Origin of the sequence: Streptomyces omiyaensis, assembly GCF_014650895.1 — a bacterium.
Lineage (GTDB): Bacteria > Actinomycetota > Actinomycetes > Streptomycetales > Streptomycetaceae > Streptomyces > Streptomyces omiyaensis.
Genome location: NZ_BMVV01000012.1, coordinates 1 through 115,343 on the forward strand (window position 1 = coordinate 1; position 115,343 = coordinate 115,343).

Annotated in this window: 99 protein-coding genes, 1 tRNA gene and 1 pseudogene (1 of these 101 running past the window's edge); 61 read left to right on the forward strand and 40 right to left on the reverse strand. The window is 73.4% G+C overall.

The features are described from left to right. Positions 1-13: 13 nt before the first annotated feature. Genes IE287_RS20580 through IE287_RS20590 form a run of 3 tightly spaced genes read right to left on the reverse strand, consistent with a single transcriptional unit; the run spans position 14 to position 3,243 of the window. Positions 14-1,483, reverse strand: coding sequence for an ankyrin repeat domain-containing protein (locus IE287_RS20580; protein ID WP_189850590.1), 1,470 nt, complete (start codon positions 1,481-1,483; stop codon positions 14-16). A gap of 53 nt (positions 1,484-1,536) precedes the next feature. After that, complete coding sequence (locus IE287_RS20585; RefSeq protein ID WP_189850591.1) at positions 1,537-2,295, reverse strand: methyltransferase domain-containing protein; 759 nt, start codon at positions 2,293-2,295, stop codon at positions 1,537-1,539. Between the two features lie 42 nt (positions 2,296-2,337). Beyond that, positions 2,338-3,243: a hypothetical protein gene (locus tag IE287_RS20590; RefSeq protein WP_189850592.1), complete on the reverse strand. Its 906-nt coding sequence runs from the start codon at positions 3,241-3,243 to the stop codon at positions 2,338-2,340. Positions 3,244-3,452: 209 nt separating this feature from the next. Here IE287_RS20590 and IE287_RS20595 point away from each other — a divergent pair, with 209 nt between their 5' ends. Further along, positions 3,453-4,235: a S1 family peptidase gene (locus tag IE287_RS20595; protein ID WP_189850593.1), complete on the forward strand. Its 783-nt coding sequence runs from the start codon at positions 3,453-3,455 to the stop codon at positions 4,233-4,235. 66 nt (positions 4,236-4,301) lie between these two features. Here IE287_RS20595 and IE287_RS20600 read toward each other — a convergent pair whose 3' ends face one another. Continuing rightward, positions 4,302-6,059, reverse strand: coding sequence for a glycoside hydrolase family 35 protein (locus IE287_RS20600; RefSeq protein ID WP_189850594.1), 1,758 nt, complete (start codon positions 6,057-6,059; stop codon positions 4,302-4,304). Positions 6,060-6,155: 96 nt separating this feature from the next. On the opposite strand from IE287_RS20600, the gene IE287_RS20605 reads away from it, so the two are divergent. The 6 genes from IE287_RS20605 to IE287_RS20630 all read left to right on the forward strand — a co-directional run bounded on the left by IE287_RS20605 (position 6,156) and on the right by IE287_RS20630 (position 13,855). Then, entirely contained in the window at positions 6,156-7,043 is an 888-nt protein-coding gene (locus IE287_RS20605; RefSeq protein WP_189850595.1) for a helix-turn-helix transcriptional regulator, read from the forward strand. An 11-nt stretch (positions 7,044-7,054) separates the two neighbouring features. Next, positions 7,055-7,381 carry a chorismate mutase gene (locus IE287_RS20610; protein ID WP_189850596.1) on the forward strand — a complete coding sequence of 109 codons (327 nt, stop codon included), beginning with the start codon at positions 7,055-7,057 and terminating at the stop codon, positions 7,379-7,381. Continuing rightward, on the forward strand, positions 7,381-8,370 hold the full coding sequence (locus tag IE287_RS20615; protein ID WP_189850597.1) for an asparaginase: 990 nt from the start codon (positions 7,381-7,383) through the stop codon (positions 8,368-8,370). The genes IE287_RS20610 and IE287_RS20615 overlap by 1 nt, the downstream gene beginning before the upstream one ends. A gap of 76 nt (positions 8,371-8,446) precedes the next feature. Next, positions 8,447-10,933 carry an aminopeptidase N gene (pepN, locus tag IE287_RS20620; protein ID WP_189850598.1) on the forward strand — a complete coding sequence of 829 codons (2,487 nt, stop codon included), beginning with the start codon at positions 8,447-8,449 and terminating at the stop codon, positions 10,931-10,933. A 136-nt stretch (positions 10,934-11,069) separates the two neighbouring features. Further along, on the forward strand, positions 11,070-12,446 hold the full coding sequence (locus IE287_RS20625) for a pyridoxal phosphate-dependent decarboxylase family protein (protein WP_189850599.1): 1,377 nt from the start codon (positions 11,070-11,072) through the stop codon (positions 12,444-12,446). After that, positions 12,443-13,855 (forward strand): lysine N(6)-hydroxylase/L-ornithine N(5)-oxygenase family protein, encoded by a 1,413-nt coding sequence (locus IE287_RS20630; protein WP_189850600.1) that lies wholly within the window; start codon positions 12,443-12,445, stop codon positions 13,853-13,855. Before IE287_RS20625 ends, IE287_RS20630 begins: the two co-directional genes overlap by 4 nt. Before the next feature lie 4 nt (positions 13,856-13,859). Here the strand turns inward: IE287_RS20630 and IE287_RS20635 are convergent, their stop codons facing one another. After that, positions 13,860-15,656, reverse strand: coding sequence for a bifunctional metallophosphatase/5'-nucleotidase (locus tag IE287_RS20635; protein ID WP_189850601.1), 1,797 nt, complete (start codon positions 15,654-15,656; stop codon positions 13,860-13,862). A gap of 182 nt (positions 15,657-15,838) precedes the next feature. Between IE287_RS20635 and IE287_RS20640 the strand changes: the two genes are divergently transcribed. Further along, a complete protein-coding gene (locus IE287_RS20640) occupies positions 15,839-16,486 on the forward strand; it encodes an SIMPL domain-containing protein (RefSeq protein WP_189850602.1) in 648 nt (215 codons plus the stop codon). A gap of 147 nt (positions 16,487-16,633) precedes the next feature. Then, a complete protein-coding gene (gene pyk / locus IE287_RS20645; protein ID WP_189850603.1) occupies positions 16,634-18,061 on the forward strand; it encodes a pyruvate kinase in 1,428 nt (475 codons plus the stop codon). A gap of 243 nt (positions 18,062-18,304) precedes the next feature. On the opposite strand, the gene IE287_RS20650 is transcribed toward pyk, so the two are convergent. Next, positions 18,305-18,377: transfer RNA gene (locus tag IE287_RS20650), tRNA-Leu, on the reverse strand. Positions 18,378-18,492: 115 nt separating this feature from the next. Here IE287_RS20650 and IE287_RS20655 point away from each other — a divergent pair. After that, positions 18,493-19,146: an ANTAR domain-containing response regulator gene (locus tag IE287_RS20655; RefSeq protein ID WP_189850604.1), complete on the forward strand. Its 654-nt coding sequence runs from the start codon at positions 18,493-18,495 to the stop codon at positions 19,144-19,146. A gap of 72 nt (positions 19,147-19,218) precedes the next feature. Here IE287_RS20655 and IE287_RS20660 read toward each other — a convergent pair whose 3' ends face one another. From IE287_RS20660 to IE287_RS20690, 7 genes are all read right to left on the reverse strand, one after another. Beyond that, entirely contained in the window at positions 19,219-19,935 is a 717-nt protein-coding gene (locus IE287_RS20660) for an ABC transporter ATP-binding protein (RefSeq protein WP_189850605.1), read from the reverse strand. Next, entirely contained in the window at positions 19,932-20,999 is a 1,068-nt protein-coding gene (locus IE287_RS20665; protein WP_189850606.1) for an ABC transporter ATP-binding protein, read from the reverse strand. The genes IE287_RS20660 and IE287_RS20665 overlap by 4 nt, the downstream gene beginning before the upstream one ends. Before the next feature lie 3 nt (positions 21,000-21,002). Beyond that, the gene (locus IE287_RS20670; RefSeq protein ID WP_373307870.1) at positions 21,003-22,859 is read right to left on the reverse strand and encodes a branched-chain amino acid ABC transporter permease; all 1,857 of its coding nucleotides are present in this window, start codon (positions 22,857-22,859) and stop codon (positions 21,003-21,005) included. Continuing rightward, entirely contained in the window at positions 22,856-23,785 is a 930-nt protein-coding gene (locus tag IE287_RS20675; protein ID WP_189850607.1) for a branched-chain amino acid ABC transporter permease, read from the reverse strand. The genes IE287_RS20670 and IE287_RS20675 overlap by 4 nt, the downstream gene beginning before the upstream one ends. A 128-nt stretch (positions 23,786-23,913) precedes the next feature. Next, a complete protein-coding gene (locus tag IE287_RS20680; RefSeq protein ID WP_189850608.1) occupies positions 23,914-25,152 on the reverse strand; it encodes a branched-chain amino acid ABC transporter substrate-binding protein in 1,239 nt (412 codons plus the stop codon). Between the two features lie 721 nt (positions 25,153-25,873). Next, complete coding sequence (locus IE287_RS20685) at positions 25,874-26,377, reverse strand: PaaI family thioesterase (protein WP_189850609.1); 504 nt, start codon at positions 26,375-26,377, stop codon at positions 25,874-25,876. A gap of 63 nt (positions 26,378-26,440) precedes the next feature. Then, entirely contained in the window at positions 26,441-28,729 is a 2,289-nt protein-coding gene (locus IE287_RS20690; RefSeq protein WP_189850610.1) for an FdhF/YdeP family oxidoreductase, read from the reverse strand. 122 nt (positions 28,730-28,851) lie between these two features. On the opposite strand from IE287_RS20690, the gene polA reads away from it, so the two are divergent. After that, positions 28,852-31,563, forward strand: coding sequence for a DNA polymerase I (polA, locus tag IE287_RS20695; protein ID WP_189850611.1), 2,712 nt, complete (start codon positions 28,852-28,854; stop codon positions 31,561-31,563). 176 nt (positions 31,564-31,739) lie between these two features. Here the strand turns inward: polA and IE287_RS20700 are convergent, their stop codons facing one another. Continuing rightward, positions 31,740-32,669 (reverse strand): DUF4184 family protein, encoded by a 930-nt coding sequence (locus IE287_RS20700; RefSeq protein WP_189850612.1) that lies wholly within the window; start codon positions 32,667-32,669, stop codon positions 31,740-31,742. Between the two features lie 248 nt (positions 32,670-32,917). On the opposite strand from IE287_RS20700, the gene IE287_RS20705 reads away from it, so the two are divergent. The 3 genes from IE287_RS20705 to pgfA all read left to right on the forward strand — a co-directional run bounded on the left by IE287_RS20705 (position 32,918) and on the right by pgfA (position 36,092). Continuing rightward, a complete protein-coding gene (locus IE287_RS20705) occupies positions 32,918-34,771 on the forward strand; it encodes a lytic transglycosylase domain-containing protein (protein ID WP_189850613.1) in 1,854 nt (617 codons plus the stop codon). 175 nt (positions 34,772-34,946) lie between these two features. Beyond that, complete coding sequence (locus IE287_RS20710) at positions 34,947-35,087, forward strand: SPW_0924 family protein (protein ID WP_189850614.1); 141 nt, start codon at positions 34,947-34,949, stop codon at positions 35,085-35,087. Positions 35,088-35,096: 9 nt separating this feature from the next. Next, the gene (gene pgfA / locus IE287_RS20715; protein ID WP_189850615.1) at positions 35,097-36,092 is read left to right on the forward strand and encodes a cell envelope lipid trafficking protein PgfA; all 996 of its coding nucleotides are present in this window, start codon (positions 35,097-35,099) and stop codon (positions 36,090-36,092) included. On the opposite strand, the gene IE287_RS20720 is transcribed toward pgfA, so the two are convergent. Continuing rightward, positions 36,076-38,802: an ATP-dependent RNA helicase gene (locus IE287_RS20720; protein WP_189850616.1), complete on the reverse strand. Its 2,727-nt coding sequence runs from the start codon at positions 38,800-38,802 to the stop codon at positions 36,076-36,078. The genes pgfA and IE287_RS20720 overlap by 17 nt on opposite strands. Before the next feature lie 228 nt (positions 38,803-39,030). Continuing rightward, entirely contained in the window at positions 39,031-39,870 is an 840-nt protein-coding gene (locus tag IE287_RS20725) for a class I SAM-dependent methyltransferase (RefSeq protein WP_189850617.1), read from the reverse strand. Positions 39,871-40,224: 354 nt separating this feature from the next. Between IE287_RS20725 and rpsA the strand changes: the two genes are divergently transcribed. The 4 genes from rpsA to IE287_RS20745 all read left to right on the forward strand — a co-directional run bounded on the left by rpsA (position 40,225) and on the right by IE287_RS20745 (position 43,900). Further along, positions 40,225-41,736: a 30S ribosomal protein S1 gene (rpsA, locus tag IE287_RS20730; protein ID WP_030745969.1), complete on the forward strand. Its 1,512-nt coding sequence runs from the start codon at positions 40,225-40,227 to the stop codon at positions 41,734-41,736. 163 nt (positions 41,737-41,899) lie between these two features. Beyond that, positions 41,900-42,838 (forward strand): PAC2 family protein, encoded by a 939-nt coding sequence (locus IE287_RS20735; protein ID WP_189850618.1) that lies wholly within the window; start codon positions 41,900-41,902, stop codon positions 42,836-42,838. 31 nt (positions 42,839-42,869) lie between these two features. After that, the gene (coaE, locus tag IE287_RS20740) at positions 42,870-43,475 is read left to right on the forward strand and encodes a dephospho-CoA kinase (protein ID WP_189850619.1); all 606 of its coding nucleotides are present in this window, start codon (positions 42,870-42,872) and stop codon (positions 43,473-43,475) included. A gap of 56 nt (positions 43,476-43,531) precedes the next feature. Next, positions 43,532-43,900, forward strand: a complete 369-nt coding sequence (locus IE287_RS20745) for a tetratricopeptide repeat protein (RefSeq protein ID WP_189850620.1) — start codon at positions 43,532-43,534, stop codon at positions 43,898-43,900. Positions 43,901-43,910: 10 nt separating this feature from the next. Here IE287_RS20745 and IE287_RS20750 read toward each other — a convergent pair whose 3' ends face one another. Together IE287_RS20750 and IE287_RS20755 are read right to left on the reverse strand one after the other, a co-directional pair. Then, entirely contained in the window at positions 43,911-44,276 is a 366-nt protein-coding gene (locus IE287_RS20750; RefSeq protein ID WP_229883620.1) for a DUF6343 family protein, read from the reverse strand. Between the two features lie 99 nt (positions 44,277-44,375). Then, on the reverse strand, positions 44,376-44,708 hold the full coding sequence (locus IE287_RS20755; RefSeq protein ID WP_189850621.1) for a hypothetical protein: 333 nt from the start codon (positions 44,706-44,708) through the stop codon (positions 44,376-44,378). 230 nt (positions 44,709-44,938) lie between these two features. Here IE287_RS20755 and IE287_RS20760 point away from each other — a divergent pair, with 230 nt between their 5' ends. The 3 genes from IE287_RS20760 (at position 44,939) to IE287_RS39295 (ending at position 50,064) form a co-directional block, all read left to right on the forward strand. Next, on the forward strand, positions 44,939-47,779 hold the full coding sequence (locus IE287_RS20760) for an SCO1167/SCO6262 family helicase (protein WP_229883621.1): 2,841 nt from the start codon (positions 44,939-44,941) through the stop codon (positions 47,777-47,779). After that, positions 47,776-49,056: an SWIM zinc finger family protein gene (locus IE287_RS20765; protein ID WP_189850623.1), complete on the forward strand. Its 1,281-nt coding sequence runs from the start codon at positions 47,776-47,778 to the stop codon at positions 49,054-49,056. The genes IE287_RS20760 and IE287_RS20765 overlap by 4 nt, the downstream gene beginning before the upstream one ends. Positions 49,057-49,257: 201 nt before the next feature. Further along, positions 49,258-50,064, forward strand: a complete 807-nt coding sequence (locus IE287_RS39295; RefSeq protein WP_189850624.1) for a chaplin family protein — start codon at positions 49,258-49,260, stop codon at positions 50,062-50,064. Between the two features lie 90 nt (positions 50,065-50,154). Here the strand turns inward: IE287_RS39295 and IE287_RS20775 are convergent, their stop codons facing one another. The 4 genes from IE287_RS20775 to IE287_RS20790 form a co-directional block, all read right to left on the reverse strand. Continuing rightward, positions 50,155-50,832: a DUF2293 domain-containing protein gene (locus tag IE287_RS20775; protein ID WP_189850625.1), complete on the reverse strand. Its 678-nt coding sequence runs from the start codon at positions 50,830-50,832 to the stop codon at positions 50,155-50,157. A gap of 11 nt (positions 50,833-50,843) precedes the next feature. Continuing rightward, positions 50,844-51,056 (reverse strand): hypothetical protein, encoded by a 213-nt coding sequence (locus IE287_RS20780; RefSeq protein WP_189850626.1) that lies wholly within the window; start codon positions 51,054-51,056, stop codon positions 50,844-50,846. A gap of 69 nt (positions 51,057-51,125) precedes the next feature. Then, positions 51,126-51,503, reverse strand: coding sequence for a MerR family transcriptional regulator (locus IE287_RS20785; RefSeq protein ID WP_189850627.1), 378 nt, complete (start codon positions 51,501-51,503; stop codon positions 51,126-51,128). A gap of 13 nt (positions 51,504-51,516) precedes the next feature. Further along, positions 51,517-52,257 (reverse strand): SDR family NAD(P)-dependent oxidoreductase, encoded by a 741-nt coding sequence (locus IE287_RS20790; protein ID WP_189850628.1) that lies wholly within the window; start codon positions 52,255-52,257, stop codon positions 51,517-51,519. Positions 52,258-52,301: 44 nt separating this feature from the next. Between IE287_RS20790 and IE287_RS20795 the strand changes: the two genes are divergently transcribed. Beyond that, positions 52,302-52,781 carry a hypothetical protein gene (locus IE287_RS20795; RefSeq protein WP_189850783.1) on the forward strand — a complete coding sequence of 160 codons (480 nt, stop codon included), beginning with the start codon at positions 52,302-52,304 and terminating at the stop codon, positions 52,779-52,781. Positions 52,782-52,809: 28 nt separating this feature from the next. Then, positions 52,810-53,457: a nucleoside/nucleotide kinase family protein gene (locus IE287_RS20800; RefSeq protein ID WP_189850629.1), complete on the forward strand. Its 648-nt coding sequence runs from the start codon at positions 52,810-52,812 to the stop codon at positions 53,455-53,457. On the opposite strand, the gene IE287_RS20805 is transcribed toward IE287_RS20800, so the two are convergent. Continuing rightward, complete coding sequence (locus IE287_RS20805) at positions 53,449-54,357, reverse strand: carbohydrate kinase family protein (protein ID WP_189850630.1); 909 nt, start codon at positions 54,355-54,357, stop codon at positions 53,449-53,451. The genes IE287_RS20800 and IE287_RS20805 overlap by 9 nt on opposite strands. A gap of 34 nt (positions 54,358-54,391) precedes the next feature. After that, the gene (locus IE287_RS20810) at positions 54,392-55,312 is read right to left on the reverse strand and encodes a pseudouridine-5'-phosphate glycosidase (RefSeq protein WP_189850631.1); all 921 of its coding nucleotides are present in this window, start codon (positions 55,310-55,312) and stop codon (positions 54,392-54,394) included. Positions 55,313-55,599: 287 nt separating this feature from the next. Here IE287_RS20810 and IE287_RS20815 point away from each other — a divergent pair, with 287 nt between their 5' ends. Further along, positions 55,600-55,959 (forward strand): cupin domain-containing protein, encoded by a 360-nt coding sequence (locus IE287_RS20815; protein WP_189850632.1) that lies wholly within the window; start codon positions 55,600-55,602, stop codon positions 55,957-55,959. A 16-nt stretch (positions 55,960-55,975) separates the two neighbouring features. Here IE287_RS20815 and IE287_RS20820 read toward each other — a convergent pair whose 3' ends face one another. After that, on the reverse strand, positions 55,976-57,280 hold the full coding sequence (locus IE287_RS20820; protein ID WP_189850633.1) for an MFS transporter: 1,305 nt from the start codon (positions 57,278-57,280) through the stop codon (positions 55,976-55,978). 200 nt (positions 57,281-57,480) lie between these two features. Then, entirely contained in the window at positions 57,481-58,035 is a 555-nt protein-coding gene (locus IE287_RS20825) for a methylated-DNA--[protein]-cysteine S-methyltransferase (RefSeq protein WP_189850634.1), read from the reverse strand. 280 nt (positions 58,036-58,315) lie between these two features. On the opposite strand from IE287_RS20825, the gene IE287_RS20830 reads away from it, so the two are divergent. The 5 genes from IE287_RS20830 to IE287_RS20850 all read left to right on the forward strand — a co-directional run bounded on the left by IE287_RS20830 (position 58,316) and on the right by IE287_RS20850 (position 65,343). Continuing rightward, positions 58,316-59,212, forward strand: a complete 897-nt coding sequence (locus IE287_RS20830; protein WP_189850635.1) for an MHYT domain-containing protein — start codon at positions 58,316-58,318, stop codon at positions 59,210-59,212. A gap of 71 nt (positions 59,213-59,283) precedes the next feature. Then, positions 59,284-61,419: an excinuclease ABC subunit UvrB gene (uvrB, locus tag IE287_RS20835; RefSeq protein WP_189850636.1), complete on the forward strand. Its 2,136-nt coding sequence runs from the start codon at positions 59,284-59,286 to the stop codon at positions 61,417-61,419. A gap of 108 nt (positions 61,420-61,527) precedes the next feature. Further along, positions 61,528-62,106 carry a TerD family protein gene (locus IE287_RS20840; RefSeq protein ID WP_189850637.1) on the forward strand — a complete coding sequence of 193 codons (579 nt, stop codon included), beginning with the start codon at positions 61,528-61,530 and terminating at the stop codon, positions 62,104-62,106. Between the two features lie 120 nt (positions 62,107-62,226). Beyond that, entirely contained in the window at positions 62,227-64,104 is a 1,878-nt protein-coding gene (locus IE287_RS20845; protein WP_189850638.1) for a TerD family protein, read from the forward strand. A 231-nt stretch (positions 64,105-64,335) separates the two neighbouring features. Next, positions 64,336-65,343: a TerC family protein gene (locus tag IE287_RS20850; protein ID WP_189850639.1), complete on the forward strand. Its 1,008-nt coding sequence runs from the start codon at positions 64,336-64,338 to the stop codon at positions 65,341-65,343. A gap of 70 nt (positions 65,344-65,413) precedes the next feature. On the opposite strand, the gene IE287_RS20855 is transcribed toward IE287_RS20850, so the two are convergent. The 3 genes from IE287_RS20855 to IE287_RS20865 all read right to left on the reverse strand — a co-directional run bounded on the left by IE287_RS20855 (position 65,414) and on the right by IE287_RS20865 (position 68,252). After that, positions 65,414-66,715, reverse strand: coding sequence for an MFS transporter (locus IE287_RS20855; protein ID WP_189850640.1), 1,302 nt, complete (start codon positions 66,713-66,715; stop codon positions 65,414-65,416). 143 nt (positions 66,716-66,858) lie between these two features. Then, positions 66,859-67,515: an MBL fold metallo-hydrolase gene (locus IE287_RS20860; RefSeq protein WP_189850641.1), complete on the reverse strand. Its 657-nt coding sequence runs from the start codon at positions 67,513-67,515 to the stop codon at positions 66,859-66,861. 47 nt (positions 67,516-67,562) lie between these two features. Then, complete coding sequence (locus IE287_RS20865; protein ID WP_189850642.1) at positions 67,563-68,252, reverse strand: maleylpyruvate isomerase family mycothiol-dependent enzyme; 690 nt, start codon at positions 68,250-68,252, stop codon at positions 67,563-67,565. Between the two features lie 198 nt (positions 68,253-68,450). Between IE287_RS20865 and uvrA the strand changes: the two genes are divergently transcribed. Continuing rightward, on the forward strand, positions 68,451-71,486 hold the full coding sequence (gene uvrA, locus IE287_RS20870) for an excinuclease ABC subunit UvrA (RefSeq protein WP_189850643.1): 3,036 nt from the start codon (positions 68,451-68,453) through the stop codon (positions 71,484-71,486). A 201-nt stretch (positions 71,487-71,687) separates the two neighbouring features. Further along, positions 71,688-72,125: a Rieske (2Fe-2S) protein gene (locus IE287_RS20875; RefSeq protein WP_189850644.1), complete on the forward strand. Its 438-nt coding sequence runs from the start codon at positions 71,688-71,690 to the stop codon at positions 72,123-72,125. Between the two features lie 16 nt (positions 72,126-72,141). Here the strand turns inward: IE287_RS20875 and IE287_RS20880 are convergent, their stop codons facing one another. Next, a complete protein-coding gene (locus IE287_RS20880) occupies positions 72,142-73,071 on the reverse strand; it encodes a hypothetical protein (protein ID WP_189850645.1) in 930 nt (309 codons plus the stop codon). Between the two features lie 247 nt (positions 73,072-73,318). Between IE287_RS20880 and IE287_RS20885 the strand changes: the two genes are divergently transcribed. The 15 genes from IE287_RS20885 to IE287_RS20955 all read left to right on the forward strand — a co-directional run bounded on the left by IE287_RS20885 (position 73,319) and on the right by IE287_RS20955 (position 91,256). Continuing rightward, on the forward strand, positions 73,319-73,945 hold the full coding sequence (locus tag IE287_RS20885; RefSeq protein ID WP_189850646.1) for a papain-like cysteine protease family protein: 627 nt from the start codon (positions 73,319-73,321) through the stop codon (positions 73,943-73,945). Between the two features lie 2 nt (positions 73,946-73,947). Next, on the forward strand, positions 73,948-74,850 hold the full coding sequence (locus IE287_RS20890; RefSeq protein WP_189850647.1) for a hypothetical protein: 903 nt from the start codon (positions 73,948-73,950) through the stop codon (positions 74,848-74,850). 306 nt (positions 74,851-75,156) lie between these two features. Further along, entirely contained in the window at positions 75,157-77,139 is a 1,983-nt protein-coding gene (gene uvrC, locus IE287_RS20895) for an excinuclease ABC subunit UvrC (protein WP_189850648.1), read from the forward strand. Then, positions 77,136-78,116 carry an RNase adapter RapZ gene (rapZ, locus tag IE287_RS20900; protein WP_189850649.1) on the forward strand — a complete coding sequence of 327 codons (981 nt, stop codon included), beginning with the start codon at positions 77,136-77,138 and terminating at the stop codon, positions 78,114-78,116. Before uvrC ends, rapZ begins: the two co-directional genes overlap by 4 nt. Beyond that, on the forward strand, positions 78,113-79,153 hold the full coding sequence (locus IE287_RS20905) for a gluconeogenesis factor YvcK family protein (protein ID WP_189850650.1): 1,041 nt from the start codon (positions 78,113-78,115) through the stop codon (positions 79,151-79,153). The genes rapZ and IE287_RS20905 overlap by 4 nt, the downstream gene beginning before the upstream one ends. Beyond that, entirely contained in the window at positions 79,144-80,133 is a 990-nt protein-coding gene (gene whiA, locus IE287_RS20910) for a DNA-binding protein WhiA (protein ID WP_030746080.1), read from the forward strand. Before IE287_RS20905 ends, whiA begins: the two co-directional genes overlap by 10 nt. A 219-nt stretch (positions 80,134-80,352) precedes the next feature. Next, positions 80,353-83,307 carry a M14 family metallopeptidase gene (locus IE287_RS20915; protein WP_189850651.1) on the forward strand — a complete coding sequence of 985 codons (2,955 nt, stop codon included), beginning with the start codon at positions 80,353-80,355 and terminating at the stop codon, positions 83,305-83,307. A 223-nt stretch (positions 83,308-83,530) separates the two neighbouring features. Continuing rightward, the gene (gap, locus tag IE287_RS20920) at positions 83,531-84,541 is read left to right on the forward strand and encodes a type I glyceraldehyde-3-phosphate dehydrogenase (protein ID WP_189850652.1); all 1,011 of its coding nucleotides are present in this window, start codon (positions 83,531-83,533) and stop codon (positions 84,539-84,541) included. A gap of 117 nt (positions 84,542-84,658) precedes the next feature. Continuing rightward, a complete protein-coding gene (locus IE287_RS20925; protein WP_189850653.1) occupies positions 84,659-85,870 on the forward strand; it encodes a phosphoglycerate kinase in 1,212 nt (403 codons plus the stop codon). Between the two features lie 7 nt (positions 85,871-85,877). Then, positions 85,878-86,654 (forward strand): triose-phosphate isomerase, encoded by a 777-nt coding sequence (gene tpiA, locus IE287_RS20930; protein ID WP_189850654.1) that lies wholly within the window; start codon positions 85,878-85,880, stop codon positions 86,652-86,654. A 105-nt stretch (positions 86,655-86,759) separates the two neighbouring features. Continuing rightward, positions 86,760-86,990: a preprotein translocase subunit SecG gene (gene secG, locus IE287_RS20935; protein ID WP_017238647.1), complete on the forward strand. Its 231-nt coding sequence runs from the start codon at positions 86,760-86,762 to the stop codon at positions 86,988-86,990. A 77-nt stretch (positions 86,991-87,067) separates the two neighbouring features. Further along, positions 87,068-87,403: an RNA polymerase-binding protein RbpA gene (locus IE287_RS20940; RefSeq protein ID WP_003957010.1), complete on the forward strand. Its 336-nt coding sequence runs from the start codon at positions 87,068-87,070 to the stop codon at positions 87,401-87,403. Between the two features lie 155 nt (positions 87,404-87,558). After that, positions 87,559-89,223, forward strand: coding sequence for a glucose-6-phosphate isomerase (gene pgi / locus IE287_RS20945; protein ID WP_373307871.1), 1,665 nt, complete (start codon positions 87,559-87,561; stop codon positions 89,221-89,223). A 3-nt stretch (positions 89,224-89,226) separates the two neighbouring features. Then, positions 89,227-89,727, forward strand: coding sequence for a PH domain-containing protein (locus IE287_RS20950; protein WP_189850655.1), 501 nt, complete (start codon positions 89,227-89,229; stop codon positions 89,725-89,727). Further along, a complete protein-coding gene (locus IE287_RS20955) occupies positions 89,727-91,256 on the forward strand; it encodes a PH domain-containing protein (protein WP_189850656.1) in 1,530 nt (509 codons plus the stop codon). The genes IE287_RS20950 and IE287_RS20955 overlap by 1 nt, the downstream gene beginning before the upstream one ends. 20 nt (positions 91,257-91,276) lie before the next feature. Here IE287_RS20955 and pgl read toward each other — a convergent pair whose 3' ends face one another. The 5 genes from pgl to tkt are packed head-to-tail and all read right to left on the reverse strand — an operon-like array spanning position 91,277 to position 97,912. Then, a complete protein-coding gene (gene pgl / locus IE287_RS20960; protein WP_189850657.1) occupies positions 91,277-92,053 on the reverse strand; it encodes a 6-phosphogluconolactonase in 777 nt (258 codons plus the stop codon). Beyond that, a complete protein-coding gene (gene opcA / locus IE287_RS20965; protein ID WP_189850658.1) occupies positions 92,050-93,114 on the reverse strand; it encodes a glucose-6-phosphate dehydrogenase assembly protein OpcA in 1,065 nt (354 codons plus the stop codon). Before opcA ends, pgl begins: the two co-directional genes overlap by 4 nt. Beyond that, positions 93,111-94,643 (reverse strand): glucose-6-phosphate dehydrogenase, encoded by a 1,533-nt coding sequence (gene zwf, locus IE287_RS20970; protein WP_189850659.1) that lies wholly within the window; start codon positions 94,641-94,643, stop codon positions 93,111-93,113. Before zwf ends, opcA begins: the two co-directional genes overlap by 4 nt. 5 nt (positions 94,644-94,648) lie before the next feature. Beyond that, the gene (gene tal, locus IE287_RS20975; RefSeq protein WP_189850660.1) at positions 94,649-95,773 is read right to left on the reverse strand and encodes a transaldolase; all 1,125 of its coding nucleotides are present in this window, start codon (positions 95,771-95,773) and stop codon (positions 94,649-94,651) included. A 36-nt stretch (positions 95,774-95,809) separates the two neighbouring features. Beyond that, complete coding sequence (tkt, locus tag IE287_RS20980) at positions 95,810-97,912, reverse strand: transketolase (RefSeq protein ID WP_189850661.1); 2,103 nt, start codon at positions 97,910-97,912, stop codon at positions 95,810-95,812. A 343-nt stretch (positions 97,913-98,255) separates the two neighbouring features. On the opposite strand from tkt, the gene IE287_RS20985 reads away from it, so the two are divergent. From IE287_RS20985 to IE287_RS20995, 3 genes are all read left to right on the forward strand, one after another. Further along, positions 98,256-99,209, forward strand: coding sequence for a heme o synthase (locus IE287_RS20985; RefSeq protein ID WP_189850662.1), 954 nt, complete (start codon positions 98,256-98,258; stop codon positions 99,207-99,209). A gap of 95 nt (positions 99,210-99,304) precedes the next feature. Then, entirely contained in the window at positions 99,305-99,649 is a 345-nt protein-coding gene (locus IE287_RS20990; RefSeq protein WP_189850663.1) for a hypothetical protein, read from the forward strand. A 114-nt stretch (positions 99,650-99,763) separates the two neighbouring features. Continuing rightward, positions 99,764-100,843, forward strand: coding sequence for an amidohydrolase family protein (locus IE287_RS20995; protein WP_189850664.1), 1,080 nt, complete (start codon positions 99,764-99,766; stop codon positions 100,841-100,843). Positions 100,844-100,879: 36 nt separating this feature from the next. On the opposite strand, the gene IE287_RS21000 is transcribed toward IE287_RS20995, so the two are convergent. The 3 genes from IE287_RS21000 to IE287_RS21010 all read right to left on the reverse strand — a co-directional run bounded on the left by IE287_RS21000 (position 100,880) and on the right by IE287_RS21010 (position 103,644). Then, entirely contained in the window at positions 100,880-101,869 is a 990-nt protein-coding gene (locus IE287_RS21000) for a COX15/CtaA family protein (protein WP_189850665.1), read from the reverse strand. 78 nt (positions 101,870-101,947) lie between these two features. Beyond that, on the reverse strand, positions 101,948-102,712 hold the full coding sequence (locus IE287_RS21005) for an ABC transporter permease (protein ID WP_189850666.1): 765 nt from the start codon (positions 102,710-102,712) through the stop codon (positions 101,948-101,950). Then, positions 102,709-103,644, reverse strand: a complete 936-nt coding sequence (locus IE287_RS21010) for an ABC transporter ATP-binding protein (RefSeq protein WP_189850667.1) — start codon at positions 103,642-103,644, stop codon at positions 102,709-102,711. The genes IE287_RS21005 and IE287_RS21010 overlap by 4 nt, the downstream gene beginning before the upstream one ends. Before the next feature lie 104 nt (positions 103,645-103,748). On the opposite strand from IE287_RS21010, the pseudogene IE287_RS21015 reads away from it, so the two are divergent. The 9 genes and pseudogenes from IE287_RS21015 to IE287_RS21055 form a co-directional block, all read left to right on the forward strand. Then, positions 103,749-104,507: pseudogene (locus IE287_RS21015) on the forward strand (DUF72 domain-containing protein); the annotation flags it as partial. A 153-nt stretch (positions 104,508-104,660) separates the two neighbouring features. Beyond that, positions 104,661-105,386: a helix-turn-helix transcriptional regulator gene (locus IE287_RS21020; protein WP_189850669.1), complete on the forward strand. Its 726-nt coding sequence runs from the start codon at positions 104,661-104,663 to the stop codon at positions 105,384-105,386. Next, positions 105,383-106,798, forward strand: coding sequence for a Fe-S cluster assembly protein SufB (gene sufB / locus IE287_RS21025; protein WP_189850670.1), 1,416 nt, complete (start codon positions 105,383-105,385; stop codon positions 106,796-106,798). Before IE287_RS21020 ends, sufB begins: the two co-directional genes overlap by 4 nt. A 66-nt stretch (positions 106,799-106,864) precedes the next feature. Continuing rightward, complete coding sequence (gene sufD, locus IE287_RS21030) at positions 106,865-108,046, forward strand: Fe-S cluster assembly protein SufD (RefSeq protein WP_189850671.1); 1,182 nt, start codon at positions 106,865-106,867, stop codon at positions 108,044-108,046. Next, on the forward strand, positions 108,046-108,363 hold the full coding sequence (locus IE287_RS21035; RefSeq protein ID WP_189850672.1) for a bifunctional 3-phenylpropionate/cinnamic acid dioxygenase ferredoxin subunit: 318 nt from the start codon (positions 108,046-108,048) through the stop codon (positions 108,361-108,363). Before sufD ends, IE287_RS21035 begins: the two co-directional genes overlap by 1 nt. A gap of 7 nt (positions 108,364-108,370) precedes the next feature. Continuing rightward, positions 108,371-109,135: a Fe-S cluster assembly ATPase SufC gene (sufC, locus tag IE287_RS21040; RefSeq protein ID WP_189850673.1), complete on the forward strand. Its 765-nt coding sequence runs from the start codon at positions 108,371-108,373 to the stop codon at positions 109,133-109,135. Continuing rightward, complete coding sequence (locus IE287_RS21045; protein ID WP_189850674.1) at positions 109,132-110,400, forward strand: cysteine desulfurase; 1,269 nt, start codon at positions 109,132-109,134, stop codon at positions 110,398-110,400. The genes sufC and IE287_RS21045 overlap by 4 nt, the downstream gene beginning before the upstream one ends. 12 nt (positions 110,401-110,412) lie before the next feature. Then, positions 110,413-110,886, forward strand: a complete 474-nt coding sequence (gene sufU, locus IE287_RS21050) for a Fe-S cluster assembly sulfur transfer protein SufU (RefSeq protein WP_189850675.1) — start codon at positions 110,413-110,415, stop codon at positions 110,884-110,886. Continuing rightward, complete coding sequence (locus tag IE287_RS21055) at positions 110,883-111,221, forward strand: metal-sulfur cluster assembly factor (RefSeq protein WP_189850676.1); 339 nt, start codon at positions 110,883-110,885, stop codon at positions 111,219-111,221. Before sufU ends, IE287_RS21055 begins: the two co-directional genes overlap by 4 nt. Before the next feature lie 66 nt (positions 111,222-111,287). Here the strand turns inward: IE287_RS21055 and IE287_RS21060 are convergent, their stop codons facing one another. Then, entirely contained in the window at positions 111,288-112,346 is a 1,059-nt protein-coding gene (locus IE287_RS21060) for a DUF7847 domain-containing protein (RefSeq protein ID WP_189850677.1), read from the reverse strand. 62 nt (positions 112,347-112,408) lie between these two features. Between IE287_RS21060 and IE287_RS21065 the strand changes: the two genes are divergently transcribed. The 3 genes from IE287_RS21065 to dapD are packed head-to-tail and all read left to right on the forward strand — an operon-like array spanning position 112,409 to position 114,344. Continuing rightward, positions 112,409-112,729, forward strand: coding sequence for a DMT family transporter (locus tag IE287_RS21065; protein ID WP_189850678.1), 321 nt, complete (start codon positions 112,409-112,411; stop codon positions 112,727-112,729). Further along, the gene (locus IE287_RS21070; protein ID WP_189850679.1) at positions 112,729-113,313 is read left to right on the forward strand and encodes a TetR/AcrR family transcriptional regulator; all 585 of its coding nucleotides are present in this window, start codon (positions 112,729-112,731) and stop codon (positions 113,311-113,313) included. Before IE287_RS21065 ends, IE287_RS21070 begins: the two co-directional genes overlap by 1 nt. Positions 113,314-113,357: 44 nt before the next feature. Beyond that, on the forward strand, positions 113,358-114,344 hold the full coding sequence (gene dapD, locus IE287_RS21075) for a 2,3,4,5-tetrahydropyridine-2,6-dicarboxylate N-succinyltransferase (protein ID WP_189850680.1): 987 nt from the start codon (positions 113,358-113,360) through the stop codon (positions 114,342-114,344). 27 nt (positions 114,345-114,371) lie between these two features. On the opposite strand, the gene IE287_RS21080 is transcribed toward dapD, so the two are convergent. After that, positions 114,372-115,343, reverse strand: partial view of an outer membrane protein assembly factor BamB family protein gene (locus IE287_RS21080; RefSeq protein ID WP_189850681.1) — the 3' portion only. Its footprint extends 267 nt past the window's final position; 972 of the gene's 1,239 nt are visible here — the last part of the coding sequence; its start codon lies beyond the right edge, outside the window — the gene reads right to left on this strand; the stop codon is at positions 114,372-114,374.

Here is a 115,343-nt window from a genome sequence, read left to right on the forward strand (position 1 = left end):
CCCCCCCCCCGCGTCAGCGGCGGCGGGGCGGGATCCACTCCAGGCGGGTCCTGACGCGGGTGTCCGTCACGAACTCCAGGGCGGCCAGGGCCGTCTCGCGGGGGGCGCCGTCCGGGTCGCCGTCCGCGAGGACCGCCGCCAGCGCGTCCACCGCGCGGGGGTCCCGGCGGATCGCGAGCCCCCGAGCCGCCTCCGCCGCCGTCTCCGGGTCGGGGTCGGCGAGCCGCTCCGCCAGCGCCTCCCGCACCAGCGGCGTGTCGTCCGGCAGTTCGGCGAGGGCCAGCACCGCCCAGTCCCGCACCCGCGGGTCCCCGTCCCGGCTCAGCCCGAGCAGCACCCCCAGGGCGTCCACGTCCCCGGCCGGCACCAGTCCGGCCAGCGCGCCCGCAGCCGCCCGCCGCACCTCCGGGTCCGGGTGGGCCGCGGCGTCCAGCAGCTCCGGCACCGCCGAGGGGTCCGCGCACGCCCCGAGCGCCGTCACGACGGAGAGGACCGGTTCGCGCGCCGGCCCCGTCACCTCGGCCGCCAGCCGCCGCAGCACCGGCACGGCGCTCTCCGCGAACCCCGGCAGGGCGCCCAGGACCCGCGCGCCGAGCGCCCGCCGCAGCGGGTCGCGGTAGGCGCACCAGGCCGCCGCCGCCGCGAAGGTCTCCTCGTCGGCCCGCCCGGCGAGTTCGGCCACCGCCGTCGTCCAGTCGTCGAGCTCCGGGTCGCCCCGGCGCAGCGCCCGCGCGGCCAGCTCCTCGTGCGGGGTGCGCCGGCCGAGCGCCGCCTCCAGCAGGGTCGCGACGGCCGCGTGCCCGGTCTGGCGCTCGTCGCCGCGTCCGGGCCGGCCGTCCTCCCGCAGCAGCTCGACGACGACGGTCACCCCGCCGTCCTCCCGGACCCGACGGACCGCCGCCTCGTACGTCTCCCCGCTGTCGTTCCCCGCGACCAGGCCGCGCCGCAGCTCGGCCGCCATGTCCACGCCGATCCACCGCCGGGCCTCCCGCAGCGCCGGCACCGCGCCCCCCGCGCCGTGGTCGAGCAGCGCCCGCACGCAGGCGGTGGAGCCGCGCCGGGCGGCCGCGGTGAGCGGGGGGAGCGCGTCGGGCCCGGGGCGGTCGGGGTCGGCGCCGTGGTCGAGCAGGACCCGGACGGTCTCCGCGTGGCCGAGCCGGACCGCCCAGGCGAGCGCGGTGAAGCCGAACTCCTCCTCCTGGTCGGGCGGCGCGCCCGCGGCGAGCAGGGCCCGCACGGTCCCGGCGTGTCCGCCGCAGGCCGCCCCGCACAGCGGGAGGTCGCCGCCGTCCGGGCCGCTCGGCCGGGCGGGGTCGGCCCCGGCGGCGAGCAGCAGCCGCACGATCCCCGGCTCGTCGGCGACCGCCGCCCGGTAGAGGGCGGTCTCCCCGTCGGCGGCGGCCTCGGGATCGGCTCCCGCCCGCAGCGCGCGGACGACCGCGTCCTCGTCCCCGTCCCCGATGGCCTCGAACAGCGTGCTCATGCACCGACCCTGACCCGCCGCCGGGTCCTCGCGCAAATCGTCCCTCGCCGGGCTCAGGGCTTGCGCGCCTCGATGAGGAAGCGGGTGGTCGTCGCGGTGAACGGGCCTTCACGCCCGATCCGTTCGTGCAGCTCCCGCAGCCGGTCCCGGTACGCCTCCACCGTGAAGCCCGGCACCATCCAGATCACCTTCCGCAGGAACCAGACGACCGCGCCCACGTCCCGGAACTCGGTCCGCAGGGACTCCGCCCGCAGGTCCACCACCTCCAGGCCGGCCGCCTCGGCGTCCCGCCGCGCGTCCTCGGGGTGGCGGGCGCGGCGGACCTCCTCCGGCAGCGGTCCGAGGAAGTACTCGACCAGCTCGAAGACGCTGGCCGGGCCGACCTGCTGGGAGAGGTAGGTGCCGCCGGGGCGCAGCACCCGGGCGACCTCGGCCCACCACACGGTCACCGGATGGCGGCTGACCACCAGGTCGAAGGCGGCGTCGCCGAAGGGCAGCGGCGGCTCGTCCTCGTCGTGGACGACGACCGCGCCGAGCGGGTGCAGCAGCCGGGCGGCCTTCGCCACGTTCGGCGGCCAGGACTCGGTGGCCGCGGTCAGCGGCGGCAGCTTCCCGGCGCCGGCCAGCACCTCGCCGCCGCCGGTCTGGACGTCCAGTGCGGCCGCGGCCCGGCCCAGCCGCTCGCCCAGCAGGCGCTGATAGCCCCAGGAGGGGCGCTCCTCGGTGGCCCGTCCGTCGAGCCAGGAGAAGTCCCAGCCCTCCATCGGCGCGGCCTCGGCCTCCGCCACCAGTTCCTCGAAACTCCGTGTCATGTCCGTATTGTCCCGGCCGGGGGCGGGGGAGGCACGGGATTTTCACCCGGCGCAGTCGAGGACCGTCCCGCACAGCCGGCAGCGGGCCCGCAGGGTCCGCCCGGCCGGGACGCGCAGCCGCTGGCGGCAGACGGGGCAGGGGAAGGCGACCCCGGCCGCCGGGGCGCCGCCGTCGAAGGCGTACGGGGCGCCGGGCGCGGCCCGGCCCAGGCGCCGCTCGTGAGCGTAGCGGCGCCGGTGCGTCCAGCCCGCCCCGGCGAGCGGGGGGAGCCGCCGCTCCCGCTCGGCCTCGGCCCGGCCGCGCCGCCACGCCTCGTACGCGACGGCGCTGGTGAACCACGGCGAGGGGTCCTCGCCGAAGAGTTCGGCGCGCTGGGCGAGGACCCAGCCGAACTCCTCCGGCGTCAGGTAGCCGAGCTTCTGGCTCTCGGCGCCGTCCTGCCGGAAGGCGTCGAGAAGCAGCCAGCCCGCGCCGAGGTACGAGGTCACGACGTCGGTGAGGATCTCGTTGCGCGCGGTGCCGGGGAAGCCGAGGCCGAGCCGGTGCAGCAGGACGTGGGTGAGCTCGTGGGCGAGGGCCGCGCCGATGTCCCTCGGGCGGGCCCGGAAGCGCTCGTTGAGCTCGACGGCGTACTCGGGTCCGGCACCGGGCTCGACGGTCGCGGCGTGCTCCATCGTCCGGAAGGTCACCACCGCCGGGGCCTCCGGCAGGCGCAGGTGGCGCACCAGGACACCGGCGACCCGGGTGGCGCCGAGCAGGGGGTCCTCGCCGGCGCCGAGGGCCACGTCGGAGGCGGCGACGCTGACCGGGTAGCGGGCGACGCCGGCGGGGCCGACGCGCCGGTAGAGCGCGGTGAGCGAGGCCCGTACGTCCTCGCGGTGGGGGAAGCCGTGCTCCACCCCGTGGGCGTCCCGGCCGACCCGGTCGGCCGCGCGGCGGTCCGTCATGCGCGCTCCCCTCCCGGTCTACTGTACGACCGGTACGCGATGTCTGGCCGAAAAGGCTTCCTTGTGGCGGCAGTTGGGAGCTGTCCATAATCCGGACATGCCTTGACGGGCGCATGTCATGCCTGACTCCGGTCCGGCACCGCCTGCGCGACCCGCCGTCGGGGCCGCACCCCCCATGCGCCAACCCCCCACACGAGAGAAGGCAGACCGTGCAGAACCGACTCGTCCGCACCCTGCAGAAACTCGCCGCCGCCGGTGCCGTCGCCCTGGCCGCCCTCAGCCTCCAGCCCGTCTCCTCCGCGACCGCGGCCCCCAACCCCGTCGTCGGCGGCACCCGCGCCGCGCAGGGCGAGTTCCCCTGGATGGTCCGGCTCTCCATGGGCTGCGGCGGCTCCCTGATCAGCCCGCAGGTCGTCCTCACCGCCGCCCACTGCGTGAGCGGCTCCGGCAACAACACCTCCATCACCGCCACCGCCGGCGTCGTCGACCTCCAGTCCTCCAGCGCCATCAAGGTCCGCTCCACCAAGGTCCTCCAGGCCCCCGGCTACAACGGCAAGGGCAAGGACTGGGCGCTCATCAAGCTCGCCAGCCCCATCACCTCGCTGCCCAACCTGAAGATCGCCGAGACCACCGCCTACAACAGCGGCACCTTCACCGTGGCCGGCTGGGGCGCGGCCCGCGAGGGCGGCTCCCAGCAGCGCTACCTCCTCAAGGCCAACGTCCCCTTCGTCTCGGACGCCTCCTGCCAGGCCTCCTACGGCAGCGACCTCGTCCCGTCCGAGGAGATCTGCGCCGGCTACAGCCAGGGCGGGGTCGACACCTGCCAGGGCGACTCCGGCGGCCCCATGTTCCGCAAGGACAACGCCGGCGCCTGGATCCAGGTCGGCATCGTGAGCTGGGGCGAGGGCTGCGCGCGGGCCGGCTACCCCGGCGTCTACACGGAGGTCTCGACCTTCGCCGCCGCGATCAAGTCGGCCGCGGCCACGCTGTAACCCTCTCCCGGACCGGGCCCCGGGGCGGCACAGCGCCCCGGGGCCCCTCCGCGTGCGGCCGGTCCCTCAGCCCAGCTCCACCGCCCCGGGGCCGTCGCCCGCCGGCTCCAGCTCCAGCACCCACACCTCGTTCGCGCCCTCGCGCAGGACCGGTCCCGGTACGAACAGCCCCTCCTGAGGCCCCGCCGCCGGCCAGTACCGGCCCAGGCAGAAACCGTTCACCCAGACGAAGCCCCGGCCCGCGCCCGGCAGCCGCAGCTCCGCGTCCCCGGCGCCCGCGACCTCCACCGAGGCCCGGTACAGGCCCCGCCCGCCGGACCTCTCCGCCGCCTCCCGCAGCGGCACCCGCCCCACCGCCTCCGGCGTGAAGGCGTCCAGGCGCAGCCCCCGGGCCCGCACCCCGTGCACGTACTGCCGCTCGTGCAGCAGCCCGCCGGTGATCCCCTTCGGCTCGGCCAGCCGCGGCCCGTAGTTCACCCGCCCCAGCGACTCCACCCACAGCTCCACCACGGCCGGACCCGCCACCGGTTCCGGCAGCACCGCCCCCTCCTCCGCGAGCACCCCGGCGAAGACGCCGTCCACCCACACCTGCGCCCGGTCCCGCAGCCCCCGCACCGCCAGCGGATACGGCTGCCGCGGCCCCGGCACCAGGAACCGGTAGCGCACCAGCCCCCGGTCCACGCCCAGCTCCTCGAAGGACGGCGGCGCCCCCGCCTCGACCTCGGCCCCGCCCAGTTCCTCCAGCACCGCGCCGAGCGGCGCCCACCCCGCGAAGCCCGCCCGCACCGGCGCCGCGAGCCGGGCCGGCGGCTCCGGCACCCCGGGCAGCGGTCCCGCCGCGTACGGCGCCAGCACCTCCCGGAAGCGGTGGAACTTCTCCGTCGGCCGGCCCCACTCGTCCACCGGTGCGTCGTAGTCGTACGAGGTCACCGTCGGCAGCAGCCGCCCGTCGTGCAGGTCCCCGGAGCGGTTCGCGCCCGCCCAGCCGCCGAAGTTCGAGCCCCCGTGCGCCATGTAGACGTTCACCGAGGCCCCGCACTCCAGGACCTCCCGCAGCGCGTCCGCCGCGTCCGCCGCCTCCCGCACCGCGTGCTCCGTGCCCCAGTGGTCGAACCAGCCGCACCAGAACTCCATGCACATCAGCGGCCCCGACGGGCGGTGCCGGCGCAGCGTCGCGAAGCCCTCCCGCGCACCCGAGCCGAAGTTCGCCGTCGCCAGCACCCCCGGCACCGAGCCGCCCGTCAGCATGTGGTCCTCGGGCCCGTCCGAGGTGAAGAGGGGCACCGTCACCCCGCACTCCCGCAACAGCCCCGCCAGCCACTCCAGATAGCGGGCGTCACTCCCGTAACTCCCGTACTCGTTCTCCACCTGGACCATCACCACCGGGCCGCCCCGGTGCACCTGCCGCGCCACCACCTGCGGCAGCAGCCGGCGGAACCACGCCTCCACCCGCTCCAGGAACTCCGGGTCCCGGGTCCGCACCCGCCGGCCCAGCGGCCCGGTCAGCCAGTGCGGCAGCCCGCCGTTCTCCCACTCGGCGCAGATGTACGGCCCCGGGCGCACCAGCGCCCGCATCCCGGCCGCCGCCACCGCGTCCAGGAAGCGGCCCAGCGCCTCCGGATCCGCGTACCGGCCCGGCTCCGGCTCGTGCAGGTTCCACGGCACGTACGTCTCGACGCAGTCCAGGCCCATCGCCCGCAGCATCCCGAGCCGGTGCCCCCAGTGCCCCTCGTGGACCCGGAAGTAGTGCAGCGCCCCGGACAGCAGCCGCACCGGCCGTCCGTCGAGCAGAAAGTCCTCGTCACCCACAGCGAACGTGCTCATGGCCCCACCCTCGCCCCCTGGCGGCGGGCCGGTCCATGGACAAAGATCGTCGCAGTTTGGACGTTAGAAGAAGGCGCGAAGAGGCGGGGCTCGCGGATGTACCACACCTGGATGCGCTACTTCACGCCCGGACCGGTCCACCACCGCCTCGGCCTCGTCTGCCTCGGCGTCGGACTCCAGCACGGCCGCCTCCCCGTCGTCGGCCCCCGCACCCTCGACCACCACGTCGCCGTCGTCGTCTCCGCCGGCGGCGGCTGGTACCGCTCCGCCGACGGCCGCCGCACCCCCGTCACCGCCCCCGCCCTCCTCTGGCTCACCCCCGGCGTCCCGCACCACTACGGCGCCGACCCCGCCACCGGCTGGGACGAGTCCTTCGTCGACTTCACCGGCCCCGCCGCCGCCACCTACACCGAGCTCGGCTACATCGAACCCGACCGGCCCGTCGTCCCCCTCTCCGACGCCGCCCCCGCCCGCGCCGCCGTCGCCCGCATCGCCCGCGCCGCCCGCCCCGGCAACCCCCTCCTGGAGGTCGAGACCGCCGCCGCCGTCCACGAACTCCTCGTCGCCCTGCGCCGCGCCCGCGCCGACACCGACGCCGAGGGCGACCCCGTCCTCACCGGCCTCGCCCGCGACGCCTTCCGGCCGCTCTCCGTCGCCGAGCACGCCGCCCGGCACGGCATGACCGCCGCCGAGCTGCGCACGGCCGTCCGCCGCGCCGCCGGGTGCAGCCCCAAGGACTACCTGCTCACCGTCCGCCTCGGCCGCGCCAAGGAACTCCTCGCCGCCACCGAGCTGCCGGTCGCCGCCGTCGCCCGCCGCGTCGGCTACGACGACCCCGCCTACTTCTCCCGGCTCTTCACCCGAAGGGTCGGACTCGCCCCCGTCCGCTTCCGCGAGCAGCAGGGCCGCGCCGTCCACGGCGGCTGGAGCGACCGCGTTCCGGATCCCGAACACCCGCCGACCCTCACCGGGGACTCCGGATAGGCTCGCTGACCATGAGCGACACCAGGAACGACTCCAGCGACATCGATCCCGCCGTCCGCGCCGAGCTCACCCGGCTGCGCGAGTCGATCGACAACATCGACGCCGCTGTCGTCCACATGCTCGCCGAACGCTTCAAGTGCACCCAGCAGGTCGGCGTCCTCAAGGCCGAGCACCAGCTGCCGCCCGCCGACCCGGCCCGCGAGTCCCGCCAGATCGCCCGGCTGCGCGAACTCGCCGAGAGCGCCAAACTGGACCCGGCCTTCGCGGAGAAGCTCCTCAACTTCATCATCGCCGAGGTCATCCGCCACCACGAGACGATCGCGGACGGAGCACGCTGATGGCCCGCGTCACGGTCTTCACCCTCGGAGGGACCATCTCCGCGCGAGGCGGTGACGCGGCCCGCATGACCGGCCCCGAGGTCCTCGCCTCCCTCGGCGCCCCCGAGGACGTCGAACTCCGCGACTTCCGCCGGCTCCCCTCCTCCTCCCTCGCCCCCGAGGACCTCGCCGCCCTCGCCCGGGAGGTGAACGCGGCCGTCGACGCCGGCTCCGGCGCCGTCGTCGTCCAGGGCACCGACACCCTGGAGGAGACCGCCTTCCTCCTCGACCTGCTCTGCCCCACCGAGCGCGCCCCGATCGCCGTCACCGGCGCCATGCGCCGCGCCGACCTGCCCGGCGCCGACGGCCCCGCCAACCTCGCCGCCGCGCTCGCCGTCGCCGCCGACCCCGCCTGCCGCGGCCTCGGCGTCCTCGTCGTCCTCGCCGACGAGATCCACGCCGCCCGGCACGCCCGCAAGACCCACACCACCTCGGTCGCCACCTTCGCCTCGCCCGGCGCCGGCCCCCTCGGCACCGTCGTCGAGGGCACCCCGCGGATCCTCCTCCGCCCCGCCGTGCCCAGCGCCCCCTGCCGGCTCTCCTACGACCCCGGGGTCCGGATCGCCCTGCTCACCCTGAGCCTCGGCGACCGCGGCGAACTCCTCTCCGCCGTCGACGACCGCTTCCAGGGCCTCGTCGTCGCCGCCTTCGGCGCCGGCCACGCCCCCTCCTGGCTCGTCGGCCCCCTCGCCGAGACCGCCCGCCGCATCCCGGTCGTCCTCGCCTCCCGCACCGGAGCGGGCACCGGCCTCAGCGACACCTACCGCGGCCCCGGCTCCGAGCACGACCTCCTCCACCACGGCCTGATCCCGGCCGGCCCGCTCGACCCCGCCAAGGCCCGGCTGCTGCTCGCCGCCCTCGTCTCCAGCGGCGCCGCCGGACCCGCGGGCTACGACCGGCCCCGGATCACCGCCGCCTTCGCCCACCTCGACGGCACCGGCCTCGCCTGACCCCCCGGGGCTCCCCGGACGGCCCGCGGGGCACCACCCCTGCCCGCCGACCGGACGATCGGGCAGCATAGGGCCCATGTCCGTATTGACGCGCGACGAAGCGCAGACCCGTGCCCAGCTGCTCGACGTCCACCGGTACACGGTGGACCTCGACCTCACCGACGGCGACGAGACCTTCGGGTCCACCAGCCGCGTCCGCTTCACCGCCCGCGCCGCCGGGGACACCTTCGTCGAAGTCAAGCCGGACACCCTGCACTCCGTCACCCTCGACGGCGAGTCCCTCGACCCCGCCGCCCTCGCCGAGAACCGGTTCCCGCTCACCCTCACCGAGGGCGAGCACGAGCTGACCCTCACCGCCACCATGCGCTACTCGCGCACCGGCGAGGGCATGCACCGCTTCCTCGACCCCACCGACGGCGAGTCCTACACCTACACCCAGCTCTTCATGGAGGACGTCCAGCGCGTCTTCGCCGCCTTCGACCAGCCCGACCTCAAGGCCGTCTTCGAGGTCTCCGTCACCGCCCCCGAGGGCTGGACCGTCCTCTCCAACGGCATCACCGAGCGCCGGGAGGACGGCCGCTGGACCGCCGCCGCCACCCCGCCGATCTCCACCTACCTCGTCTGCGTCGCGGCCGGCCCCTGGCACTCGGTCCGCACCGAGCACGCCGGACTGCCCTTCGGCATCCACTGCCGCCGCTCCCTCGCGCCCCACCTCGACGCCGACGCCGACGAGATCATCGCCGTCACCAAGGCCTGCTACGACCGCTACCACGAGAAGTTCGACGAGCCCTACCCCTTCGACTCCTACGACCAGGCGTTCGTCCCCGAGTTCAACGCCGGCGCCATGGAGAACCCCGGCCTCGTCACCTTCCGCGACGAGTTCGTCTACCGCTCCGCCGTCACCGCCACCGAGCGGATGACCCGCGCCATGGTCATCGCCCACGAGATGGCCCACATGTGGTTCGGCGACCTCGTCACCCTCCGCTGGTGGGACGACATCTGGCTGAACGAGTCCTTCGCCGAGTACATGGGCTACCAGACCGTCGCCGAGGCCTGCTCCGACCTCTTCGCCGACCCCTGGACCGACTTCGCCGTCGCCCGCAAGTCCTGGGGGTACGACGCCGACCAGCGCCCCTCCACCCATCCCGTCGCCCCGGACCCGGAGGCCGTCCCCGACACCGCCTCCGCCCTCCTCAACTTCGACGGCATCTCCTACGCCAAGGGCGCCTCCGCCCTGCGCCAGCTCGTCGCCTGGCTCGGCGAGCAGGACTTCCTCGCCGGCATCAACATCCACTTCAAGCGCCACCGCTTCGGCAACGCCACCCTCGCCGACTTCATCGACAACCTCGCCGCCGCCACCGACCGCGACGTCCACGCCTGGGCCGAGCAGTGGCTCCGCACCACCGGCGTCGACACCCTCACCCCCCGCCTCACCGGCGAGGGCAACCGCTGGGACCTCGCCGTCGACCGCGAGGGCAGCCGTCCCCACCGCATCCGGGCCGGCCTCTACGACCGCCGCCCCGACGGCGAACTCGTCCTGCGCGAGCGCGTCCTCCTCGACGTGCCGCAGCAGGAGCCCGCCCGCCTCACCGGCCCCCGCCCCGCCCTCGTCGTCCTCAACGACGGCGACCTCACCTACGCCAAGCTCCGCTTCGACGAGGTCTCCGAGGAGGCCGCCCTCCGCGGCCTCTCCCGCATCCCCGACCCGCTCACCCGCGCCGTCGTCTGGAACAGCCTGCGGGACATGGTCCGCGACGGCGCGCTGGAGCCCGCCGCCTACCTGGAGACCGCCCGCGCCCACCTCCCCGAGGAGACCGAACTCGGCATCGTCCAGGGCGTCCTGGCCTTCGCCCGCACCCAGCTCGCCGACCGGTACGTCCCCGCCGAGCACCGCCCCGCCGCCCTCGCCACCCTCCGCGAGATCGCCCGCGCCCTGCTCCGCCGCACCGAGGACGGCGAGGAGCCCGGCCTGCGCCTCACCGCCGTCCGCACCCTCGTCGACAGCGCCACCACCCCCGACCAGATCGCCACCTGGCTCGACGAGGGCACCGTCCACGGCGGCCCCGAGCTCGACCCGGAGCTCCGCTGGCGGATCCTCGCCCGGCTCTCCGTCCTCGGCGCCGTCGGCGAGGCCGACCTCGCCGCCGAACTGGAGCGCGACCCCAGCGCCACCGGCCAGGAGGGCGCGGCCCGCTGCCGGGCCTCGCTCCCGGACCCGGAGGCCAAGGCGGCCGCCTGGGCCGCGATGTTCGACTCCGACGACCTGTCGAACTACCTGTTCACCGCCACCGCCCTCGGCTTCTGGCAGCCCGAGCAGGCCGAGCTGGTCCAGGAGTACGTGGAGCGCTTCTACGACGCGGCCGTCGCCCTCGGCGACCGCCGCGGCCCGGCGATGGCCGGGGCCGCCGGCCGGGACGCCTTCCCCCGCGACGCGGTCGACGCCGCCTCCCTCGCCCTCGGCGAGCGCCGGATCGCCGACGGCACCATGATCCCGGCCCTCCGCCGCAAGCTCGTCGACCAGCTCGACGACCTCGCCCGGGCCCTGCGCGTCCGCGAGGCCTGATCCCGTCCGAGGGGCCCGGCGCGCCAGGTCGCGCCGGGCCCCTCGGCGCGCCCCTCCGCAAGCCGGCGTCCCTCGTTCGGGTCATGTCACCGCGGTCGCCGGACAGGGCGCACCCGCTCGCGGCACGCTGTCGTCCATGCGTGCCGCACCCCCGCCACCCCTCGCCGCCCGGCCCACTCCGCTCAGCCGCCTCCTCGGGATCGCCCTGGACGCCCTGCGCACCGGCGCGGAGGAGCGCGGCGGCCCGCTGCCGGCCGGGGGCCCCGAGGCGGTCACGGCCCGGGTCCGCTCCGTCCTCGGAGCCGTCCTCCCCGAGACCGGCACCGGACAGGACGAGGCCCTGCGCACCCTGGTGCACCTCGTCGCCGCCGGCGCCGCCGACCCCGCCCACCCCCTCTGCGCCGCCCACCTGCACACCCCACCGCTGGCCGTCGCCGCCGCCGCCGACCTGGCCGCCGCCGCGCTCAACCCGTCGATGGACTCCTGGGACCAGGCCCCGGCCGCCTCCGCCCTGGAGGCCGAGGTCACCGCCGCCCTCGCCGGCGAGGTCTTCCCGGCGGCCGGCCGGCCCGACGCCCTCGTCACCACCGGCGGCACCGAGTCCAACCAGCTCGCCCTGCTCCTCGCCCGGGAGCGGCACGGCCCCGGCCTCACCGTCGTCACCGGCGCCAACGCCCACCACTCGCTGCGCCGCGCCGCCTGGCTCCTCGGCCTCCCCGAGCCGGTCGCCGTCCCCACCCCGAGCGGCGTCCTCGATCCGGAGGCCGCGGCCCGGACCCTCGCCGGCACGGACGGGCCCGTCCTCCTCTCCGCCACCGCCGGCACCACCGACGAGGGCCTGATCGACCCGCTGCCGCAGCTCGCCGACGCCTGCGCCGCGCACGGCGCCGACCTCCACGTCGACGCGGCCTACGGCGGCCCGCTCCTCCTCGGCAGCGCCCACCGCCACCTCCTCGCGGGCCTGGACCGGGCCCGCACGGTCACCCTCGACCTGCACAAGCTCGGCTGGCAGCCGGTCGCCGCCGGACTCCTCGCCGTCCGCGAGGCGGGCGACCTCGCCGCCCTCGCCCACACCGCCGACTACCTCAACGCCGGCGACGACACCGAGGCAGGCCTCCCCGACCTCCTCGGCCGCTCCCCGCGCACCACCCGCCGCCCCGACGTCCTCAAGGCCGCCGTCACCCTGCGCGCCCTCGGCCGCACCGGGCTCGGCGCCCTGGTGGACCTCTGTCTGGAGCGCGCCCAGGACCTGGCCGACCTGGTGGAGAAGGCCCCCGGCCTGGAGCTGAGGGCCCGGCCCGTCCTCACCACCGTCCTCTTCCGCCCCGCCGGCGCCGAGGACGCCCGGGTGGCCGGGATCCGGCGCGCGCTCCTCGCCGACGGGCGGGCCGTCCTCGGCCGCGCCGAGGCGGACGGCCGGCTCTGGCTCAAGGCCACCCTGCTCAACCCGCACACCACCCCCGACGACCTGGCCCAGCTCATCACCCTCGTGGAAGGCAGCAGCGACCGATGACCGGCAGCACCCCTCAGCAGGACCTCGACCGCCCGCACGATCTGGTGGGCGTCGGCATCGGCCCGTTCAACCTCTCGCTCGCCGCCCTCGCCGACGGCGTCCCCGGCGGGCTCGCCGCCACCTTCTTCGAGCAGCGCCCCGCCTTCCACTGGCACCCGGGCCTCCTCATCGAGGGCGCCACCCTCCAGGTCCCCTTCCTCGCCGACCTGGTGACCCTCGCCGATCCGGCCAGCCCCTGGTCCTTCCTCGGCTACCTGAAGTCCCGCGAGCGGCTCTTCCCCTTCTACTTCGCCGAGAAGTTCCACATCCAGCGCGCCGAGTACGACGCCTACTGCCGCTGGGTCAGCGAGCGCCTCCCCGGCCTGCACTTCGGCCACCAGGTCGACTCGGTCCGCTGGAACCCCGAACGGCGCCTCTTCGAGGTCGACTTCACCCAGCTCGACCAGGACGGCGAGGCCGCCGCCCTCGGCCGCGCCTACACCCGGAACGTGGTCCTGGGCGTCGGGACCGAACCGTACGTCCCCGAGCCGCTGCGCCCGCTCGCCGACGCCCCCGGCGTGCCGGTGGTCCACTCCGCCGACTACCTCGCCCACCGGGAGTCGCTGCTCGCCGCCGGGCACGTCACCGTCATCGGCTCCGGCCAGTCCGGAGCCGAGGTCTTCCTCGACCTGCTCCGGGGCCGCCCGGCCGGCGCCGAGCGGATCAGCTGGCTCTCCCGCACCGAGGCCTTCGCGCCCATGGAGTACTCGAAGCTCGGCCTGGAGCAGTTCACCCCCGACTACACCCGCTACTTCCACGCCCTGCCCGAGCAGGTCCGGGGCGAACTGCTGCCCCGCCAGTGGCAGTTGCACAAGGGCATCGACGTGGACACCCTCGCCGCCATCCACGACGAGCTCTACCGCCGCAGCCTGCACGGCGGCTGGCCCGACGCCGTCCTCACCCCCGGCGTCCGGGTCCGCACGGCGGGCCGGGTCGCCACCACCCAGGTCGAGCTGCACCTGGAGCACGTCCAGCAGGCCACCCGCTCCCGGCTCACCACCGACGCGGTCGTCCTCGCCACCGGCTACCGGGAGCGCCCGGTCGACCGGATGCTGGCCGGTCTGGACCCGTACCTGCGGCACGACGCGGCGGGCCGGGCGCGGATCGACGAGCGGTACCGGCTGGTCCTCGACCCGTCGGTCACCGGCGCGGTCTACGTGCAGAACGCCGAGCGGCACACCCACGGCGTGGGCGCCCCCGACCTGGGGCTCGCCGCCTGGCGCAGCGCGGTCATCCTCAACGCGGTGACGGGGAAGGAGCCGTACCCGCTGCCGCGCCGGACCGCCTTCACCCGCTTCGGCCTGGACGCGCGAGAGGCGCCGGGCATCCCGTCCCAGGGACGGAAGCTGACGCCCCTCGTGGAGCACTGAGCGACTAGAAGACCGGGGTGCCGTCCCGGGTCAGCTTCCAGTCCACGGACGCGAACAGCCCCGGGTCGACCGTCCCCTTGGCCTGCACCCACTGGATGATCGTGTTGCGGATCTCGTCCGAGTTCGCCCACAGCTGCTCGGCCCCGGCGACGTGCGGGAAGGCGCCGCCGCCGCTGGCGCGGTAGTTGTTGACGGCGAGGACGAACTTCGCGGCCGGGTCGAGGGGCCTGCCCTCGAAGGACAGGCCGGTGATCCGCTGTCCGGCCGGCTTCGCGATGTCGATCTCGTAGGTGAGCCCGGAGACGGCGTCGTAGTTGTAGTCCGGGGTGTTGTCCGCGTTGGTGAGCCTCGCGGTGTCGACGGGGGCGCCCGCCGGGGTCAGGACGTAGTACTTCGCCGAGTACTCCAGGTACTCCTTCAGCTGGGCGCCCGTCATCAGGCGGGCCTCCAGGGTGTTCTCGAAGGGGTAGAGCCCGGCGGCGTCCTTGATGGTGATCTCGCCGGCCGGGATGCGGGCGGTCCGGGAGAAGCAGGACGCCTGCGAGAGCACGGGCAGGGCGGCGTGCGCGCCGCCGGCCAGCGCGGCCTTCACGGTCTCGGTCTGGACGACGTTGATCAGGTCGATGATCGGCTCGTCCTTCCACGGCGCGTCGGCCGTGGTCATGGCGGCGGTGGAGGTGCCGATGACCGTGTTGACGTACGCGACGACCTTCCTGTGCTCGTCGGCGAGGAGCCCGGTGATCTTCGGGTCCTCCTCGACGGTGTTGGAGTTGAGGACCTGGGCGGCGACCTTCTCCACCGTCCAGCGGCCCTTCTCCCACACGAGGTCGAAGTCGAAGAGGGTGAGGCGCTGGCCCCACTTCAGCGGCTCGGAGAGGACGACCTCCTTGCCGGTCTCCTTGTGGGCGATCCGGTACTCGGGGATCTCGGTGTGGGCGTGCCCGACGAGGATCGCGTCGATGCCGGGGACCTGCTCGGCGACGAGTCCGGCCGCGTTCTCGACGTGCGGGAGCTGGTCGCCGTACGAGGAGGTGCCGCTGGAGCCGGAGTGGGCGGAGACGATCACCACGTCGGCACCCATGGAGCGCAGCTTCGGCACCCACTTCGCGGCCTGCTCCTCCAGGCCGGGGAAGACCATCTTCCCGCTGACGTTGGCCTTGTCCCAGATGGCGATGCCGGGGTTGGTCAGACCGAGGACCGCGACCCTGACGTCCTTGCCGTGCGGGGTGCGCAGCCGGTGGAGGCTGTACGGCGGGAAGGCCGGGCGCAGGGTCTTCGCGTCGAGCGCGTTGGCGCCGAGCAGCGGGAAGTCGCACTGCTCCTCGAACTTCCGCAGCACCGGGATGCCGTAGTTGAACTCGTGGTTGCCGAGCGCGGCGGCGTCGTAGCCGATGGCGTTCATGGCCTGGGCCATCGGGTGGACCGGGCCGCCCTTGCGGGTGATGGGGTCGACCTTGGCGTAGTAGTACGAGAGCTGGGTGCCCTGGATGGTGTCGCCGGCGTCGATGAGGAGGGTGTTGCGGCGGCCCTTCGCCGCGCGGACCTGGTTCACCAGGGTGGAGATCTTGGCGAGGCCGACGTCGTTGTGGGCCTTGTCGTCGAACTCCTTGTCCGTGAAGTAGTCCCAGTTGAGGACGTTGCCGTGCAGGTCGGTGGTGCCCATGACGGTGAAGGAGTACCGCTTGGCCGGCCTGGGGCCGCGCCCGTGGGCCGCGGCGGGGGAGGCGGCCCCGGCGGCGAGGGCGGCTCCGGCTCCGATGACGGCGGAGCTCTCCAGGAAGGTCCGGCGGTTCAGCGGCATGTGTCTCTCCTTGTTCCGTGGCGCTGCTTCGGGTGCACAACGCGCGTAGATTCTGGCTCAGACGCCACTGCCGCAACAGCCCTTTCGGGTTACGGAGTGGGAAAGTGTTCGTATGCCACCGATCCCCGGTCCGGAGGAGCCCGCCGTGACGCACGCCCACCCCACCCCCCCAGGCGCCGCAGGTGACGGTCCGTGGAGAGGGCCGCCTGGAGGTCGACCCGGAGCTGGCCCGGATCCGGCTCACCGTCTCCGCCCGGGGCGCCGACCGGGCCGCCGTGCTCGCGGAGCTGACCCGTCGCAACGCCGAGGTGCTGGAGCTGCTCAGGGCGCGCGGACCGGCGGTGGGCAGGGTGGAGACGGGCAGCTTCTCGATCGCCCCGGAGCAGCCGCGCCGGGGGAGGGGCGAGCAGGTGCGGGCCTACCGGGGGCGGGTGGGGATCGACGCGGAGCTGACCGACTTCACGGTCCTCGGCGAGCTGGTGCCGGAGCTCGCGGACCGGGACCGGACGGAGGTGGACGGGCCGTGGTGGGAGCTGCGCCCGGACTCCGAGGCGTACGCGCAGGCGCGCCGGCTCGCGGTGGCGGAGGCCGTGCGGCGGGCCCGGGCCTACGCGGAGGCGCTGGGCACCTCGCTGGGCTCACTCCTCGAACTGTCGGACGCGGGGCTGCCGGAGCCGGGCATGCCGAGGGGCGGCGGCTTCGCGCCGGTGATGGCCGGCTACGCGTCGGAGGAGGGGGGTGCGGCGCTCTCGCTCGACCTCGAACCGCAGCGGCGGACGGTCACCGCCGAGGTCGTGGCGCGGTTCACGATGCTGCCGCCCGCACTCTGAGACGAAGGGTCCGGGGGCGCGAAACATGCTCATCGGAGCACTCCGGCGCACAGATTCAAGTCTTGTCAACAACGTTTCACGGAAAGGTTGTTGAGTGGTCATGCCGTACCCACCGGCTACTGATGGGTAAGGCCCTAGGCTCGCCTCATGCGCCGAGCGAAAATCGTTTGTACCCTTGGGCCCGCCACCGAAACATACGACCAGATCAAGGCGTTGATCGAGGCCGGGATGGACGTGGCCCGCTTCAACCTCAGTCACGGCACCTACGCCGAGCACGAGGAGCGTTACCGGCGGGTCCGGAAGGCGGCCGACGAGACCGGCCGCAGCGTCGGCGTCCTCGCCGACCTTCAAGGCCCGAAGATCCGGCTCGGCCGCTTCCGCGAGGGTCCGGTACTCCTTGAACGCGGCGACGCCTTCGCCATCTCCGTCGAGCAGACGGAGGGCGACCGCCACTGCTGCGGCACCACCTACTCCGGCCTCGCCGCGGACGTCACCGCAGGTGAGCGGATTCTCGTCGACGACGGCCGGGTCACCCTGGAGGTCACCTCCGTCGAGGGCCCCCGGGTCAACACCCGGGTGGTCGAGGGCGGCATGGTCTCCGACCACAAGGGGCTCAACCTGCCGGGCGTCGCCGTCTCGGTCCCCGCGCTCTCCGAGAAGGACGTCGAGGACCTCCGCTGGGCGCTGCGGATCGGCGCCGACGTCATCGCCCTCTCCTTCGTCCGCTCCGCCCGGGACATCGAGGACGTCCACCGGATCATGGACGAGGAGGGCCGCCGGCTCCCGGTCATCGCCAAGATCGAGAAGCCGCAGGCGGTCGAGAACATCGAGGAGATCGTCGCCGCCTTCGACGGCATCATGGTCGCCCGCGGCGACCTCGGCGTCGAGATGCCGCTGGAGCAGGTGCCGATCGTCCAGAAGCGCGCGGTCAAGCTGGCGAAGCGGAACGCCAAGCCGGTGATCGTCGCCACCCAGATGCTCGACTCGATGATCGAGAACTCCCGGCCCACCCGCGCCGAGGCCTCCGACGTGGCCAACGCGGTCATCGACGGCACCGACGCGGTGATGCTCTCCGGCGAGACCAGCGTCGGCCGCCACCCGATCGAGACGGTGCGCACCATGAGCCGGATCGTCGAGGCCGCCGAGGAGGACGTCCTCGCCAAGGGCCTGCCGCCGCTGACCGAGCGGAACAAGCCGCGCACCCAGGGCGGTGCGGTGGCCCGCGCCGCCGCCGAGATGGGCGACTTCCTCGGTGCGAAGTTCCTGGTCGCCTTCACCCAGTCCGGCGACACCGTGCGGCGGCTCTCCCGCTACCGCTCGCCGATCCCGCTGCTGGCCTTCACCCCGGACCCGGCGACCCGCTCGCAGCTCAATCTGACCTGGGGCGTCGAGACCTTCCTCGGTCCGCACGTGGACTCCACGGACGCGATGGTCGCCCAGGTCGACGAGGAGCTGCTGCGGATCGGGCGCTGCGCGAAGGGGGACGTCGTGGTGATCACGGCAGGCTCTCCGCCCGGCGTCTCGGGCTCGACCAACCTGGTCCGGGTCCACCACATCGGAGACCCGCTCTCCTAGCCCCGGGCGCCTCGCGCACGCGGGGGGCGCGCCGGGAGGAACCCTGCCATCAGGCCTTCGGTGGCGGGGTTCTCGCGTTCCCGTCCGGCCGGCCGCGGCTTCCGCCCGGCACCCGCCGCGGGGAGCGGGATCGTGGGGGCTCCCGGGAGCTCCTCGCCGCCCCGTCGCGGACGGTGTCGCGGCCCCGGGCGATTCCCGACCGGAACGCCCGAGGAGTCTCATTCCTAGGAATCAAAGGTAATGTGCCCCGGGTGGGATTCGAACCCACGCTGGATGGTGTTTGAGACCACTGCCTCTACCGCTGGGCTACCGGGGCTTCCTTTGAAACAAAGGCCGATGATCACCCGCCGTGCCCCTACCTTACAGGAGGTGGGTAGGCTCTTGGGGAGCTGTATCCGCCTCGGAACGAGGCCATCGAACGAGGAGCCCGCGTGACTGCCCCCGAGTCGCCCCAGCCCGCCGACGACGCCGCCGCGTCCCACGTCCCGCCGCTGACCACCCGCGTCGTCATCGCCGAGGACGAGGCCCTCATCCGCCTCGATCTCAAGGAGATGCTGGAGGAGGAGGGCTACACGGTCGTCGGAGAGGCGGGCGACGGTGCCACCGCCGTCGAGCTGGCCCGTGAGCACCGCCCCGACCTGGTCATCCTGGACGTCAAGATGCCCGTCCTCGACGGCATCTCCGCCGCCGAGAAGATCGCCGGAGAGTCCATCGCCCCGGTCCTCATGCTCACCGCCTTCTCCCAGCGCGACCTCGTCGAGCGCGCCCGTGACGCCGGTGCCATGGCCTACCTGGTCAAGCCCTTCAGCAAGAGCGACGTCGTGCCGGCCATCGAGATGGCCGTCTCCCGCTTCGCCGAGCTGCGCGCCCTGGAGCAGGAGGTCGCCGACCTCACCCAGCGCCTGGAGACCCGCAAGCTGGTCGACCGCGCCAAGTCGGTCCTCCAGACCCAGTACGGCCTCTCCGAGCCGGCCGCCTTCCGCTGGATCCAGAAGACCTCCATGGACCGTCGCATGTCCATGCAGCAGGTCGCCGAGGCCGTCATCGAGGACGCCGAGGAGAAGAAGGCCGCGAAGGGGCAGTGACACCGGCCCCCGGACGACGAGGAGGCCCGCCCCGCGCGATGCGGGGCGGGCCTCTTCGTGCGCGCGGGGGTGTCAGTCCTCGCCGAGGTACGCCTTGCGGACGGACTCGTCGTGCAGGAGGTCGCCGCCCGTGCCCGAGAGCACGATCTTGCCGATCTCCATTACGTGACCGTGGTCCGCGAGCGCCAGCGCGGCCTGGGCGTTCTGCTCGACGAGCAGGATCGTGGTGCCCTGGGCCTTCAGCTCGGAGATGGTCGCCATGATCTTCTGCATCATGATCGGCGACAGACCCATGGAGGGCTCGTCGAGCATGAGCAGCTTGGGCTGGGACATGAGCGCCCGGCCCATGGCGAGCATCTGCTGCTCACCGCCGGAGAGCGTGCCGGCCGCCTGCTTGCGACGCTCGCCCAGGATCGGGAAGAGGTCGTAGGCGCGCTGCACGTCCTTGGCGATCCCGGCGCTGTCCTTCCGGAGGAAGGCGCCGAGGAGCAGGTTCTCCTCGATGGTCATGCGCGGGAAGATGTGCCGGCCCTCGGGGGAGTGCGCCAGGCCCAGCGAGACGATCTTGTGCGCGGGGATCTTGCGGAGGGACTTGCCCTCGAACTTGATCTGCCCGCCGACCGGCTTGAGGAGCCCGGAGAGGGTCCGCAGGGTGGTGGTCTTCCCGGCGCCGTTGGTGCCGATGAGGGTGACGACCTCGCCCGCCTCCACGGAGAAGGAGATGCCCTTGACGGCCTCGATCTTTCCGTAGGCGACGCGCAGGTCCTCGACTTCGAGCAGTGCGGTCATGCGTCGTTCTCCTTGCCCGGAGCGGCGTCCTTCGCGGCGTCCGCCGCGTCCGCCGGGGTGTCGTCGTCCGCGTCGGAGGCGTCCTCGGCCGGAGCGTCGTCCGCCGGGGTCCCCTCCTCCGCCGGAGCGTCGTCCGCCGGGGCCTCGTCCTCCGCCGGAGCGTCGGCGTCGGCCTCGGTCTCGGCCGCGTCCTCCGTCGTGTCCCCGGCCGCCGGAGCGGCGTCCTCGGCGGGCGCCGCGGCCTTCGGGGTCTCGTCGATCGGCTCGCCGAGGTACGCGGCGATGACCCGCTCGTCGCTCTGGACGGTCTGGCTGTCGCCCTCGATCAGCTTCTGGCCCTGCACGAGCACGGCCACCCGGTCGCACAGGTTGAAGATGAAGCGCATGTCGTGCTCGATGACGAGCACGGCGATGCCCATGTCCCGGATGGCGAAGATGAGTTCCTCGGCCGCCCGGGTCTCCTGCGGGTTCATGCCCGCCGTCGGCTCGTCGAGCAGGATCAGGCCGGGGTCGCTCGCCAGCGCACGGGCGATCTCCAGCTTGCGCTGCTCGCCGTACGGCAGGTTCTTGGCGAGGTGCTGTGCCTTGTCCGCCAGGCCGATGAACTCCAGGAGCTCCATCGCGCGCTTCTCGGAGGCCGCCTCGGCCCGCTTGAAGCCCGGACCGCGCAGCAGGGCGGACCAGAGGCCCTCCTTGGTGCGGGTGTGCCGGCCGACGAGCACGTTCTCCAGGACCGTCATGTTGTTGAAGAGACGGATGTTCTGGAAGGTACGGGCGATGCCGGCCGCGGTGACCTTGAAGGACTTCGGCGGCAGGACCTGGCCCTTGTAGCGGACCTCGCCCTCGGTGGGCACGTACAGACCCGTCAGGCAGTTGAAGAAGGTGGTCTTGCCGGCGCCGTTGGGGCCGATCAGACCGACGATCTCGCCGCTGTTGACGGTGAGGTTCACATCGCGGACGGCCGTCAGACCGCCGAAGCGCATGGTGACCCCGCGCGCGTCGAGCACGGTCTCGCGGGCGGCCGGCTCCGCGGTGGCGTCGGCCTTGGTGGTGGTCGTCGTCATGGTTCAGGCACCTGCCTTGGCGGGCGTAGCGGCCGGCTCGTGCGTGTCGTCGTTCTCGTGGAACTCCAGCTGACGCCGCTTGTCCGCGATGATGCCCTCCGGGCGGAAGCGCATGATCAGCACGAGCGCGACGCCGAACGCGAAGAGCTGGTACTCGCCCATGAACTGGAGCTTGTTCGGGATGAGGAACAGCAGGGCCGCGCCGACCAGCGGACCGCTCATCGTGCCCATGCCGCCGAGGACGACGGCCGCGAGCAGGAAGGCGGAGTTGGGCGGGATCGGACCGGCGAAGAGGTACTGCTCCGGGGTCACCGTGTAGGTGACGTGGGCCTGCACCGTACCGGCCAGACCGGCCAGACCGGCGCCGAGCGCGAAGGCGATCAGCTTCACGCGGAAGCCGTTGATGCCCATCGCGAGCGCGGCGGTCTCGTCCTCGCGGATCGCGACCCAGGCACGGCCGATGCGGGAGTCGCCGGAGCGCCGGAAGACCAGCACGACGACCGCCGTGATCAGCAGCATCAGGAAGAAGTAGTTCGCGAAGCGGCCGATGGTGAAGCCGGCGATGGTGTGCGGCTGCCCGAAGTCGAAGCCGAAGAGGTTCAGGTTCGGGATGGACGCGATGCCGTTGGAGCCGTTGGTGATGTCCGGGCCCGAGGTGCCGTCGGTGTTCATCACCGTGATGCGGAAGATCTCACCGAAGCCGAGCGTCACGATGGCGAGGTAGTCGCCGCGCAGCCGCAGGGTCGGGGCACCGATCAGGACGCCGAAGACCACCGAGGCCGCGGCGCCGACCAGGATCGCCGCCCAGAAGGGGAAGTGCACGCCGAACGGCGAGGTCGGGGCGCCCGAGACGAGGGCCGCCGCGTAGGCGCCGACGCCGAGGAAGGCGACGTAACCGAGGTCGAGCAGACCGGCGAGGCCGACGACGATGTTCAGGCCCAGGGCGACCGTGGCGAAGATCAGGATGTAGACGCCGAGCGTCGCGTACTGGTCGTCGGTCTGGGTGAAGGGGAACAGCGCCGCGGCGATGAACGCGCCCGCGATCGACAGGTTCTGGTGCTTCGAGGTGAGCTGCGTGGCCTGCTTGAGGAGACCGGAGGCGCCGATCGCGGCGAAGCCGAGGCCGGCCGTGATCAGGAAGCCGAGGAACAGCTCGTCGTACTCGGTGCCGATGCCGTAGGTGAAGACGCTGAGCGCCAGGCCGAGGACGACCGCGATGATCAGGATCTCGACGGCGGACGGCAGCGGCGGGAGCTTCTTCACCGCGTGGGGGGCGGCGAAGGCGGCCTTGACCGCGGTCCAGCGGTTGCGCCGGCTCTGCTTGTGCTGGTCCCAGCGGGTGTCCTCCGGGTCGACCGGCAGCACGGCCGGGCGCTTGAAGGGCAGGTCCAGGGCGGCGAGCAGGGTGACCAGGGTGGCCACCGCGAGCACCACGCCGCCGGGCTCCAGGTTGACCGGGCCGCCGAGCTGGACGCTGATCGCGGCGACGGTGAACCAGGCGGTGCCGAAGGTGGCCAGCGCGCCGAACTTGATCGCGCCGTCGGCACCGGCCGGCGTCAGCCAGCCGAGGCCCTTGACGCCGTACGAGGAGAGTGCGAAGAGGACGGTCAGCACACCGGTCACCAGGACCTGGAGCTGGAGTCCGGCCGGGTAGCCGTAGACGGTCAGGTCGCCCGGGAAGCGGGGGGTCCACGTCCAGGAGAGGAAGCAGCTCGCGACCGTCAGGGCGGCGCCGGCGAGGACGACGGCGCGGGCGGTCCGCTCGGGCAGGAGGCCGATCAGACCGCGGTCGGCGGTCTTCGCCGGCGCCGCCGCGGCGGGTGCCTGGGGGTTCTCGGAGATGGTGGTCATGGTGCTCACGCCCTGTCCGCGACGCGCTCGCCGAGCAGACCCTGGGGCCTGGCGAGGAGGACGACGATGAGGAGTACGAAGGCCCAGACGTTGGCCCAGGACTGGCCGCCGAGCTGCTCCATACCGGGGATCTGGTCGACGTAGGCGGTCGCCATGGTCTCGGCGACACCGAGGACGAGGCCGCCGATCATGGCGCCGTAGATGTTGCCGATGCCACCGAGGACGGCGGCGGTGAACGCCTTCAGTCCGAGGAGGAAGCCCATCTTGTAGTCGACGACGCCGTACTTGAGGCCGTACGCGACGGCACCGACGGCGGCGAAGATGGCGCCGAGGGCGAACGCGATCACGATGATGCGGTCGGTGTTGACGCCCATGAGCTTCGCGGTGTCCGGGTCCTGCGCCGTGGCCTGCATGCCGCGCCCGGTCCGGGTGCGCATGACGAAGAAGGCGAGGAAGGCCATGCAGATCGGGGCCGCGATGACGAGGAAGACGTCACCGGTCTGGATGGTGACCGGGCCCAGCTCGATGGGGCCGCCGGGGATCTGCGGGAAGGTCCGGGCGGACTTGGCCTCCGGGTACCAGACCCAGACGGCGTACTGCAGGGCGAGCGAGAGGCCGATGGCCGTGATGAGCGGCGCGAGCCTGGGTCCGCCACGCAGCGGACGATAGGCGAAACGTTCCGCTCCGACGGCTATGGTCGTCGCGACGATCACGGCACCGATGATCATGAGGGGCAGGGCGACCCACATGCTGGTGCCGCCGGGCAGGATGAGCCAGACCGTGAGGGCCCCGAAGCCGCCGGTCATGAAGATCTCGCCGTGGGCGAAGTTGATGAGCTGGACGATGCCGTAGACCATCGTGTAGCCGACGGCGACCAGCCCGTACATGGATCCCAGTAGCAGGCCGTTGACCAGCTGCTGCGGCAGTTCGTTCACCGCATTGTCCTCCGAGACTTTCGACGGATATGACACCGCGCGGGGTGCCGGTTGTGTGCGGCCCCCCGCGCGGTGAAAGGTGGTGCTGAGTGGGGTGGAGCTGAGGGTTCAGCTGCCGGAGTGCTCGGTCACTCGCCGAAGGTGTCGGACTTGACCGGGGCGAAGGCGCCGCCCTTGACCTGGTAGGCGGTCAGCTGCTTGTTGGTGGTGTCACCGAACTCGTCGAAGGCGACCTTGCCGGTCACACCCTCGAAGGAGACGCCCTGCAGGGCCTCGACGACCTTGGCGCGGGCGTCGTCGGGGAGCTTGCCGCCGTTGCCGTCGACGACCTTCTTGACGGCCTCGATGATCGACCAGGTCGAGTCGTAGGAGTAGCCGCCGTAGGCCTCGAAGGCCTCCTTGTAGTTCGCGGCCTTGTAGTTGGCCAGGAACTCCTTGGCGGAGGCGAGGGTCTCGATCGGGGCGCCGACGGAGGTGGCGATGTCGCCCTCGGCCGCGGCGGCACCCGCCAGCTTGACGTACTCGGGGGAGAAGAGCGCGTCACCGCCGACGACGGTGACCTTGGCGCCGGCCTCCTTGATCTGCTTGGCCAGCGGGCCGGCGGCCGGGTACTCGCCACCGTAGTAGACGACGTCGGCGCCGGAGCTCTTGACCTGGGTGGCGACCGCGGAGAAGTCCTTGGTGTCGGGGTCGATGTGCTGGGTGCCGACGACCTTGCCGCCGAGCTTCTCCCACTCGCCCTTGAAGGTGCCCGCGAGGCCGGCGCCGTAGGTCTTCTTGTCGTCGATGATGAACGCCTTGGTCTTCTTGGCGTCGTTGAAGACGTACTGCGCCGCGAAGGGGCCCTGGATGGCGTCGGTGGTGGCCGTGCGGAAGTACGACTTGTAGCCGCGCTTCTTGTCGCCGGAGGCCCAGTTCGGGCCCTGGGACAGCGACGGGTTGGTGTTGGCCGGGGAGACCTGCGCCAGCTTGGCGTCGTCGAAGACCTTCTGCATCGACTCGGCGACGCCGGAGTTCAGCGGGCCGACCACGCCGAGGACGGTCTTGTCGGCGACCAGCTTGGTGGCGTTCTGCTGGCCGGCGGACGGCTGGGCCTGGTCGTCGAGGGAGACCAGCTTGAAGGTCACGCCCTTGACGTGCTGCTTCTTGTTGGCCGTGTTGACGGCGAGGTCGGCCGAGTTCTTGATGCCGAGGCCGAGCGCGGAGAGCTCACCGGTGAGCGGGGCGTCCAGACCGATGGTGACGGTCACGCCACCGCCGTCGCCGGAGCCGCCGTCGCCCTTGTCGTCGCGCGAACCGCAGGCGGTGAGGGTGAGTGCTCCCGCGGTGACCGCGGTGGTGAGTATGAGCAACGAACGGTTTCGCACGAAGGGTCCTTTCCCTGGCGCGGCCCCCTCTGCCGAGGCGGTGCCGTGGAGCTGCGGAGCAAGAGGTGCCGTTGGTGAGTGCCGGGTCGTACTGAAGTGTTGGTACGAGGCCGTGCAGTAGGTCGCACCCAGTGGCGCGGTGACTGGCGGTGACTCTAAGCGCAGGTGGGGAGGGTCGGGGAGCGGCGAGGGAAGGATGTGACTGTCTTGTTATGCCGACGGGTCGAGCGGGGCTGAGAGGTCCGGGCAAAACGGGGCGTAGCGGTCTGTAACATGGTGTTCACATGCTGAGAACGCCCAGTTCCGCTAAGGGGCTTGAGGGAATCTTGGTACTGACGGGGAACTTCGCCGCCTCTCCGGATATCGGACAGGGCGCCCGAACTGAGCGGACGGATGTCAAGCCTCGGACCCCCGCCCCCGCCTCCCCGGCGCCCTCACGGAGCGTGACGAAAACGTGGCCGCCCGACCGGACGGTCGGACGCCCCGACCCGGCCGGAATCCATCGCTCTCGAACGTACCTCCGAGGCAGGGGAGTTGGGAGGGTCTGGCGTGAAAACGACGGAAGGCGAAGGGAGTTGGGGCGCGCACGGTGACCGGGGGTGGATCCGCCGCGGGCCCCCGCCCGTCCGCCACCCCGGGCGTCCGGTCCCGGACGCGCCGAAGGGGGCGGTGCGCCCCCGCGCACCGCCCCCTTCGCGGACCCCGGCCATCCGGCCCCGGCTCAGGCGCCGTTGGGCCCGCCCTCCTGCGGCAGGGCGCCGGCGTCCTTCGGTCCGATCTCCCGCAGCATGCAGGTCAGGCGGGCCGAGCAGACCCGGCGGCCCTCCTCGTCGCTGATGACGATCTCGTACGTCGCCGTCGACCGCCCGCGGTGCACCGGGGTCGCCACGCCGGTCACCAGACCGCTGCGCGCCCCCCGGTGGTGGGTGCAGTTCAGGTCCACGCCGACCGCGATCTTGGTCGTGCCGCCGTGCAGCATCGAGCCCACCGAGCCGAGGGTCTCCGCGAGCACCGCCGAGGCGCCGCCGTGCAGCAGACCGTACGGCTGGGTGTTGCCCTCGACCGGCATGGTGCCGACGACCCGGTCCGCCGACGCCTCCAGGATCTGCACGCCCATCCGGTTCCCCAGGTGGCCCGCGGAGAAGAGGGCCGGCAGATCCACGCCGAGCGCGGCGTACTCGTCGATGACCTCCTGCGGGAACTTCACGTGCTGCTGCTCACCCATGACCCGGCTCCGTTCGTCGTCGTGCGGCTGATCCTTCCGTCGCCCGGCTGACTGAGCAAGCGCTTAGGCGGACGGCTGCGGCGATTCTTCCAGACGCACGACGACCGACTTGCTCGCGGGGGTGTTGCTGATGTCGGCCGTCGACTCCAGCGGGACCAGCACGTTCGTCTCCGGGTAGTACGCCGCCGCGCAGCCCCGGGCCGTCGGGTAGTGCACCACCCGGAAACCGGGCGCCCGCCGCTCGCTGCCGTCCGTCCACTCGCTCACCAGGTCGGCGTAGGCCCCGTCCGCGAAGCCCAGCGCCGCCGCGTCCGCCGGGTGCACCAGCACCACCCGGCGGCCGCCCCGGATCCCCCGGTAGCGGTCGTCCAGGCCGTAGATCGTGGTGTTGTACTGGTCGTGCGAGCGGAGCGTCTGGAGCAGCAGCCGGCCCTCCGGCACCCGCGGGTACTCCACCGGCGCCGCCGTGAAATTGGCCTTCCCCGTCCTCGTCGGGAAGCGGCGCTCGTCCCGGGGCGCGTGCGGCAGCGCGAAACCGCCCGGGTCCGCCGCCAGGCGCGCGTTGAAGCCCTCGAAGCCGGGCACCACGCGCGCGATCCGGTCCCGCACCGCCGCGTAGTCCGCCTCGAAGTCCTCCCACGGCGTCCTCGACGCCCCGCCCAGCACCGCCCGCGCCATCCGGGCCACGATCGCCGGCTCGGAGAGCAGGTGCGGACTGGCCGGCGGCAGGTTGCCGCGCGAGGCGTGCACCTGGCCCATCGAGTCCTCGACCGTCACGAACTGCCGCCCGCTCCTCTGCACGTCCTTGTCGGTGCGGCCCAGCGTCGGCAGGATCAGCGCGCGCGTGCCCGTCACCGCGTGCGAGCGGTTCAGCTTCGTCGACACGTGCACGGTCAGCCGGGCCCTGCGCATCGCCGCCTCGGTGACCTCGGTGTCCGGGGTCGCGCCGACGAAGTTCCCGCCCATCGCGAAGAAGACCTTCGCCTCGCCGTCCCGCAGCGCCTGGATGGAGCGCACCACGTCGAAGCCGTGGTGGCGGGGCGAGACGATCCCGAACTCCTCGTCCAGCGCGTCCAGGAAGGCCGGAGCCGGGCGCTCGAAGATGCCCATCGTCCGGTCGCCCTGCACGTTCGAATGCCCGCGGACCGGGCAGACGCCCGCGCCGGGCCGCCCGATGTTCCCCCGGAGCAGCAGCAGGTTGACCACCTCGCGGATGGTCGGCACGGAGTGCTTGTGCTGGGTCAGCCCCATCGCCCAGCAGACGATCGTCCGCTCGGAGGCCAGCACCATCTCCAGGGCCCGCTCGATCTCCCCGCGCGACAGACCGGTCGCCGCCAGGGTCTCCTCCCAGGAGGCCTCCCCGGCCGCCGCGGCGAACTCCCCGAAGCCGTGGGTGTGCTCCCGCACGAACTCCTCGTCGACCGCCCCGGGGGTGTCGAGGACCAGCTTGTTCAGCAGCCGGAAGAGGGCCTGGTCGCCGCCGATCCGGATCTGGAGGAAGAGGTCGGTGAGCACGGCGCCCCGCAGCGCGCCCCGCGGGGTCTGCGGGTTCTTGAAGCGCTCCAGGCCGGCCTCCGGCAGCGGGTTCACCGAGATGATCCGCGCTCCGGCCGCCTTCGCCTTCTCCAGCGCCGACAGCATCCGGGGGTGGTTGGTGCCCGGGTTCTGCCCCGCCACGATGATCAGGTCCGCCCGGTGCAGGTCCTCCAGGGAGACGCTGCCCTTGCCGATGCCGATCGTCTCGGTCAGCGCCGAGCCGGAGGACTCGTGGCACATGTTCGAGCAGTCCGGCAGGTTGTTGGTGCCGAACTCGCGCGCGAAGAGCTGGAGCAGGAACGCGGCCTCGTTGCTCGTCCGGCCCGAGGTGTAGAAGAGCGCCTCGTCGGGGGAGGAGAGCGCGGTCAGCTCCTCCGCGAGGATCGCGAAGGCCCGCTCCCAGCTCACCGGCTCGTACCGGTCCCCGCCCTCCGGCAGGTAGACGGGCTCGGTGATCCGGCCCTGCTGCCCCAGCCAGTAGCCCGACCGCTCCGCCAGCTCCGCCACCGGGTGCGCGGCGAAGAACTCCGGCGTCACCCGGCGCAGCGTCGCCTCCTCGGCGACCGCCTTCGCGCCGTTCTCGCAGAACTCCGCCAGGTGCCGCTTGTCGCCCTCCGGCCAGGCGCAGCCGGGACAGTCGAAGCCGTCCTTCTGGTTGACCCGGAGCAGCGTCCGCGCGGTGCGCACCGCGCCCATCTGCTCCTGGGCGATCCGCAGGGTGTGCCCGATCGCGGGCAGTCCGGCGGCGGCGTGCTGCGGCGGCGTGACCTGCGGCGCGTCCTGGACCGGGTCGCCTGCCGGCGGCTTGCTGACCATCGCGCTCTCCCTTGAGCGATCGACCTGTGGGGTACGTCTCCGATCCTGTCACGGGGCACCGGCGGACCGGCACCCCGACCGGTGTGGACGGGATTGTCGGCGGTCCGTGGCAGGATCGTCCCGTGGCCGAGACAGCATCGAAGAACCCCGCAGACAACCGCCCCCGCCTGCTCCTCATGGACGGGCACTCGCTCGCGTACCGGGCGTTCTTCGCGCTGCCCGTGGAGAACTTCACCACCGCGACCGGACAGCCGACCAACGCGATCTACGGCTTCGCGTCGATGCTGGCGAACACCCTGCGCGACGAGGCGCCCACGCACTTCGCCGTCGCCTTCGACGTGTCCCGCAGGACCTGGCGCTCGGAGGAGTTCCCCGAGTACAAGGCGAACCGCTCCAAGACCCCCGACGAGTTCAAGGGCCAGGTCGAGCTGATCGGCGAGCTCCTCGACGCGATGCACGCGCCGCGCTTCGCGGTCGACGGCTTCGAGGCCGACGACATCATCGCCACCCTCGCCACCCAGGCCGAGGCCGCCGGCTTCGAGGTCCTCATCGTCACCGGCGACCGGGACTCCTTCCAGCTGGTCACCGAGCACACCACCGTGCTCTACCCCACCAAGGGCGTCTCCGAGCTGACCCGCTTCACCCCGGAGAAGGTCCAGGAGAAGTACGGGCTCAGCCCCTCCCAGTACCCGGACTTCGCCGCCCTGCGCGGCGACCCGTCCGACAACCTCCCGGGCATCCCCGGCGTCGGCGAGAAGACCGCCGCCAAGTGGATCAACCAGTTCGGCTCCTTCGCCGAGCTGGTCGAGCGCGCCGACGAGGTCAAGGGCAAGGCCGGGCAGAACTTCCGGGACCACCTGGAGTCCGTCAAGCTCAACCGCGTCCTCACCGAGATGGTCAGGGACGTCGAGCTGCCCAGGACCGTCGCCGAGCTCGCCCGCGAGCCGTACGACCGCACGGCCGTCGCCCTCGTCCTCGACACCCTGGAGATCCGCAACCCCTCGCTGCGCGAGCGGCTCCTCGCCGTCGACCCCGGCTCCGCCGAGGAGGCCGCGCCCGCCCCCGCCCCCGGCGTCGAGCTCGACTTCACCGTCCTCGGCTCCGGCGAGCTCGCCGGCTGGCTGGCCGCCCACGGCGAGCAGCCCCTCGGCGTCGCCACCGTCGACAGCTGGGCGCTCGGCACCGGCAGCGTCTCCGAGATCGCCCTGGCCGGCGCCGGCGGCGAGGCCGCCTGGTTCGACCCCCGCGAGCTGGACGAGGCCGACGAGCGGGCCTGGGCCGCCTGGATCGCCGACCCGGCCCGCCCCAAGGTCCTGCACAACGCCAAGGGCGCGATGCGGGTCTTCCCCGAGCACGGCTGGAGCGTCGCCGGCGTCACCATGGACACCGCGCTCGCCGCGTACCTGGTCAAGCCCGGCCGCCGCTCCTTCGCCCTCGACGCCCTCTCCCTGGAGTACCTCGGCCGCGAGCTCGCCCCCGCCGCCGCCTCCGAGGGCCAGCTCGCCTTCGGCGCCGAGGACCACGCCGAGGCCGAGGCCCTGATGACCCAGGCCCGCGCCGTCCTCGATCTGGGCGCCGCCTTCGGGACCAGGCTCGACGAGGTCAACGCCCGCGGCCTGCTGTACGACATGGAGCTCCCCACCTCCGTCCTCCTCGCCCGGCTGGAGCGGCACGGCATCGCCGCCGACCGCGACCACCTGGAGGCCATGGAGCAGCAGTTCGCCGGAGCCGTCCAGCAGGCGGTCAAGGAGGCCCACGCCTCCGTCGGGCACGAGTTCAACCTCGGCTCGCCCAAGCAGCTCCAGGAGGTCTTCTTCGGCGAGCTCAACCTCCCGAAGACCAAGAAGACCAAGACCGGCTACACCACCGACGCCGACGCGCTCGCCTGGCTGGCCGGCCAGACCGAGCACGAGCTGCCGGTGATCATGCTCCGTCACCGCGAGCAGGCCCGGCTCCGCTCCACCGTCGAGGGCCTGATCAAGACCGTCGCCGCCGACGGGCGCATCCACACCACCTTCAGCCAGACCGTCGCCGCCACCGGCCGCCTCTCCTCCACCGACCCCAACCTGCAGAACGTGCCGGTGCGGACGGACGAGGGCCGCGCCATCCGGCACGGCTTCGTCGTCGGCGAGGGCTTCGAGTCCCTCATGACCGCCGACTACAGCCAGATCGAGCTGCGCGTCATGGCCCACCTCTCCGAGGACGAGGGCCTGATCGAGGCGTTCACCTCCGGCGAGGACCTGCACACCACCGTCGCCTCCCAGGTCTTCGGCGTCGAGCGGTCCGCCGTCGACGCCGAGATGCGCCGCAAGATCAAGGCCATGTCGTACGGCCTCGCCTACGGCCTCTCCGCCTTCGGCCTCTCCCAGCAGCTGAACATCGACCCGGGCGAGGCCCGCGGCCTGATGGACACCTACTTCGAGCGCTTCGGCGGGGTGCGGGACTACCTGCGCCGGGTGGTCGACGAGGCCCGCGCCACCGGCTACACCGAGACTATGTTCGGCCGCCGCCGCTACCTCCCGGACCTCAACAGCGACAACCGCCAGCGCCGCGAGGCCGCCGAGCGGATGGCGCTCAACGCCCCGATCCAGGGCACCGCCGCCGACATCGTCAAGGTCGCCATGCTCAAGGTCGACGCGGCCCTCACCGAGGCGGGCCTCGCCTCCCGGATGCTCCTCCAGGTCCACGACGAAATCGTCCTGGAGATCGCCCCCGGCGAGCGCGAGCGGGTCGAGGTCCTGGTCCGCGAGCAGATGGCGGCCGCCGTCGAGCTCCGTGCCCCGCTCGACGTCTCCGTCGGCGTCGGACCGGACTGGGACTCCGCCGCGCACTGAGCCCGCGCCCGTATCCGCATGCGCATCCACACGCCGGTGGCCGCACCCCTTCGAGGGGTGCGGCCACCGGCGTCCTCCGCCACCACGGGTCCGGGGCGGGCGGCCCGGTTCCTTCCGCGCCCGGCGCCCGGTCGGCGCACGCCCGGTCAGCGCACGCCCGGTCGGCGCACGCCCGGTCAGCGCACGCCCGGTCGGCGCACGGCCGGACGGGACCGCTCCGTCGGACCGCCCGGGACCCCGGTCCCGGCCGGGTCCCCGGACTCGCCCGCCGCCGGGGCGGGCGCGGGCAGCGGGGCGGCTCTCCGCGCCCACAGCCGGACCGCCGTGCCGTGGAGCACCAGCCCCGCGAAGAGCCCCGCGCCCGCCCCGAAACAGGCGGTCGGGACGATGTCCAGCGGGTTCTCGATCCGGTCCCAGCCCCAGTACGCCGCCCAGCGCAGCACCCGGTGCGCGACCCCGGCCACCACGCACCCCCCGATCAGCAGCAGCCCCGCCCGCCGGCCCCGCCGGCCCGGCGCCGGCACCGTCGCGGGCGGTTCCGTCCCCGCGGGCACCGCGCCGAGCGCCCGGACCGCGAACCAGCCGAGCAGCGCCAGCGCCAGCGCCGAACCGCCGTACTGCGCGTACTGGTAGACCGGGAAGCCCGCCACCACCTCCGCCAGGAACGGGAGCGTCCGCGTCCCCCACCGGTCGAGGTGGGTGAAGGCGTCCCAGGCGACGTGCGTGGTCGCGCCGAGCACCGCCGACACGGCGAACCAGAGGGCGAGTCCGGCCGGCCGCCGCTCCCGCCACGGCCGGCCGCGCACCACCGCGTACACCCGGCCGCGCCACCGCTCCGGCAACAGCCCCACCAGCGGCTCGCGGACCGTCAGCCAGAGCCCCACCAGGACGGCGGCGACGAGCACGTCGACGGTGACGAGTCCGACGGGGGAGTGGGTCACGTCCCCGAACTCCATCGCCCCGGGCACCGCCGTCGCCGCGAAGTAGGTGAGGTCCGGGGCGAAGCTCCCGGCGACCATGGCGGAGGCGACGAGCGGACCGCGCGCCGTCCCGTCCCTCCGCAGCGCGGGCAGCACGGCGGCGGCGTGACTGAGGGTGAAGGGCACCGAAGGAACCTCCCGGTCGTACGGATGATCGGCCCGTAGGCAAGAGGCGCCGCGCCCCCGGGGCGGTTCCCCGTAGGGCCCCCGCGTCCGGAGCGCGGACCTCCGTGTCCGGCCGACGGGAGGCCAAGGGGTGACGAAAGCGTGAAACCCGGTCAGCCCGTGGTGTCCCGTGATACGGACATCGCATAGGGTCGCCTGAGGTCACGCGCGGGGAGCGTGCGGCCGCAGCCGATTGGGGAGGGACCGGTATGGCAGCGCAATTCGGCCGCCGACTGCGCAGGGGCGCCACGAGCGGAGCGATCGTGGCGGCCGCGGTCGCGGCGCTCGCGGCCTCGCAGGGGCCGGGGGCGATACCGCCGCCGACCGACAACCTCAGCGGTGACAGCGCCATCGGCGCCGGTGACGCGACGGAGCCCGCCGGGGGGATCGGCGACGGCTCGGCCACCGGCGACTCGCCCTATTACACCGACCTGCCGCCGCTGAACACGCCGAACCGCCCCGGCGCGCTGCCCACCGCACCCCAGGTGCCGATCGTCACCGGCCCCGCCGAGGCCGGCATACCCGCGACCGTCCTCGCCGCCTACCGGCGCGCCGAGGCCTCGGTACGCGCCTCCGACCCCTCCTGCAACCTGCCGTGGCAACTCCTCGCCGGCATCGGCAAGGTCGAGTCCGGCCAGGCCCGCGGCGGCCGCGTCGACGGCAACGGCACCACCCTCTCCCCGATCCTCGGCCCGGTCCTCAACGGCGTCGGCTTCGCCAACATCTCGGACACGGACGACGGCGCCTTCGACGGCGACGCCACCCACGACCGCGCCGTCGGCCCCATGCAGTTCATCCCGTCCACCTGGGCCACCTGGGGCCAGGACGCCAACGGCGACGGGAAGAAGGACCCCAACAACATCTACGACGCCGCCCAGGCCGCGGGCATGTACCTGTGCGCGGGCGGACGGAACCTCGCCATCAAGGCCGACCTCGACCGGGCGATCCTCAGCTACAACCGCTCCACCGAGTACCTCACCACCGTCCTCTCGTGGTTCGAGTACTACGGGCGCGGCACCCACACCGTCCCCGACGGCACGGGCCTCCTCCCGGTCGACCGCAGCGACCGCCCCGCCCCCGGCAGGCCGCTGCGCCCGACGGAGCCGGGCTCCCCCTCGCCGACCCCGGCGCCGGAGCGCCCGTCGCCGCGGCCCACGCCGTCCCCGACCGTGCCGTCGAAGCCGGCCGAGCCGACGAAGCCGCCGGTCACGGAGCCGTCCCGGCCGCCCGTCGCCAAGCCCGTCGAGGTCCCGCCGACCCTCCGGGTGTCGCGCCTCAAGGCCGGCACGGCGGTGCTGACCACGGTCACCGAGAGCACCTTCGCCGAAGCCGCGACCGTCACCGCCGTGGACGCCTCGGGCCGTCCGGTCGCCGGGGTCAGCGTCCGCTTCGAGCTGCCCGCCACCACCGACGCCCGCTTCCCCGCCGGCGCCACGACGGTCACCGTCACCACGGGCGCCGACGGCGTCGCCGAGGCCCCCGCCCTGCGCGCCGGCGAGAAGGCCGAGCCCTTCACCGTCCGCGCCACCGTCCCCGGCCGCTCCCTGCCGGCCGCCGAGCTGAAGGCGACCGTCGAGGTCCGCAAGGCCGGCGCCCTCGCCCGCGTCGGCGACGCCGACCTGACCGCCGCGCCCGGCGCCGGCTACGCCGACGTCACGGTCGAGGCGCGCCTCGACGGCGCGCTCGCCGCGGGTGTGACCGTCACCGCGGTGGTCACCGACGCCGAGGACTCCGCGGAGCAGAGTGCCGACGGCCCGTCCTTCGGCAAGGACGCCGCGGGCAACCCGATCCGCACCAAGGTCCTGAAGACCGACGACAGGGGCCGGGTGTCGATCAAGGACCTGGTGGCGGGCGAGAAGGCGGGCTCCTACGTCCTGCTGCTCACCGCGCCCGGCGGCGGCACCGCGAAGCTGACCCTCACGGTCTCGGCCCCGGCCACCACGCCGCCCGCGAGCCCGGACCCGACCGGGAGCCCGGACCCGGCACCGACGGCCGACCCGTCGCCGACCGCGTCCGGTTCCGCCTCGGCCTCGCCCACCGCGAGCCCGTCGCCCTCCGCCTGACCGGGTCCGTCCCCGCTCCCCCGTTCCACCGCGCCGCCCCCGCCGCGTCCCTCCCGGGACGCCGGGGGCGGCGCGCGTTTCGGTCCGCCCACCGCGAGCTGTTCTCATCTCGCGGTCGCGTTGCTACGGTGCCCCCGTCCTGACGACCCATCAGATCACGCGCCGGGAGGCCGACATGCGCGCACTCGTCGCCGCCGCCATCGGACTCGTACCCGTCCTGCTCTTCGTCCTGCTCCTCTCCCTGGTCGACCTGCCGCCCGACGGTCCCACCTCGCCCAGGCCCCTGCTCACCGCCGACCCCGGCCCGAAGAAGTAGGGAGCCCCCGTGCGCCGCCGAGCCAGCCTCGTCCTCCTCTCCCTCGCGGTCTTCCTCGCCGCCATGGCCCCCACCCTGCGCTGGTACGCCTTCCCTCGGCTGGCCAAGATCCCGCCGAACCAGTACCAGGAGGTGGTCCTGGAGGCCCGCCCCGCGACCCTCCTCGACTACGGCACCCTCAAGGCCCGCGAGGTCGAGAAGATCACGATCATCCAGACCCTCAAGGGCAACGTGGAGGAGTCGAAGCGGATCGAGCGCGACACCGACCGCGACGTGGTCGTCTGGGACACCCTGTCCTACGTCACGGGACCCGACGGCAGGATGGTGTCCAAGATCCCCGAGCGGTACGTCTTCGACGCCCACAGCCAGGACCCCGTGAACGTGCCCGGGGAGATGGTCGACGGCGACCCGGTCGAGCGCGAGGGCATCGAGTACAAGTGGCCCTTCCTCACCGAGAAGCGCGACTACCTCTACTTCGACGCCCAGACCCGCACCTCGGCCCCCATCCACTACGTGGGGACCCGCACCTTCCGCGGCCTGGAGGTCTACTACTACGAGCAGACCGTCCCCTGGACCGAGGTGCCCATGCCCAAGACCATGCCGGTCGAGGGCATCACCCCCGAGGTCATCGCCGGGATGGGCCTCTCCCGCTGGTACACCACCAAGCGCATGTTCTGGGTCGAACCCGTCACCGGAGCCCCCGTCAACGGCGAGGAGATCCACAAGGAGGAGCTCCGCGGCGCCAAGGCCCTGACCGGCACCGACACCGTCACCGTCTTCGACGGCCACGTGAAGATGCGCGAGGACTACATCGCCGACACCGTCGAGCTGGTCTCCGCCAACCGCACCACCGTCCTCCTCCTCGTCTCCCGCCTCCCGTGGACCTTCGCCCTCCTCGCGCCGGCACTGCTCGCCCTCGCCCTCTGGCTGGAGGCCCGCTCCCGCCGTCCCGCCCCCGCGGCGGCGCCCGGGAAGGCCCCCGAGGCCGTCACCCCTCCCGTCTGAGCCGCGCGCTCGTGTGCCGGGTCGGCTCCGCCGAGGAGGGGTCCTCCGGCCACGGATGCTTCGGGTACCGGCCCCGCAGCTCCGCCCGCACCGCCCGGTAGCCGTCCCGCCAGAACGAGGCCAGGTCGGCGGTGACGGCCGCCGGCCGCCCGGCGGGGGACAGCAGGTGCACCAGTACCGGCACCCCCGCCACCCGGGGCGTCTCGGCCAGCCCGAACAGCTCCTGGAGCTTCACCGCCAGCACCGGCCGCCCCTCCCCGTACGCCACCCGGATCCGCGACCCGCTCGGCACCGCGATCCGCTCCGGTGCCAGCTCGTCGAGCCGTCCCGCCTCGCCCGACGCCCACGGCAGCAGCCGCCGCAGCGCCTCGCCGGCGTCGATCCGCCCCAGGTCCGCCCGCCGCGACGCCCGCGACAGCTCCGGCTCCAGCCACTCGTCGGCCCGCTCCACCAGCGCCTCCTCCGACACGTCCGGCCACGCCCCTCCGACCGCCCCGCGCAGGAACGCCAGCCGCTCGCGCAGTTCCACCGCCTCCCGCCCCCAGCGCAGCAGCCCCGTCCCCTCCCGCCGCAGGCCGTCGAGGAGCGCCTCCCGCACCAGAGCGGGACCGGCCGCGGCCCCCAGCGGCCGGACGGTCAGCTCCACCGCCCCCAGGCGCTCCACGGAGCGCGCGACCACGTCGCCGTCCTCCCAGCGCACCTCCTCGTCCACGCGCAGCAGATGCCCCGCCGCCCGCCGGGCCACGGCCTCGTCCACCACCGCCGCCAGCCGTACCCGCGCCGTCGCGTCCCGGGCCGTCCGGTCCGCCACCGCCACCGCCAGCCACGGCGCCGACCGAAGCCCCGACCCCTCGGAGAGCCGGGCCCCGCTCCCCGACGCCATCAGATGCCCGCCCCGCTCCCGGGCCCGGGCCACCCGCTCCGGGAACGCCAAGGCCGTCACCACCCCCGCCACCACGTCCTCCCCTTCCCCGCCGGAGGCCCCGCCCGCTGCCCTGCCCGACGCCCCCTGCCGGGCCCCGTCAGGCCTTCCGCCCCGGCCCCCTCCCGGAGCCCCACCGAGAGCCCCGCCCGTGGCCCCGCCGGGCGCCCCGTCCGACGTCCCGTCCCGAGCGGCCCCCTCCCAAGCTCCGCCCTCCGCCCCGCCGGCCTCCGCCCCGCCGGCCTCCGTCCCGGCGCCCGCCGAGGCGGCCGCGCGCTCCAGCCGGCGCACCTCCGCGCGCCAGCGCGCCCCGTAGCCGTCCCCGCCCCGGCGGGCCTCGCGCCAGGCGGCGGCCAGGTCGTCGCCGTAGCTCCGGGGCGGCTCCTCGCTCAGCAGGGCCACGACCTCGGCGGCCCGCCGCACGCCCACCTCGGCCGCCCCGTCGAGGAGCGCCCGTCCGAGCCGCGGATGCAGACCGAGCCGGGCCATCCGCACGCCCCGCCCGGTCGCCCTGCCGGCCTCGTCCACCGCCCCGACCGCGGCCAGCACCGAACGCGCCGCGGCCAGCGCCCCGGCCGGCGGCGGGTCGAGCAGCGCCAGCCCCTCCGCCGTCGGGTCGCCCCAGCAGGCGGTCCTCAACGCGAAGTCGGCCAGGTCCGCGATCCGGATCTCCGGCGCCGGGAAGCGCGCCCGGCCGCTCTCCTCCGCCTCCGCCCAGCACCGGTACACGGTCCCCGACGCCTCGCGCCCCGAGCGCCCCGCCCGCTGCGTCGCCGCCGCGGCCGACACCGGAACCGTCGCCAGCGAGCCGAGCCCGCGGGCGTGGTCCATGCGCGGCTCCCGGGCCAGCCCCGCGTCCACCACGATCCGCACCCCGGGCACGGTGAGGCTCGACTCCGCCACCGACGTCGACAGCACCACCCGCCGGCGCCCCCCGGGCCCCGCGCCCCGCAGCACCGCGTCCTGCACCGCCGCCGGGGCCCGCCCGTGCAGCTGGAGCACCTCCGCGTCCACTCCGTCCAGCAGCCCGGCGGTCCGCGCGATCTCCCCGGTGCCGGGCAGGAAGCAGAGGACGTCGCCCCCGTGCCGGGCCAGCGCCTCCCGGACCGTCGCCGCCACGTGCCGCAGCAGGGCCGGGTCCACCCAGGTGCCGTGCGCGGGCCTGATCCCGGCGGGCGGCGGCGCGTGGACCACCGCGAACCCGTGCCCCTCGCCCTCGCTGCGCACCACCGGCGCCGGCCCGCCGCCCTCCTGGGAGGTCAGCAGCCGCGCCCACGCCTGCGCGTCGCTGGTCGCCGAGGCCGCGACGAGCCCCAGCTCCGGCCGGAGCGCGGCCCGCACGTCCACGAGGAACGCGAGCGCCGTGTCGGCGTCCAGATGCCGCTCGTGGCATTCGTCGAGCAGCACCGCGTCCACCCCCGCCAGCTCCGGGTCCCGCTGGAGCCGCTGGAGGAGGACGCCCGTCGTCACCACCTCGACCCGGGTGCCAGGGCCGGCCCGCCGCTCCCCGCGCACGGAGTAGCCGACCGCGCCGCCGACCTCCTGCCCCAGCAGCCACGCCATCCGCCCGGCCGCGGCCCGCACCGCCATCCGGCGCGGCTCGGCCACCAGCACCCGCCGCTCCGGCCCGTCCCCGACCAGCCCCGCGAGGGCCAGCGGCACCAGTGTCGTCTTGCCGGTGCCGGGGGGCGCGTGCAGCACCGCCGTGCCGCCCCCGGCGAGTGCGGCCAGCAGCTCGGGAACGGCGTGGCGGACGGGAAGCAGATCGAGTACGTCGTGTCGGATCACGCACTCAGTCTCGTACGCGCAAGGAAAAGGGCGGGCCCGGTTGTCCACAGGCCCGCCCATAAGTACGACTATCCGCGTCCGGCTGGCGCGGCTGATGCGACCGCCCGGCGTCCGACCGCCGCGCCCCCCGGCGCCCGGCCGCCGCGACCGCCGGGGACCCGGCCGCCGCGACCGCCGGGGACCCGGCCGCCGCGACCGCCCGGTGTCCGGCGGCTCGTCCGGATCCGGTCAGTCCTCGCGCTCGCAGACGAAGATCGCCGTGCCCGGGATCAGGTTCCCCCGCAGCGGCGACCAGCCGCCCCACTCCTGGCCGTTCCACGCCGGCCACTCGGGCTCGACGAGGTCCACCAGCCGGAATCCGCCGGCCACCACGTCCCGCACCCGGTCCCCGAGCGTCCGGTGGTGCTCCACGTACACCGCCCGCCCCGCCTCGTCCTGCTCGACGTAGGGCGTCCGGTCGAAGTAGGAGGCCGCGACCGACAGGCCCTCCGGCCCCGGCTCGTCGGGGAACGCCCAGCGGATGGGGTGCGTCACCGAGAAGACCCACCGCCCGCCCGGCCGCAGCACCCGGCGCACCTCGCGGAAGACCCGCACCGGATCGGCCACGAACGGCACCGCCCCGTACGCCGAGCAGGCCAGGTCGAAGGCGCCGTCGCGGAACGGCAGGGCCCCCGCGTCCGCCTCCACCAGCGGCACCTCCCCGCCGATCCGCAGCGCGTGCTGGAGCTGCCGGTGCGAGAGGTCGAGTGCCACCGGGCGGGCCCCCCGGGCCGCCAGCCACCGCGAGCACTGCGCCGCGCCCGCGCCGATCTCCAGGACGTCGAGCCCCTTCAGTTCCTCGGCCGGCCCGAGCAGGCCGGCCTCGGCCTCGTCCAGGCCCTCCGGACCCCACACGAAGCGGTCGTCCCCGAGGAAGGAGCCGTGCTCGCTCTGGTACTCGTCGGCGTTCCGGTCCCACCAGCTCCGGCTCGCCCGGCTGCTCTCCGCGTCCCCCGCGTCACGGCGGGTCGCCTCCGCCTCCTCCTCGTCCGAGGAGAGGGGATCTTCCTGTTCGTACTCTTGGTTCATCTCGCCCGCCGATGTAGTTTGCGCTCAGTGCCGCCTGCCGGCGGACCCCGCCGATGAGGCGCGGGAGGACGCGAACGGACACGAGTTGTGCCGGGTTTGCGTGGTTCTATCCCGGGTGGGCGCTTCGCGCATTGACCCTGTCCGGCCGCCCCCGTATGCTAAAGGTTGCGCTGCGGGCCTGCGCGCCTCAGACGGAGCAGGCCGCGCTCGCACCTGTTGCGGTCCCCTCGGTTTGCGAGGCGCCTCCGTTCTCCGGAAGGCGCTTCATCGGCTGTCTGGCTTCTTCAGTGCGATACGGGCTCTCGGCGTAGCAGTACCTACGACTTTCTGTCCGTAACCGGAGCCCTTTCCCACATGACGAGCAGCACCGAGACCACCGCCACCAGCACCACCCCGCAGGTTGCGGTCAACGACATCGGTAACGAGGAAGCCTTCCTCGCCGCGATCGACGAGACGATCAAGTACTTCAACGACGGCGACATCGTCGACGGCGTCATCGTGAAGGTCGACCGGGACGAGGTCCTGCTCGACATCGGTTACAAGACCGAAGGTGTCATCCCGAGCCGCGAGCTCTCGATCAAGCACGACGTCGACCCCAACGAGGTCGTCAAGGTCGGCGACGAGATCGAGGCCCTGGTTCTCCAGAAGGAGGACAAGGAAGGCCGCCTGATCCTCTCGAAGAAGCGCGCCCAGTACGAGCGCGCCTGGGGCACCATCGAGAAGATCAAGGAAGAGGACGGCATCGTCACCGGTACCGTCATCGAGGTCGTCAAGGGTGGTCTCATCCTCGACATCGGCCTCCGCGGCTTCCTCCCGGCCTCCCTGGTCGAGATGCGTCGCGTCCGCGACCTCCAGCCCTACGTGGGCAAGGAGCTCGAGGCGAAGATCATCGAGCTGGACAAGAACCGCAACAACGTGGTCCTGTCCCGCCGCGCCTGGCTCGAGCAGACCCAGTCCGAGGTCCGCCAGACCTTCCTCACGACCCTCCAGAAGGGTCAGGTCCGCTCCGGCGTCGTCTCCTCGATCGTCAACTTCGGTGCCTTCGTGGACCTGGGTGGCGTCGACGGTCTCGTCCACGTCTCCGAGCTGTCCTGGAAGCACATCGACCACCCCTCCGAGGTCGTCGAGGTCGGCCAGGAGGTCACCGTCGAGGTTCTCGACGTGGACATGGACCGCGAGCGTGTCTCCCTGTCGCTGAAGGCGACGCAGGAGGACCCGTGGCAGCAGTTCGCCCGCACGCACCAGATCGGCCAGGTCGTCCCCGGCAAGGTCACCAAGCTGGTTCCGTTCGGCGCGTTCGTCCGCGTGGACGAGGGCATCGAGGGCCTGGTCCACATCTCCGAGCTGGCCGAGCGCCACGTGGAGATCCCGGAGCAGGTCGTCCAGGTCAACGACGAGATCTTCGTCAAGGTCATCGACATCGACCTCGAGCGTCGCCGGATCTCGCTGTCCCTGAAGCAGGCCAACGAGTCCTTCGGTGCCGACCCGGCGTCGGTCGAGTTCGACCCGACCCTGTACGGCATGGCCGCGTCCTACGACGACCAGGGCAACTACATCTACCCCGAGGGCTTCGACCCCGAGACCAACGACTGGCTCGAGGGCTACGAGACCCAGCGCGAGGCGTGGGAGGCCCAGTACGCCGAGGCGCAGGCTCGCTTCGAGCAGCACCAGGCGCAGGTCATCAAGTCCCGCGAGGCCGACGAGGCCGCCGCTGCCGAGGGCGCTGCCGCCCCGGCCGCCGGCAACGCCGGTGCGGGCATCTCCGGTGGCTCCTACTCCTCGGAGTCGGACGACACCGCCGGCGCCCTGGCGTCGGACGAGGCCCTCGCCGCCCTGCGCGAGAAGCTGGCCGGCGGCCAGAGCTGAACAGGCTCACCGCTGAACGGCGTTAGCCGCTAGCAGCACACCGGGGCCCGCTCCCTCCCGGGGGAGCGGGCCCCGGTCGCGTTCCCGGCACCAAGGGCTCCCGGGGGGAATGACCCCGCGCCCCCGCGCGTTCTTCCTGGAGACGCGAGGAGGAGCGGTAGACGTGCTTGATCCCCAGGATTTGTACGAGTGGGACGCCAAGGGCCTGGCCGTGGTCGATCTTGCCCTGGCGCAGGAGTCGGCCGGACTGGTCATGCTGTACCACTTCGACGGCTACATCGACGCCGGAGAGGCCGGCGACCAGATCGTCGAGCGGGTCCTCGACACCCTGCCGAACCAGGTGGTCGCCCGCTTCGACCACGACCGGCTGGTGGACTACCGTGCCCGCCGTCCCCTGCTGACCTTCCGGCGCGACCGCTGGACCGCGTACGAGACCCCGACCATCGAGGTCCGCCTCGTCCAGGACGCCACCGGCGCCCCCTTCCTCGTCCTCTCCGGCCCCGAGCCGGACGTCGAGTGGGAGCGGTTCGCCGCCGCCGTCGCCCAGATCGTCGAACGGCTCGGCGTACGGCTCGCCGTCAACTTCCACGGCATCCCCATGGGCGTCCCGCACACCCGGCCCGTCGGTCTCACCCCGCACGGCAACCGCACCGACCTCATGCCCGGCCACCGCAGCCCCTTCGACGAGGCGCAGGTGCCCGGCAGCGCCGAGTCCCTCATCGAGTTCCGGCTCACCGAGGCCGGCTTCGACACCCTCGGCGTCGCCGCCCACGTGCCGCACTACGTGGCCCGCTCCCCCTACCCGGACGCGGCGCTCACCGCCCTGGAGGCCGTCACCGCCGCCACCGGCCTCGTCCTCCCCGGCGTCGCCCACTCCCTGCGCACCGAGGCCCGCCGCACCCAGACCGAGATCGACCGCCAGGTCGGCGCCGGAGACGAGGAACTGGTCGCCCTGGTCCAGGGACTGGAGCACCAGTACGACGCCATGGCCGGTGTGGAGACCCGCGGCAGCCTCGTGGCCGAGCCGGTCGACCTCCCCTCGGCCGACGAACTGGGCCGCGAGTTCGAGCGCTTCCTCGCCGAACGGGAGGGCGACGCCTAGCCCCTCCGGGCCAGGCCCTAAGCTGCCGCCCATGCTGAAGGTGGGCCTGACCGGCGGAATCGGCGCCGGCAAGAGTGAGGTGTCGCGGCTGCTCGTCTCGTACGGGGCCGTGCTGATCGACGCGGACCGGATCGCGCGCGAGGTCGTCGAGCCCGACACGCCGGGGCTCGCGGCCGTCGTGGCCGCCTTCGGGGAGGACGTCCTCACCGCCGGGGGCACCCTGGACCGGCCGAAGCTCGGCTCCGTCGTCTTCGCCGACCCCGAGCGGCTGGCCGTGCTCAACGCGATCGTGCACCCGCTCGTCGGGGCCCGTTCGGCCGAGCTGGAGAGCGCGGCGGGCCCCGGCGACGTCGTCGTCCACGACGTGCCCCTCCTCACCGAGAACGGCCTGGCGCCCCTCTACGACCTCGTCGTCGTCGTGGACGCCGCCCCCGAGACCCAGCTCGACCGCCTGGTACGGCTCCGGGGCATGGCCGAGCAGGAGGCCGCGGCCCGCATGGCCGCCCAGGCCACGCGCGCGGCCCGGCTGGAGATCGCGGACCTCGTGATCGACAACGACGGCCCCCTGGACGCCCTGGAACCACAGGTGCGCACGGTGTGGGAGGAGCTGGCGCGCCGGGCGGCGGAGACCGCCTAGACCCGGGGACACCCCGTCCGGTGTTCCCGGCCCGGATCGTGGGAAGGATGCATTGCATGGCCGAGAGAAATCCGGAGACGCACGTCATCGACTTCCGTGCCGCCGAGCAGCTGCTGGCCGCGCGGGACCCCCGTGGTGCCGTGAAACTGCTCGACTCGGTGATCGCCGAGCATCCGGAGAACACCGCGGCCAGGCTCCTGCGGGCCCGCGCGTTCTTCGCCGCCGCCCAGCTGCGTCCCGCGCAGCTGGAGTTCGAGCTGGTGCTGGAGCGGGAGCCCGACAACGCCTTCGCCCACTTCGCCCTCGCCCGCACCCTCCAGCGCTCCGGCCAGGAGGCGCGCGCCACCCGGCACTTCCGGCTGGCCGCCGCCCTCGACCCGCGCCCCGAGTACGTCCGGGCGGCCGGCTTCGACGCCGAGGCCTGACCGCCCCGCCTCAGCCGTCCCGACCGCCCTCGCCGGGCCCCCCGGCCCCTCCGGGGTCGTCGTCCGGCTTCCGGGGCCATCCGCCGCGATCTGCCTCGAACGGGCGCCGGGGCCGCCCGTCCCCGTGGTCCGGCTCGTACGGGGGCACGTCCCGGCCCGGCTGCCAGTGCGGGCCCTGACGCAGACGGCGCACCACCAGGGCCATGTCGACCACGACCACCAGGAGCAGCAGCCCGCAGGCCGCCGCCCAGCCGGGTCGGCCCACCAGGGTGAAGACCACCGTGCCGAAGACCGCCCACACCATTCCCCAGGCACTCAGCCAGAACCGCAGCCGCAGCGCGCTGCGCGCGGTGGCCGGCTCGCTCCCGGTACGCATGACGGCGCCCTCTTCCGTCGGATCCCTGCGAGCACTTCCAGCATCTACCCGGCCGGGGGCGAAAGGAACGGACGACGGACGGAAACCGGCGGCGCCGGCTCAGTGCACGAGGGAGTAGCTGCGCCAGGGCAGGGTGTTCGGCGCGATCTGGTCGGTGCTGTTCGTGGGCAGGTAGATCGTGTCCTCGCCCCGGCAGTGCGGGGTCCGGTAGAGGATCAGGTCGATCAGGGTGCCGTTCTCCACCCGGGTCGCACCCAGGGGGAGCCGGTGGCAGCCCTTCACCGGCGGGCTCATCACCCGCACCACCTTCTCCCCGCGGGTCTCGTACGTGACGGGACCGACGGCGGTGCGGCCGAGGCCCGAGCAGCCCGCGACCGTGAGCGTGAGCAGCACGGCCCCGGTGGCGGTCGTGAGACGCCGGCGAACGGACATGGCGGGATCCCCTTCGGTCGGGCGAACGAGGCGGTCGGCGGCAGCCCCGGGGGCTGAAAGCCCTGGTCGACGCCACCCTCCCGCCCCCGGAGGGCGTTGTCATCCGCTGTTGGGCCGGTCGGGGGACCGGGGCCCGCGCCCGTTGTCGGTCCCCGCCCGTAAGGTCGGGGACACCGACGCGGACGCTCCGCGCCGGCCCGGTGGACCCCGGGGGAAAGGAGGGCGGCACCGTGACGGAGCGCTGGACGGCCCGTGCCGCCGTCTTCCTGCCGGCCGCGCTGCCCCGGGACGGCCGGATCGCCCTCTGGTCGCCCGACGGAGCGGCCCTGCCCGCGCCCGACGGCCTCGCCGGGGCGGAGCCCGCCCGGATCACCGTCGCCCGCCGGCACGGCGCCGGTGCCCGCGGCCGGGAGGTCCCCGCGGTCACCCTGCCGGTGGCGACCGCCCTGCCCCTGCTCGTCGCCGCCCGGCACAGTCCCGCCGCCCATCCCGCCACCGCCTGCTGGGGCGCGGCCGCCCTGCACGCCCTGCACCTCGTCGCCCGCGGCCGGCTGCTGCCCGGCCTCACCGCGGACGACCTGGACGCCTGGCGGGCCGGTCCGCTCGACGCCGAGGACATCGCCCACCTGCGGGCCGTCGCCGCCGCGATGCCGTACGAGGCGCACGCGGTGCCCGTCGCCGGGTCCGGCCCGCTCGGGCTGCCCGACCCGGAGGCACTGGTGCGGGCCTTCCTGGACGCGGTCGCCGACACCCTGCCCCGTACCCCCGCCGCCGTCCACGCGGTCGGGGCGCCGTTCGCCGCCGCCGGGGCGCAGCACCTCCCCGGGGCCCGGGCCTGGGCCGCCGAGGCCGCCGCCGGGATGGACGCCGGAGTGCGGATCTCGCTCCGCCTGGACCTCTCCGCCGCCGAGCTCTTCGACGCGCGCGACGAGGCCGAGGGCGGCCCCGGACGGCAGGCGGCGGCCGCGATCCTCCAGGTGCACAGCCTCGCCGACCCGACCCTCGTCATCGACGGCGCCGCCCTGTGGGCGGGGGAGGGCGAGCACTTCGGCCCCCGCGCCCGCATCGACGCCCTCCTCGCGCTGCGCCGGGCAGCCCGGATCTGGCCCCCGCTCGGCCGGCTCCTGGAGCGGGACGCGCCCGACGTCCTGGCCGTCGCCGAGGCCGAGCTGTACGAGCTGCTCGGCCCCGCCTCGGCCCGGCTCGCCGACGCCGGGGTGGCCCTGCACTGGCCGCGCGACCTGGCCCGCTCGCTCAGCGCCTCCGCCGTCGTCCGCCCCGCCCGCTCCGCACCCGGCTCCGCCACCGACGGCACCAGCTTCTTCGACTCCACCGAACTGCTCCGCTTCGACTGGCAGCTCGCCCTCGACGGCGATCCGCTCACCCAGGGCGAGATGGACGTCCTCGCCGAGGCCCACCGGCCCGTCGTCCGGCTCCGCGACCGCTGGGTCGTCGTCGACCCCGACCTCGTCCGCAAGGCCCGCAAGCGCGAGCTGGGCCTGCTCGAACCGGTCGACGCCCTCGCCGCCGCCCTCACCGGCAGCGCCGAGGTCGACGGCGAGACCGTCCCCGCGGTGCCCGTCGGCGCCCTCGCGGTGCTGCGCGACCGGCTGCTCGCCGGCCCCGAGGCGGCCGTCCCGCCGCCCGGACTCACCGCCACCCTGCGGGACTACCAGCTCCGCGGACTCGCCTGGCTCGACCTGATGACCTCGCTCGGCCTCGGCGGCTGCCTCGCCGACGACATGGGCCTCGGGAAGACCGTCACCGTCCTCGCCCTCCACCTGCGCCGGGCCCGCCGCGAACCCACCCTCGTCGTCTGCCCCGCCTCCCTCCTCGGCAACTGGCAGCGGGAGGCGGCGAAGTTCGCCCCCGACGTGCCGGTGCGCCGCTTCCACGGCACCGCGCGCGAGCTCGGCGACCTCGACGGCGGGATCGTCCTCACCACCTACGGCACCCTGCGCACCCGCGCCGCCCGGCTCGCCGAGCAGCCCTGGGGGATGGTCGTCGCCGACGAGGCGCAGCACGTGAAGAACCCCTTCTCCGCGACGGCCAAGGCGCTCCGCACCCTCCCCGCGCCCGCCCGGGTCGCCCTCACCGGAACCCCCGTGGAGAACAACCTCTCCGAGCTGTGGGCGATCCTCGACTGGACCACGCCCGGACTCCTCGGCCCGCTCAAGGCCTTCCGCTCCCGGCACGCCCGCGCCGCCGAGAACCACGAGGAGCTGGAGAACGAGGAGGCGGTGGAGCGGCTCGCCCGGCTCGTCCGCCCCTTCCTGCTGCGCCGCCGCAAGTCCGACCCGGGGATCGTGCCCGAGCTGCCGCCCAAGACCGAGTCCGACCACCCGGTCCCGCTCACCCGCGAACAGGCCTCGCTGTACGAGGCGGTGGTCCGCGAGACCCTCGGCCTGATCGAGGCCGCCGAGGGGATGGCCCGCCGCGGCCTCGTGATGAAGCTGCTGACCTCGCTCAAGCAGATCTGCAACCACCCCGCCCAGTACCTCAAGGAGGACGCGCCGCGCGGCGGCACCACCCGCCTCGCCGGCCGCTCGGGCAAGCTCGCCCTCCTCGACGAACTGCTCGACACCATCCTCGCCGAGGACGGCTCCGTCCTCGTCTTCACCCAGTACGTGACGATGGCGCGGCTCCTCGCCGACCACCTCGCCGCGCGCGGGATCCGCAGCCAACTCCTGCACGGGGGGACGCCCGTGGCCGAGCGGGAACGGATGGTCGACCGCTTCCAGGCCGGCGAGGTGCCCGTCTTCCTGCTCTCCCTCAAGGCAGCCGGCACCGGCCTCAACCTCACCCGGGCCGGCCACGTGGTGCACTACGACCGCTGGTGGAACCCGGCGGTCGAGGACCAGGCCACCGACCGCGCCTACCGGATCGGCCAGACCCAGCCCGTCCAGGTCCACCGGCTCGTCACCGAGGGCACCGTCGAGGACCGCATCGCCGAACTGCTCCGCGCCAAGAAGGCCCTGGCCGACGCGGTCCTGGGCTCCGGCGAGGCCGCCTTCACCGAACTCACCGACCGAGAGCTGGCCGACCTGGTCTCCCTGAGGAGGTCCGCGTGAACCGACCCGGAGCCCGGGCCGCCCGCCCCGCGCGCGGCGCCGGCCCCCGCCACGACGACCGCCGCCGCACCTTCCCGGCCGTCCCGCCCCGCGCCGCCTCCGACGGGCGCTTCGCCGCCACGTGGTGGGGGAACGCCTGGGTGGCCGCGCTGGAGCACACCGCGCTCGACCAGGCCCGCCTCGGCCGCGGCCGGGCCTACGCGGAGCGCGGCCACGTCGACGCGATCACCGTCACCCCCGGCAGGGTCGTCGCCTACGTGCACGGCAGCCGGATCCGTCCGTACCGCACCGAGATCCGGATGCGGACCCTCGGCGACGACGGATGGGAGCTCTTCCTCGGCCGGGCGGCCGCCCGCCCCGCGCACATGGCCGCCCTCCTCGACAAGGAGGTCCCGCACGCCCTGGAGGCCGTGGAGGGGCTGCTGCCCGCCCCCGGCGACCTGCTGCCCGACTGCTCCTGCCCCGACGACGGCTTCCCCTGCAAGCACGCCGCCGCCCTCTGCTACCAGGCCGCCCGCCTCCTCGACGAGGACCCCTTCGTCCTCTTCCTGATGCGCGGCCGCGGCGAGGGGGAGCTCCTCGCCGAGCTCTCCCGGCGCAACGCGGCCCGGTCCGCCGCCGAGTCCGGCCCCACCGGGCCCGTCCTCCCCGCCGTGCCCGCCCGGCAGGTCCTCTCCGCCACCGGGCCTGGCCTGCCGCTGCCCCCGCCGCTGCCGCTGCCGGACCGCCCCGGGCGCCCCGCCGTCTTCCCGCCGGACACGCACGCCCCCGACCCCCTCGCCCTCGACCTCCTGGCGGGCGAGGCCGCCGCCCGCGCCCACGCCTTCCTGGCGACCGGGCACGACCCGGTCGCCGCCCTCACGCCCTGGCAGGACGCGGTCCGGCTCGCCGCCGCCCACCCCGGCTCCGGGCTCACCGCCTCGACCCGGGCGCTCTACCGGGACCTGGCCGGCGCGCTCGACCGGACCCCCACCGACCTCGCCCGCGCCGTCGCCGCCTGGCGCCAGGGCGGCGCGGAGGGGCTCGCGGTCCTGGAGGAGCCGTGGGACCCGCCCGCGGGCCCGTTCGACCGGGCGAGACCCACCCTGCTCGCCGCCGGCTTCCCTGCCTTCCGCCCCTGGCGCAACCGGCTCTCCGCCCCCTCGCTCCAACTCCGGCTCGGCCGGGACGGCCTGTGGTACCCGTACGAATCGGACCGCGACCGCGAGGACTGGTGGCCGCGCGGCACCCCGGACGCCGACCCGGTAGGAGCCCTCGCCGAACTCCTGGGCCGCTAGGCCGTCCCTTCCGGATCCTGCCGGATCCGCGCCGCCCGGCACGATCCGGAAGAGACGGCTTGGGCGGTGCCGGAGGCGACCACTCGAACGGCGCCTCCCTCGAAGGAGTGAAACCCGCCGGGGGCCGGATCCGGCAATCGCGTTCGCCGCGTTTATTCCGGTACGGGCACTTGCCCGTGCAACTCCGGAAGGCAGGAAGCCATGAGGCAGATGCGCCGAAGTGGTCTGGCCACACTGTTGGTCACGGGTGGTGCGCTCGCGCTGTCGGCGGGTGCCGCCCACGCGGACTCGGGTGCCGAGGGCGCGGCGGTCGGCTCCCCGGGAGTCGGCTCCGGCAACACGATCCAGCTGCCGGTCCACGTACCGGTCAACCTCTGCGGCAACACGGTCAACGTGGTCGGGCTGCTCAACCCGGCCATGGGCAACAGGTGTGCCAACATCTCCGCCCCGGCCGGGGAGTCCCGGGACGGCGGTCCCGGCCGCACCCACAAGGACGAGGCCGTGACCCCGCGCGGCGGCGAGCAGACCGACACCCGCGGCGGTCACGCCGGCGGCGAGACCGGCGGCAGCGCGGCCAACGGCGGTGGCGCCACCGCCGAGAGCCACGCCGAGGGATCCCCGGGCGTGCTGTCCGGCAACGGCCTCCAGCTCCCGATCGACCTGCCGGTCAACGTCGTCGGCAACTCGGTCAACGTCGTGGGCGTCGGCAACCCGGCCGTCGGCAACACCGGGGTCAACGCCCCGAGCACCCCCGAGGAGCCGCAGGTCGAGATCCCGACCCCGCGCCCGCAGACCCCCGTGCGCAACGTGCCTCCGAAGCCGGTCGCGGAGCAGGAGAAGCCGGCGGTCCCCGCCCCTGCCCCCGCGCCGCAGGGCGAGACCAGCACCGTGGCGCTCGCCGCCACCGGCAGCGAGAGCATGGGCTACGCCGCCGCGGGCAGCGCCGCGCTCCTCCTCGGCGGCGCGCTGATGTACCGTCGCGCCCGCCGCGCGGCCGACCAGGTCTGACCCCGGACCCGCCGCGCCGGGAGCGGGCCCGCTGACGCCCGAGCCGTCAGCGGTCCGCCCGGCGGAGCCCTTCCGCGCCCGTCGTGTCCCTCACGCCGGGCGCGTCCGCGTGTCCGCGCGCCAGGTCCGCAGGACCGTGTCGATGGCGGGACCGACCCGGGTGCGGGCCTGGTGGCGGGGGACACCGCTCATCAGCAGGCTGTCGTACGGCGTGTCCACGTGACGTACCGAGGCGCGGACCGCGGCCGTCACGGCGCCCCGGTCCAGGGCGCGTCCGGCGGCGGTCCTGCCGACCCGGCCGCTGCCCTTCGCCGAGGCGTGCGCGGCGATCTCGGCCGCCCGCTCCGGCGGCATCGCGGGGAAGAGCAGCAGGATCTCCGCCCGCAGGGCCTCCGTGATCCCGGCGTCCCGCACCGCGCGCCGCTCCGCGTCCCGGGCCCGCCGCCGGGCCCGGGCCTCCGCGTCGGCGAGGCAGGCCTCCTCGGCCCGCGCGAGGGCGGCCTCCTCGACGAGCAGCCCCTGCCGCTCGTACCGGGTGCGGCGCCGGTTGTGGCGGACGACCACCGCCCACAGGGCGCTCCGCTCCCGGGCGCGCCGGGTGAGCGCGGTGTCGCCCCGGCGCAGGAAGACCAGGTGACCGAGGTCGGCGCAGTCCAGGCAGACCGGCCGGCCGTACTCCACGATCATGCGTTCCAGAGGGCCCCGCCGGCACTCCGAGCAGCGGCGGCGGCGCAGCGGCTCGACGACGACGGGGGCGACGAGGTCCACGGCCGCCGTCCTCAGCGCAGTCCGGGCGCGGCGGCGGCGAGGAGCCGGGGGAGGGCCTCCTCGGCCTGCTCGGAGCGGTGGGCGCGGTCCTCGGCGCCGACCGCCGCGTGCCGGCGGTGGGCCTCCACGGAGACCGCCGTGCGCAGGGGCGTCCGTCCCCGGAACCCGTGGGGGGCGATCACGCCGAGGAGCGTGTCCGCCACCGCTGTCAGCGCCGCGTCCATGACCGGTCGCCCCTCCCGTACCGCCGTCCCCGAAGCTCCGAAGGTCCGAAGGTCCTTCGTGCCGTCAGATCATGACATTCCGGGGGCGGTTGCGTCACCGGCCCGCAGGGCGGCGAGCGCCGAGGGCAGGCGGTCCCGGGCCGCCGTCTGGGCCGCGATCCGCGCGTCGAGCACCGCGAGCCGCTCGCGGGCGATCTCCAGGCCGCGGGGGGACGGCCGCACCGACGGGAGGTCCCCGTCGAGGCAGGAGCGGAAGGCCGCCACGTCGTCGAGGGTGAGCCCGGCGTCGAGGAGGTGGCGGATGTTCGCGACGCGGACGACCGCGCCCTCCCCGTACACCCGGTAGCCGTTGGCCGCCCGGTCCGAGGCGGTGAGCCCCGCCTGCTCGTAGTGGCGCAGGGACCGCGCCGACGCGCCCGTCCTGCGGGCCAGTTCACCGATGCGCACCCGCCCAGTCGCATCACGCGACCAGCGCGCCCCCGTCGACCGGGAGCACGGTCCCGGTGAGGAAGGCGGCCTCGGGCGCGGCGAGCGCGGCGACCGCCCAGGCGACCTCCTCGGCCCGGCCGATCCGGCCGAGCGGGGTGTGCGCCGCCTGCCAGGCCCGTATCTCCCGTCGCTGTTCCGGCGTCAGGCCCATGTGGTCGGCGATCGGCGTCTCGATCGCGCCGGGGGCGACCGCCACCACCCGGATCCCGGCGGGCGCGAGTTCGACCGCCCAGCAGCGGGTCAGGGTCTCCAGGGCGCTCTTGGTCGCCGGGTAGACCGAACTGCTCGGCCAGCCCCGCTGCCCGATCGCCGTCGTCACGTTCACGACCACGCTCCGGGAGGTGCGGAGCGCGGGGACGGCGGCCTGGGCGAGGAGCACGGGCGCGATCAGGTTCGTCTCCAGGAGGGGTGCGATCCGGGCCCGGTCGAGGGTGCCGAGGGGGCCGCCGCCGGCGAGCACGGCCCCGACGAGCTCCTCGGGCACGCCCTCGGCGGTGATGTCGGCCGGGTGGGGGTGGATCGCGACGGGGTCCTCGGCGGCGGTCTCCCGCAGGGGATCGGACCGGCGGCCGACGGCGACCACGGTCGCGCCCTGCCGGGCGAAGGCCCGCGCGGTGGCCCGGCCGATGCCGGTGCCCGCCCCGGTGACGAGGACGACCCGGGGGGAGGCGGTGGTGTCGGAAACAGTGACTGCGGTGGCTGTGCTGCTCATGAATCCGATGGTGGAACCGTGACGCCAGTGGCAAGGTCAAGCCCATGACCCACGACGGCCGTTCCCTCCCGCCCCCCGAGCTGTGGGCCGCCCTGCCGTGGACGGTACGGGAGCGGGTCGACGCCCATGTCGTGCGGCGGGCCCGCCTCCTGGCGGTCCGGGAGGTGCTGGAGGCCGGGCTGTGTCCGCGCCCCGGGCTGTACGCGTGCCTCGACCTCGTCCACGTACGGGGGGAGATCCTGGCCGACCGGCTCGTGCCGCCGCCGCTCCGGGATGCGGAGACGCTCACCGCGCATGCGGAGGGGCTGGGATGGCCGGTCCTCGCCCTGGAGCTGGAGTGGGACGAGGACAGCTGGGGCCGGATCCTGGTCCTGGACGCCCTGGGCGGGGCGGGGGAGCGGGCGGCGCTCGCCCAGTGGCAGGAAGTGGCGTGGGAGGAGCCGCTCGCGGTCGCGGCGGCCGTCGCCGGGCGCCTCGGGGCGGAGCTGCGCGGGCCTGAGGAGGACGGCCCGGCCCGGCCGTGAGCGGCCGGCGCAGGGCAGAATGGGCGGGATGCGATACGAGGCGATCACCTGGGGCCGGATGGCCGGACGGCTGGCGAAGCACGTGGACGGGCTCGTGCCCGGCGACGGCGGCGACCGGCTGAGGATCGTCCTCGACGGCGCCCCGGCCGCCCGGGCCGAGGAGCTGGCCGAGCTGCTCGCGGAGCAGCTCCGGGACCGCGGTCGCCCCGTGCGGGTCGTCGACACCGGCGGCTTCCTGCGGCCCGCGTCGCTGCGGTACGAGCACGGCAGGCGGGACCCCGACTCCTACTACGACGGCTGGACCGACACCGGCGCCCTGTGGCGGGAGGTGTTCACCCCGCTGGAGCCCGGGGGCGACGGGCGGATCCTGCCCGACCTGTGGGACCCGGTGAAGGACCGCGCGACCCGCACCCCCTATGTGACGCTGCCGCCCGGCGGCGTGCTGGTGGTGCACGGGCCGTTCCTCCTCGGGCACTGGTTCCCCTTCGACCTGACCGTCCATCTGCGGCTCTCGCCGGCCGCCCTCGCCCGGCGCGCCGAGGAGAGCTGGACCCTGCCCGCCTTCGCCCGGTACGAGACGGAGACCGACCCGGCCGGGACCGCCGACGTCGTCGTCCGGGCCGACGATCCGCGGCATCCGGCCTGGACCGGGCTCGGGGGGCTCGGCTCAGACTGACGGCGGCCGGCCGCCCACCCGCGTCACCGCCTCGGCGCCCGCCGCGCACCCCGCTCCGGCCGCCCGCGCCGGGTCCGCGCCGGCGAGCCGCGCGGCGAGGAAGGCGCCGGTGAAGGCGTCGCCCGCGCCCGTCGAGTCCACCCGCAGCTCCGGTGCCACGGGAGGGGCCGGCACCCGCGCGGTGACCGCCCCGGCCTCGGCCACCAGGGCGCCGGCCGCGCCCAGCGTCACCACCACCAGCGGCACCCGCCGGCTCAGTTCCCCGGCCGCCGTCTCCGCGTCCGGCGCGCCGGTGAGCAGCCGGGCCTCGTCCGCGTTGGGCAGCAGCAGGGACACGCCCGCCACGGCGCGGAGGAACCGCTCCGGTCCCAGCCGGGCCAGGAAGCCCGCCGAGGCCGGGTCGACGCTCACCGGGACCCCGGCGGCCCGGGCGTCCCGCAGGGCGAGGAGCGCCGCCGCCCGGCTCGACGGGGCGAAGAACAGATAGCCGGAGAGATGGAGCGCCGCCACACCGTCCAGCAGTCCGGCCGACCAGTCGGCGGGGCACAGGCGCAGCACGGCGCCGCCGTCGGTCAGGAAGGTGCGCTCCGCCGCCGCGTCCACCAGGGCTATCACGGTGCCCGTCGGGGCGTCGGGGTCGGTCACGAGCAGGGGGCGGACGCCCGCGGCCGTCAGGGCCCGCTCGTGCCAGCCGGCCGACTCGGCGCCCACCCGGCCGAGCATCCGCACGTCCCCGTGGCCCGAACGGGCCGCCCAGCAGGCCGCGTTGGCCCCCGCGCCGCCGGGCAGGGTGCGGATCGCGGCCGCCGTGTCCGTCGCCGGCGCGAGCGGGGCGCGGTGGCGGGCCACCACGTCCGTGACGACGTCCCCGACGACCAGCAGCGCTCCGGTCCGGCTCATCCGCCCGGCTCCCCGTCCCCCCGCCCCGGCCGGGTCACCGCGCGCCCTCGGCGTACGCCCCCGCGATCCGCGCCGCGAGCCGGACGTTGCCCCGCACCGCCGCCAGGTTGGCCTCCAGGGAGGCGCCGTCCGTGTGCGTGGTCAGGTACTCCAGGAGGAAGGGCGTCACCGCCTGTCCGGTGATCCCCTTCTCCCCGAGCTCGGCGAGGCCGCGTGCCAGCACCCGGTCGTGCAGCGCCGGGTCCAGCTGCTCCGCCTCCGGCACCGGATGGGCCACGACCAGGGCCGACCAGGGGCGCCCGAGGGCCTCCCGGGCCCGTATGACCGCGGCGACCTCGGCCGGGCTGTGGAGCGTCCAGTCGACGGGCTCCCCGGAGGAGGAGAGGTAGAAGCCGGGGAAGGTCGCCGTGCCGTACCCGGCGACCGTCACGCCCAGGGTCTCCAGGCGCTGGAGCGTCGCCGGGACGTCGAGGATGGACTTCACGCCCGAGCAGACCACGGTGACGCCGACATCGGCGAGCAGCCGCAGGTCGGCGGACTCGTCCTGGGTCTCGCGCCATTCGCGGTGGACCCCGCCGAGGCCTCCGGTGGCGAAGACCCGGATGCCCGCCGCGTCGGCGAGCCGTGCCGTCGCCGAGACCGTGGTCGCCCCGGTGGCGCCGGTGGCGAGCGCCGGGGCCAGGTCCCGGTGGCCGAGCTTGCGCACCGACGGGTCCTCGGCGATCCGGGTCAGGCCCGCCGGGTCGAGGCCGATCCGGGCGACCCCGTCGACGACGGCGATCGTGGCGGGTACGGCGCCGAGGGAGCGGACCGACTCCTCCAGCTCCACGGCCACGGCCAGATTCCGCGGGCGCGGCAGGCCGTGCGCGATGATCGTCGATTCGAGGGCGACGACGGGCCGGCCCTCGCGGAGCGCCTGCCGTACCTCTTCGGACACCAGTGTGGTCGTGGTCATGGTCCATTTCTGGCGCGACCACCCACCCCGCAAACACCCCTGGCGATCCCCCGCCACCCCCCTTTCGCACGGGGGTGCGAGTGGGGTACGGATTCGGTTTCCGGTCGTCCGGCGGCGGGGGCCGCTCCGCGCCCGACCCCGCCGCAGCGGCGGGCAAGGGGCCGCTGCGGAATCCGTCGTCCTCGACGGGGAGGGCAACGTGCCTGGTCAGGGCGGTGAACGGAGGGATTCGTTCCGTCGGTCCCGACGTCACCCGCCGCTCCAGGACCCGGCTACAGTCACCGGCCATGACGACTCACGACCTCCCCTCCTTCGCCGTCCACATCCCCGACGCGGAGCTCGAAGCCGACCCGCTCGACCCCGGTCAGATCGTGTCCGGCACCCCCGAGGTGTCCGGCAAGGTGCTGTGGGAGTCCGCCGACGGGAAGCAGCTGCGCGGCATCTGGCAGATCACCCCCGGCGTCGTGACCGACACCGAGGCCAACGAGCTCTTCGTCGTCGTCAGCGGCCGGGCCACCGTCGCCGTCGAGGGCGGCGCCACGCTGGAGATCGGGCCCGGCGACGCCTGCGTGCTGCGCGAGGGCGACCGGACCACCTGGACCGTCCACGAGACCCTGCGCAAGGCGTACCACATCACCCTGCCCTGACCCCCGGGCCGGCGGCTCAGGCCCTGCGGAGCACGCCCCGCAGGGCCAGGGCGGCCATCGGCAGCAGCAGGCAGGCGGCGACCGCGTTGAGCGCCCCGTACCCCGCCTGGGAGACGATCACTCCGGCCAGCAGACCTCCGATGCCCGCCGCCGCGTTCATCACCGTGTCCGACAGGCCCTGGACGGCGGCGCGCGCCGCCTGCGGCACCGAGTCCGTCAGCAGCGCCGAGCCCGAGACCAGACCGGCCGACCAGCCCAGTCCCAGGACGAACAGCCCGGCCGTGACCCGGGCGTGGCTCGCCCCCGCGGTCCCCGCGAGCAGCGCCGCGATGCCCAGCAGCGCGACCGCGAGGCCGATCACCGCGAGCCGGCCGAGCCGGTCCGCGAGCCAGCCCATCACGGGCGAGAAGGCGTACATGCCCGCGATGTGCACGCTGATCACGAGCCCGATCAGCTCGATGCCCGCTCCGTGGTGGGTGAGCGCCACCGGCGTCATCGACATGATCGACACCATCACGGCGTGCGAGGCGGCCACCGTGACCAGGGCGATCCGTGCCTGCGGCGACTCCCGGACCGCCCGCAGCCCGGCCCGCAGCGACCGGTTCTCCGGCCGGTCCGCCGCCCCGTCCCCCTCCTCCGCGGCGGCCAGCGCCCGCGCCGTCAGCAGCGGATCGGGCCGCAGCAGCAGGGCCACCACCAGCGCCGAGACGACGAACACCCCCGCGGCCCACAGGAACGGGCCCGCCGCCACGGGTATCCCGAGGCCGGAGACGCTCCGTCCGGCCGGCGCCGCGATGTTCGGGCCGAGGACCGCGCCGATCGTGGTCGCCCACACGACCGTCGAGATGGCCCGCGCCCGCCGGTCCGGCCGCGCCAGGTCGGCCGCGGCGAACCGGGCCGCGAGATTGGCCGAGGAGCCCGCCCCGAAGCCCACCAGTCCCACCAGCAGCACCGGGAAACTGCCCAGGACCGCGCCGAGCACCGCGACCCCCGCCCCGAGCGCCCCCAGCAGATAGGCGAGCACCAGACCGGCCCGCCGGCCGCGCCGTGCCATCAGCGCCGCCAGCGGCATCGCGAGCAGCGCGGGTCCGGCGACCGTCGCCGTCGAGGCGAGCCCGGCCAGCGCGTCCGTACCGCTCACCTCGGTGGCCAGGACGGCGGCGAGCGCGACTCCGATGGCGATGCCGAGACCGCCGAGGATCTGGGTGGTGACGAGCACGGCCTGGACCCGCCGGCGCAGCTGCGGCAGGGCGGCCGGGACGACCGTGGCGGTCGTCCTTCCGGACAGGGCGGTGTCAGGGGCGTCGGGCGTTTCGGTCACTACCGGAGTGTGTCAGCACACCCGTCCGATGGGAACGCCCGGGGAGGCCGTCCGCCCCGGCCCCCGAGGCCGGCCGGCAGTACCTGCACCTGCTTCACCGGCCCCACGCGCCTCGGAAGCCGCCCGGCCCCGGCCTCGTCCGCCCGGCCCCACGCGTCCGCCCGGCCCCGCCCTCGCCCGCCCGGCCCCGCCCTCGTCCGTCAGAACAGCGGTTCCGGCAGGACCCCCTCCAGCGCCAGCAGCCGCCGCTTCGTCTCCAGGCCCCCGCCGAAGCCCCCCAGGCCGCCGTCGCTCTCCACCACGCGGTGGCACGGCACCACCACCGGCAGCGGATTGGCACCCATCGCCGCGCCCACCGCCTGCGCCGCCCCCGGCTGCCCGACCCGCCGCGCCAGCTCGCCGTACCCCACCACCGTCCCGTACGGGACGCCGGTGGCCAGCTCGCGCAGCACCTGACGGTTGAAGCCGGTCGTCAGCGACCAGTCCAGCGGCAGGTCGAAGGCGTGGAGCGCGCCCGCGAAGTACCGCTCCAGCTGCCGCAGCGGCTCGGCGAGCAGCCCCGTGGAGCGCCCGACGGCCTCGGCGCCCAGCTGCCCGGCGAGCCGCTCGGGCATCCGCTCCGCGCGCCCCGCGCCCGCGTGGAACTCGACCCGCACCAGCCCGCGCCCGGTGGCCGCCAGGAAGAGCGGGCCGATGCCGCTCGCCACGACCGCCCATTCGACGGTCACGCCCCGGGGCCCGTCCTCGATGTCCATGCCCTCACCGTACGACCCGGCGCCGACACCCCGGACCGGCGCGGAACCGCCGACCCGCCGCACCGGCGTCCTCCGGCCAGAACGGCCGTTCGGCGGCGATCCGGCGGCGCGACGCCCCCCGGAGATCACGGACCGGTCTCGCTCCGGTCTCGCGACCGGAAAATCCCCGGTCAGGTGCCCGCGGGGCCCGCCACGGGCCATAATCTCGCCCCGGTAGTACTACCCAGCGGTACCGACTGTTTTCGGACGTGATGCGCCAGGGGTGGGAGGGCACACGCTCATGCAGGGCACGGTCGACGGATTCAGCTACGGGCTCGTCACGCCTGTGGCGGCCTTTCTCATGGCCTGCCTCGGCGGTGCCCTGGGACTGAGATGCACGACCCGCTCGCTGCGCCACCGGGACTCCTTCAAGGCGGGCTGGCTCGCGCTCGGCTCCACCTCCATAGGCACCGGCATCTGGACCATGCACTTCATCGCCATGATGGGCTTCTCGGTCCAGCAGGCGCCGATCGATTACGACCGGCCGATCACCTTCGCCAGCCTGGCCGTCGCCGTCGTCATGGTGGGCATCGGCATCTTCATCGTCGGCTACCGCGGAGCGACCGCGCTGACCCTGGTCACCGGCGGCACCATCACCGGCCTCGGCGTCGCCACCATGCACTACCTCGGCATGGCCGGGATGCGGCTGCCGGGCCGGATCGAGTACGACACCCTCACCGTCGCCCTCTCCGTGGTCATCGCCGTCGTCGCCGCCACGACCGCCCTCTGGGCGGCGGTCTCCGTCCACGGCTTCCTCGCCAGCCTGGGCGCCAGCCTCGTCATGGGCGTCGCCGTCAGCGGCATGCACTACACCGCCATGGCGGCCGTCAGCGTCCACCTGCACGCCACCCCGGCCGCCGGCACCGCGGCCTCCGCCGGCTCGCTGCTGCTGCCCATGCTGATCGGCCCCGCCGTCTTCCTCATCCTGGCCGCCGTCGTCGTCATGTTCGACCCGCTGCTCGTCATGGGCGACCCCGACTGGCAGCGGACCCCGGCCCGCTCCCCGTACCGTCCCGGCGTCCCCGCCCCCCGGCACGTGCCCAGCTACGGCGAGCCCGCGAACTGGACCGCCCGCCCGGCCGGACGCGGTTTCCGCCGCTCCGCCCCGCGCGGCGGGCACCGCTCGCAGGACTGGTGACACCGGCCGCCGCGCCCCGGCCGCGCGGCGATCGCCCCCCGACTGTCGGTGGCGGGTCGTACGGTGGTGGCATGCGGCCCGTTTCCAAGATCGAACGTTCGGTGGCGCCCTTCGAGGTCGTCTCCCCCTTCCAGCCGAGCGGCGACCAGCCGGCGGCCATCGCCGAGCTCGACCGGCGCATCCGCGCCGGGGAGAAGGACGTCGTCCTGCTCGGCGCCACCGGCACCGGCAAGTCGGCCACCACGGCCTGGATGATCGAGAAGCTCCAGCGCCCCACCCTGGTGATGGCGCCGAACAAGACCCTGGCCGCCCAGCTGGCGAACGAGTTCCGCGAGCTCCTGCCGAACAACGCCGTCGAGTACTTCGTCTCGTACTACGACTACTACCAGCCCGAGGCGTACGTCCCGCAGTCGGACACCTACATCGAGAAGGACTCCTCGATCAACGAGGAGGTCGAGCGGCTGCGCCACTCCGCGACCAACTCGCTGCTCACCCGCCGGGACGTGGTCGTGGTCGCCTCCGTCTCCTGCATCTACGGCCTCGGCACCCCGCAGGAGTACGTGGACCGCATGGTCCCGCTCAAGGTCGGCGACGAGATCGACCGCGACCAGCTGCTCCGCCGCTTCGTCGACATCCAGTACACGCGCAACGACCTCGCGTTCACCCGCGGCACCTTCCGGGTCCGCGGCGACACCATCGAGATCTTCCCCGTGTACGAGGAGCTCGCCGTCCGCATCGAGATGTTCGGCGACGAGATCGAGGCGCTCTCCACCCTGCACCCGCTGACCGGCGAGATCATCAGCGAAGACCAGCAGCTGTACGTCTTCCCCGCCAGCCACTACGTCGCCGGCCCCGAGCGCATGGAGCGGGCGGTCAACGACATCGAGCGCGAGCTCGACGGGCGGCTCAAGGAGCTGGAGAAGCAGGGCCGGATGCTGGAGGCCCAGCGGCTCCGCATGCGCACCACCTACGACATCGAGATGATGCGCCAGATCGGCTCCTGCTCCGGCATCGAGAACTACTCGATGCACTTCGACGGACGCGAGCCCGGCTCCCCGCCCAACACCCTCCTCGACTACTTCCCCGAGGACTTCCTCCTCGTCATCGACGAGTCGCACGTCACCGTGCCCCAGATCGGCGCCATGTACGAGGGCGACGCCTCCCGCAAGCGGACCCTGGTCGACCACGGCTTCCGGCTCCCCTCCGCCCTCGACAACCGCCCGCTGAAGTGGGAGGAGTTCCAGAAGCGGATCGGCCAGACCGTCTACCTCTCCGCCACCCCGGGCACCTACGAGCTGTCCCGCTCGGACGGCTTCGTCGAGCAGATCATCCGCCCCACCGGCCTCGTCGACCCCGAGGTCGTCGTCAAGCCCACCGAGGGCCAGATCGACGACCTGGTCCACGAGATCCGGGTGCGCACCGAGCGGGACGAGCGGGTCCTCGTCACCACCCTCACCAAGAAGATGGCCGAGGACCTCACCGACTACTTCCTGGAGCTCGGCATCCAGGTCCGCTACCTCCACAGCGACGTCGACACCCTGCGCCGCATCGAGCTGCTGCGCGAGCTGCGCTCCGGCGAGTACGACGTCCTCGTGGGCATCAACCTCCTCCGCGAGGGACTCGACCTCCCCGAGGTCTCGCTCGTCGCCATCCTCGACGCCGACAAGCAGGGCTTCCTGCGCTCCGGGACCTCCCTCATCCAGACGATCGGCCGCGCCGCGCGGAACGTGTCGGGCCAGGTCCACATGTACGCCGACACCGTCACCCCCGCCATGGCGCAGGCGATCGACGAGACCAACCGGCGCCGCGAGAAGCAGGTCGCCTACAACAAGGAGCACGGGATCGACCCCCAGCCGCTCCGCAAGAAGATCAACGACATCGTCGCCACCATCGCGCGCGAGGAGGTCGACACCGAGCAGCTGCTGGGCACCGGTTACCGGCAGGGCAAGGACGGCAAGGGCGCCAAGTCCCCGGTGCCCTCGCTCGCCGCGCACGCCCCGAAGGCGGGCAAGGGCGCCAAGGGCGGCTCGACGCTGGAGCTGGGCGACCGGCCCGCCACCGAACTGGCCGCGGTCATCGAGGAGATGACGGAGCGCATGCGCGCCGCCGCCGCCGAGCTGCAGTTCGAGGTGGCCGCCCGGCTCCGCGACGAGGTCTCCGAGCTGAAGAAGGAACTGCGCCAGATGAAGGAGGCGGGACTGGCGTGACCCGTGGCGGCCCGGTGTGTTGCAAGACCGACACAAAACCGGGCCGCACGCGGCACGTTGTCAGTGGCCCTGCGTAGGGTGCTGCCACAACGACGAGAGGGGCAGCGCGTGACGGTCAACATGACCAAGGGGCAGGCCATCAGCCTGGAGAAGCAGGGTGGCGGCAGCCTGACCCAGGTGCGGATGGGACTCGGCTGGCAGGCCGCGCCGCGCCGGGGGCTCTTCGGCTCGCGCACCCGCGAGATCGACCTGGACGCCTCCGCGGTGCTGTTCGCCGAGAAGCAGCCGGTGGACGTGGTCTTCTTCCGTCACCTGGTCAGCGACGACGGCTCCGTCCGCCACACCGGGGACAACCTGGTGGGCGGCGTGGGCCAGGGCGGCGACGACGAGGCCATCCTCGTCGACCTCCAGCGGGTGCCCGTCCACATCGACCAGATCGTCTTCACGGTGAACTCCTTCACCGGCCAGACCTTCCAGGAGGTGCAGAACGCCTTCTGCCGGCTCGTCGACGAGACGAACGGCCAGGAGCTCGCGCGCTACACCCTCGACGGCGGCGGCCAGTACACCGCGCAGATCATGGCGAAGGTCCACCGGGCCGGCTCCGGCTGGCAGATGACCGCCCTGGGCAGCGCGGCCAACGGCCGCACCTTCCAGGACCTGATGCCGGCGATCCTGCCGCACCTGTAGGCGGCCCCGCGGGGCCGCCTCCACGGCCCCGCCGCCGAACCACAGCTCCCGACGGGCACGGGCCCGCCGGGAGCTGTCCCGCATGACCGACTTGAAGCGCCGAGGGGAAACAGAGTCCAGATGACGGCCGAGCTGGTCCGGGGGCAGAACCACCCCCTGCCCGACACCCGACTCGAACTCCGGGTGTCCGCCGGACACCCCGTCGTCGCCGGGGCCACCCTCGCCGACGAGCGGGGCCACGTCCCGGGCGCCGAGTGGATCGTCCACCCCGGCGCCCCCGTGCGGCCGGGCGTCGAGGTGCCCGGGCAGGCCGCGGCCGAGCACCGCATCGCCGTGGACCTCGCGGCGCTCCCGGAGACCGTGCACCGGCTCTCCCTCCTCCTCGCCCTGCCGCCGGGCGCCACGGGCCCCGCCCGCTTCGGCACCGCGGCCGCCCCCTTCGTCTCCGTCGCCGACCCGGCGGGCGCCGCCGTCGCCACGTACACCATCACCGGCCTCGACCGGGAGTCCGCCGTCGTGGCCCTGGAGCTCTACCGCCGCCAGGGAGCCTGGAAGGTCCGCGCCGTCGGCCAGGGGTACGAGGGCGGGCTCGCCGACCTCCTCGCCGACCAGGGCGCCCCGGCCGCCGCCGACCTCGCCGCCACCGTCCTGGGCGCGGTCGTGCCGCCCGCGGACCTCCCGGCGCCGTCGCCGCTGGTCCCCGAGACGAGCCCGGCCGACTCCGCCACCACCACCATCAGCTACACCCACCCGAGCCGCCGCGAGACCCCCAGGGCCGCCGCCCCCGGGCCCGCCCCGGTCGCCGCCCCCGGAGCCGTACCGCCCCCGTCGCCCGGGCCGCCGGCCGAGGGCGCCGAGTCGCGGCCGGCCCCCGTCGCCGGGGACGCCGGCGGCTGGACCATGGACGAGCGGCTCTACAACCAGGTGTGGGGCATGTTCGAGGACCTGGCCCGGAGCGTCGCCGCCTACCGCAGCGCCCGGGACTTCGCCGACCACCGCCTCGACCGCGCCATCGACCAGGTGCTCGCCGATCCGGGCGCCCGCGTCGGGGGCGCGGGCGACGCCGCCAGGGCCGCCGCCCGGGCCACCCACGAGGAGCTCATGGGGCGGGCCCAGGAGGTCCTCGACCGGGACCTCGCGCAGCTCGCCGCCGAGTCCGAGGTCGTCGAACCGGCCCTGCCCGTCGCCTACGCCCGCTGGGACAACCCGGTCTGGCACGCCTACCGGATCCCGGAGGAGCCCCCGATGGCGGTGCGCCTCGGCGACCTCCACCTCCCCGAGCGGAGCGGCCTGAGGATCCCCTTCCTCGTCCGCCTGCCGCTGGAGCGCGGGCTCTGGATCGACTCCGGGCCCGGCCGCACCTCGGCCGCCGGCCTGCTCGACGGGGCCGAGCTGCGCCGGCTCGCCCTGGACAGCGCCGTCGCGCACACCGCCCGGCTGCTCGCCGCCCACCCGGCCGGCGCCCTCACCGTCCACGTGATCGACCCGGCCGGCGGCGGTGCCGCCGCCTTCGCGCCGCTCGTCGAGACGGGCGTCCTCGCCGCCCCGCCGGCCCGCGGCGCGGCCGGGGTCACCGACGTCCTCGCCCAGCTCACCGAGCGGGTGGACCTGCTCCAGATGGCGGTGCGCGGCGACGCCGCGGAGGACCTGCCGCCCGGCTTCGACACCTCCCGCCGGCTGCTCGTCGTCCACGACTTCCCGCACGGCTTCGACGACCGGGCCGTCACCCGGCTGCGCTACCTGGCCGACGAGGGCCCCTCGGTCGGCGTCCACCTGCTGATGGTCGCGGACCGGGCGGACGCCGCCGCGTACGGACCGGTGCTCGACCCGCTGTGGCGCTCGCTGCTGCGGCTCACGCCGGTGCCCGACGACCACCTCGCCGATCCCTGGGTCGGCCACGCCTGGACGTACGAGCCGCCGACGGTCCCGCCGGGCAGCGCGGTGCTCTGGCAGGTCCTCGGGCAGGTCGCGGAGGCTCGACGCCGAGACCTGTCCTGACCTGCTCTTTTGAGCGCTCTTTACCCTTTCCTTTACCTTCTCTTGGTTCTTCGGGTAGTCTCTGGCGAGCGGAGGGGAGTACTCCCCATGCGCGGCGTACCCGTCAATACGGACGGATCAAGGACATCCGGTCCCGGGGCGTCGGCCCGGCGGTCGCGCGAGCGGCCCCGGGTGGAAGAGACCTCCGGCAGCGACGACGCTGATCAGTAGCCGTACGAAGCCGGAGGCGCAGTGGACGTTTCGATGACCATGTGGGTGCTGACCATTCTCGGTCTGTGTGCCCTGATCGCGGTCGACTTCTTCATCGGGCGCAAGCCCCATGACGTGTCGATCAAGGAAGCCGGAATCTGGACGATCGTCTGGATCGTCCTCGCCGTGCTGTTCGGGCTGGGCCTGCTCGTCTGGGGCGACAGCCAGGCGTCCGGGGAGTTCTTCGCCGGTTACATCACGGAGAAGTCCCTCAGCGTCGACAACCTCTTCGTCTTCGTCCTGATCATGGCGAAGTTCGCGGTCCCCTCCCACCTCCAGCAGCGCGTGCTGATGGTGGGCGTGCTCATCGCCCTGGTGCTGCGCGCGATCTTCATCGCCGCGGGCGCCGCGATCATCGCGAACTTCTCCTGGGTCTTCTACATCTTCGGCGCGTTCCTGATCTACACCGCCTGGAAGCTCATCCAGGAGGCGCGCGCCGGTGACGAGGAGGACGACTACGAGGAGAACCGCCTCCTCAAGTCGATCGAGAAGCGCTTCGGCGTCGCCGACCGCTACCACGGCACCAAGCTCTTCGTCCGGGTCAACGGCAAGCGGGTGATGACCCCGCTGATGGTCGTGATGCTCGCCATCGGCACCACCGACATCCTCTTCGCCCTCGACTCGATCCCGGCGATCTTCGGCCTGACCCAGGACCCGTACATCGTCTTCACCGCCAACGCCTTCGCCCTCATGGGTCTGCGCCAGCTGTACTTCCTGATCGGCGGCCTGCTCAAGAAGCTGGTCCACCTCAGCTACGGCCTGTCGGTGATCCTCGGCTTCATCGGCGTCAAGCTGGTGCTGCACGCCCTGCACGAGTCCGGGCTCCACGTCCCCGAGATCTCCATCCCCTTCTCGCTCGCCTTCATCTGCGCGGTACTGGTCATCACCACGATCACCAGCCTGATCGCCTCGAAGAAGCAGTCCGAGAAGGAGGCCGCAGCGGCCGCGGAGGCCGCGGAGCAGAGCGGCAAGGACAGCATCGGGGCCTGACCCCCCACGCACGACGGCGACGGCCGGCCCGGGCATCCCGCCCGGGCCGGCCGTCGCCGTCCGTGTGCTCCTAGGCGGCCGCCCCGGTCGCCTCCCGCGGCTTCCCCGTCTCCTCGGCGAGGCGTCCCGGCAGCGTCTCCGGCAGCAGCGCGAAGCAGACGAGGCTCACCAGCGCCACTCCCGTCAGATAGGCCGCCACGCCCCACGGCGGACCCGAACGGCCCTCGGACAGCGTGGTGGCCACGATCGGCGTCAGCGCCCCGCCGAGCACCCCCGCCAGGTTGTAGCCCACCGCCGCGCCCGTGCAGCGCACCCGGGGCTCGTACAGCTCCGGCAGGTACGCGGCGACCACCGCGAACATGGTGATGAAGGCCAGCAGCGCCCCCAGGAAGCCCAGGAACATCAGCAGCGGCCGCCCCGTGTGCAGCAGCGCCACCATCGGGAACATCCACACCGCGGCCGCCCCGCACCCCGCCAGGCAGAGCGGCCTGCGCCCCCAGCGGTCGCCGAGCAGGGCCACGAAGGGCGTCAGGGCGCCCTTCACCGCCACCGCAGCCATCACGCAGACCAGCATCACCGTGCTGCTCACCCCGAGCCGCTCGGTGCCGTAGGCCAGCGCCCAGGTGGAGACCGTGTAGAAGATCGCGTACCCCACGGCGAGGGCGCCGGCGGTCAGCAGGACGAGCCGCCAGTGGCCACGCGCCACCTCGGCGAGCGGGGCGCTCGCCCGCCGGCCGGTGGCCGACAGCTCCTCGAACTGCGGGGTCTCGGCCAGCGAGGAGCGCAGCAGCAGTCCGCCGGCGGCGAGCAGGCCCGCCGCCCAGAAGGGCACCCGCCAGCCCCAGGAGCGGAAGTCGGCGTCGCTCAGCCCCGCGGTGAGCGCCAGCATCACGCCGTTCGCCAGGAGGAAGCCGACCGCCGGGCCGATCTGCGGGAAGCTCGCCCACAGCGCCCGGCGGTGCGGCGGCGCGTGCTCGGCGGTGAGCAGCACCGCTCCGCCCCACTCACCGCCGAGGCCGAGCCCCTGGAGGAAGCGGAGCAGGAGCAGGAGGAGGGGGGCGGCGACGCCGATCGACCCGTACGTGGGGACGCAGCCGACGGCGACGGTGGCGCAGCCGGTGAGCAGCAGGGAGGCGAAGAGCACCGGCCGGCGCCCGTGCCGGTCCCCGATGTGCCCGAAGAGGACGGAGCCCAGGGGGCGGGAGAGGAAGCCGACGGCGAAGGTGCCGAAGGCGGCGAGGGTTCCGGCGAGCGGGGAGAAGGTCGGGAAGAAGAGCGGCCCGAGGACGAGGGCGGCGGCCGTCCCGTAGACGAAGAAGTCGAAGAACTCGATGGCGGTGCCGACGAGCGAGGCGGCGGCGAGCCGGGGCATCGAGGGGGGCGCGGGCCGTGCCGTCGGCGGCGACGGAGTGTGACGGGGGTGCATGAGCCGCCAACTACCCGGCCGCCGTCCGGGTTACGGGGGCGTGCGGAGGCGCCCCCGGGGTCACCGGGGGCGCTTCGGGGCCGGGCGGCTCACCAGCCGCGCTCGCGCCACTCCGGGAGGTGGGGGCGCTCGTCACCGAGCGTGGTGTCCTTGCCGTGGCCGGGGTAGACCCAGGTCTCGTCCGGCAGCACGGCGAAGAGCTTGGTCTCCACGTCGCCCAGGAGGCTCGCGAAGGCCTCCGGGTCCTGCCGGGTGTTGCCGACGCCGCCGGGGAAGAGGCAGTCGCCGGTGAAGAGGTGCGGGTGGCCGTGCGGGTCGTCGTAGACCAGCGCGATCGAGCCCGGGGTGTGGCCGACGAGGTGCCGGGCGGTGAGCTCGACCTCGCCCACGCGGAGCGTGTCGCCGTCCTCCACCGGGACGTCGGTGGCGACCGGGACGCCCTCCGCGTCGTACGCGCCCGCGTAGGTGGTGGCGCCGGTGGCCGCGACCACCTCGGCCAGGGCCTGCCAGTGGTCGCCGTGCCGGTGGGTGGTGACGACGGCGTCGATGCCGTCGTCACCGATCAGCGTGAGCAGGGTCTGCGCGTCGTTGGCCGCGTCGATCAGCAGCTGGCGGCCGGTGGCCCGGCAGCGCAGCAGGTACGCGTTGTTGTCCATCGGGCCGACCGCGACCTTGGAGATCATCAGGTCCTTCAGCTCGTGGACGTCGGCCGGACCGCCCACCCTCACCGCTCCGCTGTACGTCATGGCCTCAGACTAGCCCCGCCCGCCGACAGCGGGCCCGGGAAGACCGTCTAGAGCGGCGGGAGCTGGGGGAGCGGGCCGCCCTCGGTCTTGAGCGCCGAGCCGTCGCGGCGGCCGGCGAGCCAGCCGAGGAACTCGACGGCCGTGCCCGTGACCGCGACGCCGCCCTCGCCGGAGGTGCCGCCGGTCGTCCAGGTGCGCCCGTCGCTCGCCCGCAGGACGACCGGCGGCAGGTCCGCCAGGCCGTGGAACCGCTCGGTGAGGAAGTCGATCTCCCGCAGCACGAACTCCTCGGGGAGGTCCTCCAGCTCGTATCCGCAGCCGAGGTCGACGTGGTGCAGGGCCACCTCCACCCAGCGGCGGAAGGGGATCCGGGAGGCGCTGTCGGTGACGCCGTTGCGCAGCTCGACGGTGCGGCTCCAGTCGGCGGGCGCGGCGGCGACCTCGCGGAAGCGCGCGTCGGTCGCGCGCACGTCGGCGACGTGGGCGTCCAGGTCGCGCGGGGCGTCGCGCTCGATGTCCGCGTCGCGCGTCCCGGCGCTCGCGTACATGGGGCGGCCCTGGAGGACGTTCACCAGGGCGTCGGCGTTCCGGGCGACGTGGGCGAGGACGTGGCCGCGCGTCCAGCCGGGAAGCCGTGACGGCTCGGCGACGGACGCGTTGTCCCAGGAGGCGGCGTCGTTCAGCAACCGCTCGGTGGCTTCGCGCAGGTGGGCGAGGTCGCGTTCGTGATCGATCATGGCGCCGACCCTAGCGCCGACCACTCGTTCGGGTGAAGCAGGCGGGCGAGCCCCGGAAATCGAATGTACGTGCTATAGGCTCGGTGGAGGCGACCGCGACCGAGGAAGCATCCGGCATCCTTGGTTGTTGAGCGCTTGTCGGGTGTTTCAGGCACATCCGCTCTCCCATCCGCTCTCTCAAGAAAGGTGCGGACCGGCGTGGCCGACCGTCTCATCGTCCGTGGCGCGCGCGAGCACAACCTCAAGAACGTCTCGCTCGACCTCCCCCGTGACTCCCTCATCGTCTTCACCGGGCTCTCGGGGTCGGGCAAGTCCTCCCTCGCGTTCGACACGATCTTCGCCGAGGGGCAGCGCCGGTACGTCGAGTCGCTCTCCTCGTACGCGCGGCAGTTCCTCGGCCAGATGGACAAGCCGGACGTGGACTTCATCGAGGGTCTCTCGCCCGCCGTCTCCATCGACCAGAAGTCGACCTCGCGCAACCCGCGCTCCACGGTCGGCACCATCACCGAGGTCTACGACTACCTCCGCCTCCTCTTCGCCCGCATCGGCAAGCCGCACTGTCCCGAGTGCCGCCGGCCGATCTCCCGCCAGTCGCCCCAGGCCATCGTCGACAAGGTCCTGGAGCTCCCCGAGGGCAGCCGCTTCCAGGTGCTCTCCCCGCTCGTGCGCGAGCGCAAGGGCGAGTTCGTCGACCTCTTCGCCGACCTCCAGACCAAGGGCTACAGCCGTGCCCGGGTCGACGGGCGGACGATCCAGCTCAGCGAGCCGCCGACGCTCAAGAAGCAGGAGAAGCACACGATCGAGGTGGTCATCGACCGCCTCACCGTGAAGGACAGCGCCAAGCGCCGTCTCACCGACTCGGTCGAGACCGCCCTCGGGCTCTCCGGCGGCATGGTCGTGCTCGACTTCGTCGACCTCGCGGAGGACGACCCCGAGCGCGAGAAGATGTACTCGGAGCACCTCTACTGCCCGTACGACGACCTCTCCTTCGAGGAGCTGGAGCCCCGCTCCTTCTCCTTCAACTCGCCCTTCGGCGCCTGCCCCGACTGCACCGGCATCGGCACCCGCATGGAGGTCGACCCCGAGCTCGTCGTCCCCGACGAGGAGAAGTCCCTCGACGAGGGCGCGATCCACCCCTGGTCCCACGGCCACACCAAGGAGTACTTCGGCCGGATGATCGACGGGCTCTCCCAGGCCCTCGGCTTCCGCACCGACATCCCCTACGCGGGCCTCCCGCAGAGGGCCAAGAAGGCCCTCATGCACGGCCACAAGACCCAGATCGAGGTCCGCTACCGCAACCGGTACGGCCGCGAGCGCGCCTGGACCAGCCCCGCCTTCGAGGGGGCCGTCTCCTTCGTGAAGCGGCGCCACGGCGAGGCCGAGAGCGACTCCAGCCGGGAGCGCTTCGAGGGCTACATGCGCGAGGTGCCCTGCCCGACCTGCCACGGCACCCGCCTCAAGCCGATCGTGCTCGCGGTCACCGTGATGGACCGGTCCATCGCCGAGGTCTCCGCCATGTCCATCAGCGACTGCGCCGAGTTCCTCGCCCGCCTGACCCTCAGCGCCCGCGACAAGCAGATCGCCGAGCGGGTCCTCAAGGAGGTCAACGAGCGGCTGCGCTTCCTCGTCGACGTCGGCCTCGACTACCTCTCGCTCAACCGCGCGGCCGGCACCCTGTCCGGCGGCGAGGCGCAGCGCATCCGGCTCGCCACCCAGATCGGCTCCGGCCTCGTCGGCGTGCTCTACGTGCTCGACGAGCCGTCCATCGGCCTCCACCAGCGCGACAACCACCGCCTGATCGAGACCCTGGTCCGCCTCCGCGACATGGGCAACACGCTCATCGTCGTCGAGCACGACGAGGACACCATCAAGGTCGCCGACTGGGTCGTCGACATCGGCCCCGGCGCCGGCGAGCACGGCGGCAAGGTCGTCCACTCCGGCACCTTGAAGGAGCTCCTCGCCAACGAGGAGTCGATGACCGGGCAGTACCTCTCCGGACGCCGGGCCATCGCCACCCCGGAGCTCCGCCGCCCCCTCGACCCCGACCGGCTGCTCACCGTGCACGGCGCCCGGGAGAACAACCTGCGGGACATCGACGTCTCCTTCCCGCTGGGCGTCCTCACCGCCGTCACCGGCGTCTCGGGCTCCGGCAAGTCGACGCTGGTCAACGACATCCTCTACACCCACCTGGCGCGCGAGCTGAACGGCGCCAAGACGGTGCCCGGCCGCCACACGCGCGTGGAGGGCGACGACCTCGTCGACAAGGTCGTGCACGTCGACCAGTCGCCGATCGGCCGCACCCCGCGCTCCAACCCGGCGACGTACACCGGCGTCTTCGACCACGTCCGCAAGCTCTTCGCCGAGACGATGGAGGCGAAGGTCCGCGGCTATCTGCCCGGCCGCTTCTCCTTCAACGTCAAGGGAGGCCGCTGCGAGAACTGCTCCGGCGACGGCACCATCAAGATCGAGATGAACTTCCTCCCGGACGTCTACGTGCCGTGCGAGGTCTGCCACGGGGACCGGTACAACCGGGAGACCCTGGAGGTCCACTACAAGGGCAAGTCCATCGCCGAGGTCCTGGACATGCCGATCGAGGAGGCCCTCGGCTTCTTCGAGGCCGTCCCCACGATCGCCCGCCACCTGCGGACGCTCAACGAGGTCGGACTCGGGTACGTCCGGCTCGGCCAGTCCGCGCCGACGCTCTCCGGCGGCGAGGCGCAGCGCGTCAAGCTCGCCTCCGAGCTCCAGAAGCGGTCGACCGGCCGCACGGTCTACGTGCTGGACGAGCCGACCACCGGTCTGCACTTCGAGGACATCTCGAAGCTGATCAAGGTGCTCTCGGGCCTCGTCGACAAGGGCAACTCGGTGATCGTCATCGAGCACAACCTCGACGTCATCAAGACCGCGGACTGGATCATCGACATGGGTCCCGAGGGCGGCAGCGGCGGAGGCATGGTCGTCGCCGAGGGCACCCCCGAGGAGGTCGCCTCGGAACCGGCCAGCCACACCGGCAAGTTCCTCCGCGAGATCCTCGGCGCCGACCGGATCAGCGACGCGGGCGTGCCCGTGCCGCGCGGCACGGCGGCGAAGAAGGCGGCCGGGAAGGCCCCGGCGAAGAAGGCCCCCGCCAAGAAGGCGGCCACCGCGAAGACCGCCACCGCGAAGACGGCCGCGGCGGCCAGGACGGCGAAGGCCCCGGCCAAGAAGACGGCGGCCCGCACCCGCAAGGCGTGACGCCGTCGCCCGTGCCGTCCGGCGGCCCCCCCCGGGGCGCCCGCGGGACGGCACGGGCAGGCCCCCGCGGGCCCGGGCGCGGTCGTCACACCGCGCCCGGGCGCGGTCGTCACACCGCGCACGGGCCCGGTCGAAACCACATCAAACAGCGCGGGTATCGTCGGGGCAGACCACCGTCCCCCGCCCCCGTGGAGAACGATCATGTCCGGCCAGTCCACCCGCCGCACCGTCCTGAAGGGTGCCGCTCTCGCCGGTGCCGCCGGGCTGGGAGTCGCCGCCTGCTCCACCGAGTCCAAGCTGGGCCACGCCGGGGTGCCGACGCCCACCGCGCCCGTCGCCCTCGGCTCGCCGGACGAGGTCCCGGTCGGCGGCGCCAAGCTCTACCGCGAGCAGCGCCTCCTGGTCAGCTGCCCCGCCAAGGGCGAGTACAAGGCCTTCAGCGCCCAGTGCACCCACGCCGGCTGCGTCCTCGACAAGATCGAGGACAACGAGGGCAACTGCCCCTGCCACGGCAGCCGCTTCGACGTCACCACCGGCAAGGCCCTCAAGGGCCCCGCCACCGTCCCGCTGCCCGCCGTCGAGGTGCGCGTCGAGGACGGCACGCTGGTCGCCGGCCCGAAGGCCGCGCCCTCCGCCTGAACCGCCCCCGGCGGACTCACTCCCAGTCCCAGTCGATCCCCAGGATCCCGGGACGCACCCCCTGCTCCACGAGGTGCACCGTGCGGTGCCGGCCGCCGAGCGTCAGCTCCGTCCGGCCGCCGCGCGGCGCGCCCGCCGACGCCTGGGCGAAGCGCCGGCACCGCACCGGCAGCGCCGCCTCGTCGAAGGCGACCTGGAGCACGTACTGCCCGCCCGCGAAGCTGAAGCCGCGCACGTACTCGCCGCTCGGCCCGGCGGTGCCGTCCTCGAAGCCGTACGTGAACAGGTGGGTGTCGCCGGCCCGCAGCCGCGCGTCGAAGAGCAGCTCGGCGACGACCACGCCCGTCCCGGCGTGCCAGCGCACCCGCCCCGTACGGCAGTTCTCCACCGACCGCACCCGCACCCGCGCCGGGTCGCACCCCGGATCGCCGAGGTGGATGGCGAGGTAGCGGTCGACGCCGTCCCGGTGCGCCCGCACCACGTGCTGGGACTCCCGCCCCACCAGCTCCCGGCCGGCGCCGATCCGCACCCGCTCGTGGTGGCCGACCGTGTGCAGCCCGCCGTCCGCCGGCGACTCCAGCTCCGCGAAGAGCCCCTCCACCGCGCCCGACGCCTCCACCAGCGAGCGGTACGAGCGGGCCGCGGGCCGCTCGACCCCCTCCCGGGACGCCGCGTCCTCCGTCAGCAGCCGCAGCAGCGAGTTGCCCGGCAGTCGGAGCACTTCCTCCAGCGCCCGGACCGCCTTCAGCGACTCCGGCCGCTGGGGCCGCCGCGCGCCCTGCTGCCAGTAGCTCAGCGAGGTCACCCCCACCTTCACGCCCCGGTGGGCGAGGTGGTGCTGGACGCGCTGGAGGGGCAGGCCGCGCACGGCGAGCGCGGTGCGCAGGGCCAGGTGGAAGGGGCCGGTGTGCAGCAGCTGCACCAGATCGGCCTCGGTGTGGCTCACACGGGCTCCTCGGTGAACGTTCACGCCCGGGGCACGGACCGCCGCGGCCCGGACGGCGAGCGGGCTGGTGGACAGCGGGCGCGCGTTCACACACGCGCCACACCGTTCACAACCCGATGTCACCCCGCATTGAAGCGTGTTGACCCGCTCGCGACAACGATCGATGCTCCAAGCGGTGTCCGGACGCCACCCCCACCCCCCACGCACCCCCCACCCATCCCCACCGCCCGCACTGGGAGGAACCCCCATGCGCAGACGACTCCAGAACAGGAAGAGGGGCCTCGTGGCGTTCGCCGCGGCCGCGCTCCTCCTCGTCCCCACCGCGGCCTCGGCGTCCGCCGCGCCGGCCCCCGTCACCGTCTCCGCCCCGGCACCCGCCCCCGCCGGCGCCCTCGCCGCCAAGCGCCTGAACATCACCATGCAGGCCCAGCAGAAGACCAACTGGTGCTGGGCGGCCGCCGGGAACACCATCGCCACCTGGTACGGCCGCGGCTACAGCCAGAACCAGTTCTGCAACGCGGCCTTCCAGCGGCAGCAGGGCTACGACTGCCCCAACTGGCAGGCGACCCTCGCCAACGTCCAGACCGGCCTCTCCTGGGCGGGCGTCAGCCCCGGCTCGTACGTCGACGGCTGGCTGCGCTACGCCACCGTCCAGACCGAGATCAACGCCGACCGCCCGGTCGAGACCCGCATCCAGTGGTCGAGCGGCGGCGGCCACATGCACGTGCTGTACGGCTACGACGACGCGAACAGCTGGGTCTACTGGGGAGACCCGTGGCCTTCGAGCAATCGCTACAACTGGGCCTCCCACGCGTGGTACGTGAACAACGCCTCCTTCTCCTGGACCCACTCCCTCTACCGGATCGGGGCGTGAACATGACCACCACCGCACTCGTCGCCGGAGCCGCGTCCGCGCTCCTCGCCCTCGGTGCCGCGGCCCCCGCCGCGTCGGCCGCCGACCCCCTGCCGACCGCGCCGACCGCCGAGCGGGCCGCCGCCGCGCCGGAGACCCTGGCCACCGTCGGCCGCTTCTTCGCCCGCGACGGGGCGCTCGCCCGCACCGCCGCGGAGCCCCGGATATCCGGGGCGTCCGTCCCCGTGCGGATCCTGTCCGCGGCCTTCGTCTCGGGGAAGGCGGGCGCGCCCGTGGCCCGGGAGGAGTTCCGGGCCAGCCTCGCCGTCGCCGCCGACGGGCGGAAGGCGTCCCTCTGGACGGTGCGCGGCTCCGCCGGCTGGCAGGTGGTGAACATCGCCACCGGCGACGACGAGATCCGGTACGCGCGCGAAGGGGCCGGGAAACTCCCCGGGGGCCTCGTCTTCCGCGAACCGCAGATCGACGCCTGGTACGTCCAGAAGGGCGCGAAGGTGCTGCCGCTGGACGAGGACGCGGTGACGGCCGTCGGGCCGAACGGGACGACCCTCGCCGCCTACCGGGACCGCGTCGCGCGCGCGTACGCCGACAAGCTCCCCGGCTCCGGCTACGCCCGCAAGGGCGCGGCGGGCGGCTACGCTCCCCAGGCACCGGCCCAGGTTCCCGCCCAGGCCCCCGCCCAGGCACCGGCGCAGGCCCCCGCCCAGGCACCGGCCCAGGTTCCCGCCCAGGCCCCCGCCCAGGCACCGGAGCGGGCGACCGGATCCGCCGCGGCCCCCCGCCACCAGCCGGCCGCGGCCACCGCCGCCTCCACGGTCGCGGCCTTCGGCGCCGTGGCGGCCCTCGCCCTGATCGGCGCCGCCGCCCTCCGCCGCCGCGCGACCGCCCGCCGCACCCGGCGGTCCTGACCCCGGGGGCCGGGGTGCCGGCCCACCCCGGCCCCCGGCACGGCCGGAGCCCGCCCGCCCCCGTACCTCCCCACCCGCCGCGCGACCCACGAGGCCGCACCCGGCACCCACGGCCCGGGCCGCCCACGAGGCGGCCCGGGCCACCGGAGCCGCACCCCCCCCGGCCGCCCGCGCACGCGCGCTCCACCGGCCTCCCGGCCCCGCCCGCGCCCCCGCGGGACCGGCCTCCCGCGCCCCCTCGCCGCTCCGTTCCGCGCCCCCGCGTGCCCGTCCTCCGTGTCGGTCCGCGCCAGTAGGGTGGGGAGCATGGCCGACCCCTCCAGCTACCGCCCCAAGCCGGGTCAGATCCCGGACTCGCCGGGTGTCTACAAGTTCCGGGACGAGCACCGGCGGGTGATCTACGTCGGGAAGGCGAAGTCGCTGAAGCAGCGGCTGGCCAACTACTTCCAGCCGCTCGCGAGCCTCCACCCGCGGACCGCCACCATGGTGACCACCGCCGCCTCCGTGGAGTGGACGGTCGTCTCGACCGAGGTCGAGGCGCTCCAGCTGGAGTACTCCTGGATCAAGGAGTACGACCCCCGGTTCAACGTGAAGTACCGGGACGACAAGAGCTACCCCTACCTCGCGGTCACGATGGACGAGGAGCACCCCCGCGTCCAGGTCATGCGGGGCCAGAAGAAGAAGGGCGTGCGGTACTTCGGGCCGTACGCGCACGCGTGGGCGATCCGCGAGACCGTCGACCTGATGCTGCGGGTCTTCCCCGTGCGGACCTGCTCGGCGGGCGTGTTCCGGAACGCCGCCTCCGCCGGCCGCCCCTGCCTCCTCGGCTACATCGGCAAGTGCTCGGCCCCCTGCGTCGGCCGGGTCACGCCCGAGGAGCACCGCGAACTGGCCGAGGACTTCTGCGACTTCATGACCGGCCGCACCGGCACGTACATCCGCCGCCTGGAGAAGGAGATGGCGGCGGCCGCCGAGGAGATGGAGTACGAGCGGGCCGCCCGGCTCCGCGACGACATCGAGGCCCTGCGGCGGGCCATGGAGAAGAGCGCCGTCGTCCTCGCCGACGCCACCGACGCCGACCTGATCGCCCTCGCCGAGGACGAGCTGGAGGCCGCCGTGCAGATCTTCCACGTGCGCGGCGGACGCGTCCGCGGCCAGCGCGGCTGGGTCACCGACAAGGTCGAGGCCGTCGACACCGCCGGCCTCGTCGAGCACGCCCTCCAGCAGCTGTACGGCGAGGAGCGCGGCGAGGCCGTGCCGAAGGAGGTCCTCGTCCCGGCGCTGCCCGAGGACGCCGAGGCCGTCACCCAGTGGCTCTCCGGCCGCCGCGGCTCCCAGGTCTCCCTGCGCGTCCCGCAGCGCGGCGACAAGAAGGACCTGATGACGACCGTGGCGCGCAACGCCCAGCAGGCCCTGGTGCTGCACAAGACCAAGCGGGCCAGCGACCTGACCACCCGCTCCCGGGCCCTGGAGGAGATCGCCGAGGCCCTGGACCTGGAGTCGGCGCCGCTGCGCATCGAGTGCTTCGACATCTCCCACCTCCAGGGCGAGGACGTCGTCGCCTCCATGGTCGTCTTCGAGGACGGACTGCCCCGCAAGAGCGAGTACCGCCGCTTCCAGATCAAGTCCTTCGAGGGGCAGGACGACGTCCGCTCCATGCACGAGGTGATCGGCCGCCGCTTCCGCCGCTACCTCGCCGAGAAGGAGAGGACGGGGGAGTGGGGCGAGGACGGCGAGGTCGCCGTCGACGAGGCCGGCGACGACGGGCGGCCCAAGCGCTTCGCCTACCCGCCGCAGCTCGTCGTGGTCGACGGCGGACAGCCGCAGGTCGCCGCCGCCCGCCGCGCCCTGGACGAGCTCGGCATCGACGACGTCGCCGTCTGCGGCCTCGCCAAGCGCCTGGAGGAGGTCTGGCTGCCCGGCGAGGACGACCCGGTCGTGCTGCCCCGCTCCAGCGAGGGCCTCTACCTCCTCCAGCGGGTCCGTGACACGGCTCACGATTTCGCCATCCGCTACCAGCGCTCCAAGCGGACCAAACGGCTCCGGAGCAGCCCCCTCGACGCCGTCCCCGGTCTCGGCGACACGCGCAAGCAGGCCCTGATCAAGCACTTCGGCTCGGTGAAGCGGCTGAGGCAGGCGACAATCGAGCAGATCTGCGAGGTTCCCGGCTTCGGCCGGAAGACCGCGGAGGCGGTCGCCGTGGCCCTGGCCCGGGCGACCCCCGCCGCACCCGCCGTGAACACGGCCACAGGAGAGATCATGGAAGACGACGGGGGCACCACCGCATGACCGAGCGCCATCCCGGCGACGGGCACCACACGCACGACGGGCACCACCGAGAAGACGGAGCAGGACACGTGAGTACGGGCACGAAGGAGACCGCGGGCGACAACGGCGCCGAGGCGGCCATCCCCGAGCTGGTGATCATCTCCGGCATGTCCGGAGCCGGCCGGTCCACCGCGGCGAAGTGTCTGGAGGACCTGGGCTGGTTCGTCGTCGACAACCTGCCGCCCGCGCTGATCCCCACCATGGTGGAGCTCGGCGCCCGCTCCCAGGGCAACGTCGCCCGCATCGCGGTCGTCGTCGACGTCCGCGGCCGGCAGTTCTTCGACGCCCTGCGGGAGTCCCTCGCCGACCTCGACGCCAAGCAGGTCACCCGCCGGATCGTCTTCCTGGAGTCCTCCGACGAGGCCCTGGTCCGGCGCTTCGAGTCGGTCCGCCGCCCCCACCCGCTCCAGGGCGACGGGCGCATCGTCGACGGCATCGCCGCCGAGCGCGACCTGCTGCGCGAGCTCCGCGGCGACGCCGACCTGGTCATCGACACCTCCAGCCTCAACGTCCACGAGCTGCGCGCCAAGATGGACGCCCAGTTCGCCGGCGAGGAGGAGCCCGAGCTGCGGGCCACCGTCATGTCCTTCGGCTTCAAGTACGGCCTGCCCGTCGACGCCGACCTCGTCGTCGACATGCGCTTCCTGCCCAACCCGCACTGGGTCCCCGAGCTGCGCCCCTACACCGGCCTCAACGAGGAGGTGGCGAACTACGTCTACAACCAGCCCGGCGCCAAGGAGTTCCTGGACCGCTACACCGAGCTGCTCCAGCTGATCGCCGCCGGCTACCGCCGCGAGGGCAAGCGGTACGTGACCATCGCCGTCGGCTGCACCGGAGGCAAGCACCGCTCCGTCGCCACCGCCGAGAAGCTCGCCGCCCGCATCGCCGCCGAGGGCGTGGAGACGGTGGTCGTCCACCGCGACATGGGGCGCGAGTGAAGCCGTACCGCCGGCGTTCCTCCTCCACCCTCTCGGTGCGGCGGACGCTCCGCAGGCGTGGCGCCCAGCCGAAGGTCGTCGCCCTCGGCGGCGGCATGGGCCTCTCCGCCTCCCTCGCCGCCCTGCGGCGCATCACCGGCGACCTGACGGCCGTCGTCACCGTCGCCGACGACGGGGGATCCAGCGGCCGGCTCCGGGAGGAGCTGGGCGTGCTGCCCCCCGGCGACCTGCGCAAGGCGCTCGCCGCGCTCTGCGGCGACGACGACTGGGGCCAGACCTGGGCCCGGGTCATCCAGCACCGTTTCCGGTCCAAGGGCGAGATGGGCGGCCACGCCGTCGGCAACCTGCTGATCGTCGCCCTCTGGGAGCAGCTGGGCGGCGACCCCGTGCAGGCCCTCGACCTGGTCGGGCGGCTGCTCGGCGCCCAGGGCCGGGTGCTGCCCATGTCCGCCGTGCCGCTGGAGCTCCAGGCCCTGGTCAAGGGGCACGACCCGGAGCGCCCGGAGGACGTGGACACGGTCCGCGGCCAGGCCACCGTGGCCCTCACCCCGGGCGAGGTGCAGTCCGTGCACCTGGTGCCGCACGACCCGCCGGCCGTGCCGGAGGCCGTCGCCGCGGTCCTCGACGCGGACTGGGTCGTCCTCGGTCCCGGCTCCTGGTTCTCCTCGGTGATCCCGCACCTCCTCGTGCCCGAACTGCTCGACGCCCTGGTCGAGACCAAGGCCCGCAAGGTGCTCTCGTTGAACCTCGCGCCCCAGCCGGGAGAAACAGAGGGCTTCTCACCGCAGCGTCATTTGGAGGTTTTGGGACGACACGCCCCTAAACTCGCCCTGGACGTGGTGCTGGCCGACGAGGCCGCCGTGCCCGACGTGTCAGCCAGGGAACCCCTCGTCGACGCCGCCAAGCGGCTCGGCGCCGCGCTCGAGCTGGCGCCGGTGGCCCGTGCCGACGGCTCTCCGAAGCACGACCCGGAGCAGTTGGCCGCCGCGTACGACCGTATTTTTCGGATGCATGGAAGGATCGGCCCATGGCGATGACGGCAGCGGTGAAGGACGAGATCTCCCGGCTTCCCGTCACCCGGACCTGCTGCAGGAAGTCGGAGGTCTCCTCGATCCTCCGGTTCGCGGGCGGTCTGCACCTGGTCAGCGGCCGGATCGTGATCGAGGCGGAGCTCGACACGGCGATGGCGGCCCGGCGGCTGAAGCGGGACATCCTGGAGATCTTCGGGCACAGCTCGGAGCTGATCGTGATGGCCCCCGGCGGGCTGCGGCGCGGCTCGCGCTTCGTGGTGCGGGTGGTGGCGGGCGGCGACCAGCTGGCCCGCCAGACGGGCCTGGTCGACGGCCGGGGCCGCCCCATCCGGGGTCTTCCCCCGCAGGTCGTCTCCGGGGCCACCTGCGACGCCGAGGCGGCCTGGCGCGGTGCCTTCCTCGCCCACGGCTCGCTCACCGAGCCCGGCCGCTCCTCCTCCCTGGAGGTCACCTGCCCGGGACCGGAGGCCGCGCTCGCCCTGGTCGGCGCCGCCCGCCGGCTCTCCATCGCCGCCAAGGCCCGCGAGGTCCGCGGCGTGGACCGGGTCGTGGTCCGCGACGGCGACGCCATCGGCGCCCTGCTGACCCGGCTCGGCGCCCACGAGTCGGTGCTGGCCTGGGAGGAGCGGCGGATGCGCCGCGAGGTCCGCGCCACCGCCAACCGCCTGGCCAACTTCGACGACGCCAACCTGCGCCGCTCGGCCCGCGCCGCCGTCGCCGCCGGGGCCCGGGTGCAGCGCGCCCTGGAGATCCTGGGCGAGGAGGTGCCGGAGCACCTCGCCGCGGCCGGCCGGCTGCGCATGGAGCACAAGCAGGCCTCACTGGAGGAGCTGGGCGCGCTCGCCGACCCGCCGCTCACCAAGGACGCGGTGGCCGGCCGGATCCGCCGGCTGCTCGCCATGGCGGACAAGCGGGCGCAGGACCTGGGCATCCCGGGCACCGAGTCGAACCTGACGGAGGAGCTGGACGAGAGCCTGGTCGGCTGAGTCCGGCACCCGTGCCGCACGGCCCCCGCCCCACCCGGGCGGGGGCCGTTCCCGTAGCGGTGGAAGGGTGAACTCCGGCGTGGTGAAACGTTTCTGAGGCCCCACCAGCGCCGTTGTGTCCCAGGGTTGTCGCGGTGAGGCGCCCTTGACAGGCCCATGGGCGCCCAAGAGCCTGGCATCCGTTCTTCCTCGTGACGGATCACAACAAGGGGGGCTTCCATGAGACGGAGGGCGCGGGCGGTCGTCGCCGCGACTTCACTGCTGATCGCCGGACTGGCGGCGGCACCCGCCGCCGGGGCACGGCCGGCGGACCCCGGAGGCGGCGACGCCCTCTCCGTGTGGCGGGCCACGGTGACCGGGGAGCAGGTGCCGCTCCTGCTGGAGGCCGGGGCCGACGGGCACGAACTGACCGAGCAGGTGCCCGAGCGCGGCACCGCCACCGTCGAGCTGTACCTCACCGAGGCGCAGGCCGGGGCGCTGCGCGGCCGCGGCGTACAGGTCGCCGAGCACGACCCCGGCCCGGCCGCCGCCCGGCGGTCGGCCGCCGCCGGCGACGGCGTCTTCCGCCCCTACGGCGGCCCCGGCGGGCTGAAGGAGGAACTCCTCGCCACCGCCGCCGCCCACCCCGACCTCACCAAGGTCGTCTCGATCGGCAAGACCCTCAGGGGCCAGGACATCCTCGCGGTCAAGGTCAGCAAGGGCGCCCGCAAGGCGAAGGACGGCAGTCGGCCCGCCACGCTGTACGTCTCCAACCAGCACGCCCGCGAGTGGATCACCCCCGAGATGACCCGGCGGCTCCTCCACCACTACCTCGACAACTACGGCACCGACCGGCGGGTCACCCGGATCGTCGACTCCACCGAGCTGTGGTTCGTGCTCTCCGCCAACCCGGACGGCTACGACTTCACCCACGCCGACCCGGCCAACCGCCAGTGGCGCAAGAACCTCCGCGACAACGACGGCGACGGCACGATCGGCACCGGCGACGGCGTCGACCTCAACCGCAACTTCGCCCACAAGTGGGGCTACGACGACGAGGGTTCGTCCCCCGACCCGGCCGACGAGACCTTCCGCGGCAAGGCCGCCATGTCCGAGCCCGAGACCCGCGCCCTGGACGCCTTCCAGAAGCGCATCGGCTTCTCGTACGGCATCAACTACCACTCCGCCGCCCAGCTGCTGCTGTACGGCGTCGGCTGGCAGGTCGCCACCGACACCCCCGACGACATCCCCCTCAAGGCGCTCGCGGGGACCCCGGAGAAGTCCGCCGTGCCCGGCTACCGGCCGCAGGTCTCCTCCGAGCTGTACACCACCAACGGCGAGGCCGACGGCCACGCCGCCAACGTCAACGGCATGCAGATGTTCACCCCCGAGATGTCCACCTGCGCCACCGCGTCCCGGGTCGACCCGGACGACGCCTGGGAGGCCGCCGACTGCGCCTCCGTCTTCACCTTCCCCGACGACGAGAAGCTGATCCGGGCCGAGTTCGCCAAGAACGTGCCCTTCGCGCTCGCCGTCGCCGAGTCCGCCGCCCGCCCGGACGACCCGGTCTCCCCGGTCGGCGCCCCGGCCCCGGCCCTCGTCCCCGACCCCTTCACCACCTCCTACGCCGCCGCCGGCGAGGAGCAGCGGGTCGCGGTCACCGCCCGCAAGTCCCTCCGCGCCAAGACCCTCCACTACCGGATCGACGGCGGGCGCACCCACCGCGCCGGCGTCGAGGCCTGGGACGGCGGCGAGACCTACGGCGGCGAGGACAACCTGTACTACGACCAGTACCGCGGTGAGGTGCGCGGAGCCCGGCCCGGCGACTCCGTCGAGGTCTGGTTCACCGCCCGCGGCCGCGACGGCCGGACCGTCGCCACCGCCCCCTTCACCTACCGGGTCGCCGAGCGCGCCCGCGGGGACGTCCTGGTCCTCGCCGAGGAGGGCGGCACGAGCGCCGCCCGGCACACCGCCGCGTACACGGAGGCGCTCGCCGCGACCGGGCGGAAGGCCGCCGTCTGGGACGTCGCCTCCCAGGGCGTCCCGCACGCCCTCGGCGCCCTCTCCCACTTCCGCACCGTCGTCTGGTACACCGGCGCCGAGCGCCCCTCCGGGGAGGTCCAGCTCGCCGTCCGCTCCTACCTCAACGAGGGCGGCAAGCTGCTCAACGCCGGCGAGAAGACCGGCGGGCTCACCCGGATCGGCCGGGCCGAGTCCAACGACTTCGCCCAGTACTGGCTCGGCGCCTACCACCGGGCCGGCCTGAACGGGCCGTCCTCCTTCGCCGGCACCGGCCGCCTCGCCGGTCCGCCCACCGGGCTCGGCGCCGCCGACGGCAACCCGCTCGACAACGCCGGCGCCTACACCGTCACCTCCGACACCCTCGACCCGGAGCGGTTCCCGCAGTTCGCCTCCAGCGCCCCCGCCGGCGGCTACCCCGGCGTCCGGACCCCCTTCGAACCGGCCGAGGGCAGCACCTTCGCCGCGGTGCGGCACGCCGACGACACCTGGGCCCGGCTCGCCCGGACCGTCGACCTCACCGGCACCACCGCCGCCGACGGCCCCCGGCTCGACTTCCAGATCAGCTACGACACCGAGCCCGGCTACGACAACCTCGTCGTCGAGGCCCGCACCGCCGGCCAGGACGACTGGACCACCCTGCCCGACCGGAACGGCGGCACCTCCGCCGAGCCGCCCGCCGACTGCGGCGAGGGCTACTACCTGAAGCTCCACCCGGCCCTCGGCCGCTATCTCACCCTCGGCGAGGACGGCTGCGCGTCCACCGGCACCACCGGCGCCTGGAACGCCTTCACCGGCCCGTCCAACGGCTGGCGACAGGCCTCCGTCGACCTCTCCGCCTACGCGGGCAGGCAGGTCGAGCTCTCCCTCTCGTACGTCTCCGACCCCGGCACCGGCGAGACCGGCGCCTTCGTCGACGACGTCCGCCTGGTCACCGCGGCCGGCACCGAGCGCGAGGGCTTCGAGAGCTCGCTCGGCGCCTGGACCGTGCCGGGGGCCCCGGAGGGCAGCCCCGGCAACGCCAGGGACTGGACCCGCTCGCCGGCCCTGTTCCACTCCGTCGCCGCCGTCACCACCCGCGACACCGTCCTCCTCGGCTTCGGCCTGGAGCACGTCGGCTCCGCGGCCGAGCGGCGGCGGCTCCTCGACCGGGCCCTCACCGCGCTCCGCCGCTGACGGAGAGTAGTGGGGCCGAAGGTCCCGAGGCGGCCCGTACCTGTCACCGGGTACGGGCCGTCGGCCGTTCTCCGGCGACTCCCCGGGCGCGTACGGATGCGCTCGATGTCACCCGGGGGCGCCCGGAGAGGTAGGGTCGGAAGCGGTCGGGGACATCCCAAAAAAATCAAGATCTAGCCGGTGTGACATATCACCCGGCGTTCTCATACGAGGAGATCGGTTCGTGACGATCCGCGTAGGCATCAACGGCTTTGGCCGTATCGGTCGCAATTACTTCCGCGCGCTCCTTGAGCAGGGTGCCGACATCGAGGTCGTGGCCGTCAACGACCTGGGCGACACCGCGACCACGGCCCACCTGCTGAAGTACGACACGATTCTGGGCCGCCTCAAGGCCGAGGTCTCCCACACCGCCGACACCATCACCGTCGACGGCCACACCATCAAGGTGCTGTCCGAGCGCGACCCCGCCGACATCCCGTGGGGCGACCTCGGCGTCGACATCGTGATCGAGTCCACCGGCATCTTCACCAAGCGCGAGGACGCGGCGAAGCACCTCGCCGGCGGAGCGAAGAAGGTCCTCATCTCGGCTCCGGCCAAGGACGAGGACATCACCATCGTGATGGGCGTCAACCAGGACAAGTACGACCCGGCGCACCACGACGTCATCTCCAACGCGTCCTGCACCACCAACTGCGTCGCCCCGATGGCGAAGGTCCTCGACGAGAACTTCGGCATCGTCCGGGGCCTGATGACCACGGTCCACGCGTACACCAACGACCAGCGCATCCTGGACTTCCCGCACAAGGACCTGCGCCGCGCCCGCGCCGCCGCGGAGAACATCATCCCGACCACGACCGGTGCCGCCAAGGCCACCGCCCTGGTCCTCCCGCAGCTCAAGGGCAAGCTGGACGGCATCGCCATGCGCGTCCCGGTCCCCACCGGCTCCGCCACCGACCTGGTCGTCACCCTCGACCGCGAGGTCACCAAGGACGAGGTCAACGCGGCCTTCAAGAAGGCGGCCGAGGACGGCCCGCTGAAGGGCATCCTCTTCTACACCGAGGACCCGATCGTCTCCTCGGACATCGTCAGCGACCCGGCGTCGTGCACCTTCGACTCCTCCCTGACCATGGTCCAGGACGGCAACTCGGTCAAGATCCTCGGCTGGTACGACAACGAGTGGGGCTACTCCAACCGTCTCGTCGACCTCACCACCTTCGTCGGCGACCAGCTCTGACGTACTAGGGTTCAGCAGGGCAGGCTTTCGATGTGAGCAGGGCTCGGGCAGCGCGACGAAGCGCTGTGCGGGCCCTGTCTCGTGTGCTCCACCGCGTACCAAGGAGTCAGTGAACAGATGAAGACGATCGACGAGCTTCTCGGCGAGGGCGTCGAGGGCAAGCGGGTGTTCGTCCGCGCCGATCTCAACGTGCCGCTCGACGGCACCACCATCACCGACGACGGGCGCATCCGCGCCGTCGTCCCCACGGTCAAGGCGCTCGCCGACGCCGGCGCCCGGGTCGTGGTCGCCTCCCACCTCGGCCGCCCCAAGGGCGCCCCGGACCCGGCGTTCTCCCTCGCGCCGGCCGCCGCGCGCCTCGGCGAACTCCTCGGCGCCGAGGTGGCCTTCGCCACCGACACCGTCGGCGAGTCCGCGCGGACGACCGTCGCGGGCCTGGCCGACGGCGGCGTGGCCGTCATCGAGAACCTCCGCTTCAACGCCGGCGAGACCTCGAAGGACGACGCCGAGCGCGACGCCTTCGCGGAGCGGCTGGCGGCCCTCGCCGACCTCTACGTCGGCGACGGCTTCGGCGCCGTCCACCGCAAGCACGCCTCGGTCTTCGACCTCCCGGGCAAGCTGCCGCACGCCGCCGGCTACCTCATCGCCACCGAGGTCGGCGTCCTCAGGAAGCTGACCGAGGACGTCCGGCGGCCGTACGCGGTCGTCCTCGGCGGCGCCAAGGTCTCCGACAAGCTCGGGGTGATCGACCACCTCCTGGAGAAGGCCGACCGCATCCTCGTCGGAGGCGGCATGGCCTACACCTTCCTCAAGGCCCAGGGCCACGAGGTCGGCATCTCCCTCCTCCAGGAGGACCAGATCCCGGCCGTCAAGGACTACCTGAAGCGGGCCGAGGACCGCGGCGTGGAGTTCGTCCTCCCCGTCGACGTCCTGGTCTCCACCGAGTTCCCGGACCTGAAGACCAAGGCCCCGGCGAACCCCGCCACCGTCGCCGCGGACGCCATCCCGGCCGACCAGGAGGGCCTGGACATCGGTCCGGAGACCCGCAAGCTCTACGCCTCGAAGCTCGCCGACGCGGCCACCGTCTTCTGGAACGGCCCGATGGGCGTCTTCGAGCACCCCGACTACGCCGAGGGCACCAAGGCCGTCGCCCAGGCGCTCGTCGACTCCCCGGCCTTCTCCGTGGTCGGCGGTGGCGACTCCGCCGCCGCGGTCCGCATTCTGGGCTTCGACGAAACCGCATTCGGCCACATCTCGACCGGTGGCGGCGCCTCCCTCGAATACCTCGAGGGCAAGCAGCTCCCCGGCCTCGTCGCACTGGAGGACTGACCCCCTTATGACCACCCGCACCCCGCTGATGGCGGGCAACTGGAAGATGAACCTCAACCACCTCGAGGCCATCGCCCACGTCCAGAAGCTCGCGTTCTCGCTCACCGACAAGGACTACGACGCGGTCGAGGTCGCCGTCCTCGTCCCCTTCACCGACCTGCGCTCCGTGCAGACCCTGATCGACGGCGACAAGCTCAAGATCAAGTACGGCGCCCAGGACCTCTCGGCCCACGAGTCCGGCGCCTACACCGGTGAGATCTCCGGCGCCATGCTCGCCAAGCTGAACACCGGCTTCGTCGCCGTCGGCCACTCCGAGCGCCGCCAGTACCACGCCGAGTCCGACGAGCTGTGCAACGCCAAGGTGAAGGCCGCCTTCGCCCACGGCATCACCCCGATCCTCTGCGTCGGCGAGGAGCTGGACGTGCGCGAGGCCGGCAACGCCGTCCCGCACACCCTCGCCCAGGTCGAGGGCGGCCTGAAGGACGTCCCGGCCGAGCAGGCCGAGACGATCGTCATCGCGTACGAGCCGGTGTGGGCCATCGGCACCGGCAAGGTCTGCGGCGCCGACGACGCCCAGGAGGTCTGCGGGGCGATCCGCGGCAAGCTCGCCGAGCTGTACACGCAGGACGTCGCCGACAAGATCCGCATCCAGTACGGCGGCTCCGTCAAGAGCGGCAACGTCGCCGAGATCATGGCGCAGCCCGACATCGACGGCGCCCTGGTCGGCGGCGCGTCGCTCGACGCGGACGAGTTCGTCAAGATCGTCCGTTTCCGCGACCAGTGACGATGTAGAGCGACGGAGGTGATCCGTCGTACCCTTGCGGGGGTCGGGCAGGTGCCCGGCCCCCGTCCCTTTTCAAGCTCCGAGGAAGTTGGTCCCGCCGTGGTTATGGGGTTCTCGATCGCCCTGATCGTCTTCAGCGGCCTGCTGATGCTGCTGGTGCTGATGCACAAGGGGAAGGGCGGCGGCCTCTCCGACATGTTCGGTGGCGGCATGCAGTCCTCCGTCGGCGGCTCCTCGGTCGCCGAGCGCAACCTCGACCGGATCACGGTCGTGGTCGGCCTGCTCTGGTTCGCCTGCATTGTGGTACTTGGTCTGCTCATGAAGCTGGACGGGTAACTCCGCACACTGGACGCGCGTTGGGCCTTCCGTAGACTGGGGCATCTTCGAGCACCATCACGCAGGGAGTTACGACCGTGGCAAGTGGCAACGCGATCCGGGGAAGCCGGGTCGGAGCGGGGCCGATGGGGGAGGCCGAGCGGGGCGAGTCGGCACCGCGCCTCCGCATCTCCTTCTGGTGCTCGAACGGGCACGAGACCCAGCCGAGTTTCGCGAGCGACGCGCAGGTCCCGGACACGTGGGACTGCCCCCGCTGCGGATTCCCGGCCGGCCAGGACCGGGACAACCCCCCGGACCCCCCGCGCACCGAGCCGTACAAGACCCACCTCGCCTACGTGCGGGAGCGCCGCAGCGACGCCGACGGCGAGGCGATCCTCGCCGAGGCGCTCGCCAAGCTCCGGGGCGAGATCTGAACGGCAGCTGAACACCATGGCAAAGGGCTCTGCCCGTGAACTCGTTTCGCGGGCGGGGCCCTTCGACGTGTCCGCTTTCGATGGCGTCGATCGCCCCGTTCGATCAACTAGGTTGGAGGAGCAGCGGGGCAGAAACGTACGAGAAGAAGTGGGCGATGTCCGAAATGACCACTGAAGGACGCATCAGGCTCAACCGGCTGCCCGAGTGGGCGGCCCTCGGCAAGCACCGGGAGCAGCTGGGCGGGACCCACCTGCGCGAGCTGTTCGCGGCCGACCCGGAGCGCGGCACCGGCTACACCCTGCGGGTCGGCGACCTCCACCTGGACTACTCCAAGCAGCTCGTCACCGACGAGACCCTGGAACTGCTGCGCGAGCTGGCCGTCGCCACCGACGTGGCCGGGCTGCGCGACGCCATGTTCCGCGGCGAGAAGATCAACACCACCGAGGACCGGGCCGTCCTCCACACCGCGCTGCGCGCCCCCCGCGGAGCCGTGATCGAGGTCGACGGCGAGAACGTCGTCCCCGCGGTCCACGCCGTCCTCGACAAGATGGCCGGCTTCGCCGACACGATCCGCTCCGGCGCCTGGACCGGCCACACCGGCAAGCCGATCAAGAACATCGTCAACATCGGCATCGGCGGCTCCGACCTCGGCCCCGCCATGGCCTACGAGGTGCTGCGCGCCTACACCCGGCGGGACCTGACGTTCCGTTTCGTCTCCAACGTCGACGGCGCCGACCTCCACGAGGCCGTCCGCGACCTCGACCCGGCCGAGACGCTCTTCATCGTCGCCTCGAAGACCTTCACCACCATCGAGACGGTCACCAACGCGACCTCCGCCCGGGACTGGCTCCTCGGCGGGCTCGGAGCCGGCCAGGAGGCCGTGGCCCGGCACTTCGTGGCGCTCTCCACCAACGCCGAGCGGGTCGAGGAGTTCGGCATCGACACCGCCAACATGTTCGAGTTCTGGGACTGGGTCGGCGGCCGCTACTCGTACGACTCCGCCATCGGCCTCTCCCTGATGATCGCCATCGGGCCGGACGGCTTCCGGGAGATGCTCGACGGCTTCCACCTCGTCGACGAGCACTTCCGCACCGCCCCCGCGGAGGAGAACGCCCCGCTCCTGCTCGGCCTCCTCGGCGTCTGGTACGGCGGCTTCTTCGACGCCCAGTCGCACGCCGTCCTGCCGTACTCCCACTACCTGTCGAAGTTCACCGCCTACCTCCAGCAGCTCGACATGGAGTCCAACGGCAAGTCCGTGGACCGCCAGGGCGAGCCGGTCGACTGGCAGACCGGCCCGGTCGTCTGGGGCACCCCCGGCACCAACGGGCAGCACGCCTACTACCAGCTGATCCACCAGGGCACCAAGGTGATCCCCGCCGACTTCATCGGCTTCGCCCGCCCGGTCGCGGACCTGCTGCCCGGCCTGGTGCCCCAGCACGACCTGCTGATGGCCAACTTCTTCGCCCAGACCCAGGCCCTCGCCTTCGGCAAGACGCCCGAGGAGGTACGGGCCGAGGGCGTGCCGGAGGAGCTCGTCCCGCACAAGACCTTCCAGGGCAACCACCCCACCACCACGATCCTCGCCGACGCCCTGACCCCCTCGGTCCTCGGCCAGCTGGTGGCGCTCTACGAGCACAAGGTCTTCGTCCAGGGCGCCGTCTGGAACATCGACTCCTTCGACCAGTGGGGCGTCGAGCTCGGCAAGGTCCTCGCCAAGCGGATCGAGCCCGTCCTCACCGGCGACGGGGAGACCGGGGGCCTCGACAGCTCCACCGCGGCGCTCGTCTCCGCCTATCGCGCGCTGCGCGACCGGAGCTGAGCGATGGCGGGGGAGAACGCGGTGCGGCTCCGGCCGCCCAGGAACGCCGTCGACCGCCGCAGCGTCGGCTGGTGGCGCACCCAGTGGCTGCTCGGCACCGCCGTCCCGGTGGCGGTCCTCGGCGTCCTCGGCGCCCTGATCGGGCCGGCCAGGTTCTGGCTGCTGCTGCCGGCCGCCGTGCTGGCCGCCGCCGGCCTGGCCTGCGCCGCGTTCTTCCCCGCCTGGTGGTACCGGCTGCACCGCTGGGAGGTCACCGACGAGGCCGTGTACGTGCGCACGGGCGCCCTGTGGCAGGAGTGGCGGATCGCCCCCATGTCACGGATCCAGACCGTGGACACCGTACGCGGCCCGCTGGAGCAGCTCTTCGGGCTCGCCACCGTCACCGTCACCACCGCCTCGTCCAAGGGCGCCGTCGAGATCGAGGGCCTCGACCACGAGGCGGCCGCCGGACTCGCCGAGCGGCTCACCGCGATCACCGGGGCGACCCCGGGGGACGCCACGTGATGCCCGGCGACGCGGGGGAGTGGCGGCGCCTCGACCGGCGCACCTCCCTCGTCACCGCCGCCGTCCTCTGCGGCGTCACGGCCGGCGCCGGAGTCCCGGTCACCGCCGGGCTCACCGGCTCCCGGCCCCTCTGGCAGGCGCTGGCCTGGGTCCTCGCCGGCGCCGTCCTGCTGATCGGCGGCGGCACCGTCGCCGAGCAGGTCCGCCTGCGCCACACCCGATACCGGATCGGCACCGACCAGGTCGAGCTCCACTCCGGCCTGCTGCTCCTCAAGCGGCGCTCCCTGGCCCGCGAGCGGATCCGCAGCGTGGACCTCACCGCCAACCCCCTCCAGCGGATCCTCGGCCTGGTCAAGGTCCGCATCGGCACCGGGGAGTCCACCGGCGGCGGGGAGTCCACCCTGGAACTCGAATTCGTCACCCGGACCGAGGGCGAACGGCTCCGCCGCGAGCTCCTCGCCCGCCCGGCCGCCCCGGAGACGGCACCCGACCACGACGGCACGCTCGCCGTCCTCGACCCCCGCTGGATCCGCTACGCCCCCGTCTCCTTCGTCACCGGCCTGCTCGGCGGCGCCGCCGCCGGCGCGGTCATGCAGGTCAGCGAGTGGTTCGGGGTCCAGTCCGAGGTCATCGGCTGGATAGGGGACCGGTTCCGGGACGTCTCCCTGACGTGGGTCGTCATCGACCTCGTCCTCCTCGCCACCCTGGCCGGCGCGGTCGGCTCGCTGGGGCTCTGGGCCGAGATGTGGTGGAACCACCGGCTCGAACGCGAACCCGGCGGCACCCTCCGGGTCCGCCGCGGTCTGCTCAGCACCCGCTCGGTCACCCTGGAGGAGGAGCGCCTGCGCGGGGTCGAGCTCGTCGAACCGCTCGGCGTCCGCCTCGCCGGCGCCGCACGCGTCGACGCCGTCGCCGGCGGCCTCGCCGAGGACGACGAGAAGCACGCCGACCTGAAGACGCTGCTTCCGGCCGCGCCCCGGGAGGTCGCCGCCAGGATCGCCGCCGAGGTGCTGCGCGAACCGGGCGCCCCCCTCTCGGGCCCGCTCACCCCCCACCCGCGTGCCGCCCGGGCCCGCAGGCTCCGCCGGGCGCTCTCCGCCGTCCTGGGGCCCGCCGCCGTCCTCGCCCTCCTCGGCGCGCTGCTCACCCCGGTGCTGTTCTCCGTGGCGGCCGGCTGGACGCTGGCCCTGAGCCCGCTCGCGGTGGCCCTCGCCCTGGACGCGTACCGCTCCCTGGGGCACGCTCTCGGCGGCGCCTATCTAGTGACCCGGTCGGGCACGGTGCGGCGGGCCACGGTCGCCCTCCAGCGGTCCGGGATCATCGGCTGGACGGTCAAGCAGTCGTACTTCCAGCGGCGCGCGGGGATCCTCACCCTCACCGCCACCACGGCCGCCGGCGAACGGGCCTACGACGTCCTGGACACGGACGCGAGCGAGGGCCTGCTCTTCGCCGCCGAGGCCGTACCGGGGCTGCTCGCGCCCTTCCTGGAGCCCGTGGAGACGCCGGAGGCCCGGTCCACCGAGGGGTGAACCGGGCCTCCGCGCCGGGATCAGGCCGGGTGCGCGCTCCGGGGCAGCTCCGAGGCCGCCGCCGTGTCCATCAGCCACAGCGTGCGCTCGGTGCCGCGGGCTCCGGCGGCCGGGGTCCGCACCTCGTCCGCGCCGGCGGCGAGCGCGAGGGCCGCGGCCTTCGCCTTGTCCTCGCCCGCCGCGAGCAGCCAGACCTCCCGGGCCGCCCGGATCGCCGGGAGGGTCAGGGAGATCCGGGTCGGCGGCGGCTTGGGCGCGCCGTGCACCCCGACGACCGTCCGCTCCGTCTCCCGGACCGCGGCCAGCTCGGGGAAGAGCGAGGCCACGTGGGTGTCCGGGCCGACGCCCAGCATCAGCACGTCGAAGGCGGGCACCCCGCCCACGCCGTCCGGACCGGCCGCGGCGGCCAGCTCGGCCGCGTAGGCCGCCGCGGCGGCGTCGGCGTCGTCCCCGTGGGGGCCGTCCGAGGCCGGCATGGCGTGCACCCGGGCCGGGTCCAGCGGGACCCGGTCGAGCAGCGCCTCACGGGCCTGGGTGACGTTCCGCTCGGGGTCGCCCTCGGGCAGGAACCGCTCGTCGCCCCACCACAGGTCGAGCCGCGACCAGTCGACCGCGTCCCGGGCGGGCGCCGTGCCGAGCGCGGCGAGCAGCCCGTTGCCGTTGCGACCGCCGGTCAGCACGACCGAGGCCGTGCCGCGGACGGCCTGCGCGTCCACGACCGCCGTGATCAGCCGGGCCGCCGCGGCCTCGGCCATCAGTTCCTTGTCGCGGTGGACCACCAGCCGCGGGGCGCTCACTCGGCCGCCGCCTTCTTCGCCGGGGCCTTCTTCGCCGGGGCCTTCTTGGCGGGAGCCTTCTTCGCGTGCTCCGCGGCGGGCTCCGCCGTGACGTCCGGGGCGGGGTCCTCCGGCGCGGGGGCGGTGACGGCCGCCTCCTCGTCGAGCCGCTCCAGGCCGAAGCGGAGCGAGGCCGCGTAGGTGTCGTCCGGGTCGAGCCGGCGCAGCTCCTCCGCGATCAGCTCCGCCGTCTCGCGCCGCTTGAGCGCCACCGCGCGGTCCGGCTGACCCTCTATGGAGAGGGTCGCGAGCGAGCCGTCGGGCCGGTCGAGGACGATCGGCCCGGCGCTGGTCTCCAGGCGGACGGAGGTGAGGCCGGGACCGGCCGACCGCGAGCGCCGCACCGGCACCTTCAGCCGCTCGGCCAGCCACATCGCGAGCAGTTCGACGCTCGGGTTGAACTCCTCGCCCTCCACGTCGGCCGAGGTCACCTCGCAGGTGACCTGGTCGAGCGCGGCGGCCAGCATCGAGCGCCAGGGGGTGATCCGGGTCCACGAGAGGTCCGTGTCGCCGGGGGTGTAGGTGTCCGCGCGCGCGGTCAGCTCCTCGATGGGCTGCTCGGCGGCGTACGTGTCGGTCACCCGCCGCTGGGCGAGGGCGCCCAGCGGGTCGTTGGCCGGGTCGGTCGGCGCGTTCACCGGCCACCAGACGACGACGGGGGCGTCCGGGAGGAGCAGCGGCAGCACCACCGACTGGGCGTGGTCGACGACCTCGCCGTACAGCCGGAGGACGACCGTCTCCCCGGAGCCGGCGTCGGCGCCGAGGCGGACCTCGGCGTCGAGCCGGGTGTTGGCGCGGTCCCGCGGCGAGCGCGAGACCCGCTTGATCACCACGAGGGTCCGCGAGGGGTGCTCGCGGGACGCCTCGTTGGCCGCCTTCAGCGCGTCGTAGGCGTTCTCCTCGTCGGTGACGATGACGAGGGTGAGCACCATGCCGACGGCCGGGGTGCCGATCGCCCGCCGCCCGAGCACCAGCGCCTTGTTGATCTTGGAGGACGTGGTGTCCGTCAGGTCGGTCTTCATGGCCGGCGCCAGCTCCTGCCGTCTCGTGCGAGCATCTCGTCCGCCTCGACCGGACCCCAGGTCCCGGACTCGTACTGGGCGGGCTTGCCGTGCCCGTCCCAGTACTGCTCGATCGGGTCGAGGATCATCCAGGACAGCTCGACCTCCTCCACGCGCGGGAAGAGGTTGGAGTCGCCGAGGAGGACGTCCAGGATGAGCCGCTCGTACGCCTCGGGGCTGGACTCGGTGAAGGACTCGCCGTAGGCGAAGTCCATCGACACGTCCCGGATCTCCATCTGGGTGCCGGGCACCTTGGAGCCGAAGCGGACGGTGACGCCCTCGTCCGGCTGGACCCGGATGACGATGGCGTTGCGGCCCAGTTCCTCCGTCGACGTGTGGTCGAAGGGGGAGTGCGGGGCGCGCTGGAAGACCACCGCGATCTCGGTGACCCGGCGGCCCAGGCGCTTGCCGGTGCGCAGGTAGAAGGGGACGCCCGCCCAGCGGCGGTTGTCGATCTCCAGCTTGACCGCCGCGTAGGTGTCGGTCTTCGACTGGGGGTCGATGCCCTCTTCCTGGAGGTAGCCGACGGCCTTGGCGCCACCCTGCCAGCCGGCCGCGTACTGGCCGCGGACGGTCGACTTCGCCAGGTCCTTCGGGAGCCGGACGGCGCCCAGGACCTTGGTCTTCTCCGCGGCGAGCGCGTCGGCGTCGAAGGAGGCGGGCTCCTCCATCGCGGTCAGCGCGAGCAGCTGGAGCAGGTGGTTCTGGATGACGTCACGGGCGGCGCCGATGCCGTCGTAGTAGCCGGCGCGGCCGCCGATGCCGATGTCCTCGGCCATGGTGATCTGCACGTGGTCGACGTACGACCGGTTCCAGATCGGCTCGAAGAGGGTGTTGGCGAAGCGGAGCGCCAGGATGTTCTGGACGGTCTCCTTGCCGAGGTAGTGGTCGATGCGGAAGACCGCCTCGGGCGGGAAGACCTCGTGGACGACCTCGTTGAGCTCCTTGGCGGAGGTCAGGTCGTGGCCGAAGGGCTTCTCGATGACGGCGCGGCGCCAGGAGCCGTTCTTCTGGTCGGCCAGGCCGTGCTTCTTCAGCTGCTGGACGACGAGCGGGAAGAACTTCGGCGGCACGGACAGGTAGAAGGCGAAGTTGCCCCCGGTGCCCTGCGCCTTGTCCAGCTCCTGGATGGTGTCCTTCAGCTGCTCGAAGGCCTCGTCGCTGTCGAAGTCGCCCTGGACGAAGCGCATCCCCTGGATGAGCTGCTGCCAGACCTCCTCGCGGAAGGGGGTGCGGGCGTGCTGCTTGACGGCGTCGTGGACCTCCTGGGCGAAGTCCTCGTCCTGCCATTCCCGCCGGGCGAAGCCGATGAGCGAGAAGCCCGGCGGCAGCAGGCCGCGGTTGGCCAGGTCGTAGACGGCGGGCATCAGCTTCTTACGGGACAAATCGCCCGTGACGCCGAAAATGACCAGGCCCGACGGCCCCGCGATGCGCGGGAGCCGTCGGTCTGCGGCGTCACGGAGCGGGTTGGCTCCGTGGACGGTGCTCAAAGTGGTCAGGCCTCCGAAGGGACGCGGCGCGCGAGCTCCGCCTCGGTCGAGCTGAGCAGGTCGTTCCAGGACGCCTCGAACTTCTCGACGCCCTCGTCCTCCAGGAGCTGGACCACGTCGTCGTAGCCGATGCCCAGCTTCGCGACGGCCTCCAGGACCTCGCGGGAGGAGTCGTACGTGCCGCGGATGGTGTCGCCGGTGACCTCGCCGTGGTCGGCGGTGGCCTCCAGAGTCCCCTCGGGCATGGTGTTGACGGTGCCCGGGGCGACCAGGTCCACCACGTACAGCGTGTCCTTGTACGCCGGGTCCTTGACGCCGGTCGAGGCCCACAGCGGACGCTGCTTGTTGGCCTGTGCCTTGTCCAGGGCCGCCCAGCGCTCCGAGGAGTCCGCGAAGACCTCCTCGTAGGCCTCGTAGGCCAGACGGGCGTTGGCCAGGGCGGCCTTGCCCTTGAGCGCCTTCGCCTCGTCGGTGCCGATGCCGTCCAGGCGCTTGTCGATCTCGGTGTCCACGCGGGAGACGAAGAACGACGCCACCGAGTGGATCTTCGACAGGTCGAGGCCGCGCTCGCGGGCCTTCTCCAGACCCGCCAGGTAGGCGTCCATGACCGCGCGGTAGCGCTCCAGCGAGAAGATCAGCGTCACGTTGACGCTGATGCCGAGGCCGATGACCTCGGTGATCGCCGGCAGACCCGCCTTGGTGGCCGGAATCTTGATGAGCGTGTTGGGGCGGTCCACCAGCCAGGCCAGCTGCTTGGCCTCGGCGATGGTGGCGACCGTCTCGTGGGCCAGACGGGGGTCGACCTCGATCGACACCCGGCCGTCCTGGCCGTCGGTCGCGTCGAAGACCGGGCGCAGGATGTCGGCGGCGTCACGGACGTCCGCCGTCGTGATCATGCGGATGGCCTCGTCCACGGTCACCTTGCGGGCGGCCAGGTCGGCGAGCTGCTGCTCGTAGCCGTCGCCCGAGGTGATCGCCTTCTGGAAGATCGACGGGTTGGTGGTGACACCGACCACGTGCGACTGGTCGATCAGCTCGGCCAGGTTGCCCGAGGTGATCCGCTTGCGCGACAGGTCGTCCAGCCAGATCGCGACGCCTTCGTCGGAGAGGCGCTTGAGAGCGTCTGTCATGAGAGTTGCATCTCCAAAAAGTCGTACGTATCCGCGTCAGCGCGCGGCGGCGGCGATCGATTCCCGGGCGGCGGCGGCCACGGCCTCCGGCGTGAAACCGAACTCACGGAAGAGGACGTTGGCGTCGGCCGAGGCGCCGAAGTGCTCCAGCGACACGATCCGGCCGGCGTCGCCGACGTACTTGTGCCAGGTCAGGCCGACACCGGCCTCGACCGCCACGCGCGCCCTCACCGACGGCGGCAGGACGGCGTCCTTGTACGCCTGGTCCTGCTCCTCGAACCACTCCACCGACGGCATCGAGACCACCCGGGTCGGGACGCCCTCCGCCTGGAGCTGCTCACGGGCGCCGACGGCCAGGTGCACCTCGGAACCGGTCGCGACGATCACGACCTCCGGGGCCGTGTGCTGCCCGGAGGGCCCTTCGGCGTCGAAGAGCACGTAGCCGCCCTTGGCCGCGTCCTCGTTCGGCGCGTAGGTCGGCACGCCCTGACGGGTCAGCGCCAGACCGTGCGGCGCCCCCTTCAGGTACGCGCGCGTGTGCCGCTTCATGATCTCGCGCCAGGCGATCGCCGTCTCGTTGGCGTCGGCCGGACGGACCACGTTCAGGCCCGGGATCGCGCGCAGCGAGGCCAGGTGCTCCACCGGCTGGTGGGTCGGGCCGTCCTCGCCGAGACCGATCGAGTCGTGCGTCCACACGTAGGTGACCGGCAGGTGCATCAGGGCCGACAGGCGCACCGCGTTGCGCATGTAGTCCGAGAAGACCAGGAAGGTGCCGCCGTAGATGCGGGTGTTGCCGTGCAGCGCGATGCCGTTCATCTCCGCGGCCATGGCGTGCTCGCGGATGCCGAAGTGGATCGTGCGGCCGTACGGGTTCGCCTCCGGCAGCGGGTTGCCCTCGGGGAGGAAGGACGACGCCTTGTCGATCGTCGTGTTGTTCGAGCCCGCGAGGTCGGCCGAGCCGCCCCACAGCTCCGGGACGACCTCGCCCAGCGCCTGGAGGACCTTGCCCGAGGCGGCGCGGGTGGCGACGCTCTTGCCCGCCTCGAAGACCGGGAGCTTCTCCTCCCAGCCGGCCGGCAGCTCGTTCGCCTGGATCCGGTCGAACCCGGCGGCCCGCTCCGGGTTGGCCGTCCGCCACTCGGCGAGCTGCTTCTCCCACGCGGCGCGGGCCTCGCGGCCGCGGTCGCCGAGGGCGCGGGTGTGGCCGATGACCTCGTCGGAGACCTCGAAGCTCTGCTCCGGGTCGAAGCCCAGGACGCGCTTGGTGGCCGCGACCTCCTCGGCGCCGAGCGCCGAGCCGTGCGCGGCCTCGGTGTTCTGCGCGTTCGGCGCGGGCCAGGCGATGATCGAGCGCATGGCGATGAAGGACGGGCGGTCCGTCTCGGCCTCGGCTGCCCTGATCGCCGCGTACAGACCGGCCGGGTCCAGGTCGCCGTTGGCCTGCGGCTCCACGCGCTGCACGTGCCAGCCGTACGCCTCGTACCGCTTCAGCGTGTCCTCGGAGACGGCCGTCTCGGTGTCGCCCTCGATCGAGATGTGGTTGTCGTCCCACAGCAGGATCAGGTTGCCCAGCTTCTGGTGGCCCGCGAGCGAGGACGCCTCGGCGGAGATGCCCTCCTGGAGGCAGCCGTCGCCGGCGATCACGTAGACGTGGTGGTCGAAGGGGGAGGTGCCGGGGGCCGCCTCCGGGTCGAACAGACCGCGCTCGTAGCGGGCGGCCATCGCCATGCCCACCGCGTTGGCGACGCCCTGGCCCAGCGGGCCGGTGGTCGTCTCGACGCCGGCCGTGTGGCCGTACTCGGGGTGGCCCGGGGTCTTCGAGCCCCAGGTGCGGAACGCCTTGAGGTCGTCCAGCTCCAGTCCGAAGCCGCCCAGGTACAGCTGGGTGTACAGGGTCAGGGAGGAGTGGCCCGCGGAGAGCACGAAGCGGTCGCGGCCGACCCACTCGGGATCCGCCGGGTCGTGGCGCATCACCTTCTGGAAGAGGGTGTACGCGGCCGGTGCGAGGCTCATCGCGGTACCGGGATGGCCGTTGCCGACCTTCTGTACGGCGTCCGCGGCCAGGATGCGGGCGGTGTCGACGGCCCGCTGGTCCAATTCGGTCCACTGGAGGTCTGTGGTGGTCGGCTTAGTGCTCACCCTGAGTCAGGGCTCCTCTCCACATGTCTGTAGCCGGTGACTGAGGGTGTACCGGCGGTGTCGAGCCTACCCCCGAAAAAGCGCCCTCTTTTCGTGTCCATGCCCCTCAAATGAGCGGACAGAGCAAGAGTGCCGGTGGCCGTGGCGCTTCGCCTCCCGAACGGCGCGCCGAACCGTGTCCGCCCCTTGATACCGGGTCGGACGCCCGCCCGCGGGTGAGCCCCGCCAACACGACCCCACCCCCGCGAAGATCGGTGTCTGGGCAACGTCTACAGTGGCGTGGTACGCGCAAGTTTCACCCCGCCTTTATTCGGGGAACTTGCTGGGAATTTCTCTGTCAGGGGTGTGCGTGACGGCCGTCGAGTCCCGACCCGCAGGGGTCGTCTTGACTCCCAGCCCGGGGGGCCATCGGCCGTTCGGGGCCCGCGTCAAGGCATTCGTGGCGCTGACCAAGCCGCGGATCATCGAACTGCTCCTCATCACCACCGTTCCGGTGATGTTCCTCGCCGAGCAGGGCGTGCCCGACCTGTGGCTGGTGCTCGCCACCTGCTTCGGCGGCTACCTCTCGGCCGGCGGCGCCAACGCGCTCAACATGTACATCGACCGCGACATCGACGCGCTGATGGACCGCACCGCGCAGCGCCCGCTCGTGACCGGAATGGTCTCGCCGCGCGAGGGGCTGGTCTTCGGCCTCACCCTCGCCGTCGTCTCCACCCTCTGGTTCGGCCTCCTGGTCAACTGGCTCTCCGCCTGGCTCTCCCTCGGCGCGCTCCTCTTCTACGTGGTCATCTACACGATGATCCTCAAGCGGCGCACCGCGCAGAACATCGTCTGGGGCGGCATCGCCGGCTGCATGCCCGTCCTCATCGGCTGGTCCTCGGTCACGAACTCGATGTCCTGGGCCGCCGTCATCCTCTTCATGGTCATCTTCTTCTGGACGCCGCCGCACTACTGGCCGCTGTCGATGAAGGTGAAGGAGGACTACGCGCGCGTGGGCGTGCCGATGCTGCCGGTGGTCGCCTCCCACAAGGTCGTCGCCAAGCAGATCGTGCTCTACAGCTGGGTCATGGTCGCGGTCTCGCTGCTGCTCACCCCGCTGGGCTACACCGGCTGGTTCTACACCGCCGTCGCCCTCGCCACCGGCGGCTGGTGGCTGTGGGAGGCCCACGGCCTGCTCAACCGCGCCAAGGCCGAGGTCACCGGCGCGAAGCTCAAGGAGATGCGCCTCTTCCACTGGTCCATCACCTACGTGTCGCTGCTCTTCGTGGCCGTCGCGGTGGACCCCTTCCTGCGCTGACCCGGGACCGACCGGCTCCGACGGCCGGGTCGTGTGGGCTGTCCCACGCGGCCCGGCCGTCGCCAGTCGATCTACCCCTCGGTAGCATCCTTGCCATGGCAGACACCACGGAAGACACCACGGCCGTCTCCCCGCGCGCCGAGCGCAAGGCGGCCAAGCTGGCCAAGGAGATCCGCGCCTTCGGCAAGGAGCACGGCGGCGTCGAGGGCCAGCTCGCCCACATCGGCCAGGCCGGCACCCGGATCGTCCTCGTCGGCGAGGACGGCGGCTGGGGCGACCTGGTGGCCCCCACCCACGCGATCGCCCGGCAGGCCGCCGAGAAGGCCGGACTGACCCTGCACGACGAGTTCGACGGCGAGTTCGCCGCCAAGGTCGTCACCGGCCCCTACGAGTGGACCCGGATGGCCGGCATCCAGATCGGCGGCCCCGCCAACGCCTGAACCGGCCGCCGGCCCGCCCGGGCCGGCCGACGGCGACGGCGCCAGGCAACAACCTCGTGCGGGGCTCACCCGTTAGGACGTGGGGAGACACGTCCACGCAGGGAGCCCTCCGAGATGATCGACACGCCACGCCTGGTGGACCAGTACTGCCACGGGGTGCTCCGGACGGAGCTGGGCCTCGGCACCTTCGAGGCCCACCTCGGCCCGGCAGCCGTCCTGCCCGCCTCCGGCACCACCTTCTTCGACACCCAGACGGGCTTCGCCGTACGCCGCTGGTGCCCGCCGCTCCTCGGCCTCGAGGCGCACTGCCCGCCCGCCCGCTACCTCGCCCGCCGCCGCGAGCTCGGCGTCGCCGAGACCGGCCGCCGGCTGCTGCGGGGCGCCGGCGTCGGCACCTACCTCGTCGACACCGGTCTGCCCGGCGACCTCACCGGGCCCGCCGAACTCGCCGCCGCCGGACGGGGCCGCGCCCACGAGATCGTGCGCCTCGAACCCCTCGCCGAACAGGTCGCCGACACCTCCGGGACCGTCGACGCCTTCCTCGCCAACCTCACCGAGGCCGTCCAGGACGCCGCCGTCCGCTCGGTGGCCTTCTCCTCGGCCGCCGCCGCGCGCTGCGGCCTCGCCGCCGGCGCCGAGGCCCCCGGCCGCGCCGACGTCCGCCGGGCCACCGGGCGCTGGCTCGCCGACCGGTCCGCCGGGGGCCCCCTCGACTCCCCGGTGCTCCTGCGCCACCTGTTGTGGATCGCGGTGGGCGCGGGACGCCCGCTCCAGCTGCACACCGGGGACCGCGACCCGGGCGCCCTGGCCGGCTTCGCCGCCGCCACCTCCGGGCTCGGAGCCGACCTCGTCCTGCTGCACGGCTCGCCGCACCACCGGACGGCGGCGCGGCTGGCCGGGGCCTTCCCGCACGTCTACGCGGACCTGGGCGCCGCCCTCGCCCACACCGGGGCCCGGGCGGCGGACGTCCTCGCCGAGGTCCTGGAGCTCGCCCCCTTCGGCAAGCTGCTCTACTCCAGCGGCGCCCGCGCCCTGCCCGAGCTGCACGTGGTGGCCGCCAGCGCCTTCCGCGCCGCCCTCGGCCGGGTGCTGGGCTCCTGGGTCCTGGACGGCGCCTGGTCGCGCACCGACGCCCAGCGGGTCGCCTCGATGATCGCCGCGGACAACGCGACGCGGGTCTACCGGCTGGGGTGAGCGGCCGGTGGACCCGCGTCGGGGTGCGGGGGAGCGTCAGACCGAGGCCGGCTCCGGGTCCGCCTGGGCCGGGATCTCCGCCGTCGGCAGCGGCCGCTCGCGCAGGCTCAGGGCCAGGCGGAGCACCGCGATCCACATCAGCGAGGAGCCGAGCATGTGGGCGGCGACGAGGAGCTCGGGGACGCCGGTGAAGTACTGGACGTAACCGATGACGCCCTGCGCGAGGACCACGACCAGCAGGTCGCGGGCGCGGGCGCGGGTGTCGTCCGGGGCGTCGACGACGCGCAGGACCAGCCACATGGCGACGGCGAGGGCGCAGACGGCCCAGGCGGCGATGGCGTGGAGGTGGGCGGCGTTCGTCCAGTCCCACGGCATGCGGGGCACGTCGCTGCTGTCGCCCGCGTGCTTGCCGGCGCCGGTCACCGTGGTGCCCAGCACGATCAGCAGGCCCGAGACGATCGTGATCGCCCAGGACAGCTTCCGTACCGGGCCGGGCACGCGCGGGCGCGCGGGGGTGTCGCCCTCGCCGGTCCGGTGCCAGGTGATCACCGCGACGGTGAGCAGGGCGTTGGCGGCCAGGAAGTGACCGGCCACCGTCCACGGGTTGAGGCCCATCCAGACGGTGATGCCGCCGATGACGGCGTTGCTCATCACGATCCAGAACTGCGCCCAGCCCCAGCGGGTCAGGCCGCGGCGCCACGGCTTGGTCGAGCGGGCGGCGACGATCGCCCAGCCGACGGCGGCCGACAGGACGTAGGTCAGCATCCGGTTGCCGAACTCGATCAGTCCGCGGTAGCCCTGCTCGGGCGTCACGATCAGGCTGTCGTCCGTGCACTTGGGCCAGGTGTCGCAGCCGAGACCGGAACCGGTCAGCCGGACCGCGCCACCCGTCACGATGATGAGCACGCTCATCACGACGGCGGAGAGCGCGGCGCGCCGGAGGATCCGGGGGGAGGGCGTCCAGCGCCGGGCGATGAAGGCGAGGGGGGTCTGCACGGGCCCTATCGTAGGCGCGGGCTTGTGCACGCTTTCACGAGGGGTGGCTTGTCGGGAAACGTCACCCTCTGGTCCCTTCCGGCTACTCCGGGCGCCTCCCCCGGGCGGCTACTCCCAGCGGAAGAAGCGCGCGGCCGCCCCGAGCCCCAGGACGGCCCAGACGGCGAGGATCAGGGCGTCCGCCCACGGCATGCCCGCGCCGCCCTGGAGGACGTCCCTGAGGCCGTCGGAGAGGGCGGAGACGGGCAGCAGCGCCAGGACGTCGCCGGCCGCGCCGAACTTCTCCAGCGGGACGATCACCCCGCCGCCGACCAGGAGCAGCAGGAAGACCAGGTTGGCCGCGGCGAGGGTGGCCTCGGCCCTGAGCGTGCCGGCCATCAGCAGCCCGAGCCCGGAGAAGGCGGCGGTGCCGAGGACCAGCAGGAGCAGGACGGCGAGCGGGCCGCCCTGCGGGGACCAGCCGAGAGCGAGCGCGATGCCGGTCAGGAGCGCGATCTGGAGGACCTCGGTGACCAGCACGGAGAGGGTCTTCGCGGTCATCAGGGCCCAGCGGGGCAGCGGGGAGGCGCCCAGCCGCTTCAGGACCCCGTAGCGGCGCTCGAAGCCGGTGGCGATGGCCTGGCCGGTGAAGGCGGTGGACATCACGGCGAGCGCGAGGACGCCGGGGGCGAGGAAGTCGACGGCCTTCCCCTCGCCGGTGTCGACGACGTCGACGGTCGAGAAGAGCACCAGGAGGAGCGACGGGATGATCACCGTGAGGAGGAGCTGCTCGCCGTTGCGGAGCAGCATCCGGGTCTCCAGGGCGGTCTGGGCCGCGATCATCCGGCCGACCGGGGCGGCGCCCGGAGCGGGGGAGTGGGTGCCTGCGCTCACGACCGGAGCTCCTTGCCCGTCAGTTCGAGGAAGACGTCCTCGAGGGTGTGGCGCTCGACCGAGATGCGGTCGGGCATGACGCCGTGCTGGGCGCACCAGCTGGTCACGGTGGCGAGCAGCTGGGGGTCGACGGTGCCGGTGATCCGGTAGGAGCCGGGGAGCGGCTCGGCGGCCTCGGTGCCGTCGGGGAGCGCCTTGAGCAGGGAGCCGAGGTCGAGCCCGGGGCGGCCGGCGAAGCGGAGGGTGTTCTCGGCGCCGCCGCGGCAGAGCTGCTCGGGGCTGCCCTGGGCGGCGACCCGGCCGGCGTCGACGATGGCGACGTCGTCGGCGAGCTCCTCGGCCTCCTGCATGAAGTGGGTGGTGAGGACGACGGTGACGCCGTCGGCGCGCAGCTCGCGGACGAGGTCCCAGGTGGCGCGGCGGGCCTGCGGGTCGAGGCCGGCGGTGGGCTCGTCGAGGAAGACGAGCTCCGGGCGCCCGACGACGGCCATGGCGAGCGAGAGGCGCTGCTGCTGCCCGCCGGAGAGGCGCCGGTAGGCCGTCCGGCCGCAGGAGCCGAGGCCGAGGCGCTCGATCAGGGCGTCGACGTCCAGCGGGTGGGCGTGCAGCTTCGCCATGTGGCGGAGCATCTCGTCGGCGCGGGCGCCGGAGTAGACGCCGCCGGACTGGAGCATCACGCCGACGCGGGGGCGCAGGGCGGCGGCGTCGGCGACCGGGTCGAGGCCGAGGACGCGGACGGTGCCGGCGTCCTGCCTGCGGTAGCCCTCGCAGGTCTCGATCGTGGTGGTCTTGCCGGCGCCGTTGGGGCCGAGGACGGCGGTGACAGTGCCGGTCCGCACGTCGAGGTCGAGGCCGTCGACGGCGGTCTTGGTGCCGTACCGCTTGACCAGGCCGCGGACGCGGACGGCGGTGCCGACGGGCTCGTTCTCCATGCGGGGAAGTCTAAGGACCCGCCGGGGCGGGGCGGGCCGCGGCCCCGGGGGAGGAGGGCCGGGCGGTGCCGTATGCGCGGTCGCGTGCGGGGCAGGAGCGCCGTATGACGGTCTTCGTGGGCACCTCGGGATGGCAGTACCGGGACTGGCGCGGCACCTTCTACCCCGAGGGCGTGCCGCAGCGGCTCTGGCTGGAGGAGTACGCGGGCCGGTTCGCCACGGTGGAGAACAACGGCTCCTTCTACCGGCTGCCCGAGCGGTCGACCTTCGCGGCCTGGCGCAGACGGACGCCCGAGGGCTTCGTCATGGCGGTCAAGGCGACCCGGCGGCTGACCCACGACAAGCGGCTGCGGGAGCCGGAGGAGCTGGTGGCGGAGCTGATGGGGCGGGCCGAGGCGCTCGGTGACCGGCTGGGGCCGGTGCTGCTCCAGTTCCCGCCGTCGCTGCGGGCCGACACGGGGCTGCTCGACGCGGTCCTCGCCTGTTTCCCGGCCGGGGTGCGGGTGGCCGTCGAGCCGCGGCACGCCTCGTGGTGGACGGACCGGACCGAGGCGGTGCTGGCGGAGCGGGGGGCCGCGCTGTGCTGGGCGGACCGGAAGTCCCGGCCGGTGACCCCGCTGTGGCGGACGGCGGACTGGGGCTATCTGCGCCTGCACGAGGGCCGGGCCCGGCCGTGGCCGGCGTACGGCCGGCGGGCGCTGGAGAGCTGGGTGGAGCGGCTCGCCGAGGGACGGCCGAAGGGGGCGGACGCGTACGTCTACTTCAACAACGACCCGGGGGTCGAGGCACCCCGTGACGCGGCCGTCTTCCGCGACCTGATGAGCGCGGCGGGGCGGCCGGTCGCCGTGCCGACGCCGGGGCGGGACGAGGGGGAACCGGCTGGTCAGGGCAGTGGGATTCGTCCTACGAATGATCGTTTCCGCAGGTCAGGTAAGCCTTACCTGAGTGATGCACGCCATCGTGACCACTTCCGGCGCGGCTTGTCACTGCCTGATTAATTACGCAACAATGGCGTTGTGAAAAACCTTGGCGCGGCTCCGTCGGAGGAACTCGCGACCCGAGAGCGGTCCACACGCAACCGGGTCGCGCGGTCCATCCTGGACCACGGGCCGTCCACCGTCGCCGACCTCGCCGAGCGGCTGGGCCTCACCCAGGCCGCGGTCCGCCGCCACCTCGACGCGCTCGTCGCCGAGCAGGTGGTCGAGGCCCGCGAGAAGCGCGTCTACGGAGCCCGCACCCGCGGCCGCCCCGCCAAGGTCTTCGCCCTCACCGACTGCGGCCGGGACGCCTTCGACCAGTCGTACGACTCCCTCGCCGTCGAGGCGCTCCGCTGGATCGAGCGCAACGCCGGCGGAGAGGCCGCCGTCGCCGCCTTCGCCCGCGACCGGATCGAGGCCCAGGCGGAGTCCTACCGGGAGGCCGTCGAGTCGGTCGAGCCGGAACAGCGGGCCGAGGCGTTGGCCAAGGCCCTGACGGCGGACGGGTACGCTGCCACTGCGCGCAACGCGCCGGTCGGCGAGCAGCTCTGCCAGCACCACTGCCCGGTCGCCCACGTCGCCGAGCAGTACCCCCAGCTGTGCGAGGCGGAAACGGAGATCTTCTCCCGCCTCCTGGGAACGCACGTCCAGCGCCTGGCCACCATCGCCCACGGTGACGGCGTCTGCACCACGTTCATCCCGCACAGCGCCCCACAGACCACCGAAACAGCATCTGTCAGCACGGCCGGGAGGAACCCCGCATGACCACCGAGATCAGCCACCCCGAGCTCGAGGGCCTGGGTCGGTACGAGTACGGCTGGGCCGACTCGGACGCGGCCGGCGCCACTGCCAAGCGCGGTCTGGGCGAGGAAGTCGTCCGCGACATCTCCTCGAAGAAGAACGAGCCCGAGTGGATGCTGAAGCTGCGTCTCAAGGGTCTGCGCCTCTTCGACAAGAAGCCCATGCCGACCTGGGGATCCGACCTCGGCGGCATCGACTTCGACAACATCAAGTACTTCGTGCGGTCCACCGAGAAGCAGGCGGCCTCCTGGGAGGAGCTGCCGGAGGACATCAAGAACACGTACGACAAGCTCGGCATCCCGGAGGCGGAGAAGCAGCGCCTCGTCGCCGGTGTCGCCGCCCAGTACGAGTCCGAGGTCGTCTACCACCAGATCCGCGAGGACCTGGAGGAGCAGGGCGTCATCTTCGTCGACACCGACACCGCGCTGAAGGAGCACGAGGAGCTCTTCAAGGAGTACTTCGGCACCGTCATCCCGGTCGGCGACAACAAGTTCGCCTCCCTGAACACCGCCGTCTGGTCCGGCGGATCGTTCATCTACGTGCCGAAGGGCGTGCACGTCGAGATCCCGCTCCAGGCCTACTTCCGCATCAACACGGAGAACATGGGCCAGTTCGAGCGGACGCTGATCATCGTCGACGAGGACGCCTACGTCCACTACGTCGAGGGCTGCACCGCCCCGATCTACTCCTCCGACTCGCTGCACTCCGCGGTCGTCGAGATCATCGTGAAGAAGGGCGGCCGCTGCCGCTACACGACCATCCAGAACTGGTCGAACAACGTCTACAACCTGGTGACCAAGCGCGCCGTCGCCTACGAGGGCGCCACCATGGAGTGGGTCGACGGCAACATCGGCTCCAAGGTCACCATGAAGTACCCGGCCGTCTACCTGATGGGCGAGCACGCCAAGGGCGAGACCCTCTCCATCGCCTTCGCGGGCGAGGGCCAGCACCAGGACGCCGGCGCCAAGATGGTCCACATGGCCCCGAACACCTCGTCGTCCATCGTCTCCAAGTCGGTGGCGCGCGGCGGCGGCCGCACCTCCTACCGCGGCCTCATCGAGATCGGCGAGGGCGCCCCCGGCGCCAAGTCCAACGTCCTCTGCGACGCGCTGCTCGTCGACACCATCTCCCGCTCCGACACGTACCCCTACGTGGACGTGCGCGAGGACGACGTGACCATGGGCCACGAGGCCACCGTCTCCAAGGTCTCCGAGGACCAGCTCTTCTACCTGATGCAGCGCGGTCTCACCGAGCAGGAGGCCATGGCGATGATCGTCCGCGGCTTCGTCGAGCCGATCGCCAAGGAGCTGCCGATGGAGTACGCGCTGGAGCTGAACCGGCTGATCGAGCTGCAGATGGAAGGCGCGGTCGGCTAAGCGCCCCCGCCCCCTCCGTACCGCAGCGACTGATTCTTTACGCAGGAAGAGAGCAAGACGACAGCCATGGCTGAGGCTCAGAACATCCCCGCGGGCTCCACCACCGCGGGCTCGATCGCGGTGGCCGCAGAGTCCACCGTCGCCACCCGCATGAGCGCCCCGCCGTCCTTCGACGTCGCGGACTTCCCCGTCCCGCACGGACGCGAGGAGGAGTGGCGCTTCACCCCGCTCGCCCGCCTCCGCGGCCTGCACGACGGCACCGCCGTCGCGACCGGCGAGGGCGTCCGGGTCGAGATCGAGGCCCCCGAGGGCGTCACCGTGGAGACCGTCGGCCGCGAGGACGAGCGGCTGCGCAAGGCCGGCAAGCCGGTCGACCGCGTCGCCGCCCAGGCGTACTCCTCCTTCGAGAAGGCCTCGGTCGTCACCGTCGCCAAGGAGGCCGTCCTCGACGAGCCGATCCGGATCGCCGTGCACGGCCAGGGCGGCGTCGCCTTCGGCCACCAGGTGATCGAGCTCGGCGCCTTCGCCGAGGCCGTCGTCGTCATCGACCACACCGGTGACGCGGTGCTCGCCGCCAACGTGGACTTCGTCCTCGGCGACGGCGCCAAGCTCACCGTCGTCTCCGTGCAGGACTGGGAGAAGGACGCCGTCCACGTCGCCCAGCACAACGCGCTGCTCGGCCGCGACGCCTCCTTCAAGTCGGTCGTGGTCACCTTCGGCGGCGACGTCGTCCGCCTCCACCCGCGCGTCAGCTACGCCGCCCCCGGCGGCTCGGCCGAGCTCTTCGGCCTCTACTTCACCGACGCCGGCCAGCACCAGGAGCACCGCCTCCTGGTCGACCACAACACCCCGCACTGCTCCTCGAACGTGGCCTACAAGGGCGCGCTCCAGGGCCAGGACGCCCACGCGGTGTGGATCGGCGACGTCCTCATCCAGGCCGCGGCCGAGGGCACCGACACCTACGAGCTCAACCGGAACCTGGTCCTCACCGACGGCGCCCGGGTCGACTCCGTGCCGAACCTGGAGATCGAGACCGGTGAGATCGCCGGCGCCGGCCACGCCTCCGCCACCGGCCGCTTCGACGACGAGCAGCTCTTCTACCTGATGGCCCGCGGCATCCCGGAGACCGAGGCCCGCCGCCTCGTCGTCCGCGGCTTCTTCGCCGAGCTGGTCCAGCAGATCGGTCTGCCGGACGTCGAGGAGCGCCTGATCGCCAAGGTCGAGGCCGAGCTGGAGGCCTCCGTCTGATGGCCTTCGTCCGAGTCTGCGCACTGAGCGAGCTGGAGGCCGACACCCCGAAGCGGGTCGAGGTCGACGGCACGCCGGTGTCGGTCGTCCACACCGAGGGCGAGGTGTTCGCGGTCAACGACATCTGCTCGCACGCGAACGTCTCCCTCTCGGAGGGCGAGGTCGAGGACTGCGCCATCGAGTGCTGGCTGCACGGTTCCAGCTTCGACCTCCGTACCGGCAAGCCGTCCGGCCTTCCCGCGACGCGCCCCGTCCCCGTGTACCCCGTAAAGATCGAAGGGGACGATGTGCTCGTCTCCGTCACCCAGGAGTCCTGAGTCACCCATGGCAACGCTCGAAATCCACGACCTGCACGTCTCCGTCGACGCGGAGAACGGCCCCCGCGAGATCCTCAAGGGTGTCGACCTGACCATCAAGCAGGGCGAGACCCACGCGGTCATGGGCCCCAACGGCTCCGGCAAGTCGACCCTGGCGTACTCCCTGGCGGGCCACCCCAAGTACACGGTCACCGGCGGCACCGTCACCCTCGACGGCGAGGACGTCCTGGAGATGTCCGTCGACGAGCGCGCCCGCGCCGGCGTCTTCCTCGCCATGCAGTACCCGGTCGAGGTCCCCGGCGTCTCGGTCTCCAACTTCCTGCGCACCTCCGCCACCGCGATCCGCGGCGAGGCCCCCAAGCTCCGCACCTGGGTCAAGGAGGTCAAGGAGGCCATGGAGAAGCTCTCCATGGACCCGGCCTTCGCCGAGCGCAACGTCAACGAGGGCTTCTCCGGCGGTGAGAAGAAGCGCCACGAGATCCTCCAGCTGGAGCTCCTCAAGCCGAAGATCGCGATCCTCGACGAGACCGACTCCGGCCTCGACGTCGACGCCCTGCGCATCGTCTCCGAGGGCGTCAACCGCGTCCGCGAGACGGGCGAGGTCGGCACCCTCCTCATCACCCACTACACGCGCATCCTGCGCTACATCAAGCCCGACTTCGTGCACGTGTTCGCGAACGGCCGCATCGTCGAGTCCGGTGGCGCCGAGCTCGCCGACCAGCTGGAGAACGAGGGCTACGACAAGTACGTGAAGGGGGGCGCATCCGCGTGACTTCCGCCCATCAGGGGCTGACCGGCCTCCTCGACACCGAGGCGATCCGCAAGGACTTCCCGCTCCTGGATCGCACGGTCCACGACGGCAAGAAGATCGTGTACCTGGACTCCGCGGCCACCTCGCAGAAGCCGCGGCAGGTCCTCGACGCGCTCAACGCCTACTACGAGCGGCACAACGCCAACGTCCACCGCGGCGTCTACACGGTCGCCGAGGAGGCCACCGCGCTGTACGAGGGTGCCCGCGACAAGGTCGCCGCCTTCATCAACGCGCCGAGCCGCAACGAGGTGATCTTCACCAAGAACGCCTCCGAGTCGCTCAACCTCGTGGCCAACATGCTGGGCTGGGCCGAAGAGCCCTACCGCGTGGACCACGAGACCGAGATCGCCATCACGGAGATGGAGCACCACTCCAACATCGTCCCGTGGCAGCTGCTCTCGCAGCGCACCGGCGCGAAGCTGAAGTGGTTCGGCCTCACCGACGACGGCCGCCTCGACCTGTCGAACATCGACGAGGTCATCACGGAGAAGACGAAGATCGTCTCCTTCACGCTGGTCTCCAACCTGCTCGGCACCCAGAACCCGGTCGAGACGATCGTCCGGCGCGCCCAGGAGGTCGGTGCGCTCGTCTGCATCGACGCCTCCCAGGCGGCCCCGCACCAGGTCCTGGACGTGCAGGCGCTCCAGGCCGACTTCGTGGCCTTCACCGGCCACAAGATGTGCGCCCCGACCGGCATCGGCGTGCTGTGGGGACGGCAGGAGCTCCTGGAGGACCTCCCGCCCTTCCTCGGCGGCGGCGAGATGATCGAGACCGTCTCGATGCACTCCTCCACCTACGCGCCGGCCCCGCACAAGTTCGAGGCGGGTACGCCCCCGATCGCCCAGGCCGTCGGCCTCGGCGCGGCCGTGGACTACCTGTCGGCGATCGGCATGGAGAACATCGCGCGCCACGAGCACGCGATCACCGAGTACGCCGTCCGCCGCCTCCAGGAGGTTCCGGACCTGCGGATCATCGGCCCCACCACGGCCGAGGACCGCGGCGCGGCGATCTCCTTCACGCTCGGCGACATCCACCCGCACGACGTGGGTCAGGTCCTCGACGAGCAGGGCATCGCGGTCCGGGTCGGCCACCACTGCGCGCGGCCGGTCTGCCTCCGGTACGGAATTCCCGCGACCACGCGGGCGTCGTTCTATCTGTACTCCACTCCGGCCGAGGTCGACGCCCTGGTCGAGGGGCTGGAGCACGTCCGCAATTTCTTCGGTTAGGAGCGGAGCGACGTGAAGCTGGATTCGATGTACCAGGACGTCATCCTGGACCACTACAAGCACCCGCACGGGCGGGGCTTGCGGGACGGCGACGCCGAGGTGCACCACGTCAACCCGACGTGCGGCGACGAGATCACGCTCCGCGTGAAGTACGACGGCGACCGCGTCGAGGACATCTCGTACGAGGGCCAGGGCTGCTCCATCAGCCAGGCCTCGGCCTCCGTCCTCAACGAGCTCCTCGTCGGCAAGGAGCTGGTCGAGGCGCAGCGGATCCAGGGCACCTTCCTGGAGCTGATGCAGTCCAAGGGCCAGCTGGAGCCCGACGACGCCATGGAGGAGGTGCTGGAGGACGCCGTCGCGTTCGCCGGCGTCTCCAAGTACCCGGCCCGGGTGAAGTGCGCGCTGCTCAGCTGGATGGCGTGGAAGGACGCGACCGCCCAGGCCCTGGGCGGAGACGACCAGAAGTCTGTGAGGAAGTCGGCATGACCGAGAACATCGAGGCCACGATCAAGCCGGCCTCCGAAGAGGAGATCCGCGAGGCCCTGTACGACGTCGTCGACCCCGAGCTGGGCATCGACGTCGTCAACCTGGGCCTGATCTACGGGATCCACATCGACGACGCGAACATCGCGACGCTCGACATGACGCTGACCTCGGCGGCCTGTCCGCTGACCGACGTCATCGAGGACCAGGCCCGCGCGGCCACCGACGGCATCGTCAACGAGCTGCGCATCAACTGGGTCTGGATGCCCCCGTGGGGCCCGGACAAGATCACCGACGACGGCCGCGAGCAGCTGCGCGCGCTGGGCTTCAACGTCTGAGCCGTCACCGTACGAGGAGGGGCCCCCGGCATCGCGCCGGGGGCCCCTCCTCGTCCGCGGGCCGGGTCAGGCGTGCGGTCGGCCCGCGGCCCGGGCCAGGACCGGGGCCAGGTTCTCCCGGCGGATGCGCTGGTCCACGTAGAGCAGGCCGGAGGCCAGGGGCTGGAGGGGGCCCAGGACGGCCTGGGTCAGCAGCATGAGCAGCGTGGAGACCACCGCGGCCGTGCCCGTCGAGAAGAAGATCGTGCCGGGGGTGGCGTGCTGGGTGAGCGGGGCGGCGAAGAGGGACGCCTGCGTCACCAGGGAGACGGCCGTCTGCACCACGAAGGTGACGCCGGCGACGATCACCAGCATCACCAGCGTGTAGCCGAAGATCCGCCACCAGGCGCCGCGCACCAGCTGCGCGGACCGGCGCAGGGCGGTGAGGGTGCCGGCGGACTCGACGACGGCGGCCGTCGGGGCGAGGCTGAACCTCACCCAGAGCCAGAGGGCCGGCGGCGTCGCCGCGAGGGCGAGCAGGAGGAAGAGCACGCCGGTGACGGCCCACCCGGCGCCGCTGCCGTCGTCCGCCCCGATGCTCGCGACCATCGCGGCCAGCAGGAGGAAGAACCCGGCCATGAGGAGCAGGGCGGGCACGACGGCGGCCACGGCCGACAGCAGGACCGCGCCGAGCACCGGGCCGAGCCGGGACCACGCCCGGCGCCACACCGTCCCGAAGCCGACCCGGCGGCCGAGCACCGCCTCCTGGACGACGACCGCGACGGCGGAGTGCAGCAGGGCGGTCGCCAGCAGCAGCCCCACCGAGCAGGCCAGCCAGATCGCGCCGAGCAGGGTGAAGAGCGGCGTGAGGTCCGAGAGCGAGACGTCCTCGGCGGTGGAGGTGTGCGCCCACCGGTCGGAGAGGCCGGCCCAGGCGGCCGTGACCACCCCGGCGATCAGCAGCGCGGCCAGCGCGTAGGAGACCAGGGTGATGCCGAGCAGCACCTTCCAGTGGCGGCGGTACGCGGCGAAGGCGCCCCCCAGGACGTGGTTCAGGTCCAGGGGCGCCAGGGGTATCACGCCGGGCTTGGGCGGGGGCGGCACCGGAGCGTAGCCGTACCCGTACGGCCCAGGGGCATAAGTCATGCGCCCTACGCTATCCGCGACCTTTGTGTACGCCCGTACGCATGCCCGGCTACCCTCGCCCCATGGGTTACGGACTGCTCGCCGGGGCCATCGCGGCCGAGATCATCGCCACCACCTCCATGAAGTACAGCGAGGGCTTCACCAGGCTCTGGCCCTCGGTCGTCACGGGTGTCGGGTACCTCATCGCCTTCGCCCTGCTCGCCCAGGCCCTCAAGACCCTCCAGGTCGGCACCGCCTACGCGATCTGGTCCGGCGTCGGCACGGCCGCCGTCGCCGGCATCGGGATCCTCTTCCTCGGCGAGACCCTGAGCCTCGCCAAGATCGCCGGGATCGTCCTGATCGTCGCCGGCGTCGCCGTGCTCAACCTGGGCGGGGCGCACTGATGCCCCGGCCCCGGCGGTACGACCCCGAGCGGCGGGAGCGGATCGTGGACGCCGCCCTGCGGGTGGTGCGGCGGGACGGCATCGGAGGGCTGAGCCACCGCACGGTCGCGGCCGAGGCCGACGTGCCGCTCGGCTCCACCACGTACCACTTCGGCTCCCTCGACGAACTCCTCGTCGCCGCCCTGCGGAAGGTCAACGCCTCCTTCGCCGGCACCCTGCGCGCCCGGACCGCCCCCGACGCGGACGGGCTCGCCCGGCTCCTCGGGGAATGGCTGGGCGGCGAACGCGGCCAGGTGGAGCTGGAGTACGAGCTCTACCTCGCCGCCCTGCGCCGCCCCGCGCTCCGGCCGGTCGCCGCCGAATGGGCCGAGGAGGTCACCGCCGCCCTCGCCCCGCACACCGGACGGAGCACCGCCCGCGCCCTCGTCGCCCTGATGGACGGCATCGGCCTCCAGGTGCTGCTCACCGGCACGCCCTACGACGAGGAGTACGCCCGCGAGATGATCGCCCGGATCCTGCACGAAGGACCGAAAGAGCAGGCCGGGGGCTTGTCGGAAGCTCCGGTCCGGCCGACCGGCACCTGAGACCGGTTGGCCCGCGCGGGGCCCCGCCCGTTAGGTTTTCCGTCATGACCACCACTGCTCCTCGCACCACCGGCGCCGTCGCCGCCGGCCTCGCCACCCTCGCCGGCGACGGCACCGTCCTCGACACCTGGTTCCCCGCCCCCGGGCTCACCGACGAGCCCGGCCCGGCCGGCACCACCCGGCTCTCCCCGGACGAGGCGGTGAACGCCCTCGGCGAGGGCGCCGCCAAGGCCCTCGGCGTGGACGCCCGCCGCGGCGTCGAGGTGGTCGCCGTCCGCACCGTCATCGGCTCCCTCGACGAGAAGCCGCTCGACGCCCACGACGCCTACCTCCGCCTCCACCTGCTGAGCCACCGTCTGGTGCGGCCGCACGGCCAGAGCCTGGACGGCGTCTTCGGCCTCCTCGCCAACGTCGCCTGGACCTCGCTCGGTCCGGTCGCCGTCGACGACGTCGAGAAGGTGCGGCTCAACGCCCGCGCCGAGGGCCTGCACCTCCAGGTCACCTCGATCGACAAGTTCCCCCGCATGACCGACTACGTCGTCCCCGCCGGCGTCCGCATCGCCGACGCCGACCGCGTCCGCCTCGGCGCCCACCTGGCCGCCGGCACCACCGTCATGCACGAGGGCTTCGTCAACTTCAACGCCGGCACCCTCGGCACCTCCATGGTCGAGGGCCGCATCTCCGCCGGCGTCGTCGTCGGCGACGGCTCCGACATCGGCGGCGGCGCCTCCACCATGGGCACCCTCTCCGGCGGCGGCAACGTCGTTATCTCCATCGGCGAGCGCTGCCTGATCGGCGCCGAGGCGGGCGTCGGCATCGCGCTCGGCGACGAGTGCGTCGTCGAGGCCGGCCTGTACGTCACCGCCGGCACCCGGGTCACCCTGCCCGACGGCCAGGTCGTCAAGGCCCGCGACCTCTCCGGCGCCTCGAACATCCTCTTCCGCCGCAACTCGGTCACCGGCGCCGTCGAGGCCCGCCCGAACAACGCGGTCTGGGGCGGCCTCAACGAGGTCCTGCACAGCCACAACTGACGCCCCGGCCGTGCCTCCCGGCCGTCCTCAGACGGCCGGGAGGGCGGTCAGCCGCTTCCCGTGGAGCGCCATCAGGCGCGTGCCCGCCGCCGCGACGTACCACTGGTCGAGCGCCTCGCTGCCGTCGTTGTACCGCCAGCGCAGCTTCCCGCTGCGGGCGTCGAAGGCGAGGATCCCGCCCTTGTCGTCCAGCTCGGTGGCGGCGTAGAGCGTGGTGCCCACCTTGGCGAACTGCCCCGGGTACGCCACGTCGAGCAGCGCCTCGGTGCGCCAGCTCTCCCTGCCCGTCGCCGGGTCGACGGCCCGCACGACGTGGCCGGAGTCGGCGGCGTACAGCACCCCGTCGAGGACCCCGATCCCGTGGAAACGGGTGAACTCCTCCGACGCCAGGGACCACTTCTCCGCCCCGTCGGCCAGTGCGAAGGCACGCAGCCGCCCCGCGTCGGCGACGATCACCAGTCCGTCGTGGACCGCGAGCCGGCCGCTGTTGGACCGCCCGATCTTCTTCGTCCAGAGCTGGCGTCCGGTGTCGGTGGACCGGACCGTCACGTTCTCCTCGTAGTCCGTGTAGACGAGGTACCGCCCGGCGGCGTCGGCGGCGATCCCGTACTCCTGCGTCCCCGCGTCGCGCAGCTCCTGCCAGGCCACCTTGCCCGTCGAGGCGTCGATCGCGGCGACGACGTTCCGCTCGACGCGGAAGTCCTTCCCCAGGACGCCCGCGAGGACGTACACCCGGTGCTCGTCGGCGGCGATCGGCCGCGGCTGCGCGAACCGCTTGCCGAGCCGGCTGCGCCAGGTCTCCCGGCCCGTCGCCGGGTCGAGGCCGACGACGTCCCCGTCGTACCGTGCGCTCGCCAGGTAGAGCGTGCCGCCGCGCACCAGCATCCGCGCCCCCGGGACGGCGGCCTCCGCGCGGCGCCAGAGCTCCGCGCCGGTGGTGGCGGACCGGCCGATCAGCGGGTCGTTCGAGACGAGGACCACGTCGCCCGCGACGGCGAG

Excerpts from the sequence above, each read along its gene's own strand:
- IE287_RS20990 (WP_189850663.1), top strand. The coding sequence starts at position 99,305 with ATGGCAGACACCACGGAAGACACCACGGCCGTCTCCCCGCGCGCCGAG.
- IE287_RS20750 (WP_229883620.1), bottom strand. The coding sequence starts at position 44,276 with ATGCGTACCGGGAGCGAGCCGGCCACCGCGCGCAGCGCGCTGCGGCTG.
- sufD (WP_189850671.1), top strand. The coding sequence starts at position 106,865 with ATGGCTGAGGCTCAGAACATCCCCGCGGGCTCCACCACCGCGGGCTCG.
- IE287_RS20705 (WP_189850613.1), top strand. The coding sequence starts at position 32,918 with ATGGCAGCGCAATTCGGCCGCCGACTGCGCAGGGGCGCCACGAGCGGA.
- IE287_RS21055 (WP_189850676.1), top strand. The coding sequence starts at position 110,883 with ATGACCGAGAACATCGAGGCCACGATCAAGCCGGCCTCCGAAGAGGAG.
- IE287_RS20915 (WP_189850651.1), top strand. The coding sequence starts at position 80,353 with ATGAGACGGAGGGCGCGGGCGGTCGTCGCCGCGACTTCACTGCTGATC.
- coaE (WP_189850619.1), top strand. The coding sequence starts at position 42,870 with ATGCTGAAGGTGGGCCTGACCGGCGGAATCGGCGCCGGCAAGAGTGAG.
- IE287_RS20865 (WP_189850642.1), bottom strand. The coding sequence starts at position 68,252 with ATGATCGATCACGAACGCGACCTCGCCCACCTGCGCGAAGCCACCGAG.
- IE287_RS21010 (WP_189850667.1), bottom strand. The coding sequence starts at position 103,644 with ATGGAGAACGAGCCCGTCGGCACCGCCGTCCGCGTCCGCGGCCTGGTC.
- IE287_RS20660 (WP_189850605.1), bottom strand. The coding sequence starts at position 19,935 with ATGACCGCACTGCTCGAAGTCGAGGACCTGCGCGTCGCCTACGGAAAG.
- IE287_RS20615 (WP_189850597.1), top strand. The coding sequence starts at position 7,381 with ATGGCCCGCGTCACGGTCTTCACCCTCGGAGGGACCATCTCCGCGCGA.
- dapD (WP_189850680.1), top strand. The coding sequence starts at position 113,358 with ATGACCACCACTGCTCCTCGCACCACCGGCGCCGTCGCCGCCGGCCTC.
- IE287_RS21060 (WP_189850677.1), bottom strand. The coding sequence starts at position 112,346 with ATGACTTATGCCCCTGGGCCGTACGGGTACGGCTACGCTCCGGTGCCG.
- pyk (WP_189850603.1), top strand. The coding sequence starts at position 16,634 with ATGCGCCGAGCGAAAATCGTTTGTACCCTTGGGCCCGCCACCGAAACA.
- IE287_RS20825 (WP_189850634.1), bottom strand. The coding sequence starts at position 58,035 with ATGGACATCGAGGACGGGCCCCGGGGCGTGACCGTCGAATGGGCGGTC.
- IE287_RS20885 (WP_189850646.1), top strand. The coding sequence starts at position 73,319 with ATGCGCAGACGACTCCAGAACAGGAAGAGGGGCCTCGTGGCGTTCGCC.
- IE287_RS20585 (WP_189850591.1), bottom strand. The coding sequence starts at position 2,295 with ATGACACGGAGTTTCGAGGAACTGGTGGCGGAGGCCGAGGCCGCGCCG.
- IE287_RS21065 (WP_189850678.1), top strand. The coding sequence starts at position 112,409 with ATGGGTTACGGACTGCTCGCCGGGGCCATCGCGGCCGAGATCATCGCC.
- IE287_RS20755 (WP_189850621.1), bottom strand. The coding sequence starts at position 44,708 with ATGTCCGTTCGCCGGCGTCTCACGACCGCCACCGGGGCCGTGCTGCTC.
- uvrB (WP_189850636.1), top strand. The coding sequence starts at position 59,284 with ATGCGGCCCGTTTCCAAGATCGAACGTTCGGTGGCGCCCTTCGAGGTC.
- uvrC (WP_189850648.1), top strand. The coding sequence starts at position 75,157 with ATGGCCGACCCCTCCAGCTACCGCCCCAAGCCGGGTCAGATCCCGGAC.
- IE287_RS20625 (WP_189850599.1), top strand. The coding sequence starts at position 11,070 with ATGCGTGCCGCACCCCCGCCACCCCTCGCCGCCCGGCCCACTCCGCTC.
- IE287_RS20815 (WP_189850632.1), top strand. The coding sequence starts at position 55,600 with ATGACGACTCACGACCTCCCCTCCTTCGCCGTCCACATCCCCGACGCG.
- rpsA (WP_030745969.1), top strand. The coding sequence starts at position 40,225 with ATGACGAGCAGCACCGAGACCACCGCCACCAGCACCACCCCGCAGGTT.
- IE287_RS20845 (WP_189850638.1), top strand. The coding sequence starts at position 62,227 with ATGACGGCCGAGCTGGTCCGGGGGCAGAACCACCCCCTGCCCGACACC.
- sufC (WP_189850673.1), top strand. The coding sequence starts at position 108,371 with ATGGCAACGCTCGAAATCCACGACCTGCACGTCTCCGTCGACGCGGAG.
- IE287_RS20725 (WP_189850617.1), bottom strand. The coding sequence starts at position 39,870 with ATGAACCAAGAGTACGAACAGGAAGATCCCCTCTCCTCGGACGAGGAG.
- whiA (WP_030746080.1), top strand. The coding sequence starts at position 79,144 with ATGGCGATGACGGCAGCGGTGAAGGACGAGATCTCCCGGCTTCCCGTC.
- secG (WP_017238647.1), top strand. The coding sequence starts at position 86,760 with ATGGGGTTCTCGATCGCCCTGATCGTCTTCAGCGGCCTGCTGATGCTG.
- IE287_RS20790 (WP_189850628.1), bottom strand. The coding sequence starts at position 52,257 with ATGAGCAGCACAGCCACCGCAGTCACTGTTTCCGACACCACCGCCTCC.
- IE287_RS20600 (WP_189850594.1), bottom strand. The coding sequence starts at position 6,059 with ATGAGCACGTTCGCTGTGGGTGACGAGGACTTTCTGCTCGACGGACGG.
- sufB (WP_189850670.1), top strand. The coding sequence starts at position 105,383 with ATGACCACCGAGATCAGCCACCCCGAGCTCGAGGGCCTGGGTCGGTAC.
- IE287_RS21035 (WP_189850672.1), top strand. The coding sequence starts at position 108,046 with ATGGCCTTCGTCCGAGTCTGCGCACTGAGCGAGCTGGAGGCCGACACC.
- IE287_RS20890 (WP_189850647.1), top strand. The coding sequence starts at position 73,948 with ATGACCACCACCGCACTCGTCGCCGGAGCCGCGTCCGCGCTCCTCGCC.
- IE287_RS20805 (WP_189850630.1), bottom strand. The coding sequence starts at position 54,357 with ATGAGCCGGACCGGAGCGCTGCTGGTCGTCGGGGACGTCGTCACGGAC.
- IE287_RS20875 (WP_189850644.1), top strand. The coding sequence starts at position 71,688 with ATGTCCGGCCAGTCCACCCGCCGCACCGTCCTGAAGGGTGCCGCTCTC.
- IE287_RS20860 (WP_189850641.1), bottom strand. The coding sequence starts at position 67,515 with ATGACGTACAGCGGAGCGGTGAGGGTGGGCGGTCCGGCCGACGTCCAC.
- IE287_RS20610 (WP_189850596.1), top strand. The coding sequence starts at position 7,055 with ATGAGCGACACCAGGAACGACTCCAGCGACATCGATCCCGCCGTCCGC.
- IE287_RS21070 (WP_189850679.1), top strand. The coding sequence starts at position 112,729 with ATGCCCCGGCCCCGGCGGTACGACCCCGAGCGGCGGGAGCGGATCGTG.
- IE287_RS20830 (WP_189850635.1), top strand. The coding sequence starts at position 58,316 with ATGCAGGGCACGGTCGACGGATTCAGCTACGGGCTCGTCACGCCTGTG.
- pgi (WP_373307871.1), top strand. The coding sequence starts at position 87,559 with ATGTCCGAAATGACCACTGAAGGACGCATCAGGCTCAACCGGCTGCCC.
- IE287_RS20950 (WP_189850655.1), top strand. The coding sequence starts at position 89,227 with ATGGCGGGGGAGAACGCGGTGCGGCTCCGGCCGCCCAGGAACGCCGTC.
- IE287_RS20635 (WP_189850601.1), bottom strand. The coding sequence starts at position 15,656 with ATGCCGCTGAACCGCCGGACCTTCCTGGAGAGCTCCGCCGTCATCGGA.
- IE287_RS39295 (WP_189850624.1), top strand. The coding sequence starts at position 49,258 with ATGAGGCAGATGCGCCGAAGTGGTCTGGCCACACTGTTGGTCACGGGT.
- pepN (WP_189850598.1), top strand. The coding sequence starts at position 8,447 with ATGTCCGTATTGACGCGCGACGAAGCGCAGACCCGTGCCCAGCTGCTC.
- tal (WP_189850660.1), bottom strand. The coding sequence starts at position 95,773 with ATGACAGACGCTCTCAAGCGCCTCTCCGACGAAGGCGTCGCGATCTGG.
- IE287_RS20795 (WP_189850783.1), top strand. The coding sequence starts at position 52,302 with ATGACCCACGACGGCCGTTCCCTCCCGCCCCCCGAGCTGTGGGCCGCC.
- IE287_RS20690 (WP_189850610.1), bottom strand. The coding sequence starts at position 28,729 with ATGGTCAGCAAGCCGCCGGCAGGCGACCCGGTCCAGGACGCGCCGCAG.
- IE287_RS20925 (WP_189850653.1), top strand. The coding sequence starts at position 84,659 with ATGAAGACGATCGACGAGCTTCTCGGCGAGGGCGTCGAGGGCAAGCGG.
- IE287_RS20955 (WP_189850656.1), top strand. The coding sequence starts at position 89,727 with ATGCCCGGCGACGCGGGGGAGTGGCGGCGCCTCGACCGGCGCACCTCC.
- tpiA (WP_189850654.1), top strand. The coding sequence starts at position 85,878 with ATGACCACCCGCACCCCGCTGATGGCGGGCAACTGGAAGATGAACCTC.
- IE287_RS20710 (WP_189850614.1), top strand. The coding sequence starts at position 34,947 with ATGCGCGCACTCGTCGCCGCCGCCATCGGACTCGTACCCGTCCTGCTC.
- IE287_RS20995 (WP_189850664.1), top strand. The coding sequence starts at position 99,764 with ATGATCGACACGCCACGCCTGGTGGACCAGTACTGCCACGGGGTGCTC.
- IE287_RS20685 (WP_189850609.1), bottom strand. The coding sequence starts at position 26,377 with ATGGGTGAGCAGCAGCACGTGAAGTTCCCGCAGGAGGTCATCGACGAG.
- IE287_RS20780 (WP_189850626.1), bottom strand. The coding sequence starts at position 51,056 with ATGGACGCGGCGCTGACAGCGGTGGCGGACACGCTCCTCGGCGTGATC.
- IE287_RS20745 (WP_189850620.1), top strand. The coding sequence starts at position 43,532 with ATGGCCGAGAGAAATCCGGAGACGCACGTCATCGACTTCCGTGCCGCC.
- IE287_RS20810 (WP_189850631.1), bottom strand. The coding sequence starts at position 55,312 with ATGACCACGACCACACTGGTGTCCGAAGAGGTACGGCAGGCGCTCCGC.
- IE287_RS20855 (WP_189850640.1), bottom strand. The coding sequence starts at position 66,715 with ATGCCCCGGCTCGCCGCCGCCTCGCTCGTCGGCACCGCCATCGAGTTC.
- IE287_RS20580 (WP_189850590.1), bottom strand. The coding sequence starts at position 1,483 with ATGAGCACGCTGTTCGAGGCCATCGGGGACGGGGACGAGGACGCGGTC.
- IE287_RS20590 (WP_189850592.1), bottom strand. The coding sequence starts at position 3,243 with ATGACGGACCGCCGCGCGGCCGACCGGGTCGGCCGGGACGCCCACGGG.
- IE287_RS20665 (WP_189850606.1), bottom strand. The coding sequence starts at position 20,999 with ATGACGACGACCACCACCAAGGCCGACGCCACCGCGGAGCCGGCCGCC.
- opcA (WP_189850658.1), bottom strand. The coding sequence starts at position 93,114 with ATGAAGACCGACCTGACGGACACCACGTCCTCCAAGATCAACAAGGCG.
- rapZ (WP_189850649.1), top strand. The coding sequence starts at position 77,136 with ATGACCGAGCGCCATCCCGGCGACGGGCACCACACGCACGACGGGCAC.
- IE287_RS20605 (WP_189850595.1), top strand. The coding sequence starts at position 6,156 with ATGTACCACACCTGGATGCGCTACTTCACGCCCGGACCGGTCCACCAC.
- IE287_RS20800 (WP_189850629.1), top strand. The coding sequence starts at position 52,810 with ATGCGATACGAGGCGATCACCTGGGGCCGGATGGCCGGACGGCTGGCG.
- IE287_RS20630 (WP_189850600.1), top strand. The coding sequence starts at position 12,443 with ATGACCGGCAGCACCCCTCAGCAGGACCTCGACCGCCCGCACGATCTG.